We start from the raw sequence: 113074 nt of genomic DNA, 5'->3' as shown, positions 1-113074 counted from the left end.
ACCCGGCGCGCCCGCCGGAAGCCCCACCGGCGCCTCCACCAACGCCACCCCGCACGCCACGTACGCATCGGCGTACGGCAGTCTCAGCACGCCGTCCCGGGTCCACACCCCGCTGCCTGCCTGCCACCCCTCGGGGGCGGCGAGCTGGTGCAGCCGACGCGCCGACGGGCGCCACAGCCCGAGCCAGCTGCCCGCCGCCCCGTCGACGCGCAGCGCCACCGCGCAGTCCTCGGGCGTCAGCGTCTGCCCCGGCTGCACCGCGAACGGCGTCACCGCGACAGCCGCCGGACTCAGGCACTCCGGGAAGCGCACCGGCAGACAACTGCCCAACACTCCCCAGCCGAGCCGGTCGTGGCCCGGCGCGTTCGAGCGGATCAGCAGCAACCCGCTGTCCGCGTCGGCCAGCACCACCCGGTCGTCGCTGTCCGGCGCGATCTGGAGCAGCGGCGTCACCTCGCCGCCCCGTCCCAGGTCCACGGCCACCGCCTTGACCGGGCCGCCGCCCGGCAGCTCCCGGTCCAGGGCCAGCATCCGGCCGGCCCGGTCCAGCCAGACCCCGCCGGTGCAGCGCCCGGCCACCTCGGCGACCGGCTCGGGGCCGAAGGCGCCGCCCGCCACCAGCCAGACGGTGGTGGACCGCGCTCCGGGCGACAGGGCGTACGCGCTGGTGCCGTCCGGGCACGGCGGCAGCATCGTCAGCTCCTCGCGTCCGACGGCGCCGAGCGGCAGTTCACCGGTCCCGGGTCCGGTCGGATAGAGCAGCGAGAACGTGTGCCGGTCCGCGACCCGGCGCCGGATCAGCACCCGCCCGTCCGTCAACGGCAGTACGTCCGAGTCCGGTTCCTCCGGCTGGTCGAGAGGGAGCGGCACCGCGTACGGCTCATGCCCGTCGAGCGTCCAGCGCTCAACCGACCACGCCTGCTCGGCGGTGTCGTACGGGTCTCCGGCCTCGGCGCACGACGCTCCTGTCCCGTCGCGCGACGCCGCTGATCCCTCGTACGGCGACTCGCCGGGGCGTGCGCACGGGGCGAGCCGGGCCGCGTACGAGCCGTCCGCCGCGATCGTGAACGCGGGCCGTGCCGCCGGTGTGTGTGGCTCCTCGTCCTGCGGCACCGCGCTGCCGGTGACTCCGCCCGCCCCTGCGGTCCCGCTCCCGATAGCCTCCATGGCACAGAGAGTCACTTTTTGATCACCTCCTGCGACAGACGGTAGTTATCGCACTTCCAGCCGAACAACGCGAGACCCGCCACTTCACACATAAGGATGGTGATGTCCGTAATCACCTGAAGGGGAGGGGGTGCATGTGCTTCTCCTCATCCGGGTGTCTAAGGTTAGGCATCCCTAAGCAATGCCCGGATGGTCGGCGGCGCTGCACGGTCGATCCACGGCTTGATCTACAACTGGAGCAAGAGATGTCCCTTCGTCGCCGCGGCACCGCCGCAGTCGGCCTTGCGGTGGCCGCCGCCCTCTCCCTCTCGGCCTGCGGTGGTGAGAACGGGGGCTCCGGAGGCTCCGCCAAGTCGGACAACGGTGGCGACAAGAAGGCGGCCGTCGCGACGGGCGGCAAGGACTTCGCCGACGCCGCGAAGAAGACGGCCGGGTACGGGACGGACGCCAAGGCGGGGGAGTTCCCCCGCACGATCAACCACGCCATGGGCAAGACCGAGGTCGAGGCCGCTCCCAAGCGCGTCGTGGTGCTGGATGTCGGTGAGTTCGACAACGTCGTCTCGCTGGGCGTGAAACCGGTCGGCTACGCGCCCTCCGAGGGCGACGCGGCCATCCCCTCGTACCTCAAGAAGGACGCGGGTGACCCGAAGAACGTCGGCACCATCAACAATCTCAACCTTGAGGCCATCGCCAACCTGAAGCCCGACCTGATCCTCGGCAGCCAGCTGCGCGCCGCCGACAAGTACGACGCGCTCTCCAAGATCGCGCCGACCGTCTTCTCCATCCGTCCGGGCTTCACCTGGAAGGAGAACTACCTCCTCAACGCCGCGGCGCTGGACAGGACCGCCGAGGCGAAGAGCGAACTCGCCGCCTATGAGGCCAAGGCGAAGAAGCTCGGCGACGACATCGGCGCCGACAAGCCGACCATCTCCATGGTCCGCTACATGCCGGACCGGATCCGCCTCTACGCCAAGGCGTCCTTCATCGGCACCATCCTTGAGGACGTCGGCCTGCCGCGGCCCAAGAACCAGCAGATCGACGACCTCGCCGCGGAGATCAGCTCGGAGAAGATCGACGAGGCCGACGCGGACTGGATCTTCACCGGTGTCTACGGGGACGTGAAGGCCACCAAGCGCGACACCACCCAGTCGAACCCGCTGTGGAAGAACCTCAAGGCGGTCAAGGAAGGCCGGGCCAAGGACGTTCCCGACGAGACGTGGTACCTCGGCCTCGGTGTCACGGCCGCCAACCTGGTCCTCGACGACCTCCGCGCCGACCTCGTGAAGTGACCGACCTCGTGAAGTGCCCGGCCTTCTGAGGCCGCCGCCGCGCGGGCCGACCGACCTCGCGGGACGACCGACCTCGCGGGCCGACCGGTCTCGCGGGAGGACCGGCCTCATGGGGCGACCGGGCTCTGAAGCGGCCGGCTGGAGCGGGCGACCACGGGAGGCGTTCGGCCTCGGGGAGGCGCCGGTTCCACGCGGTGGCCGGTGTTCTTGACCCGGCCGTCCGCGCGGCGCGCGTCGCATGAGCCCGAGAAGCGGCGGCGCGAGCCGCATGCGTACACGTCGCGGGGGGCGCGGGCCGCAAGGGGGCGCGGCGCAGGGGCGCCGAGTCGCTTGGAGGGGGCCGCCGTCCGTACACGTGGGCGGCGGCCCCCTCCGGGTTCGGGGCGGACCGGGGTATCCACCGTCCGGACCGCCGCGACCCCGGGCCGCAGCCGAGGGGTACGGCCGAGCGGCGGCCCGTGGGAGGCCGACGGGCGACGGCCGCCGTCCGCAGGGCACCGCCGGTCATGACCGCCGGCGAGGCCGTCCGCCATGACTGGCGGTGGGAGCGGTGGGTACGACCGGCAGCGAGACCGACGGCGGTGGTCGGCGGCCCTGGTCGACGGCGCGCGCCGGGCAGGTAGCCTTTTCCTTGTGCCCCGTCTGTCTGAAGTCCTCGCCGAGATCGACGCGCTCTGGCCGCCCGAGCGGGCCGAAAGCTGGGATGCGGTCGGCACCGTCTGCGGCGACCCCGCCTCGCACGTGGACCGGGTGCTCTTCGCCGTCGATCCCGTCCAGGAGATCGTCGACGAGGCGCTCCGGCTCGGTGCCCAGCTGATCGTCACCCACCACCCGCTCTATCTCCGGGGGACGACGACGGTCGCCGCCTCCACCTTCAAGGGCCGGGTCGTGCACACCCTGATCAAGCACGACATCGCGCTGCACGTCGCCCACACCAACGCCGACACCGCCGACCCGGGCGTCTCGGACGCCCTCGCCGGCGCCCTCGACCTGCGCGTCGAGAGGCCCCTCGTACCGGATCCCACCGACCCCTCGGGCCGTCGCGGCCTCGGCCGGATCTGCGTGCTCGACCACCCCGAGAGCCTGGCCGACTTCGCGGCCCGTGCCGCCACCCGGCTGCCCGTCACCGCGCAGGGCATCAGGCTCGCCGGGGATCCGACGGCGACCGTGCGGACCGTCGCGGTCAGCGGCGGTTCCGGCGACAGCCTCTTCGACGCCGTGCGCGCCGCGGGCGTCGACGCGTTCCTCACCGCCGACCTGCGCCACCACCCGGCCTCCGAGGCCATCCAGCACTCACCGCTCGGCCTGCTCGACGCCGCGCACTGGGCCACCGAGTGGCCCTGGTGCGAACAGGCCGCCGCGCAGCTCGACGCGATCTCCGACCGCCACGGATGGGACCTTCGGGTCCATGTCTCGAAGCTGGTCACCGACCCCTGGACCACCACCACCCACCACTCTTCTGGAGCCCCCAACTGAACGCCGCGCCCGCCGACCAGATCCGACTCCTCGACGTCCAGGCCCTCGACCTCCGCCTGGCGCAGCTCGCCCACCGGCGCAAGTCCCTGCCCGAGCACGCCGAGATCGATTCGCTCAGCAGCGACCTCGCGCAACTGCGCGACCTGCTGATCGCCTCGCAGACCGAGGAGAGCGACACCGCCCGCGAGCAGACCAAGGCGGAGCAGGACGTCGACCAGGTGCGCCAGCGGGCCGCCCGCAACCAGCAGCGCCTCGACTCGGGCGCGATCACCTCGCCCAAGGACCTGGAGAACCTCCAGCGCGAGATCGCCTCGCTGGCCAAGCGTCAGGGCGACCTGGAGGACATCGTCCTGGAAGTGATGGAGCGCCGGGAGACCGTCCAGGGGCGCGTCGCCGAGCTGTCCGACCGGGTCTCCGCCGTCCAGGCCAAGGCCGACGACGCCACCGCCCGCCGTGACGCCGCGACGAAGGAGCTCGACGAGGAGGCGGCGTCGGTCGCCAAGGAGCGCGCGGTCGTCGCGGCCTCCGTCCCCGCGGACCTGCTGAAGCTGTACGAGAAGCTCCGCGAGCAGCAGGGCGGGGTCGGCGCCGCCCGCCTCTACCAGCGCAGCTGCGAGGGCTGCCGCCTCGAACTGAACATCACCGAGATCAACGAGGTGAAGGCGGCCTCCCCGGACGCCGTGCTGCGCTGCGACAACTGCCGGCGCATCCTGGTCCGCACGGCGGAGTCGGGCCTGTAATGACCCCGCCGCGCCAGTTCGTCGTCGAGGCCGACGGGGGCTCCCGGGGCAACCCCGGGCCCGCCGGTTACGGGGCGGTCGTCATCGACCCGTCGACGGGGGAGACCCTTGCCGAGACCGCCGAGTACATCGGCGTCGCGACGAACAACGTCGCCGAGTACAAGGGCCTGATCGCCGGCCTGAAGGCGGCGAAGGCCCTGGTGCCGGACGCGTCGGCGGACGACGCGCTCCGGGTGCGGGTCCGGATGGACTCCAAGCTGGTCGTGGAGCAGATGTCGGGCCGGTGGAAGATCAAGCACCCCGACATGAAGCCGCTCGCGGCCGAGGCGGCGCGGGTGCTGCCGCCCTCCGCGGTCACGTACGAGTGGATCCCGCGCGAGGAGAACAAGTACGCGGACCGGCTCGCCAACGAGGCGATGGACGCGGGCCGTCGGGGTGAGCAGTGGGAACCGTCGGCGTCGACGGCCGCCCTCGACACCGCCCGGCCCTCGGTGGCCGACGCCCTGCCACCGGTCTTTGGACCGCCCGGCGACGCGGCGGCGGGCGCGGCGAGGGCCCGCGCCGCCCTCGTGCCCCGGCCGTCGGCGAGTACGGCTCCGACGGCGGACACGGCCCCGTCACCGTCGGCAGCGGGTACGGCTCCGGTAGCGGATACGGCCCCGTCCGCAGTCGGCCCCGTTCCGACGACGGGCGCGGTCCCGTCAGCCGGCACGGCCCCGTCGGCGTCCGCTCCCCAGCGGGGCTGGGGAGCGGCCCCCGATCTTGGCGCGCCCGCCACGTTCGTCCTGCTCCGGCACGGCGAGACGGCGCTCACCCCCGAGAAGCGGTTCTCGGGCAGCGGCGGCAGCGACCCCGAACTCTCCGCGGCCGGCCGCCGCCAGGCCGAGGCCATCGCCCTGTCGTTGGCCGCCCGGGGCACGATCGAGGAGATCGTCAGCTCCCCGCTGCGACGCTGCCGTGAGACCGCCGGGGCGGTGGCGGCCCGGCTCGGTCTGGAGGTCCGGATCGAGGAGGGGCTGCGCGAGACGGACTTCGGCGCCTGGGAGGGGCTGACGTTCGCCGAGGTGCGCGAGCGCCACGGCTCCGACCTGGACGCCTGGCTCGCCTCCGAGGAGGCCGCTCCCACCGGGGGCGGGGAGAACTTCGCCGAGGTCACCCGCCGGGTGGCGGCCGCCCGGGACCGCCTCGTCGCCCGCTACGCGGGCCGTACGGTCCTCCTGGTCACCCATGTGACCCCGATCAAGATCCTGGTGCGGCTGGCCCTCGGCGCCCCTCCGGAAGCCCTGTTCCGCATGGAACTCTCGGCGGCCTCGGTGTCCGCGGTGGCGTACTACGCGGACGGGAACGCGTCGGTCCGGCTGCTGAACGACACCTCGCACCTGCGTTAGGCCGCGTCTGCCCGAGCCCGCCTCCGGCCGGTCCGGGCTCGGGACGGGCTCGGCCGATCGGTGGCGTCCGGGGCCGGCCCACCGCGATCGGCGCGCCCCCGTTCCCGGCCCGCACCGACTCGACCGCGGTGCCGGCCCCGTCAGCCGCGCAGCGCCGCCGCCTCGCGCGCCAGCCGCTCCACCCGCGCCCAGTCCTTCGCCGCCACCGCGTCCGCCGGAACCATCCAACTTCCGCCGACACAGCCGACGTTGGGCAGCGCCAGATAGGAGGGCGCGCGGTCCGGCGAGATGCCGCCCGTCGGGCAGAACCGGGCCTGCGGCAGCGGTGAGGACAGCGCCTTCAGATATGCGGCGCCGCCCGCCGCCTCGGCCGGGAAGAACTTCATCTCCGTGACCCCGCGCTCCAGCAGCGCGACCACTTCGGACGTCGTCGAGACCCCCGGCAGGAAGGGCACCCCCGACGCCTTCATCGCGTCCAGCAGCGTGTCCGTCCAGCCGGGACTGACCAGGAACCGGGCCCCCGCGGCGACCGTGTCGGCCACGTTCCGCACCGAGATCACCGTGCCGGCGCCGACCACGGCATCGGGTACCCCGTCGGCGATCGCCTCGATCGCTTCCAGGGCCGCGGCCGTCCGCAAGGTCACCTCGATGGCCGGAAGCCCGCCGGCGACCAGGGCTCGGGCGAGCGGCACCGCGTCGGCGGCGTCCTCCAGGACGACGACGGGGAGAACGGGGGCGAGGTCCAGTACAGAGGAGGTCATGCGGCACATCCTGCCGCGAGCGAGCACCATGCACAACGGGCGTTGCGCATGCTGCAACGCCCGTCCGATGTCGACCTGCCGGATCCCGGCCCAGCGGCCCCGTTCGGAGCATCTCGGTCCAACGGATCCGCGACCCGGCAGACCAGGGGCCGGGGATCCGGTTTCAGTGGATCTCGGTCACCACGACGTCCAGTGCCCACGCCCGCCCCGACCGAGCCGGTGCCTCGGCCTCCACCACGTACCCGAGATCCCGCAGCGCCTCCACCAGCTCCGCGGGCCGCTTCGGCCGTGCGCCCGACCTCAGCAGGTCGCGCACCAGCCGCCCCTTCGTCGCCTTGTTGAAGTGGCTGACCACCGACCGCCTCTCGACCCCGTCCACCATCTGGGAGTGCAGCACCCGCACGCTCGCCGTGCGCTCCGCCACCTCTCCCTTCGGCTTCCAGGCGGCGGCGTACGCGGAGGACCGCAGATCCAGGACGAGCCCGTCCCCGGCCGCCTCCGGCATCACCTCGGCCAGCGGACCCCGCCAGTACGCCCCGAGGGCGCCCAGGCCGGGCAGCTTCACACCCATCGAGCAGCGGTACGACGGAATCCGGTCGCCCACCCGCACGGCACCCCACAGCCCGGAGAAGACCAGCAGCGCCCTCCCGGCCGCCCGCTTGGCCGCGGTGTCCAGCGAGGCCAGGTCCAGGGCGTCGTACAGCACCCCGGTGTAGATCTCCCCGGCCGGCCGCGTCCCCGCGGTCCGCAGCTCCGCGTTCTTCGCGATCTCGCCGCGCAGCCCCTCGCTCAGCCCGAGCACCTCGCGGGCCTTCTCCTCGTCCGCCGTGCACAACTCGACCAGTTCGTCGAGGACCGCCGCCCGCGCCGCGGCCAGCCCCGGCAGCGACAACGATTCGGGCTTCAGCGGCGCGCCCCGCCCCGACGCGGCCTTGCCCTCCGACGGCGGCAACAGCACCAGCACGGCGTTTCCCTTCGTACGTACGCACAGGCAGACGGCCCGACGAGGGCCACGCACCAGCCTACGGGGGCGTCGACGGCCCCCGGATGAGAGCGGTCACCACGGCGCCCGGATCGTCCGCGTGGAACCGGACCGTCCGCGCCGAGCCGCGCTTCCCCAGCGGCCGTACGTAGTCCACCGGACCGGTCAGCTCCACCGTCACCGTCGTCTGACCGCCCACGGCGAGATCGAGCGCCCCGTCCGACCCCACACGCGGCGACCCGCCCTCGGGGCAGCGCCGCTCGACCCGCGCCGACGCCATCGCCGCCGCCGGAACCCGCAGGTCGAACAGGGCGCCGTAGCGGATCCGCAGCGCCCCGTCCGGCTCCACCACGTGCGGCCGGGTCACACACGAGGCATGGAACGCGAGGACGAGGACCACCCCGTACGCGTCGAGCACCAGGACCACGGCGTGCACGACCGGCCACGGGATCAGCAGTGCCAGCACGGTCGTCTCGACCAGCGCGACGGGCAGCAGGCCGTACACCAGGGCCGTCTGCGGACCGGTGTACGGAACGGCGAGAGAGCCCTCCGGCACCCCGTGGCGCCGCCGCAGCACCCACAGCCCGAGGCTGCCCAGCGCCCGCACCTCGTGCGCGACGAGCCGGCGCACCGGCTCGGGTACGGCCACACGCACGACCGCACCCAGCGCCGCCCGTCGGCCGGCCCCCGAGCGCCGGGCCGCACGCCACAGCCGCCCCAGCACCAGGCACTCGACCGCCAGCGCGGACACCACCAGCACCGCCGCTCCTGACAGAGCCGCGCCCGGTATCCGGACCCCGGTCATCCGGAAGCCCGCCAGCGCAGCCTCCACGGCCAGGGCGGCTGCCGCGACGCCCCGAACCACCCGTCGGCTCATCCCGTTCCCCGCTCCGCCGCGCGTCCCGCCACCCGCGCGGCCAGCGCCGCCATCACCCCGCGCATCACCTCGGCCTGCGCGGGCGCGTAGTCGTCCAGCAGAGCCTCGCCGAAGCCCGGCACCGCGGCCGGACCGTCGGGCGGAACCGTCGTCAGTACCCCGTTCAGCACCTCGTCCGGTACGGCGGCTGCCAGCGCGGCGGCGAGCGGGGCGATGCGCGGATCGTCCACGGCGGCCCCGGCCAGCGCGTCGAGCCGCTCGTATAGCGCGTACACGCCGGGATCCCCGGTCAACGGACGCAGCGCGCCGGAGAACGCGTCATCGGTCACCGTGTTCAGCAGCACCAGGTGCTCACGGTCCCGGGCGGCCGTGGGGGAGCCGATGCCGGGCGCCGTCCCCAGCAGCTCGGCCAGCGCGTGCGGCAGGGACTTCCCGGTGTCCGACGCACCGTCCAGCAAGCGGGCCAACCGTCGCCGCCGCTCCCGGATCTCGCGTTCCTGCCGGGCCAGATCCGCATCTAACTCGACGAGGATGTCCGCGAGTTCGCGGCCGTCGTCGTCGGCCAGGACATCGCGCACCTCGTCCAGCGCAAGCCCCAGTTCGGTCAGCCGCCGGATCCGGGCCAGCGCCACCGCATCGCGCACCCCGTACACCCGATAGCCATTGGCCCGCCGCCCGGGCTCGGGCAGCAGCCCGATGTGGTGGTAGTGCCGGATCGCCCGCGAGGTGACCCCGACGAGCGCGGCGATCTCTCCTATCCGCATGGGGTCAGTAGAAACGTTGACGCCGCGGCAGGGTCAAGCACGCCCGCCGCATTCGCCGCGGGCCCGCCCGACGCCCGGCGGGCCCTGCCCGGCGCCGCCCCGCTCACGCGGCGGGTAGCATGGTCGGCACGGCAGACGAGCCGGGCGGACGGCCGCGTGGAGATCCCCGGATCTCCCCGAGGAACGTCCGGGCTCCACAGGGCAGGGTGATGGCTAACAGCCACCCGGGGTGACCCGCGGGACAGTGCCACAGAAAACAGACCGCCGGGGATTTCGGTCCTCGGTAAGGGTGAAACGGTGGTGTAAGAGACCACCAGCGCCTGGGGTGACCCAGGCGGCTAGGTAAACCCCACCCGGAGCAAGGTCAAGAGGGGCCGTCGCGAGACGGCCCTGCGCGAATGATCGAGGGCGGCCCGCCCGAGTTCGCGGGTAGACCGCACGAGGCCGGCAGCAATGCCGGTCCTAGATGGATGGCCGTCTCCCCGGCCGCCGCGAGGTGACCGGGTGACAGAACCCGGCGTACAGCCCGACTCGTCTGCCGCTGAGCCTTTTCCAACCTGACCGTGGTGCCGGGAGGTTGGTGGCCTTCGGCGGCTGTACGGAACGACGAAGCTCCTGACGGCAAGCCCGCTCTGCAGGCGCCAGGCCGGTGGGTCGGGGCTCAGTTCCTCCGGGAGTTTCGTGATGTGTACGGCCGAGCGAGTGGTCGACGGCTGGATGACGTTACACGTCGATCTTGCGGATCGTTCCCTACGGTGTCTGCCCCATCTGAGGGCAGAACAGCGAAGGAGAACACATGAGGAATGTCAAGAAGATCGCAGCAGTGGCCGCGGCCACCTGCGGAATCCTCTTCGCCGGCGTCGGCGAGGCCAGCGCTGCCCCTCGTGGCGTCGGCGGGGACAACATCCCCGTGCTCAGCAACTTCAACCAGCTCGACTGGGACAACTCGCCCTTCTGCGGAATCCAGATCAAGAACCAGAACACCGAGCAGGAGACCTCATGCCCGGTAGTGCACCTGGAGAACAGTCCCAACAGCGGGGTCGTCGTCTTCACCGACTGAGAACTCGCGCGGACAGGCGCGATGGAGCACCCCGGTAGCTGAACAGAACACGGTCTGCTGATCACGGAGTTGCGATGCTCCTCATCCGTCGTGCCCGGATTACCCACCGCTTGGATGATCGCCCCCACCCGGCGACCATGATCTCACGCCTGTCCGCGCGGTCTCCATGCCCGCGTGCGTGAGGATCACGGTGAAACACCCTCGGGCGGATTTCCGCCCGGGGGTGTTCCGTGTTTCCGGCCGGATTCCCGACCCGCGACCTGCGCCACCCGCCCGAGAAAGTGTGGGCCGCGCCGACCGGTCCCGAACAACCCGCCACGACCGGCGGCTTCCGGCAGAGCGGGCGGCAACGGGGTCTCCGCGTCCACCGTGCGCCGCCGGCTGCTGGACATGACTGGGGGGCTGTCGGCCCGTGTCCCGCGCCTGGACCGCGCACTGAAGAAGACCGACCGGAAGGGCGGCGTCGTCGTCCTGCTCGACGGCACCCTGGTGCGTACCCGCCGACGCACCGAGGACGGGAGCCGGCCGAACCGTGCCGGTGCCCCTCCTCATGCGCATTGGCCCCCTGTCTCGGATGATCCGGCCCGATTCGCTGGTCGTCCCAGGCGATCCGGTCCGTCGGCGCTCCTCAGGTCACGCGACACCTCGACCAGCGCGGTGACGACATCCCAGGGTCCCGGTGAACAGCACGCGCCACTATGGTGGACCGATGGCCTCGGTCAAGCAGTTCCAAGTCGCCTTCGACTGCGCAGAACCTGAGCGCGTCGCTCGCCTTTGGTACGAGGCGTTGGGGTACGCCGTACCGCCGCCGGCCGGTTCGAAGGATCACGACAAGTTCGATGAGACGGACCCGGTGGTCCGCGTCTCACCGAATCCGGTGCACCGCAGCCCCGCGGCGGCGCTCTGCGCCAGGTCGGATGCGGGAGGACAGCGGCGCGATGCGATGCTCAGTCCACTAGTGAAGTGAGGTCGAGATGAATGTGTATTCCCCGAATCTGGAACTCGCCCGGATGGTGCTGGATTCCCAGCCTTTCAGTATGTATCTCGGCGCCCGACTGACGGCATTCGGTGACGGCGGCGCCACCCTGGAACTGGACATCCGCGACGAGTTGCGCCAGCAGAACGGCTTCGTGCACGGCGGTGTCCTCAGCTACGCGGCCGACAACGCGCTCACCTTCGCCGCCGGGACGGTAGTCGGCCCTGCGGTACTCACCGCCGGCTACTCCATCGACTACCTGCGACCCGCCCGGGGTGAGGTACTCCGCGCCCATGCCCAGGTCGTGCGCCCCGGCCGCACCCGGGTTGTCTGCCGTTGCGACCTTTTCACGGTGGACTCCGAGGGCAACCAGACACTCTGCGCGGTCGCCCAGGGCACCATCGCCGTCGCCGAGACCGCCCTGCCGGAGCCTGTCGAGTAGGGGCAGAAGTCAGGCTGCCTTCGCACGGGGTGGGTGCCCGGCACGTGATCGTGGCCACGAGTACGGAGCCCGCGCCCGCCATGTGCCGCCCGTCGTCCGGTCGTCGCGGCAGGCCAGGTGACGGTACGTTGGCGACGCCCGCGTGAACCGCCGATCGGCAGGGCTTTACACTCGGTCACCGCCGCCCAGCGGGGCGAAGCCGCAAATCCGGAAGGCCTGATCGAGCATGTTCCAAGACGTCCCCATCTACCATCAACTCGTCGCCGAGCGCGGTGACATACCCGCGCGTGTGCGCGACGCGGCCACGTTCATATACCGGCAGTTGGAGGACGTGAAGAGGACAGGGCGGCCGCCGGTCACCTTCGAACCGGGCCCGCAGCCCCCGGACCCGGTCGCCACGCCACAGTCCGCGCTGCCCCCGGGCCAGCAGCCGCCCCGCTGACCGCCGACGCCCGCCCGCACCGGCCGGCCGGACACGACCGGAGACAGCCGGGAACGGGCGGGCCGGGACCTGCCCGGCGGACGGCCCGGTCCGGTCCCAGGGCGCCGGCGTCGGCCGCTGCCCCGGGCGTGCGGACCCGCGCCGGCGCAGCGCGTCGGCCGTCGTCGCCCTGCGCGGCCGGCCCGTACGCCTCGGTCCGGACGCGCACGTCTACGCCGAGGGGGCCGACCGCGACGTCCTGGCCCGGTACGCCGTTCCGGTCGGCGGCGTGGCGGAGGCCGACCTCGCGATCCTGCGCCTGGCCGCGTCCTTCGACGCCCGTCCCGGGGGCTCGCTCGAAGCGACGTTCCACTCCGGCAGCCTCGGATTCCCGGAGGAGACCGTCCGGCACGTCTCACGCGTCGCGGCGGCCGTTCCCACGGTTCGTCGACGTCTTCCTCGAACGCGCGGCCGTGCTGACCCCGCTCGACGCCCTCTCCGGCGTGATCCCGACCGGGACGTTCGGCGTCGTCGACGACGTCCTCCTCGACGCGGTGAGCGGCCGGGCGACCGTGAGCGGGCGGCTCCTCTTCGACCGGCCCCGCTCGGGGCGCCGGTCGCCGCGGCACGCGAGGGCGTCCCCTTCGACACCGTTGACCCGCTCTTCGAGTTCGGCCTCGGTCTGCACTGGTCCGCCCGGACGCACACGGCCGGGTGACGCGGAGCCGGAGGAACGTCCGGAATGCCGGGCCGGGACAAAGGGCCGGGACGACGGGCCGGGATGACGCGTCCGCCGGAACCGCTGGGCGGGGGGCCGGTTGTGAGGCACGATCATAAGGAGCTGACTCCTCGGGAAAGGTGCTCCGTTGTCCGAACACGCCCCCGGAAGCCGCGGTTCCCTGTTAGCGGTGAGCGACCTGCACGTCGGCATCGCGGACAACCGCCCCCTCGCCGAGTCCCTGCGGCCCGAAACGGACGAGGACTGGCTGATCGTCGCCGGTGATGTCGCGGAACAGGTCGAGGACGTGGAGTGGGCGCTGCGGCTGCTCGCGGACCGGTTCTCCCGGGTGCTGTGGACCCCCGGCAACCATGAGCTGTGGACGGTCAACCGGGATCCGCTCCAGCTGCGGGGGCGCGAACGCTACGAGCACCTGGTGGAGGTGTGCCGGGACATCGGGGTGTCGACGCCCCAGGACCCGTATCCGCTGTGGCCGGGGCCCGGCGGACCGGTGGCCGTGGCGCCCGTGTTCGTGCTGTACGACTACAGCTTCCGGGCGCCGGGGACCACGACCAAGGAGGAGTCCCTCGCGTACGCGCACGAGACGGGGGTGGTCTGCACCGACGAGTACCTGCTCCACCCCGACCCGTACCCCGGCCGGGACGACTGGTGCCGGGCCCGGGTGGCGGAGACGGAACGGCGGCTCGCCGCGCACGATCCGGAGGTCCCGCTGGTCCTCGCCGGTCACTGGCCCCTGGTGCGGGAGCCCACGGACGTGCTGAGGTACCCCGAGTTCGCGCAGTGGTGCGGCACCGGGCTCACCGCCGACTGGCACCGGCGGTTCAACGTGGCGGCCGTGGTCTACGGCCATCTGCACATTCCGCGCACGACCTGGTACGACGGGGTGCGCTTCGAGGAGGTCTCCATCGGATATCCGAGGGAGTGGCGCGGGCGCGGACATCCCCGGGGGCTGTTGCGGCGGATCCTGCCGTACGACGGCGGTGCGCCGATGGCATGAGGGTCTGTGGAGCACCGGAACGCCGTGCCGGTGCTCCACAGACCCTCGGCGGCTCAGCGCCGGTCCGGGTGGCCCAGCACGTTGACGACGCAGCCGTTGGGGTCGCGGACGAAGAAGCGGCGTACGCCCCAGTCCTCGTCGTGCAAGGGGTACACGATCTCCGCGCCGCTCTCCTTCATGGCCCGGTACGCCGCGTCGACGTCGTCCACCTCCACGCTCACGTCCGGGGTGACCGGCGCGGTCGCGTCGGCCACCACGATGCTGATCTGGGCCGCGGGGCGGGTGGGGGAGGCGAGCGTCATGATCCAGCCGTGGTTCATGACCTCCTGAAGGCCCAACCGGCCGTAGAACTCCGCGTTCCGCTCCATTGCGGTGCCCGGGGCGACGGTGGACGTCCGGATGTTGGGGACGATCCGGCGGATGGACATCGGCGACTCCTGTCTCGTCCTGTCTCGGGACCGGCGCCTGTCGGCGGACCGACGGGCCGGTTTGCCGACAGGCCGACGCGCACGGGTGCGGAGGTCCCAACCGGACCGGTCGGTCGGTCGGCCCCTCCAGTCTTGTCGGCCCACACCCCGGGTGCCACCGATTGAGCCGACATCGCCTGCGCGGCGCACGAGTCTTGATGCCGCGGTGCAGGGAAGTTCACGCCCGGTCCGGGCTGACGGACGTGCGGGTGTCCCCGCCCGTGCGCGCCTGGCGGTCGTATCGTCAGCCGGTCGTGCCGGCGGTCTGACCGACCGACGCTTCAAGGGCTTCGGAGAGCCGCTCGCCGCGGTCCTTGGCCATGTCGAGCGTGGCCAGTACCGCCGGCGTCGAGATGCTCGGCAGCACGAAGTGCAGAAGCACCGAAATGCGCTGCCCCAAATCCTCGCGCTTGCAGAGGGCTTGGGACATCACCTGGATGCCGGAGAACGCACCGGCGAGCATCTCCGCGGTCTCGCGGGGGCCGACGTGCGGCAGCAGTTCGCCCTGCTCCTTCGCCGCGTTCAGCAGGTGCTCCAGCCTGTCTATCCAGGCGCGGAACGGGGTGCCCCGGTCGAGGCCCTCCACCGCCTGGTCCATGGCCAGTCCGACGCTGGCGCGCACCAGCGGCTCGTGACGGAGCCGGTGGGCCAGCAACATTCCCTGGTCGACCAACTCCTGAAGCTTCGTCAGCTGCGGCAGCGGATTGCTGTCGAGCTGGACGTCCATCACCCCGAGCGCCAGGTCTTCCTTCGAGGAGAAGTGGAAGTAAAGTGCACCTTTGGTGACTCCGGCCCGGGAGAGGATCTCGCTGATGGTGGCGCTGCTGTAGCCGCGTTCATCGAATACGGCGGCGGCCGCCACCAGGATCGACCGCCGGGTCTGGATCGCGCGCGCCTGCTGTGCCATCAGCTACAAGTCTCTCTCCGCCGTGGCGTGGTCAGCACCAAGTATGGCTGGATAGGAAAACCGGACTGTCAGTATCTTACTGTGGAGGCGTTCGGCCCTCCCGGTATGGATCCTCTGGGAGGAGATTCATGGTTCAGCTCACCTCGCACAACGCCTCGGACCATACCGAGGGCGCCGGGGCCCGCGAAACCACCGGAGTCCCGGCCGCCGACGGGGCGGTGCCCGGACGCAGACAGGTGCACGCGGATCTGCTGGGGCGTCTCGTCCACCGGCCCGACCCGCGGGACGTCTTCCCCACCGGCGGCTGGACCCCGCAGACCGGCACCCAGTTCTCGGTGTCGGCCCGATGGCCGCGTACGCACCGGTTCTTCACGCCCGTCGCGGGCCGTCACCAGGACCCGCTGCTGATCGCGGAGACCATGCGCCAGACGACGATGCTGCTGGGCCACGCGGAGTTCGGGGTCCCGCACGGGGACCAGTTCGTGATGTGGGAGCTGGCGTACGTCGCCGACCCCGGGCGACTGCTGCTGGGGGACGAGCCCTGGGACATCACCGTGGACGTGACCTGCTCCCGCATCAAGCGTCTGCGCCAGAGCATCGGCTCCATGCACGTCGAACTGCTGCTGCACCGCCTGGGCACCGTCCTCGCCCGCGGCGGCGGGCGTATCAGCTGCACGTCGGCCCGGGCGTACGACAAGCTGCGGGGCGAGCGCAGACATGTCGGGGGCACGCCGATACCCCCGCTGCCCGCCGTCTCCCCGGCCGAGGTGGGCAGGGCGGACGAGCGCGATGTGGTCCTGGCGCCCGTCGCACGGAGAAACGTTTGGCAGCTGCGGTGCGACACCCGGCACCCCACCCTGTTCGCCCGGCCCAACGACCATGTGCCGGGCATTCTGCTGTTGGAGGCCGCCCGCCAGGCGGCCATCGCCGCCACTCCCGGCCATGACTTCCTCCCGGTGTCGGTGCGGACCGACTTCCTCCGGTACGTGGAGCTCGACCGCCCCTGCTGGATCGAGGCGCGGCGCCTGCCGACCGACGACCCGGCGGTGTCCCGGATGCGTGTCACGGCGACCCAGGACGATCGCCCGGCCTTCACCTGCACCCTCGAATCGCCCGTCCAGGGTTCGCGGTACCGCGCGGCCGTGCCCCGCGGCAGGCAGTCGTGACGCCGCGGGGAGCCGGGACGCCCGGGGGGTCCCGGACGCCGGGGGGACCCGCGGTGCCGCGGGGGGGCGGGGGCTCGCGCCGGGGCGCGGGGCCGCGCGTGCTCGTCACCGGCGCCACCGGCTTCATCGGGGGCCATGTGGTGGCCGCTGCCCGCGCCGTCCCCGGCCTCCGGCTGCGGCTGATGACCCACCGGACCGCTCTCGCCGCGTCCGGCGCCGCGGACATCGGGCCCGGGGCGGAGACCGTGTCCGGGGATCTCGGTGCCCCGGAGACGCTGCGCGGCAGCTGCGAGGGGGTCGACGCGGTGATCCACTGCGCCTCCGCGATCGGGGGCGACGAACCGACCGCCCGGTCCGTCAATGATCAAGGAACTCGGGCTCTGGTCGAGGAGGCCGTCCGTTGCCGGGTCCCCCGGATCGTCCTGCTGAGCACGGCGTCCGTCTACGGGCGGGGCCCGTTCACCCGGCTTCGGCCCGGAGAGGCCGCGCCCGCTCCGGCGTCCACGACCAGCCTGACCCGGGCCGCCGCCGAGCGGCACGTGCTCGCGGCCGGTGGCGTCGTCATGCGGCCGCACATCGTCTACGGGACCGGGGACCGGTGGGCCGTGCCCGGACTGGTGGCCCTGCTCGGTCGGCTCTCGGCCGTCCCGACCGGGTGCGAGGCGCGGCACTCGATGATCGAGGCGGGGGCGCTGGGGCGGGCGCTGCTGGGAGCGGCCCTGTCCCCGAAGGACGTGGCCGGGGTCTACCACGTCAACCATCCCGAGCCGGTGAGCTGTTCGGGGTTGCTGTCCGCGGTCGTCGACGCGCTGCGGTTGCCCTGGGGGGCCGAGAGGATCGACGTGGCGCAGGCCCGCGAGCGGCTGGCCGGTGTGCCGTACGCGCTGCACCACCTCGGCATGCTCGCCGTGGACCACTGGTTCGCCGATGAGCGGGCCGGCCGGGACTTCGACTGGGAGCCGGGCGAGGGGTTCACGGCCGCGTTCGCCCGGCATGCCCCCTGGTACCGGCAGCACCTGGAGTCCGTGCGGCGCCCGGCCCCCGGGGGCGCGGGGCAGGACGCCTGAGCCGGGAGCGAGGCCGGGCCGTGATGCCCGGGGCGCCCGGGGAGTGGCGCTCGGGAGAGTGGCGCTCAGGGGGTGCGGTGTTCACGGGGCACCCGGGGAAGCGGTGCCTGCGAAAGGGGCGGGGACCCGGAGGCCGGCCGGGGCCGGGAGCCGGCCGCCGGCGGGGCGCGGCGCAGGATCAGTCCATGATCCGGGTGCCGGTTCCGCTGACCCGTACTCGGGCGTCGCCCGTGCGCAGTTCCACGGTGAGCGTGCCGGGGCGGCCCATGTCCTCGCCCTGGTGGAGCGTGAGCGTCGCGGAGTCCGGGACGAGGCCCAGTGCGCGGGCGTAGGCGCCGAACGCGGCCGCCGCCGCGCCCGTGGCGGGATCCTCGACGACACCGCCGACCGGGAACGGGTCACGGACGTGGAAGACCGTCCGCGACGCCCGCCACACCAGTTGCAGGGTGGTCAGGTCGAGCCGGTGCATCAGCGCTTCGAGACGCGCGAAGTCGTAGTCCAGGTCCGCGAGGCGCTCGCGGGTCGCCGCGGCCAGGACCAGATGGCGGGCGCCCGCGTAGGAGATGCGGGGCGGCAGGGCCGGGTCGAGACCGGCGGCCGGCCAGCGCAGGGCGGCGAGCGCCTCCGTCAGGTCGTCCGGTGAGATGTCCGTGACGTACGGCTCGACGCTGGTGAGCGTGGCGCGCAGTTCGGCGCCTTGCCGGGCGACGGTGACCGGGACCGGGCCCGCGGCGGTGTGGAACACCAGATCACCGGGGCCGTCGCGCTCGGCGAGGGCGAGGGCCGCCGCGACGGTGGCGTGGCCGCAGAACGGGACCTCGGCCTTCGGGCTGAAGTAGCGGATCCGGTACGCGCGGGCGGCCGACGGCCCGGTGCCCGAAGGGGCTGTGCGTGACGATCCCGCGCCCGGGGGTTCCGTACCCGAAGGCGCGGTGCCCGCAGGCCCGTCGGCCGGGGGCTCCCCGTCCGCCGGCCCGGTCCGGCCGGTGAGGAAGGCGGATTCGCTGTAGCCCAGCTCCGCCGCGAGGGAGAGCATCGCCGCCCCGTCGAGACCGGACGCGTCCAGGACCACCCCCGCCGGATTGCCGCCCGCCGGATCGGCGGAGAAGGCGGTGTACCGCAGGACCCCGGTATCCGAATTCTGACTCATGCCGCAGATCAACCGTGCCGCCGCCCGGAGCATTCCCGCCCGTCGCGGGCGGCGGCAGGGGAGTGGTCGTCCCGCTCAGTGGCAGTTCTTGACGCCCTTGCCGGTCTTCGACCAGGAGCAGGAGTCCTGGAGCTTGCCGTTCGGCTTGATCAGCCGCGCCTTGTCGCCGGTGTTGTTCCAGACGTACGAACCGCGGTTCCAGTAGACATGGCCAGAGCCGTTCTTGCCCTTGCCGGTGTGGACCTTGACGGTCTTGCCCGCGCCGATGGTGTAGTTGCCGAAGGTGTAGGTGTAACCGGTGTTGTCCTTCAGCTTGTAGCCCTTGAGCTGGAGCTTGGACTTGCCGTTGTTGTGGATGTCCACCCACTCGGCGTTCAGCGAGGCGTTGCTGCGGGTGTCCTTGCCGGGGCTGTCGTACTGGATCTTCCCGAGGTGCAGCCCGCCCTTGTGCGTGGCGGCCGACGCGGGGGCCGTGACGAGCAGCGGGCCGGCCACGGCCGTGGCCGCAGCCAGGGCGAGCGGTGCTGCGATGCGTATGCGCATTCTGTGATCCTCATATGTTCTGCCGGTGAAGCGTTGTGATCATAGTGCGGTTCCGTGACTGTTCGGGGCGGAACGTTGGAATTCCTCCGGGTAGGGGCATGCGCGACAACTCTTCGGCGCCGGACGGGGGTTGGTCCGCTCCCTCTGCCTCCGGCCCGACGGGCGGCGGCTCCTCATGGTCGGCCAGGAACGGTTAGGGGGCGGCGTTTCACCGGATGGCCGGGCTTCCGCGCGGGGATCGTGCCCCTCGATGTGTATGCGCGCTTTGCCCCGTGCATCCATTCCCGCCGCATTCCTCATCCACCCGACGCTCACGCGACGTGAACACGACAGGTGCTCGCAGGGCTGGACCGGTGCACTTGCCGGGCACACCACCAGCCAGGAGAGGGACAGATGACGCATTCACCGCACCCGCAGGAGATGCGCGACGCCGCCCGGCTCTTTGGACGTCGCCGCTTCCTCACCGTCACGGGTGCCGCCGCCGCGCTCGCTTTCTCGGTCAACCTGCCTGCCGCGGGCACCGCGAGCGCCGCCGAACTGGACACCCGGAAGATCAAGGAAGATCCGTTCACCCTCGGCGTCGCCTCCGGCGACCCGCTGCCCTCCTCGGTCCTGCTGTGGACGAGGCTCGCGCCCCGCCCGTACGAAGCCGGCAGCGGACTGCCCCGGGCCCGGGTCGAGGTGAGCTGGGAGATCGCACACGACGCACGCTTCTCCCGCGTCGTCCGGCGCGGAAAGGCCACCGCCCACCCGGAGTTCGACCACAGCGTCCACATCGAAGCCAACGGCCTCGAAGCCGACCGGGTCTTCTACTACCGCTTCCGCACCGGAAGTTGGACCAGCCCCGTCGGCCGCACCCGCACCGCACCCGCCCGGGGCGCCCGCAACGGCGTGCTGCGCCTCGCCGCCGTCTCCTGCCAGGCGTACCACGACGGCTACTTCACCGCGTACCGGCACCTCGCCGAAGAGGACGTCGACGCCGTCTTCCACCTCGGTGACTACCTCTACGAGTACGCCGTCGACGCGGTCGGCGGCGCCCGCAAGTACACCGACCGCAGACTGCCCGCCCACTTCAACCACGAGACCATCACACTGGAGGACTACCGGCTGCGGTACGGCCTCTACAAGTCGGATCCCGATCTGCGCGCCGCCCACGCCGCGCACCCCTTCGTCGTCACCTGGGACGACCACGAGACCGAGAACAACTACGCGGGCGACATCCCCGAGAACGACGTGCCGCCGCAGGAGTTCCTGCTGCGCCGCGCCGCCGCCTACCGCGCGTACTGGGAGAACCAGCCCCTGCGCGTCCCACAGCGCCCCACCGGCCCGGACATGAAGCTCTACCGGCGCCTGCACTTCGGCACCCTCGCCCAGTTCGACATCCTCGACACCCGCCAGTACCGCAGCGACCAGGCGTACGGGGACGGCTGGCAGAGGCCCGGACCGGAGTCCGAGGACCCCGCGCGCACCATGACCGGCGCCGCCCAGGAGCGCTGGCTGCTGGACGGCTGGCGCGCCTCGAAGGCCACCTGGAACGTCGTGCCGCAGCAGGTCGTCCTCGCTCGGCGGCGGGACGTCCCCACCGACGCCTTCAAGCTGTCGATGGACGCGTGGGACGGCTACCCCGCATCGCGGGCACGGGTCCTGAACGGCGCCGAGGCCGCCGGGATCGACAACCTGATGGTGCTGACCGGCGATGTGCACGTGCACTACGGCTTCGACCTGAAGAAGGACTTCGACGACCCGGCCTCCCGCACCCTCGGCACCGAGATCGTCACCACGTCCATCACCAGCGGCAAGGACGGCTCGGACCGGCCCGGCAGCTGGGACAACCTGATGCGGGCCAACCCGCATCTGAAGTTCTTCAACGGCCGGCGCGGCTACGCCCTCGTCACGCTCGGCCGTGAACGGGCGCGTGCCGACTACCGCACGGTGTCGGCCGTCACCACGCCCGGAGCGCCCGTGACAACCGCCGGATCGTTCGTCACGGAGGTGGGGAACCAGGGGCTCACGCCCGCGTAGGCCGGGCGGGCGCCTGGGCCGGCTCCGGCACGTCGTGCCAGACACCGCGGCCGGGGTCGCCGGGCGGGACGTCAGCCGAGACCGTCCGCCGGGTAGCGGACGCCGATGCGGTCGCGCACCGCGTCGAGCGTCCGCATCACCGCGAGCGAGCCGTCCAGCGGCACCAGCGGCGACTCCGTCTCGCCCGCCCGCAGCGCCCGCATCACCTCCACCTGCTCGAACTGGAGCCCGCGCAGCCCGGTGCTCGTCGTGTCCGCAGGACCCACCGCGTCCGCAGGACCCACCGGAACCGCGGCACCCGCCGTACCCGTCGGACCCGACGTGAACTCCTCCGGTTCGCGCCCCTCCCGGTGCAGCACGAACCGCTCCGGGGAGAAGAAGCCGCGTGGGACGTCGATCCGGCCCTTCGTTCCCGTGACGGAGGCGGTCAGCGGGGTGTCCGCGACGATCGAGCAGTTGAGCAGCGCCGAGGCACCCGTCTGCGACCAGCCCAGCAGCATCGCGGTGTTCAGGTCGACGCCTTCCGGGGACAGCAGCGCGTCGGCCCGCACCCGGTCCGGTTCGCCCAGCAACAGATGCGCGAACGACACCGGATAGACCCCGAGGTCCAGCAGCGCGCCGCCGCCCAGCGCCGGATCCCGCAGCCGGTGGTCGGGGCCGAAGGACCCCGCGAGCCCGAAGTCGGCCTGAACCACCCGGATCTCACCGATGGCGCCGTCCCGCACCAGCTCCGTCATCCGCCGGACAACCGGGTCGCAGTACGTCCACATGGCCTCCATCAGGAACAGACCGCGCTCCCGGGCGAGCTTCACCAGCTCGCCGGCCTCCCGCGCGTTCAGCGTGAACGCCTTCTCGCACAGCACGGGCTTCCCGGCCTCCAGGCAGAGCCCCGCCGCCTCCCGGTGCGCCGAGTGCGGTGTCGCCACGTACACCACGTCGACGTCCTCGTCGGCGGCGAGCCCGGCCCAGCTTCCGTACGCGCGGGGTATTCCGAACCGCCGCGCGAACGCCTCGGCCGCGGCTTCCGTACGAGAGGCCACGGCCACCACCTCCGCGCCCGGCAGCGCCCGCAGGTCCTCGGTGAACGTCGCGGCGATACCGCCCGTCGCCAGCACGCCCCAGCGCACCGCCCCGCCCGTGCCCGCCATCCCCGCTCCCCGCTCCCCGTGCTTCCGGAAGGTTCCGGCGTGCCCCCGGAAGGCTCCGACAGAAGGTCTCGACCAGTGCGGCCGAACTGAGAGCATAGATGTAGATTCAACGACTGGAGATGAGAATGGCGCAGAGCGGAGCGCAACAGGACGACGCGCATATATCGAAGACCGTGGACCGGGCGGGCGAGGCCGCGGCCGAGGGCGGGCCCGTCGGGAGACCGGCCGCGACCGGGGCGGCGCGGCGCGCGGGTCTGCTCGTCACCCTGGTGCTCGGCGGTCTCACCGCGCTGCCGCCGCTCTCCATGGACATGTACCTGCCGGCGTTGCCCGCGGTCACCGAGTCCCTGCACGCATCCGCCGCGACCGTCCAGCTCACCCTCACCGCCTGCCTCACCGGCATGGCGCTCGGGCAGGTCGTCGTCGGACCGCTGAGCGACCGCTGGGGGCGGCGCGCGCCGCTGCTCCTCGGCATGGCCGTCTACGTCGTCGCCACCGTGATCTGCGTCTTCGCCCCCACCGCGGAACTCCTCATCGGCTTCCGCCTCGTCCAGGGGCTGGCCGGCGCGGCGGGCATCGTCATCGCCCGCGCCGTGGTGCGCGACCTGTACGACGGCGTGGAGATGGCCAGGTTCTTCTCCACCCTGATGCTGATCTCCGGCGCAGCCCCCGTCGTCGCCCCGCTGATCGGCGGGCAGGTGCTGCGGTTCACCGACTGGCGGGGCATCTTCGCCGTCCTCGCCGTGGTCGGCCTGCTGCTCACCCTGGTCGTCTGGAAGTGGCTGCACGAGACGCTGCCGCCGCAGGACCGGCACACCGGAGGCTTCGCCGACGCGCTGCGCACCATGCGCGGGCTGCTCGCCGACCGGGTCTTCACCGGCTACATGATCGCGGGCAGCCTGGCCTTCGCCGTCCTCTTCTCGTACGTGAGCGCCTCGCCGTTCGTCGTGCAGGAGATCTACGGGGCGTCTCCGCAGACGTTCAGCCTGCTCTTCGGGGTCAACTCGATCGGCCTGGTCGTGGTCGGCCAGATCAACGGCAAGCTGCTGGTCGGCCGGGTCAGCCTGGACAAGGCGCTCGCCTTCGGCCTCTCGGTCATCGTGCTCGCCGCGACCGCGCTGCTGGTCATGACGTCCGGGATCCTCGGGGAGGTGGGCCTGGTCCCGATCGCGGCCGGGCTCTTCGTGCTGATGTCGGCGATGGGGCTCGCGATGCCGAACACCAACGCGCAGGCCCTGATGCGTACGAAGCACGCGGCCGGATCCGCCTCCGCGCTGCTCGGTACGTCGTCGTTCCTGGTCGGTGCCATCGCCTCACCGCTCGTCGGGATCGCGGGCGAGGGCACGGCCGTTCCGATGGCGGTCGTGCAGCTGGTGTGCGGGCTCGGCGCGATGGCGTGCTTCCTGGGGATGTGCCGGCCCTGGCAGCGGACCTCGTAGCAGGGGCCGGTCCCGGCAGGGAGGCGGGCAGACCCGGGACCGGGCTCGCTCCGGCCGTGCCTGCGGACTCGGTTTGGCCGGGGGACGCCCGCCGGCTCCGCGCCGGGTGCGCCGCGCCGCCCCGACCGGGCGGTACGGACCGACGCGGGGCCCGGGAGCGGACCGGCCGATGCGAACCACCGGGCGCGTGGCCCGCGTACGGACCGGCGTGTACGGACCGGCCCCGGGCGGCTGCCGGACCCGTACGGCTCAGCGCGTGCCCGGGTAGCCGAGCAGATGCGGGCGGTCCTTCTCGTCGGTCCAGCGGAACAGCCCCACGCCGTCCGAGGTCACCGCGCCCGGAACCCGCACGTTCGACGGCAGGGCGCCCGTCGAGCCGCTCCTGACCGCCACCGCGACCGGTGCGCCGCCGCCGGCCAGCACGTCCCCCGCGTTGCGCGCGCTCGACGCGCCGTACGCGATGCCCTCGTCGTCCACCGACACCAGGGTCAGCGGCTTCGCGCCGTCCGTGCCCTCGAAGCAGAAGCCCCGCTTCGTGACCACGTCGAAGGCGAGGGGTCCGGCCACCAGGAAGCCACCGGAGGGCGCGGAGACGAGCTGCGGGTACTGGCCCGGCTTTATCGCGGGCTTGCTGCACTCCACCGAGGCGAGGGGCTTGCCCTTCTCCAGGTCGTGCACCGTCCACAGGTCGTGGGTGGCGGCGCGCTTCTCCCCCTTCGCGAGCTGCCACTTCGCCAGCACCAGGCCGCGGATCACCGACGTGGGGATCCCGCTGCGGCGGTCGGTTCCCTTGGGCGCGACATCGCGGCTGAACCAGCCGTCCTGCACCCAGAACTCCTTGGAGCCGCTGACCAGCAGACCCTTCTGCGCCAGCCCGTGCACCTCGGTGAGCTGCTTGCAGGCGGGGCAGTCCTTCGGGTACTTCAACTGGGCGGCGGCGATCTGCGACACCCGGCCGGTCGTCGGGTCGACGACCGCGCTGTTCGTCCGGCCGTCGCTGATGAGAATGCCGGGACCGGTGGAGGAGACCGTCGGAACGGAGCCCCACGGCACCTCGACACGCCGCCGGTTGCCGTCCTCCGCGTTGTAGATGTCCATCGAGACGATCGTGTCGGCCGGGGTCAGCGCGTTCTCGCCGACCTTGCCGTATGCCCACGTCACGAAGTACTCACGGTCGTCCACGGTGGCCGTCAGCAGCCTCGGGAAGCGCTTCGGGGACGGCGGGCGCCAGCTCTCCGCGTGCCAGCCCGACTCACCGGTCTTCGAGTCGATGGTCCGCAGCTGGTACTTGGTGTCCGAAGCCCGTACGAGGTAGGCGAGACGGCCCGTCTCCCGGGAGATCGCGTAGTCGGGCGAGGTACCGACCAACTCCCAGCCGTGCTTCGTCTCGAACGCGGCGGGGACCGTGAGCTGGGTCACCGGCGACGCGCTCGTCCTGACCTGTTTCCCCGACTCGTCGGCCTTCTTCTTCCCGCCGCTGCCACACGTGGCCAGCAGCAGAAGCATGGCAAGCAGGAGCACTCCGCCGACCAGAACCAGGCGCACGATCTTCTGTCTCATGGTGTCCCTCGATGGGCAATCCCGACCTCGCGGCCGTCAGCGTAGCAACACGCGTAGCTCTCGGGGCAGTTCATGAGTACCGCTGTTCTCCGCAGTTTCCGGTCCGTAGGCCGGTTCGTCACCTCCGCCTACAATTCGTCGGTGAACGCCACCCCTTCCACCGCGGAAGCCCTGCGCACGGCACTGGCCGCACTGCTCGACGGACTGCCGCCCAGGCAGGCCGCCCAGGCCGTCGACCGGCTCATCGCCAACTACCGCGGGACCACCCCCACACATGCCCCGGTGCTCCGTGACCGTTCCGATGTGGCGGCCTATGCCGCGTACCGGATGCCCGCGACCTTCGAGGCGGTACGGTCCGCCCTCGACGCGTTCCGGTCGGCCGCCCCGGACTGGGCGCCCGCCACGCACACCGACGTCGGCGGCGGCACCGGAGCGGCGAGCTGGGCCGTGGCCGGTGCCTGGGAGGACGTGCGGACCACCGTGCTGGACTGGGCCGAGCCCGCCCTCGCCCTCGGCCGAGAGCTGGCCGGGGCCTCCGGCATCCCGGCCCTGCGCGCGGCCGAGTGGCGCCGGGAGCGGATCGGCGCGGGCCTCGAACTCGCCCCCGCCGACCTCGTCACCGTCTCCTACGTGCTCAACGAACTGACGGCGGAGGTCCGGGCCGGTCTCGTCGACGCCGTCGCCGCCGCGGCGACGGCGGTCGTGCTCGTCGAGCCGGGCACCCCCGACGGGTACGCCCGGATCATCGAGGCCCGCGACCGACTGGTCGCCGCCGGGCTGACGGTCGCCGCGCCCTGCCCGCACAGCGGCGCCTGCCCCATCGAGCCGGGCACCGACTGGTGCCACTTCTCGGCCAGGGTCAGCCGGTCCTCGCTGCACCGGCAGGTCAAGGGCGGATCGCTGCCGTACGAGGACGAGAAGTTCAGCTACGTCGTGGCGACCCGCTTCGAGACGACGCCCGCCGAGTCGCGTGTCGTCCGCAGGCCCCAGATCCGCAAAGGGCAGGTGCTGCTCGACCTGTGCACCCGCGACGAGGCGCTGCGACGGGCCACGGTCACCAAGCGGCACGGCGAGCTCTACCGGACGGCCCGGGACGTCGGGTGGGGCGACGCGTGGCCGCCGGACGGGCGGGACGCCTGAAGCCGGGCGCTGGGCCGCCGGGCGTCGGCCCACCGCCGCCCGGCGGCCTGCTCCGTGCGCCCTGGCTCCCGCGCCGTCCCGGGCGTCTTCCCGGGGCGTGTTTCGAAAGTCCCGTCCGGCCCGTCGGGCGAACGACGCTCCTTTCGAAACACGCCCCGGCCGCTGCGTGCCTCCCGTACGGTTCCGCGCCGCGCCTCGTGCGGCTCCCGCACCGCCCCGGGCGGCTTCCCGCGCTACCCGCCGCGCAGCTCCTGCGTGCAGCACTTCACGCTGCCGCCGCCCTTGAGCAGTTCGCCCAGATCCATCGGCACCGGCACGAAGCCGCGCTCCCGCAAGGGATCGAAGAGCCCCGTCGCGGCCTGCGGCAGCAGCACGTGCAACCCGTCGCTCACCGCGTTCAGGCCGAGCGCCGCCGCGTCCGCCTCCTCGGCGATCAGCGCGTCGGGGAAGAGCCGCGCCAGCACCGCCCGGCTGCCGGGGGAGAAGGCGCCCGGGTAGTACATGATCTCGTCGCCCGCCTCGTCGAGCACGGACAGGGCCGTGTCCAGGTGGTAGTAGCGCGGATCCACCAGATCGAGGCCGATCACCGGGCGCCCCAGGAACTCCTGGGCCTCGCCGTGCGACAGCGGACTGGACCGGAAGCCCCGCCCGGCCAGCAGGTACGACGCGGTGACCGCGAAGTCGCCCTCGCCCTCGTTGACGTGGGCCGGCTCGTGGATCTCGGTGAAGCCCTCGGCCCGGAACCACTCGCGATGGGCGGCGGCCTCCTCGTGCCGTTCCCGGTAGGCGAACCGGGCGCCCAGCACCCGGCCGTCGACGACGGTGGCGCCGTTGGCGGCGAACACCATGTCGGGCAGGCCGGGGCGGGGCGTCAGTAGTTCCACCGTATGGCCCAGAGCGCGGTAGCGGTCCCGCAGGTCCTCCCACTGGGCCTGGGCCAGCCGGAGGTCCACGGGCTTGCCGGGGTCCATCCACGGGTTGATGGAGTACGTCACCTGGAAGTGGGCCGGAGGGCACATCAGGTAACGGCGGGGCGTGGCCCGACGGCCGGGGGCGTGGCGCGGAGCGCCCCGGTGGGGGGTGGGGGTGGCCTGGTGGTCCGTGGGCAATGAAGGCTCCTCTACGCGTCGCAGGGGTCGCTTGCCGGGTACGTCGCACGGGTGAGTGCGTGAGCCCATGGTCCGCTTTCCTGGGGCGGTGCGCAGTGATCCGATCGGGTGGTTCCGCATGGCCGCCGCCGCGTACGCCTATCGGGCCGCCGACCGCGCCCCGCATGGGCCGGAAGCGGCCAGGACGCCGTGAGATGCACCCGTCATTTCATGACAAAAACCTCCAAAGAGGCAGGTTTCTCATGGCGTCTCCCGTACCCCGCTTCGGAACTCCGGCCACCCGGGGCGCAGGATGGTGCGACGATGGGCAGACGCAATACCGAGGTGAGGGGATAGATGGGCGCCGATTTCGGCCGTGGTCGCGGCTCAGCGAGCAGGATTTCCCAATGGCTCCGCCGCCGGCCCAAACCAGAGCAGAGCGAGGCCGACGACACAGCCAGGGAGGCGCTGCTCCTGGCCGTCGCCGACGCCGGAATGCCGATCGCGCCCGCGGCCCACCCGGTCGGCTACCGATGTTCCTGTGAACGCATCGGCTGCCCCACCCCCGCCCGGCACCCCATCTCCTTCGCCTGGCAGACCCAGGCCACCACCGATCGTGCCCAGATCGAACGCTGGGCCCGCAATCAGCCGCAGGCCAACTTCATCACCGCGACCGGCATGATCCACGACGTGCTCGACGTGCCGCTGTCCGCGGGGGAGCAGGCCCTGGAGCGGCTTCTCGCGGCGGGTGTCGAGATCGGTCCCGTCGCCCGGTCCGGCGACGACCGGATGCTGTTCTTCACCGCGACCCGGGGCACCCCCGAGGACGAGGACGAGTGGTGGCCCTGCGAGCTGGACTGCCACCCCGAGACCATGGACGAGCATCCGGGGCTGCGCTGGCACTGCCGGGGCAGCTATGTCCTCCTGCCGCCCGCCATGCTTCCCGGGGAGCTGGACGTGCGGTGGGTACGCGGTCCGGAGCATCCGCTGCCCGATCCGCTCACGCTGCTGGAAACGCTCACCGACGCCTGCGCCCAGTACGCGGACGCGGTGGACCAGAACGAACTCGATCACGGCTCGGTGGCCTGGCCACTGAGCCGTTAGCGTTCCCGCCGCCGGACCCGGACCCGGACCCGTTCGCCGGGTCCGCAGCCGGCCCCGGATACGCCGTACCGTGCGACCGGGCCCCGCGAACCGTCGCGTCAGGGGCGGCCGGGCACGGTCCGGGCGGCGCGTACGGGCCGCCGGACCCCTACCGCCTGTGGGGCGGGTACGGCGAGGCCGCCGGAACCCGTCCGTCAGGATCCCTTCGCCGCCGTCAGACCCGGCAGCCGGTTCAGCACGACCACCTTGCCGTCGCCCGTGCCCTTCTTCGGCACGTACACCAGCTGGCTGGACACCCGCTCCTTGGTGAGGGTCGACTTCACCTCGCCCGTCAGCAGCGCCTCCACGTCCGCGTTGAGCGCAGGACGCAGCCCCTTCGCGGCCGTCTGCCGTTCGAAGTGCTTGCTGCTGAAGAAGACCAGCGCCCCGCCGTCGTCCGTCTCCAGACCCAGCGGGGCGAACGTGCCGGTGTCCAGCGGCTGGTCGACGTACTGGTACGAGAAGCCGGGGCGCCGGGTCGTGCGACGCGCCTCGCGCCAGGCCGAGGTGGCGTCACCGGGGGCGAAGACGTCCGGGGCGCCCTTCTCCAGGTACTCCGTGTACTGGGTGCTCAAGTCCTCCGGTGCCACGGCCAGTTCGGTGCTGTCCGCGGCCACCGGCCGGGCGCGGCCGTCGTCGTCCTTCGCGAAGCGGGGCAGCCGCGCCGACGGGACCACCGCCAGGTAGGAGGTCCGCCACCCCGCGTCGGGGCCGGACTTGACGAAGACGAGCAGCCAGCGGGTGTCCAGCTTCGCGCCGTCCCGGTCGCGGTTGGAGTCCGTGTCCGCGACGAACCAGCGCGGCCAGCCGGCCTTCTTCGGGATGAGGTAGGTGGCGTCGTTCAGTTCCAGCGGCACATGACGGGCATTGCCGTCCGGGTTGTTCTTCCGGCGTGCCTTCAGCCCGGCCTGGTTGATCGCGCCCAGCGGGCCGGCGACCCGGTCCGCGTCGAGGGCCGGGTCGTACGCCTTGTCCGCCGCGTTGTACGCGTCGGTGAAGTCCTTCAGGGCCTGTGCGGCCTCAGCCCTGGTTGCCGCCGGTACCACTGCCAGCTCGCCGTGCACCGTCACGCACCCGCTCGCCGTCACGCACAGCACCGTCGCCGCTGCCGTGAGCCCCGCCGTCCGCCGAATCGGCCCCAGACTTCTCATCCGTTGCTTTCCGCGCCTTCTGATCCGTCGCCCGCACTGACCGTCCGAACCCTACCGGGGCGAGGAACAGGGCGAGTGTGGGGATCAGATACCCCAGCCACACGACGAGTTGGAGAACGGTCGGATCCGGCTGGAAGTTGAACGTGCCCTTCAGCAGCGTGCCGTACCAGCTGTCCGGCGGAATGGCGCCGCTGACGTCGAACGCGAGGTTGTGCAGGCCCCCGAGGAACTCGGCCTCCTGCAGGTCGTGGACCCCGTATGCGAGAACGCCCGCGGCGACGACCACCAGCATGCCGCCGGTCCAGGTGAAGAACTTCGACAGGTTGATCCGCAGCGCACCCCGGTAGAACAGCCACCCCAGCACGACCGCGGCCCCGATCCCGAGGAAGGCGCCGATCATCGGGTGCCAGCCGTCGTCCGCCGCATGCACCGCGCGCCACACGAACAGCGAGGTCTCCAGGCCCTCCCGGCCCACCGCGAGGAGCGCCGTGGCCACCAGCGCGCCGGTCCCCATCGCGAGTGCCGTGTCCAGCTTGCCGTGCAGCTCGGTCTTCAGGTGCCGGGCGGTGCGCCGCATCCAGAACACCATCCAGGTGACCAGGCCCACCGAGATGATCGACAGCGAACCGCCGAGCGCCTCCTGGGCCTTGAACGTCATCTCCTGCGAGCCGAACTCGAGGCCCGCGCCGAACGCCAGGCTGATGAAGACCGCGATGCCGACGCCGATCCAGATCGGCACCAGCTTGTCCCTGTTGCCGGTCTTCACCAGGTAGGCGATGAGGATGCAGACGACCAGGCTGGCCTCGAGGCCCTCGCGCAGGCCGATCAGAAAATTGCTGAACACGTCTCGGTTCTCCTGTTCCGCTGTTCCGCTCCGGGTCCCGTCACGGGATCCGCTTCGAGTCCCGTGACGGACCCCGGTCCGGGTCCCGTCACGAGAACAGCGCCCGGCCCCACCAGTCGTCCTTGTCGCGGACGCCCGGCGGGACGGCGAAGTGTGCCGAACCCACGTGCTGGATGTACTCGTTGAGCGCGTCGTGCCCCGCCAAGCGGCGCTGCACGGGGATGAACCCCTTGCGGCTGTCGCGCTGGTACGCGATGAAGAACAGCCCGGCGTCGAGGCGGCCGAGGCCGTCCGTGCCGTCGGTGAACGAGTATCCGCGGCGCAGCATCGCCGCACCGTCGTTGCTGTCCGGGTGGGCGAGCCGCACATGGGCGGTCGGCAGCATCGCCTTCAGGAACGGCTCGTCGTGCTCCTTGGACTTGCCGACCGGGGCGCCCTCGCCCTTGTCGCGGCCGAAGATGTCCTCCTGCTCCTGGAGCGGGGCCCGGTCCCAGGTCTCGATGTGCATCCGGATGCGCCGGGCCACCAGGTACGAACCCCCGGCCATCCAGCCCGTGTCGTCGTCCTTCTCGCCGACCCACACGTGCTGGTCGAGGGCGGCGGTGTCGGTGCCGGAGATGTTCCGGGTGCCGTCCTTGAAGCCCATCATGTTGCGCGGGGTCTGGGCGTCGGGCGTGGTCGAGGACGTCTTGCCGAAACCGAGCTGGGACCAGCGGATCGCGGTGCGGCCCATGCCGATCCTGGCCAGGTTGCGGATGGCGTGCACCGCCACCTGCGGGTCGTCCGCGCACGCCTGGACGCACAGATCGCCGCCGCTGCGGGCCGGATCGAGGTTGTCGCCGGAGAACTTCGGCAGGTCGACGAGCGCCTCGGGGCGCTTGTCCTCCAGGCCGAAACGTCCCTTGGCGAAGAGCGAGGGGCCGAAGCCGATGGTGAGCGTGAGCCGGGACGGCTTGAGCCCCAGGGCCTCACCGGTGTCGTCCGGCGGGGCCTCGGCGGGGCCGCCGTACGCGCCGTCGCCGACCGCGTGACCGGCGGCCATCCGCTCGGCGGCCCGGGTCCACTCCTTGAGCAGCGTGACCAGTTCGGCGCGGTCCTTCGTCGTCACGTCGAACGCGGCGAAGTGCAGCCGGTCCTGGACGGCGGTGGCGATGCCGGCCTGGTGCTCCCCGTGGAACGGTACGGCCGCGCCGCTGTCGGCGGCCGGCACCGCGTCGCTCCCCGGCCGGATCGCGGCCATCGCGCCGCCCGCCGCGACCGCCCCCAGCGCCAGCCCGGCGCCGCCCCAGCCGAGCAGGGCCCGGCGGGACGGGGCGGGCCCCGCCGAGGCCGTCCCGGTGCCTTCGTCGCTCCGCTTCTGATCCGACATCCCGGTCACTCCTGTCCGCTCCCGCTTCTGCCCGCCGTTACTTCGTCACCGCAGCGGCCAGCCGGGACAGCGGCTCGGCCAGCGCGTTCACCGCGTCCGACAGCTCCTTGCGGTCCGCCTTGCCGACCTTGTCGTACGAGGTGAACTCGTACGAGGACTTGTCCTCGCGGTACTTGTCCAGCAGCGTGTTCAGCGCGGCGAACTGCTTGTCCAGCGACGTCGTCAGCGCCGGGTCGTTCTTCGAGGCGATCGGCTTCAGCAGCTTGTAGGACATCTCGGCGCCCTCGACGTTGGCCTTGAAGTCGACCAGGTCGGTGTGGCTGTAGCGCTCCTCCTCACCGGTGACCTTGCCGGTGGCGACCTCGTCCAGGAGCTCCTTGGCGCCGTTGGCCATCGAGGTCGGGGTGATGTCCGCGGTGCCGACCCGCTTCTGCCAGTCGACCAGGTCCTTGTAGAGGACCGGGGCCAGCGCCTTCTCCTCGGCACCCAGCTTCTTGTCCTGCCACAGTGCCTTCTCCAGGCGGTGCCAGCCGGTCCACTTCTGACCGTCCTCCAGGCCGTCCTCGCGGACATCGACCTTCGGGTCGATGTCGCCGAACGACTCGGCGACCGGCTCGGTGCGCTCCCAGCCCAGCCGCGAGTCGGCGTAGAGCTTCTTGGCGGTCTCGATGTCACCGGCGGCGACGGCGTCCGTGAACTTCTTGGCCTTCGGCAGCGTCGCGTCGGCCTGGGCCTGGACATAGGTGCGGTACTCGGCGACGGCCTTGTCCATCTCGGGGCTGCGCTTGGCCGCGTTGGCGCCGGTGACCTCGATCTTCTGCCGGATGCCGTGGCCCTTCATGCCCGGCTTGCAGGCGATCTCGTACGAACCGGCCTTGATCTCGGCCGTGATGTTCGCCTTGGTGCCGGGGCCGATGTTCTCGCGCTCGGCGACGATGCGGTCGTCGGGGAACAGGATGTAGACCTCGGTGACCTTGGAACCCTTGTTCTGCACGGCCAGTTCGACGTGGCCGGCCGGGACCTCCGTCTTCGACACCTCGCAGGCGTCGTCCTTCGCGACGACCTGTACGGCACCTTCGCCCTTGCCGTCGCTCTTCTGCGCACAACCCGTGACGGCGGTCAGAGCTGCGACGCCGGCGGCAGCGGTGACGACGGAGAGACGAACGGCTCGCATACGAGGCTCCACAGAGGATGAAGATGAAGTCGAGAACAACGGGCAAAGTCAGGTGAGGCAGACCTAACTTAATCGAGGCTTACCTGACCGGTACCCGCCTGAGCCGTGATTCACCTCTCACCTTGAACCCCATGGATACGATCGGATCACGGCTCCCCCATGGATGCTCCTCGGAACGGTCAAGCGACGGTCAAGGCGCGCGCTCGCCGGGGATCACGGGACAGCCCTCAGTCCGCGCCCACCGCTCCCGTCGAGCGGTGCGGTACGACGAGCGGCACTCCGGTCCGCGGATGAGGGAACACCTCGACCGGCTGCCGGTAGACCTCGCCGAGCAGCTCACCGGTGAAGACCTCGGCGGGCGGGCCCGCCACCGCGATCCGGCCGCCGTGCAGCACGGCCGCCCGGTCCGCGTAGGCCGCCGCCAGGCCCAGATCGTGCAGCACCACGACGACCGCGTCCCCGGCCGCCGCCCGCTCCCGGCAGATCCTCAGCACCAGTTCCTGGTGGCGCAGATCGAGCGCGGCGGTGGGTTCGTCGAGCAGCAGCAACGGGGCGCGCTGCGCCAGCACCCGGGCCAGCGCGACCCGGGCCCGTTCCCCGCCGGACAGCGCGGAGAAGGGGCGTGCGGCGAACTCGGCGACCTCGGTGGCCGCCATCGCCGCGGCGACGGCCGGATCGTCCTCGTCCTCCCGTTCCGTCCCGGCCCACGGTGCGCGGCCCATCCGGACCACGTCCGCCACCGGGAACGGGAACGACAACGCGGCGGTCTGCGGCAGCACCGCTCGTCGCAGGGCCAGTTCGGCGGGCGACCAGTCGGTCACCGGACGCCCGTCGATCCGTACCTCGCCGCTCTCCGCGGGCAGGTCGGCGGACAGCGCCGCCAGCAGCGTCGACTTCCCGGCCCCGTTGGGCCCGACCAGTGCCACCACCTCGCCCGCGTGCGCGGTCAGATCGATGGAGTCGAGCACCGACCGCTGCCCCAGCCGCACCCGCAGCTCGTGCGCCTCGATGGCGGGGGCGCCGGGGGAGAGGGCAGCGGGCAGCCGTCGGCTCCGCGTCCGGAACGGATTCCTCAGTGTCCTCATGCCCATGTCCTCGCAGGTGACGTACTCCTCGGCGCGTCCGCGCCCGGCCTGGCCGCCCGCGACGGGCCGATCGGCGTGCTCATGCCCAACCGCCCTGCTTGCGCCGGGTCCTGCGCAGCAGCCAGAAGAAGAACGGGCTGCCGAAGAGCGCGGTCAGCACGCCGAGCGGCAACTCGGCGGGATCGGCCACGGTGCGGGCCGCGAGATCACCCGCCACCAGGACGAGGGCCCCGCCCAGGGCGCTGCCGGGGATGAGGAAGCGGTGCCCCGGACCGTTGGCCATCCGCAGCAGGTGCGGCACCAGCAGACCCACGAACGAGATGATCCCGGAGACGGCCACCGCCGCGGCCGTCAGCAGCGCCACCACCAGCACGAGCACGATCCGCAGCCGCTCCACGTCGACCCCCAGATGCCGGGCGGGCCGCTCGCCCAGTGCGAGGAGGTCCAGCTTGCGGGCGTAGAACGGTGCGACGAGCAGCCCCAGCACCGCGCACGGCAGCACGGCGAGCACCTTGGGCCAGGTCGCCTGGGCCAGCGAACCCAACTGCCAGAAGGTGATCTGTGAGATCTGCGCGTTGTCGGCGAAGAAGATGGACAGCCCGATCAGCGCCCCCGCGAAGGCGTTGACGGCGATCCCGGTGAGGATCAGCGTGACGACCTCGGTGCGCCCGCCCGTCCGCGACAGCGTGTAGACCAGCAGCACCGTCGCGAGGCCGGCGGCGAACGCGCACACGGTCACGGTCCAGTTGCCGAAGAAGGTCAGCCCGAGCGCGATCGAGGCGACCGCGCCGACCGCCGCACCGGAGGAGATGCCGATCACCGCGGGTTCCGCGAGCGGGTTGCCGAACACGCCCTGCATCAGGGCGCCCGCGCAGCCCAGCGAAGCCCCGACGAGCAGGGCGAGGACGACCCTCGGCAGCCGCACGTTCCACAGCACGCTCTCGCCGACCCGGTCCAGCGCCGCACCGCCGAGCCCGAGCCGGTGCTGGACGGACCCGAGGACGTCGCCGAGCGGGATGTTGTACGCGCCGAGCCCGGCGGACAGCAGACAGCACACCAGGAGGGCGGCGACCAGACCGACGGTCAGGAGGAAGGCGGTGGAGCGCCGGGAGCCCGAAGCGCGCGGCCCGGTGCCCTCCGGTGCCGGGGCCTCGGCGGCCGGGGGACCGGTGTCCGCCCGCCGGGTGCCGGCGCGTTCCTCGTACGAGGTCGTCACTTGGCCGCCCCGCCCTTCGGGTGGAGCTGTGCGATCAAACCGTCGAGCACCTGGTCGGTGCGCGGCCCGTAGTTCAGCAGCACTCCGTCGTCGATGGAGACGATCCGCCGGTCCAGCCCGGCCGGGGTCTCGGCGACGCCCGGGATCTTCACCAGGCCGTCGACACCGCCCACCGACGCGAGTCCCTTGCTCATCACCAGGATGGCATCGGGCGCCGCCTTGGCGAGCGCCTCGCTGGTGATGGGGGTGAAGTCCTTCTTCAGGCCGGACTCCTTGCCCGCGTCGACGCCTCCGGCCGCCTCGATGAGTGAACCCGCCCCCGACTCCCGGCCGCCGAGCAGATAGACGGAGGCGGAGCCGCGCAGGTAGAGGAAGGCCACCCGGGGCTTCTTGCCGTCGTCGGCGGGCACGGACTTCTTCGCGGCCTCGATGCGGGACCGGGTGCGGGCGTCGAGCGCGGCGCCCGCGTCCGGTACGCCCAGGGCCGCCGACACGGTCTCGATCCGGCGGCCGACATCGGTGAGTTCCTTGGCCGGGTCGACCACCAGGAGCGGGACTCCGGCGTCGCGGATCTGCTCGATGGCCTCGGCCGGGCCGGTGGTGGTCTCCGCGAGGACCACGGTGGGCCTCAGTGAGAGCATGCTCTCCGCCGAGACGTCATGAGCCCGGGTCACGACCGGGAGCTTCGCCGCCTGTTCGAAGGTGGTGGTGATGTCCCGGGCCACCACCCGCTCGCCGAGGCCGAGCGTGAAGACGATCTCGCTCAGACCACCCGTCAGCGGCACGATGCGGTCGGCCGAGGTGACGGTGACCTCCATCCCGTCGGCAGACTTCACGGTGACGGGCAGTCGGGGCTTCGGCGCGTCGGCCAACGGCTCGACCCGGTCGGCCGCGGCCTTCGCGGAGGCCGGGGACTTCGCGGCGGGAGTCCCGGCGTCCGAGCCGCCGCAGCCGGCCAGGAGCAGGGCCAGGGCGAGGACCGCCGTCAGGGCGCCGAGCGGTCCGCGCGGCCGGCCGGGGGCGGCAGGACCGCCGGGTCCGGGACGTCCGCGTCCCGGTCGCCGGGTGCGCCGTCCCGGTGGGGCGAAGTCCTGCGAGAAGCGCACTGGGGCACCGTCCTGTCGTTCCGCCATGCGTAGTTGGCCATGGTTCGCGCGTGATGCGGTGGAAGGGGGTACCACCACACGATCTGCATATCTTAGGTTAGCCTTACCTCGCTCGATAGATCTCGGAGGGGTCCTCATGCTGTCGTCCCGATCTGCCCGCGTGCCCGGACGGGCGCTCGCGGTCGCGCTGTTCGCGGCGCTGCTCGGAGCCCTGCTCCCGGCCACCGCCGCACAGGCCGCAAGCCGTACGGTGCAGGGCGGACGGCTGGACTGGGGCATCAAGTCGTCGTTCCAGAGCTATGTCACCGGACCCGTCGCGAACGGGGGTGTGATCGTGCACAGCGGCGTCTCCACGGTCGGCAACGAGTTCCGCTTCCACTCCGCCGCCGGTTCCTACGACCCGGCGACCGGCGCCTTCACTGCGGGTTTCTCCGGCGGGGTCCGCTTCGTCGGCCACGGGAAGGACGACGGCAGCAACGAACTGGACCTCTCCATCAGTCGTCCCACCGTCCGGATCACGGGCGGCCGGGGCACGGTCCTCGCCGACATGGTCAGCAAGGAGCGGGGCAGCGGCCGGGTCGCGTCCACCGCGCAGGTGCCGCTCGCCACGCTCAACCTGTCCGGAATCGACATGCGGGGCGGTACCACCCCCATCGCCCTCACCGGCATCCCGGCGACGCTGACGCCGCAGGGCGCGAAGGCGTTCGCCGGCTACTACACGGCCGGCACGCCGCTCGACCCGATCAGCCTCTCCGTGGACACCACCGCACCCGCGGGGAAGCCGGATGCGGCCGCCTCCCCGGAGAAGACCGCAGGGAAGTCCGCCGACCCGAAGAAGGACAAGAAGGACGGGAAGGGCGAGAAGGCCGCTGGACGTGTCGAGGACGCCGCCGTCGACTGGGGCGTGCGCCGCACCTTCCGCGAGTACGTCACCGGCTCCGTCGGCAAGGGCAAGTGGACGCTCGCCGACGGAGCCCGGGACGGTGGCGCGCTCTTCCGCTTCCCGAAGGGCAAGGGCACGTACGACCCCAAGAAGCAGAGCCTGGACGCACGGTTCGCGGGCAGCGTCCGCTTCACCGGGGCCGAGGGGCTGGACCTGGAATTCTCGGCGGTCGCGGTCCGGGTGAAGGACGGCAAGGGCACGCTCGTGGCCGACGTGCTGAGCGGCGGAGACCGGAAGAAGGCCGTGCCGCTGGTCACCTTCGCCGCGAAGGACTTCGTGCCGAAGAACGGCCTCGCCGTCGTCACCGAGGCCCCCGCCACCCTCACTGCCGACGGAGCCGAGGCGTTCGGCTCGCTCTACCGGGCGGGCACCGGGATGGACCCGGTCTCCCTGGCCGTCGCCGTCGACCGCGACGCCGAACTCCCCGCCCTGCCCGACCTGGGCAGCGACACCGCCCCGTCGCCCTTGCCGACGGAGCAGACCACGACCACCACCGCGTCCGCGCCGGATACCGGTTCCGGCTCGGGCTCCCGCACCGGGCTGTACGTCGGCGCCGGAGGCGCGGGCGTCCTGGCCGTCGCGGCCGGTGCGCTGTACCTCGCCCGCCGCCGCGGCGCCTCACGGCCCGGCAACTGAAACCCCCTCTTCCGCCACCCCCGTACCGCACCCCCGAGGAGACCACCCGCCATGGCAGCCACCCGCCGCCCTATAACCCTCGCCGCCGCCGTCGCCACGGCGGCAGCCCTCGGCGCGACCGCCTTCGCGCTTCCGGCACTCGCCGCCGACGACACCACCCCCGGCCGGGCGGGCGCCGGGGCGCCCACGCTGGACCTGAAGGACGGCACGCTGGAGTGGGGCGTCAAGGGGTCCTTCCGCACGTACCTGTCCTCGCCGTTCGCCGGCGGGAAGATCACCGTCAAGGACGGGGCCGTCCAGGCGCCGGACAACGGCGTCTTCACCTTCGTCAACGGCAAGGGCACCTACGACACGGCCACGCACGCCACCGCCACCGCCTTCGAGGGCGGGGTCCACTTCTACGCCCACAGCGGCGCCCTCGACATCACGCTGTCGGACGTGAAGCTCTCCACCACCCGTACCGGCGGGTCGATCACCGCCGACGTCACGGGCCCGGAAGGCACCCGTGACGACGTGGAGTTCGCCTCCCTCGACCTGACGGGGGTGAAGCCCGGACAGGGCGAGGGCGGCGCGATGGTCTTCAAGGACATCCCGGCGACGCTGACGAAGGCGGGCTCCGAGGCGTTCAACGGCCAGTACAAGGAGGGCGACGCGCTCGACCCGGCGACGCTCTCGGTGAAGGCCGGCGCCGCCCCGACCACGGAGCCCACCACCGGGCCCACCAAGGAGCCCACCACCGGGCCCACCAAGGAGCCGACCACCGGGCCTACCAAGGAACCCACGGCCCAGCCGACCGGCAAGCCCACCTCATCCGCCTCCCCGTCGGCCACCGCCACCGACAAGCCGGCCGCCGAGCCCGGCGCGATCGTCGACGGCACCCTGGACTGGGGCGTCAAGCAGTCGTTCCGCTCGTACGTCACCGGCCCCATCGCGGACGGCAAGGTCGAGACGACGGGCGGTGCCACCGCCTCCGGCGACGGCTATCGGTTCCCCGACGCCACCGGCCGCTTCGACGCCGCGAAGCAGACCCTGAACGCCGGGTTCGACGGCAAGGTCCGCTTCCTGGGGCACAAGGAGAACGGCGCTTACACCCTGGACCTCTCGCTCACCAACATGGAGGTCCAGGTGAGCGGTGGCAAGGGCAGGCTGATCGCGGACGTCTCCACCAAGGACCGCGAGACCAAGAAGGTCTCCGTCTACACCGGCCTGGCCATCGCCGACCTGAAGCTGCCGAAGGGCGAACTCGCCGCCAAGGACGGCGTGGTGACCCTCACCGCCGTGCCGGCGACCCTCACTGCCGACGGCACCAAGGCGTTCGGCGGCATGTACCGCACGGGCGATCAGCTCGACGCCCTGACCGTCGCGGTCGCGCTGGACAAGGACGCCGAACTCCCCGGTGCCCCGGGCGGCTCCGGCGGTACGACCGGCTCCACCGGTTCCACGGGCCTGGCCGGGGGCTCCGTGTCCCTCGGGGGCGGCAGCGTGGGCGGTGGCTCCGTCGGCGGTTCGGTCGGCGGCTCCGGCTCTCTCGCGTCCACCGGCTCCGACCTCCCGGCCGGCGCCCTGATCGCCGGTGCGGGCCTCGTCGTGGCGACCGGTGCGGGCGTCGTCCTCGCCGCCCGTCGCCGTACCGCCTGACCACCGCGGCACGGCGTCCGAGCACACCGTCCCGAGCACACCGCCCGGGTGACGGCCGGTCCAACGGCCGCCACCCGGGCGGTGGCGGTGTGTCTGTGTGCCGGTGTACCGGAAACGGGAGCGGCGCGGCCGACGGCACCGACCATCACCACGGTCGGTGCCGTCGGCCGCGCCGAGGCCCTGTGCGGACGGGCCGACGCCGCGACTGGAAGGCGTGCCGGGAAGCCCGCGTCCGTCCGGGGTGGTGCAACGCACGGCGGCGCACCACCCGCGTACCGGATGTACCCGGATGATGCGCCGACGCGCGAGGGGCGGGTCTCCCCTGCGCGAGCGGAACCGAGAGCCCGGGGAGGCACCGGACGCCGTGGGCCGGTGAACCTTCCCGGCCCCAGCACTACGCGCTGATCGGGAACGCCTCGCCCAGCTCCCGGAAGACCGCGGTGTTCAGCGCGAACGCGCGCTTGCACTCGTCGATGACGCGCTGCTTCTCCAGGTCGTCCGCGTTCAGCGCGTCCAGCAGCTCGCGGTAGTCCCGCTTGAACGCGGCGGGGTTGGCGATCCCCTCGAAGACGTAGAACCGGACCCCGTCCCCCTTGCGCGCGAAGCCCCAGGTCTTCTCCGCCTTGTCGCGGATGATCTGGCCGCCCGAGAGATCGCCGAGGTAGCGGGTGTAGTGGTGGGCGATGTAGCCGGCGGACCAGGTGCGGGCGCACTCGGCGACCCGTGCGGCGTACGCGGCGGTGGCGGGCAGCGGTTCCAGGCCCTCACGCCAGTCGGCACCCCGCAGATGGGCCAGGTCGCGCTCCAGCTCGGCGGTGCGCATCAGCTCGGACCGTATGAACGGACCGGCGACCGGGTCGCTCCGCAGCGCCTGGGCCCCCTCCTCCAGCGCCAGGTACACGAACCACAACTGCTCGGTGTAGCGCGTGTACGCGTCCACTCCGAGGCGCCCGCCGAGCAGGTCGCTCATGAAGGTCGAGGTCTCCGCCTCGGTGTGCTGTTCGTGCGACGCCGTGCGGATGAGCGTCGAGAAGGGCGTGACTGCGGCGGTTGCGTCCAAGGCGGGCCTCCAGGGGCCGAGGGGACGGAAAGTCCTGAAAGAGACGGATAAAAAGACAACAGTCACCGTGCTTCGCGGTCCCTGCCGACGCTTCCGATCTTCCTACTTAGGTTTACCTAAGTCAACAGCTTCCCGACAGTTTGTCGGTAAAAACAATACGCCTTGTTCCGATGGGGCGCGGGTGCGGGAGGGCGTGCGAGTGAAGGGAGCCAGGGGGGAGGCGCGGGAGAAGGGGGGCGCGTGGCGGCGCGGGTACGCAAAAGCGGCCGCCCGTAGGCGGCCGCTCTCATGGTCGGTGGTCCCCGCAGTTACGGGAGCGTCAGGATCTCGGCGCCCGTATCCGTCACCACCAGCGTGTGCTCGAACTGGGCGGTGCGCTTGCGGTCCTTCGTGACCACCGTCCAGCCGTCGTCCCACATGTCGTAGTCGTAGCCGCCCAGCGTCAGCATCGGCTCGATGGTGAACGTCATGCCGGGCTTCATCACGGTGGTCGCGTGCGGGCTGTCGTAGTGCGGGATGATCAGCCCCGAGTGGAACGAGGAATTGATCCCGTGCCCCGTGAAGTCCCGCACCACCCCGTACCCGAAACGCTTCGCGTACGACTCGATGACCCGCCCGATCACGTTGATCTGCCGCCCCGGGCGGACCGTCTTGATCGCCCGGTTCAGCGCCTCCTCGGTGCGCTCCACCAGCAGTCGTGACTCCTCGTCCACGTCACCGCAGAGATAGGTGGCGTTGTTGTCGCCGTGCACACCGTCGATGTACGCGGTGACGTCGAGGTTCACGATGTCGCCGTCGCGCAGCACCGTGGAGTCGGGGATGCCGTGGCAGATCACCTCGTTGATCGAGGTGCACAGCGACTTGGGGAACCCTCGGTAGCCCAGCGTCGAGGGGTAGGCGCCGTGGTCGCACATGAACTCGTGGGCCACCCGGTCGAGTTCGTCCGTCGTGACACCCGGGGCAATGTGCTTGGCGGCCTCGGCCATCGCCTGTGCGGCGATCCGGCCCGCCACGCGCATGCGCTCGACGGTGTCGGCGTCCTGGACCTCCGGGCCGGTGTACGGGGTGGGGGCCGGCTTGCCCACGTACTCGGGGCGTCGGATCTTTCCGGGCACGGAACGGATGGGAGTGATCTCCCCGGGCACGAGCAGCGACTGGCCAGACATGTCAGCGAGTCTAACCAGCGCGCTTGGGGCAGCATGGCCCCGACGGAAGGAGCCGGTGATGGCCCTGTTCAAGAAGCGCACGGTCGGCAAGCCGGGCGAGTGGTACTACTGCCTCCGGCACAAGAAGGTCGAGGAGGGTCCCGAGTGCCCGGCCAAGGACCGCTTCGGACCGTATGCCTCCCGGGAGGAGGCGCGGCACGCGATGGAGACGGCGCGGGAACGGAACCAGGAGTGGGAGACGGACCCCAGGTGGCACGACGACGAGTCTCCGAGGGAGCCGGACGCCTGACCGGACGGCCGGACGTGTGACGGGAGGGTCCGTCGGAAGGCCGGACGGACGGCGCCCGGCCCCGTGGGGGCCGGGCGTGACGCGAGGCCCGGCGGGGAGGCCGGGCGTGACACGGGAGGCCCCGCGGAAGGCCGGGCGTGACACGGGAGGCCCGGCGGGAAGGCCCGGCGGGCCGGGGGCGGCCACCGCCCGCTGCCCGCCGCACCCGCCGCGCCCGGGGGTCCGCCGGCCCGACTTGCCCGCTGGACCCTGCCTCCCCGCGCCCCTGCGACCTCGCGTTCCCTCGCCCCGCGCGCTGTGGCCGTTGTGTCAGTCTCCGGAGGCGCCGGACCCCGCCCCGGACGGGCTGGCCTCCGGCCCGAGAGAGCCGGATTCCGGTTCGGGGGAGCGGGGCAACGCCTGCTGCTGGGCCCGCCTGCGTACCGCGTCCTCGTCCGTGCGGGAGTCGTAGGTCAGCAGCTTCGGCAGCGCGGTGGTGAGCAGCGCGACCGAGGCCACACACGCCACCCCACCGCTCCAGATCGCTGTGCGGGTCCCCGTCCAGCCGGCCATCGCACCGGCCCGCACCTGACCCAGTTGCGGGCCGACGCTGTACGAGAGCACCTCGATGCCCGCCAGGCGGCCCCGCAGCTCCTCCGGAATGGTCTGGTTCCAGATCGTGGAGCGGCCGAGGCCGCTGAGGGTGTCGCCCGCGCCCGCCACCGCCAGGCAGACCAGCACCGGCCACACGCTGGCGAACCAGCCCGCCGCCGCGATCGCAAGCCCCCAGACCGCTGCTCCGAACACCACGAACAGCCCGTGCCGCCGCACCCGCGACGTCCACCCGCTGGTCAGGCCCAGCAGCAGGGAGCCGACCGACCCCGCCGCGTACATCAGGCCCAGCGACCACTCGGCGTCCAGTTCGTCGGCGAGGAACGGAAAGATCGTGTTCGGGAAGGCGAAGAACATCGCGACCATGTCGACCGCGTACGTCCCCAGCAGCACCGGTCGGCTCCAGGCGTACGCCGCCCCTTCGGCGATCCCGCGCAGTGACGGCTTCGCGTTCTCCCGGACGGGCGGGGCCGGGGTCAGGCGCAGACACAGCAGTACGGAGACGGCGAACGTCACAATCGTGACCGAGTACGCCGTGGCGTGCCCCGCGTAGGCCACCACGAGCCCCGCCACCGCCGGTCCGGTGATCGCGCCGAACTGCCAGCGCAGCGCGTTCAGCGCGGCTGCGGCGGTCTGCTGGTCGTGCGGGACGATCCGGGCCATCAACGAGTCCAGCGCGGGCCGCTGCAGCCCGGCGAGCGCGGAGACCCCGCCGGCGACCAGGTAGAGCGGCCAGAGCAGCGGATCGGGCAGCACGGCGTTCACCAGGAGTACCAGGGCCAGCAGCCCCAGCCCCGCCTCGGTGCCCAGGATCACCTTGCGGCGGTCAACGGCGTCCGCGAGCGCACCGCCGTACAGGCCGAACACGATCAGCGGCACCAGCTCGACCGCGCCCATCGCACCGACGGCCAGCGGCGACCCCGTCAGCTCCTTGATCTGGAGAGGCAACGCGATCAGTGCCATGAAGCTGCCGAAGTACGTGACCACCCCCTGGAGCCACAGGAGCCGGAAGTCGGCCGAGGAACGCAGGGGCGTGAGGTCGGGCAGTAGCGAGGAGAACCGGCCGGACGAGGAAGAGCCGGACGAGGAAGGCGAAGAAGGCGAGGAGGAAGCTGACGTCACGAGGCGTCATGGTCCGAATTCGCGGCGCCCGCCGCAACACCTTTTTCCACCGCGAAATTCTCCACGCGAACGAAGTCGTTCTCCGTGCGGTCGTTTTCCACGAAGTCGTTCTTCACGAAGTCGCTCTCCACACGCCCGGAGCCCCGCCGACGCGCACAGAGCCCCACCCTGTACCGGGACGCGTCGGCGCGCGTGGGTACGGCGTGTGCGGGTACGGCGTATCCGGGTTCCGGGCCGGGGCCGGTCCGGAAGTGCCCCGGCCCGGCCCGCCCTCACCAGCGCGGCGGTGGTGGCGCCGTCAGCCGGTCGGCGAGCCGGGACAGCCGGTCCCGGAAGCGGTGGCCGCCGCGCGGCGCGGGGGCGCTGTTCTCCCCGGCCGCCGCACTCACCAGATGCTGCACGGTGTCCAGGTCGACCTCGTCGGAGCGGGCCACCGTCAGCGTCTCGTGCGCGAGCCCCCGCACCTCCGGATCGCCGTCGTCCAGCGTGAGGACCGTCGCCCCGGCCCGGCGGGCGTCGTGCATCCGCTCCAGCAGCCCCGCGCTGGGCCGTTCCGGCGCCACCAGCAGCAGCGTCTCGCCCCGCCCGGCCGCCTGGATCCGGCCCAGGCCGACCGCCAGATGTGCCGGATCGCCGGCCTCCACCCGGTGACGCACCAGGGTCGGGGCCAGCTCTGGCAGACCGGACCAGGCGGACTCGTCGACCAGGTGGGCCGCAAGATGCCAGGGCTCGTATTCCGCCGTCCCCACCAGCAGCAGCCCGCCGCCGTGCGGGACGACGGACGACCTGAGCGCCCCGGCGAACCGGCGGGCCGCGGCCGGCCATTCGGTTCCGGCGAGCACTTCACGGAGCAGGGCGACGCGTACGGCATCCATGGCCCGGCATCATGCCCCGGGCGCCGCCCCGCCACCGGCGAATGGAGACGGAACCACACGAACGGGGAACGCGGGGCGGCAGGGCGCGAGGAGCGGGGAGCGATGGCGGAGGAACGAAGCGATGGGGGAGGAACGAGAGGACCGGGCGCGGGAGACGGCACCCGGCGGCGGGAGTCCGGTCAGGACGACGCGGTATCGCGCTCCGTAGCGGGCAGTAGTGTCGGAGCCATGACTACGCATGAGAAGGGCAGTGCGCCCAGGCCCCCCGCCAAGGATCCCCGGGACCTCCCCGACGTGTCCGGACTGACCGTAGGCGTGCTCGGTGGCACCGGGCCGCAGGGCCGCGGCCTCGCCTACCGGTTCGCCCGCGCCGGACAGAAAGTGATCATCGGGTCGCGCGCCGCCGACCGCGCGCAGGCCGCCGCCGAGGAACTGGGCCATGGCGTCGAGGGAGCGGACAACGCGGAGTGCGCGCGGCGCAGCGACGCCGTGATCGTGGCCGTGCCGTGGGACGGCCACGCCAAGACCCTGGAATCGCTGCGCGGCGAACTCGTGGGCAAGCTCGTCATCGACTGCGTCAACCCGCTCGGCTTCGACAAGAAGGGCGCCTACGCCCTGAAGCCCGAGGAGGGCAGTGCCGCCGAGCAGGCAGCCGCGCTGCTCCCGGAGTCGCGGGTCACCGCCGCCTTCCACCACCTCTCCGCGGTGCTGCTCCAGGACACGGCCATCGAGGAGATCGACACCGATGTGCTGGTGCTGGGCGAGGCCCGTGCCGACACCGACCTGGTGCAGGCGCTGGCCGGCCGGATCCCCGGCATGCGTGGCATCTTCGCCGGTCGGCTGCGCAACGCCCACCAGGTCGAGTCGCTTGTCGCCAACCTGATCTCGGTCAACCGCCGCTACAAGGCGCACGCGGGACTGCGCGTCACCGACGTCTGACCCGGGCGTCTCCCGGACCGGCCCCGGTCCGCCGGCGTCCGAGCCCGCCGGGCCCGGACCGGGCCCCTGGCGGCGGCCCACGCGCCGTGCGGCCCACGCGCCGTGCGGCCCACGCGCCGTGCGGCCCACGCGCCGTGCGGCCCACGCGCCGTGCGGCCCACGCGCCGCGCGGGCCACCGCGCCGCGCGGGCCGGGGCGTCCGGACCGGGGCGTCCGCGTCGTGCCGTCGCTCACCGCTCCGATTCCGGACCACCCAGCGACGGGCGGAAAGCGGCATGGGAGACACTGGACGGGACCGTGCACCACTCCGGACAGGAGCCGACCCCCATGCCCCGACTCGCTCTCTACGCCATCGCCGTCTGCGTCCTGGCCGTCGTCGCGGCCGTGTTCTCGTTCGTCCAGGGCAGGTGGCTCGGGATCGTCTGGGTGCTGATGGCCGGGCTCTCGTCCAACATGGCGTGGTTCTACGTGCGCCGGCACCGCGCCGAGGCCGACGCGAGCTGAGCCCCGGCGCCCGTGACGGCTCCGGTCAGCCGTGGACCGCGCAGACCGGTGAGGCCGACCGCCAGAACCGGTAGGCGTCCCAGCCGCAGTACGTCGTGAGGTCGTCGACGCCCAGCGCCCGCAGCAGGGCGTGGACCGCGTCGAAGAAGGCCACGTTGATCTCGGGGATCCACAGCAGGGCGAACACCGCGATCAGCCCGAACGGGGCGAAGGGCTCGGCCTGCCGACGGACGCGGTACGAGAGCCAGGGCTCGATCACCCCGTACCCGTCCAGCCCGGGGACCGGGAGGAAGTTCAGGATGGCGGCGGTGACCTGGAGCAGCGCCAGGAAGCCCAGCGCGTACCGGAACGTCACCGGGACACCGTCCAGCGCGTGCAGCCAGAACGGCGCCGTGCAGACGACCGCGAACAGCACATTCGTCAGCGGGCCCGCCGCCGAGATCACGCTGTGCCGCCAGCGCCCGCGGATCCGCCCCCGTTCGATGAAGACCGCGCCGCCCGGAAGACCGATCCCACCCATGATCACGAACAGCACCGGCAGCACGATGCTGAGCAGCGCGTGGGTGTACTTCAGTGGGTTGAGGGTCAGATAGCCCTTCGAGGCGATGGAGATGTCCCCGCTGTGCAGCGCGGTGCGGGCGTGCGCGTACTCGTGCAGGCACAGCGAGACCACCCACGCCGCCGTCACGAAGAGGAAGACCGCGACCCCGGGTTGCTCGGCGAACCCCGTCCACACGGCCCAGCCCGACACCGCCGTCACGGCGGTGACACCGAGGAAGACCGGGCTGATGCGCTGGTGTGATGCAGTGCCCATGAGGCGAGCCTACTGACGAAAAGATCAGCAAGACGTCGTTTCTTTTGGTGGCGGTAGGGTCACGAGCATGGCGAGGGGGCTGTGGCAATCGGGGTTGGATGACTGGTACGGGCCCGGAACCCGGGTTGTTCAACGGGTACGGGGTTACCGGCCGAACCGGCGAGGCCAGATCAAGCTGGCACGCTGGCTGCGTGTGGGGCTCCTCAGGGGGCTGTCCTGCGTCGCGGTCTGTGCCGTCCTGGTGGTGGCGGTGGATCCGTCGGTCGGCGGAGTGGCGCATTCGTCGTTCAGCGGAGTGGAGCGTGCCTTGGTGTGCGCCTTCGTGTTGGCCTGGGCGTCGTTCCTGTGGCGTGGCTCGCTGATCAGGGTGGTGCTCCGGCCAGGAGAGATTGTGCGTCATGGCGTGTGGCGGCATGTGGTGGTGCCCTGCTCTCACGTGAAGGAGTTGCACCGCAATTCGTTGCGGGGAGCCCTTGTCCTGGAGACCCGCACCGGGGAGGAAGTCGACTTTCTGTGGTTCGACGGATCCTTCTGGGACTTGCTGTATGACTTCTCCGACGTCTGTGCCGATGCCATGCGGTCTCATGCGCGGGCCGCGTCAAGGAACGGGCGGGCTGAGGTGTCCGCCGGTCTTCAGCGGTGCTTCACCTGGTCGTTGGGCGCCGACCTGCTGGCGGCCGGTGCTGCGGTCTGTCTCGGTCTTGCTCTTCTCGCGGCGGTTCGTGGCTGACCAGCCCGGCGATGTGCCGGGCGGCGGTGGCGGATGAGCGCTGCGGCTTTGCTGTCGTGCAGGTTGGCCCAGGAGATGCCGAGCGAAGGGGCAGTCTGTTCCAGTCAGTGATTCAGACGGATCTTCGATCCGCTCTTGCCGCGATCGGTCGGGGAGGTCGCATGGGTCGGGCCTATGGGCGGTCGGCCGCCCATAGGCCCGGCGACGAGGCCGCGGGCCGGGGAGTGCACCCGGCCCGCGGCGGTCTCGTGGGGAGTCGGCGGATCAGCAGGAGAGGTTGGAGCCCGTCGGGACGCCGAGGATCTGCGTGAACTCCTTGTACCGGTTGATCCGGCTCTCGACCTGGCGCGGGTTGCCGCCGTCGCACTCCAGCGCGCCGTTGATCGAGCGGATCGTCTGGCCGAAGCCGGCACCGCTGACCGCGGCGTCATGGCCGGTGAGCGGGCCGGGGCCGTGCTGGGTGTTCCAGTACCACAGGCCCGTCATCATGGCGATGGCCGGATCCGTCTCCACCTTCTTGGGGTGTTTCAGCAGGTCGATCCCGAGGAAGTCGCCTGCGGCCTTGTAGTTGAAGTTCCAGCTCAGCTGGATCGGGCCCCGCCCGTAGTACGCGGACTGGCCGGCCGGGCAGCCGTAGGGCTGGCTCTGGTCGCAGTAGTGCGGGTAGTTCTCCTCGTTGACCTCCTTGATGTAGTAGAGGCCACCGGTCTCGTGACTGACATTCGCGAGGAAGGCCGCGGCTTCCTGCTTGCGCATCGTGTCGTTGCCGGTGTGGGCGAACTTGGGGAACGCCTTCATGGCGTCCGTCAGGCCCTTGTACGTGTAGAAGGGGTTCCTGTTCGGGAACATCTGGTCGAACTGCGCCTCGCTCACCACGAAGCTGTTCGGGTACGGGTTGCCCCCGGTGCCGCAGGTGTACGGCGCCCAGTAGTAGGTGCTCACCGTCGGGTCGTAACCGGGGTTGTCGCGCTGGGCGACGTAGATCTTCCCGTCGGTGTACTTGACGATGTCGCGCGACTGGTAGTTGGCGCCCTTGGACCAGTCGGGGGCGATGGCGCACTCGTCCGCCGGGGCCGTCGGGGGCTCGGCGGCGTTCGCCGCCGTGGGCATCAGCGCCGTCGCTGCGAGTGAGCCGACCGCCGCGAGTCCGGTCAGCAGCGCCTTCAAGCGATTTCTGAGCACAGGGTTTCCTTTCACGTGACGCGGACATGGCGGATAGACCCGGTGGGATCCGGGCCAATACGCACAGGCCGTGCCGAAGGATGCTTTCGGACACTGAACCCTCCCCCCTTGATCGCAGTCAAGGTCTAGACCAAAGGAATTTCTGGCGGCCCGAACCGGGTGGCGGTCGGGTATGCCGCCGACGGCGGGCGATCCCCGCTCCGGTGCGAACTCGCCTTCCGTCTCACCGGGTTGGCGAGCGGAGGTGATGTCCCATCCGGGGAGCGGCACGCGGTCGCGGGCGCTGGTGCGGTGGTCGGCGGCGACCGTCGGCACCGGCACCTCACCCACGGGGGTCCTCGCGCCGATCCCGGTCACGGAGAATGGGGCGCGTGCGCTACGGCATCCTCGGAACCACTCAGGCTCTCCGCGGCGACGGCACCACCGTCGCCGTCGGCGGTGCGCGGCTGCGCGCCCTGCTCGCCGCCCTCGCCCTGCGTCCGGGTCGCCCCGTCCCCGCCGCCGTGCTCATCGACGAGGTGTGGGACGGTGATCCGCCGGCCGACGCGGTGGGCGCCCTCCAGGCCCTCGTCGGACGGCTGCGGCGGGCCCTCGGCCATGCGGCGGTCACCTCCGGGGAGAGCGGCTACCGGCTGGCCGCCGAGCCGGACGAGGTCGACCTGTACCACTTCGAGCGGCTCGCCGGGGAGGGGGTGCGGGCGCTGACGGACGGGCACTCGGCCAAGGCGCTGGCCGTGCTCGACGAGGCGCTCGCCCTGTGGCGCGGGCCGGCCCTGGCCGATCTGCCCGACCGGGACGCCGTCGCCGCACGCTGGACGGCCCGGCGGCTGGACGCCCGTCGTGCCCGGATCGGCGCGGCCCTCGCCCTCGGCCGTGCCGACGAGACCCTGCCCGAACTGATCGCCCTGTGCGCCGAGCACCCCCTCGACGAACCACTCCAGGCGCTGCGGCTGCGTGCCCTGCGCGACGCCGGGCGCACGGCTCAGGCACTGGCCGCCTACGACGAGGTGCGCACCGTGCTCGTCGACCGGCTCGGCGCCGACCCCGGTCCCGAACTGCGGTCCCTGCACGCCGAGTTGCTGGAACAGGACATGCGTGCCGGGGGCCTTCAGACCGGACCACCCCGGTCTCCGGCCGCCCCGCCCCCCGCCGCCCCGCGCGGCATCCGCACGGTGCCACGGGAGGACCCCGCCGCCCGGTGCGGAAACCTGAGGGCCAGGCTCACCAGCTTCGTCGGGCGGGAGAGCGACATCGAGGCCCTGCGCGAGGACCTGGCGCGCGCCCGGCTGGTCACCCTCCTCGGTCCCGGGGGCGCCGGGAAGACCCGGCTCTCCCAGGAGGCCGCCGAGTCCTTCGGTTCCGCCTGGCCGGACGGTGTCTGGCTGGCCGAACTCGCCCCCGTTGACGATCCGGAGGGTGTACCGGAGGCCGTGCTGACGGCGCTCGGCGCCCGCGAGACCGTACTGCGCGGGGCCGGCGCCGAGGAGTTGCGGGTCGCCGAGGGCAACGCCGGCGACCCGCTCGTACGCCTCACCGAACACTGCGCCCGGCGCCGGATGCTCCTTCTCCTGGACAACTGCGAGCACCTCGTCGGAGCCGCCGCGGCCCTCGCCGACCACCTGCTCGCCCACTGCCCGCAGCTCACCGTCCTGGCCACCAGCCGTGAACCGCTCGGGGTGCCCGGCGAGTTCGTCCGGCCCGTCGACCCGCTGCCCGACCCGACGGCGCTGCGGCTGCTCGCGGACCGAGGCGCCGCCGCCCGCCCCGGCTTCCGGACCGACGCGGACGAGGAGACCGCCGCCGCCTCCGCCGAGGTCTGCCGCCGCCTCGACGGGCTGCCCCTCGGCATCGAACTCGCCGCCGCACGGCTGCGGATGCTCACCCCGCGCCAGATCGCCGACCGGCTCGACGACCGCTTCCGCCTGCTCACCAGCGGGGCCCGTACCGCACTGCCACGCCAGCAGACGCTGCGCGCCGTCGTCGACTGGTCCTGGGACCTGCTCGACGAGGACGAACGCGCCGTCCTGCGCCGACTGTCCGTCTTCGCGGGCGGATGCACCCTGGTCGCCGCCGAGGCCGTCTGCGCCGACGGTCCCGGCGCCGCGCGCGAGGTCGCCGCGCTGCTCGGCTCGCTCGTCGACAAGTCCCTCGTCGTCGCCGCCCCCGCCGCCGACGGCGAGATGCGCTACCGGCTGCTGGAGACCGTCGGCGAGTACGCCGCCGAACGGCTCGACGAAGCGGCGGAACGGGACACCGTGGAGCGGCGCCATCTCGTGCACTTCCGGGAACTGGCCCGTACCACCGACCCGGAACTGCGTGGCGTCGGACAGCGGGCCGCCATCGACCTCTTCCAGCACGAGTACGAGAACATCCGCACCGCGCTGCGCCGGGCCGTCGCCGCCCGCGACGAGCAGGAGGCGCTCTGCATCGTGCTGTCACTGTGCTGGTACTGGCATATGCGCGATCTGCGCGCCGAGGGCCTGCAATGGGCCGATGCGGTGTCCGCGCTGGGGCCCGACCCCTTCGCCGGGCCCGCCGAGCCCGCGCCCTCCCTCCACGAGCGCTGTACCCACGCCCCGCCGCCCATGCCGCCCGTACTGCTCCGGGAGGCGCGGCGCCAGGTGGCCCTGGTGCAGTTGGCCAGCATGAACCACACCGACGACATGTGGGCGGAGGAGGGGTGCAAGGCCCGGCTGCGGGTCATCGCCGACACCTACCGCGCGGGGCAGCCGCAGATCTGCCGTGCCCCGGGGTCGCTCTGGTTCTTCGCCGTCATGATGACCGGCGGGGTGGACGACCTGCGCAAGCTGCTGGACGAAACGGTCCGTGCCAGCCGTGAGCTCGGCTACGAGTCGGAACTGGCCGGCGCGCTCCAGATGCGGGCCAACGTGCTGGCCAACCGCCCCGAATGGGCGGGCAGGGCACGTGCGGACGCCGACGAGAGCCTGGAGATCTACCGCCGGATCGGCGATGACTGGGGCGCTGCCGAAGCGCTCTCCTCACGGGGTGAGGCCAACGAGAAGCGCGGTGAGTACGAGCGCGCCGCCGAGGACTTCCAGGCGGCCATCGGCTACGCCGAGAATCTCGGCGCCCAGTCCCAGGTGGCGCTCCTGCGCACCCGGTACGCCTCCACGCTCACCGAAATGGGCCGCGGCGACGAGGCCGAGCCGATCCTGCGCGAGGTGCTCGCGGAGGGACGCCACGCCCTGCACGAGGCGGTCCCCGCCGCCCGGATCTACCTCGCCCTGTGGCTGGGCCGCACCGGGCGCACGGGCGCGGCGCGCGAGCAACTGGCCGTACTGCGCGAGGAGTTCCTCTCCGAGACGCTGGCGCTCTTCGAGGGGTTCGTGCTGGGCACGGTGGCCTGGCTGGACAACCAGGACGGGCGGTACGCCGAGGCCCTGCCCCAGGCCGTGTCGGCGCTGCGGCGATCCGGCGACGCGCTGTCGCAGATGGTGGCACCGCAGATGTCCGTCATCCATCTCGTCTCCGTCGCACGGGCGTACGCCGGGGTCGGCGGCGAACGCCGGGCCGCCCTCGCGGCCCGGCTGCTGGCGGCCGGGCATGGTCTGCTGCCCCAGGGGCACGTACCGACGTCCATGGAGCGCGACGACTACGCGCGAGTGGAGGAACTGGCCGTCGCCACGCTGGGCCGGGCCGCCTACGACGCGGCGTACGCCGAGGGCGGCGGCCTCTCCCTGGAGGAGGTCACCGCCCTCGCCGAGGCGCACCTGCCGGACCGGGGCTGAACCGCCCCCGGGCTTCGGCCCGTGCCGCGCACGGATCGGGGCCCGGGCACCCGTCGTTCAGCTCTTCTTGCGGAACCTGGAGACCGCCAGCGGAGCCGCCACCGCGGTGATCGCCACCGCCCAGGCGAGCGTCAGCCACACCCCGTGGGCGACCGGTCCGCCGATCATCAGGCCGCGTGCCGCGTCCGCCAGGTTCGACAGCGGGTTGTAGTCGGTGAACGCCTGGAGCCAGCCGGGCATGGTGGCGGTCGGGGCGAAGATCGAGGAACCGAACTGCAAGGGCATCAGCACCAGGAACCCCATCCCCTGCACCGCCTGGGCGGACCTCAGCGACAGCCCCAGCAGGATGAAGATCCACATGATCGCGGCGCCGAACACCATCGAGAGGCCGACCGCCGCGAGCAGGCCGAGCACCGAGGTCTTCAGCTCCATGCCGAGCAGGAAGCCCATACCCAGCAGGATCGCCGTGGCCACCATCATCCGGCCCAGCTCGACCATGATCTTCGCGATGAGGACCGAGGACCGGGCGATCGGCATCGTCCGGAACCGGTCCATGATCCCCTTGCGGAAGTCCTCGTTGACCCCGGTGCCGACCGCGGTGGCGATGTTCATGCCCAGCATCGCCATCATGCCCGGGACCACGTAGTTGATGTACGTCTGCCGGTCGCCGCCCAGACTCGAACCGATGGACCCGCCGAAGACGTACACGAACAGCAGGATGAAGACGATGGGCATCAGCAGCACGTCGAACATCGACTCCGGATCCTTCTTGATCTGGAGCAGATTGCGCCGCATCAGCGCGCCGATGTGCCGCAGGTTGGCCCGCAGCCCGATCCGGCCCTCGCCGGCGAGTGCTCTCGGAGCGGCGGGAGGGACCGTGCCGGTCGTGGCGGGCTGCTGGATCGTCGTACTCATGCCGCGACCTCCGCGGGGATCGTGTCGGTGGCGGAAGCGCTCTTCTCGCCGGTGATGGCCAGGAACACCTCGTCCAGGCTGGGCAGTGCGGTGGAGACGTGCGCCAGCGGGAAGCCCCGGTCGCCGAGCAGGCCGATGACGGCGGTCAGCTGCTCGTCGGTGAGGATCGGAACGTACAGCAGCCCTTCGTCCGGGACCGCCTGCGCGCCCGCGACCCCGTCCAGGCCGGTCTCCCGCACCGCCTGCGCCATCGCGGGCAGCTGCGCCGGGTCCGACGGGCGGATCTGCAGGGTGCGTCCGCCGACCTTCGCCTTGAGCTCGTCGACCCCGCCGTTGGCGATGATCCGGCCCTTGTCGATGACGGTGAGCTCGTTCGCGAGCCGCTCCGCCTCCTCCATGTACTGGGTGGTGAGCAGGACCGTCGCGCCCTCCGCGACCATCCTCTGCACCTCGTCCCAGACCTCGTTGCGGGTCCGGGGGTCGAGTCCCGTGGTCGGCTCGTCCAGATAGAGGACGGCCGGGCGGCCGATCATCGAGGCGGCCAGATCGAGGCGGCGCCGCATGCCGCCGGAGTAGTCCATCGCGGCGCGCCGGGCCGCGTCGGTGAGCGAGAACCGCTCCAGCAGTTCATCGGCCCGGGCCCGGGCGGCCTTGCGCGACAGATCGAGCAGCCGCCCGATCATGTAGAGGTTCTCCCAGCCGGACAGCTTCTCGTCGACCGAGGCGTACTGCCCGGTCAGGCCGATGGTGCGGCGCAGTTCCCGGGGTTGCTTCACCACGTCGTAGCCCGCCACGACGGCGTGCCCGGCGTCCGGGACGATCAGGGTGGAAAGGCAGCGCACCAGCGTGGTCTTGCCCGCGCCGTTGGGGCCGAGCACGCCGAGCACGGTGCCCTCGCGGACGTCGAGGTCCACACCGTCCACAGCCTTGGTCGAGCCGAAGTGCTTGACCAGTCCCCGGACCTCCACGGCGTTGGCGCCGCTCCTGGGGTTCTTGTCGTTTCGCGTCATGTCCACCATGGGACCAGGCGCCACCGACAGCCCGCCGACAACAGGCCGACAGCCCGCCGATGGGGGAAGTCGGCGGGCTGTCGGTGGTGCGGGCGGTGGTCTGCGGCCGGGGCCGGGCCGACGGAGACGGACGGTCTCCGGCGCCCCGGCCCTGACGGGTACCGCGCGGCGGTGTCAGTGGAAGGTGTGTTCGGCGGCCGGGAAGGCGCCGCCGACGACCTCTTCCGCGTACTGCTTCGCCGCGTCGCCCAGCACCTCGCGCAGGTTCGCGTACTGCTTGGTGAAGCGCGGCACCTTGCCGCCGGTCAGCCCGACCATGTCGGTGTAGACCAGCACCTGGGCGTCCGTGCCGGAACCCGCGCCGATGCCGATGGTCGGGATCTGCAGGGCGTGGGTGATCTCGGTGGCCAGCTCGGCCGGTACGAGCTCCAGGACGACGGCGAAGGCACCCGCGTCCTGCACGGCCTTGGCGTCGCGCAGCAGCTGCTGGGCGGCCTCCTCGCCGCGGCCCTGCACCCGGTAGCCCATCGCGTTCACGGACTGCGGGGTCAGACCGATGTGGGCCATCACCGGGATTCCGGCGTCGACCAGCAGCCGGATCTGCTCGTGGCTGCGCTCGCCGCCCTCCAGCTTGACCGCGCCGACGCCCGACTCCTTGATCAGCCGGGTGGCGTTGCGCAGGGCCTGGACGGGGCCCTCCTGGTACGCCCCGAAGGGCAGGTCGGCGACGATCAGCGCACGCCGGGTGCCACGGACGACGGCGGCGGAGAGGAACGCCATCTCGTCCATCGTGACGGGCACGGTGTTCTCGTAGCCGAGATGGCAGTTGCCCATCGAGTCCCCGACGAGCAGCACCGGGATCCCCGCCTCGTCGAAGACGGACGCGGTCATCGCGTCGTAGGCGGTGAGCATGGGCCACTTCTCGCCGCGCCCGGTGGCGGTGGCGATGTCGTGGAGGGTGATGCGGCGGGTGCTCTTGCCCCCGTACAGCGCCTTGCTGCTGTCGGTGGCGGCTCCCGAGGGGGATGTGGCGGGCTTGTTCCGCGCAGCCTGAAGCGACATGTGCCTATGGCTCCTTCGTCATCTCGAGGCGCCCTGACGGCGTCCCCGGACGGGTTCCATGGTGACATCCCGCGACCGCCCGCGGGAAGTGGGCCCGCACGGAGTGTCCGGTGGGAGCGTCTGCGCCGCGGCCGTCCGGGTGACCCAGCTATACGAGACGGTCTCGTATCGAAATCCGATAGGCTCCCGGCATGTCAATATCGACGGGCGCTCGCGCCGCCCTGCCCCAGGTCCCCGAAGCGGTCCACCGCCGCCGCTGGGCGATCCTCGCCGTTTTGATGTTCAGTCTGCTCATCGTGGTCCTGGACAACTCGATCCTGAACGTGGCGGTCAAGACCATCGCCAGTCCCGCGCCCACCGGAATCGGCGCCACCCAGGGCGAGCTGGAGTGGGCCATCAACTCCTACACGCTCGTCTTCGCCGGGCTGCTGTTCACCGCGGGTCTGCTGGGCGACCGCGTCGGCCGCAAGAAGGTGCTGCTCTTCGGCATCCTCGTCTTCGGCGTCGGCTCCGCGCTCGCCGCCCTTTCCGCCTCGCCGGGTGAGCTGATCACCTGGCGGGCCGTCATGGGCTTCGGTGCCGCGTTCGTCATGCCGGCCACGCTCGCCGTGCTGATGAACGTCTTCGAACGCGACGAACAGCCCAAGGCCATCGGCATCTGGGCCGGCAGCGTCGGTCTCGGCATCGCGATCGGCCCGGTCACCGGCGGGCTGCTGCTCGAACACTTCTGGTGGGGCTCGATCTTCCTGGTCAACGTTCCGGTGGTGGTCGTCGCCCTGATCGCGATGGTGCTGCTGGTGCCCGAATCCAAGGACCCCAACCCGGGCCGGATGGACCCGCTCGGCGTCCTGCTCTCCGTCGTCGGCCTGGTCCTGCTGGTCTACGGCATCATCCGCGGCGGTCAGCTCGGCGACTTCGCCGACGCCACGGTGCTCCTTCCGATCGCCGGCGGCCTGGCCGTCCTGGTCGCGTTCGTGTGGCACGAGCGGCGCAGCAGCCATCCGGCCCTGGACGTCTCGTACTTCAGGCAGGCCCCGTTCGCCGCGGCCGTCGCCGCCATCGCGCTGATCTTCTTCGCGCTGATGGGCGTGACCTTCTTCTCCGCCTTCTACATGCAGAGCGTGCGGGGCTGGAGCGCGTTGCAGTCGGGCCTGCTGATCCTGCCACTGGCCGTCGCCCAGATGGTCTTCGCGCCGCGTGCGCGGCTGGTCGTGGACCGGTTCGGCGCCCGCGCGGTGTGCACGGTGGGGCTGCTGATGGTCGCGTGCGGGCTCGCGGCGTTCGCCCTGTTCGACGCCACCACCCCGGTCTGGGTGCTGTGCACGGTCTTCTTCGTCCAGGGCACGGGCATGGCGCATGTGATGACGCCGGTCACGGTCTCCGTGATGCAGACCCTGCCCAGGGAGAAGGCGGGTTCCGGATCGGCCGTCAACAACACGTTCCGTCAGGTCGGCGGCGCGCTCGGGATCGCCGTGCTCGGCTCGGTGCTGTCCACCGTCTACCGCGGCGGCGTCGAGGGGCATCTCGACGCGCTCCCGGCCGCGGCCCGGAACGTGGCCGGCGAGTCGATCGAGGCGACGCTCGCCGTCGCGGACCGGATGGGTCCCGCGGGTGCCCCGCTGGTCACGGCGGCGCACGAGGCGTTCCTGGACGCCATGCACGTCACCGCCGTCTGCTCGGCCGGCATCGCCCTGCTGGGCGCGCTCGTGGTCGCGCTGTTCCTGCCGGGCCGGGCGCCCGCCGGGCAGGGGCCCCGAGGGGCGGGCCAGGAGAAGGCGCCCGCGCGGGCCGGTTCCAAGGCGGTGACGGTCGCGGAGGGCTGAGGACCGGCGGACGCCGCCCCGGGGACCGGCCCCCGAAACCCGGGACGGCGCACCGGCACCGCCGTCGTCGGCGAGAATCGGGGCGGCGGACGGCGTGGCGAGAGGTGGATGCAGGTGCGGGCACAGGCACAGGTACCGGACCGGGACTGCCCGGTCGGGTCGGTCGGGAAGGAACCGGAACCGCGGAGGGGCCGGCCGCGCAGCGCGGCGGCCGAACGGGCGATCCTGGACGCCGTCGTCGGGCTGCTGGAGTCCGGCGAGCCCCTCGCCTGCCTGTCCATCGAACGGATCGCCCGCACCGCCGGGGTCGGCAAGGCGACCATCTACCGGCGCTGGAGCGGGAAGGAGGAGCTTTTCGTCGACGTCCTGCGCGACGTCGAGCCCCCGGAACCCGTCGTCTCCGGCACCGCCGGCCTCGACGACCTGCGGCTGCTGCTGGACTCACTGCGCGAGCGCGGTCTCGCCCAGCGCTCCTCCGTCCTGCTCCACAACGTCTTCGCCCAGATGAAGAGCCACCCCAGGCTGTGGTCCGAGTACCACCGCACGGTCATCACGCCCCGCCGTACCGCCATGCTGGCCGCCGTGCGGCGGGCGGTCGAGGCGGGCGAACTCCGCGACGACCTGGACGTGGAGTTCATCAACGACCTGTTTCTCGGGCCGATGCTCGTCCGCACCATTCACCGCCCCGACGCGCCCCTCCCCGAGGACCTCGCCGACCGCATCATCCGGACCCTGCGCGAGGGGCTCGCCCCGGCCCGCCCGTGATCCGTCCACCTGCCGACCCGTGCTCGACGCGCCCGGAAGCGGGGGAGGGAATGTGATCGTTCTGTCACAAGCCCGGTCGGTCCCCGCCCTTCCGGAACCCCTCGGCCCCTGCCCTTCGTCCTTGTAGCAGTACCGCCGTCGTGGACGGTCGGGAAGCCGCCGCGCATCGCCTAGGGTCGGTGGCGCGGCGACATGCACGGCAAGGCAGTGAGGACAGCGCGATGGTGCAGGCGTACGGAGCGGACACCGGCAACGACCGTACGGAACCGGGGAGCACCGGGCCGCGCGTCCGGGATCTGCGCGATCGGTGGAGCCGGGCCAGAGGCGTCTGGCGGCGCGGGGTGGTCCTGGCGGTCTGCTCCGTCCTGGTGACCCTGGTGATGGTCTTCCACGCCCAGATCCCGAACGCCGTCGGCAACCTGGGCAGCCTCACCGAGACCTTCCTGCCGTGGATCGGCCTCCTCGTCCCGCTGCTGCTGGTCCTGGCCCTGGTGCGGCGTTCGGCGACCGCGCTGATCGCCCTGCTGCTGCCGGTCGCGGTCTGGCTCAACCTGTTCGGCGGACTGCTCACCGGCAAGTCGGCCGAGGGCGGCGACCTCACCGTGGCCACCCACAACGTCAACGCCGACAACCCCGACCCCGTGGGCACCGCCCGTCAGGTCGCGGGCTCCGGCGCCGACGTCATCGCCCTGGAGGAGCTGCCGGACCACGAGGTGGCGAAGTACGAGGCGGCGCTCGCCGACCGCTACCCGTACCACTCGGTGCAGGGGACCGTCGGCCTGTGGAGCAAGCATCCGATGCGCGACGCCCGGCCGGTCGACATCAAGATGGGCTGGCCCCGGGCGCTGCGCGCCACGGTGACGACGCCCGGGGGGGACGTCGCCGTCTATGTGGCCCACCTGCCGTCCGTGCGGGTCAAACTGCACGCCGGGTTCACCGCCAACCAGCGCGACTACAGCGCCGACACCCTGGGCGAGGCCATCGCGGACGAACGGCTCGACCGGGTGATCCTGCTCGGCGACCTGAACGGCACGATGAACGACCGCTCGCTCAACGCGGTCACCTCGCAACTGCGGTCCACCCAGGGCGCGGCGGGCGACGGCTTCGGCTTCAGCTGGCCCGCGTCCTTCCCCATGGCGAGGATCGACCAGATCCTGGTGAGGGGCATCGAGCCGGTGTCGTCGTGGACGCTCCCGGCGACGGACAGCGACCACCTCCCCATCGCGGCGCGCGTCCGGCTCTGACGTGTACCCGCCGCCGGCCACTCGCCCCGGCCGACCGGGGGCGGGCAGCGCGGCGACCGGCCCCGCGCGGGCATCGGACGGGCGGAGGCCCGGGGCGAGGATCCGCCCGTGCGGACGAGGACGGGACGGCCCCGACGGCCGCGACCGGCCATCGGGGCCACCGATGCATTCCGCTTTCCGCTGTCCGCCGACAGACGACCGGCCGACAGACGACCGACCGACGGCGGCGGGGCCGCCGTCGCGCCGCTCAGACCGACTCGCGCCACCGGTTGGTGATCGGCAGCCGGCGGTCCTTGCCGAAGCCCTTCGGGGAGATCTTCGTGCCCGGCGGGTACTGCCGCCGCTTGTACTCCGCCGTGTCCACCATCCGCAGGGTCCTCGCCACCAGTGCCTCGTCGAACCCGGCGGCGACGATGTCGGCCAGACCCCGGTCCCGGTCGACGTACAGCTCCAGGATCCGGTCCAGCACCTCGTAGTCGGGCAGCGAGTCCGTGTCCACCTGGTCCGGGCGCAGCTCGGCGCTGGGCGGCTTGGTGATGGACGACTCCGGGATCGGCGGGGTCTGCCCGCGCTCCTCGGCGGCGCGGTTGCGCCACTTCGCGAGCCGGAAGACCGATGTCTTGTAGACGTCCTTGATCGGCCCGTACGCCCCGACCGAGTCGCCGTACAGCGTCGAGTAGCCGACCGCCAGCTCGGACTTGTTGCCCGGGGCGAGGACGATGTGGCCCTCCTGGTTGGAGACGGCCATCAGCGTCGTGCCGCGCAGCCGGGACTGGAGGTTCTCCTCGGCCAGACCGGCGAGCCCCAGCGAGCCCATGTACGCGTCGAACATCGGCTCGATCGGCACCGTGCGGAAGTTCAGCCCGGTGCGGCGGGCCAGCTCGGCCGCGTCGCCCTTGGAGTGGTCCGAGGAGTACTTCGACGGCATCGAGACGCCGTACACGTTCTGCGCCCCCAGCGCGTCGCAGGCGATGGCCGCGACCAGTGCCGAGTCGATCCCGCCGGACAGCCCGATCAGCACACTGCGGAAACCGTTCTTCGCGGCGTACGCGCGCAGCCCCACGACCAGCGCCGAGTACAGCTCCTCGTCGTCGTCGAGCCGCTCGGCGTACCCCCCGGTCAGCTCCGGCTCGTACGCCGGGAGGGGGTCCTCGGAGAGCACCAGGCGGTCGATCCTCAAGCCGTCGTTCACCACACCGGACGCCGCCGCGTCACCGGTCGCGGCGGCCGGCAGGTCCAGGTCGAGGACCACGCAGCCCTCGGCGAACTGCGGGGCGCGGGCGATCACCTCGCCGTCGCGGTCGACGACGATGGAGTCGCCGTCGAACACCAGCTCGTCCTGGCCGCCGATCATCGCGAGGTACGCGGTCGTGCAGCCGGCCTCCTGGGCCCGCTTGCGGACCAGTTCCAGCCGGGTGTCGTCCTTGTCCCGCTCGTACGGAGAGGCGTTGATCGACAGCAGCAGCCCGGCGCCCGCCGCCCGCGCGGCCGGTACCCGGCCGCCGTCCTGCCAGAGGTCCTCGCAGATCGCCAGCGCCACGTCCACGCCGTGCACCCGTACCACCGGCATCGAGTCGCCCGGCACGAAGTAGCGGAACTCGTCGAACACGCCGTAGTTGGGGAGGTGGTGTTTGGCGAAGGCCAGCGCGACCCGCCCGCGGTGCAGTACGGCAGCGGCGTTCTGCGGGGCGCCGGCCGGCTGGCCGTAGCGCGGCTGGGCCGTCTCAGAACGGTCGAGGTAGCCGACGAGGACCGGCAGCTCCCCGAGCCCCTCCGCGTCGAGCTGGGCGGCGAGCGCGTGCAGCGCCCGGCGCGAGGCATCGACGAAGGACGAACGCAGCGCCAGGTCCTCGACGGGGTAGCCGGTCAGCATCATCTCGGGGAACGCCACCAGATGGGCGCCCTGTTCGGCGGAGTGCCGGGTCCAGTGGACGATCGCCTCGGTGTTGCCGGAGAGATCACCGACGGTCGAGTCGATCTGATTCAGTGCGAGGCGTAGTTGAGGCACGCGCACCAGTGTAATCGTCTGACTGACGCGATGTCCCGGCGGGGGAGCACGGCGGTGCCCGCGCGCCCCGCCGGGGCCGGGGCGCCGCAGGAGGTCAGCGGAGGTAGCCGAGGACCGTCATCATGCCCACGTCCGAGTGGTAGATGTTGTGGCAGTGGAGCATCCACAGGCCCGGATTGTCCGCCTGGAACTCCAACGCGATCGAACTGTTCGGCCGGACGATCGCGGTGTCCTTGCGGGCCCACTCGGGTTCGCGCCGACGGGACGCGCGGTGCGGCGGCCCCGCCGGTCCCACCAGGTTGAACGAGTGCCCGTGCAGATGGATGGGGTGCCACATCGAGGTGATGTTGTAGAACTCCAGCCGGACCCGTTCGCCCGCCCTGACCGGGCGCCGGCGGTCGGGGGCGTACGCCTCGTGGTCGAAACCCCAGTCGTAGGCCTTCATCGTGCCGGTCAGCTTGTACCGGATGGTCCGGTCCGGCTTCCGGGCCGGCAGGGCCATGGAGGGGTGCGGCGACAACTGCGTGGCCTCCACCAGCTTCCCGTTCAGCTCCTTGGGCCGTACGGAGGCGGCGGGCGCCGTGCCCGTCCCGGTGCGCAGCAGCGCCAGCGCCGTCGCCCGCTTCCCCTCCGCGAGCGCGGTCAGCGGGAAGATCCCGTCCTTGGCGGTGACGATCACGTCGTAGCGCTCGCCCATGCCCAGCAGCAGGGCGTCCGTCGCGGTGTGCTTGACCGGGTAGCCGTCGGTGTGGGTGATCGTCATCCGGTGGCCGCCGAGCGCGACCCGGAAGGCGGTGTCGCCGCCCGCGTTGATGATGCGCAGCCGGATGCGGTCGCCGGGCTTGGCCTGGAAGGAGCTGGGGGACTTCGGCACGCGGCCGTTGATCAGGTAGTACGGGTAGTCGACGTTGCCGCCGTGGCTGTTGAGCAGTGGGCTGAAGCCGTGCCGCATGATCCGCGAGGGGCCGGAGCGCCGTCCGGCCGGCTTGGTGGAGCCATCGTGCCGGGTGTGGTCCGTGTCGTTCTTGCCATCCGTCTCGTCTCTCCGGTCCTCCCCGTCGGACTCGTCCGCCCGGTCGGCGCGCTCCATGGAGCCGCGGCGCTTCCCGCTGTGGTCCATTCCGCCCCGGCCGCCGCTCAGCTCGTCGAGAACCGCGTCCGGGGTGGAACCGTCCACCCCGTCGACCCAGTCGTCCAGGACGACCACCCATTCCTTGTCGTACTTGAGCGTCTCCTTCGGGTCCTCCACGATCAGGGGTGCGTACAGCCCGCGGTCCTGCTGGACGCCGGTGTGCGGATGGAACCAGTACGTCCCCGGGTGCGGCACCTTGAAGCGGTAGAGGAACTCCGCGCCCGGCTTGATGGGGCGTTGGGTCAGGTCGGGGACGCCGTCCATGTCGTTGCGCACGTTGAGGCCGTGCCAGTGCAGCGTGGTCGCCTCCGGGAGGTGGTTGGCGAGGGTGAGCGCCACGTTGTCGCCCACCGTGAACCGCAGCTCCCGGCCGGGCAGCCGGGCCTCGTAGGCCCAGGAGCCGACGACGAGGCCGCCGCCCAGGTCCAGGCGGGACGGGGTGGCGGTGAGGCGGATCTTCCGGAGGGGGCCCGAGCGCCGTCGGGCCTCGGCCGCGGCGACCTCCTTGCCGTCGGGGGAGACGTACTCGTCCTCGCGCCCGCCACGGTGGGGGGTTCCGTGGTTCGCGCCGCCGGGCTCCGGACCTCCGGCATGCGCACCGCTGGGCTCCGGGGCGCTGCGGGCCGGGTCGGAATCGCCGGAGCAGGAGGCCAGGACCGCCGTACCGGCGGTGGCGGCGGCCGCACCGAGCACGGCGCGTCGGGTGGGTGGAGTGCGCATGGCGGAGAGCACCTCGAGAGGTCGTCGGTATGGGGCTGCTGGGGGAGGGGGAGGCGCCCCTCCTATATGTGCAGCACCGACGTCCGGGCGCGCGGGGCAGTGCCGGGCCGGGGGACCGGCCACGGCATCGGCGGCATCCGCGCCGCGACACCCGCGAGGAGGCGGGCGATCCCGATGAGCAGCACCACGAACAGGGACAACTGTCCGTATGTCGCGCATCTACTCAGAGTCATGTCGGGCACCTTACCCCGGTTGGGTATGTCCCGCCCGTGGAGGCGCCCGGACCGATGCGGAAACGTATCGCCTGGGTGTTCACGGGGCCCGTCGGGCGGACGGTCCGGCCTGGTCCGGCCGGTCCGGCCCGGGCGGGCGGTCCGGCGGGAACGGCGCACGGCACGCGGCGGCCCGGCGACCCCGTCGGGCGGGGTGCCGGGCCGTCGGGCGCGAGGCCGGGGCGCGTGCCCTGGTCAGCTGCGGGCGTACACCTTCTCCATCCAGCAGGCGAGCTGCTCGTCGGTGAGGTGCCGCGCCAGGTCGGCTTCGCTGATCATGCCGACCAGCTTCTTGTTCTCGACCACCGGAAGCCGGCGGATCTGATGGGTCTGCATTTCCTCCAGGACCATGTCCACGCTCGCGTCGGAGTCGATCCAGCGCGGGGTGCCGTGGGCGAGGTCGCCCGCGGTCACCCTCGCCGGATCGCGCCCCTCCGCCACACAGCCGATCACGATGTCGCGGTCGGTGAGGATGCCGATCATCCGGTCCTGTTCGCCACTGGCCGAGATGGGCAGGGCGCCCACGTGGTGCTCGCGCATCATCTGCGCGGCCCGGTCGAGCGTCTCGTGCGCGGGGATCCAGGTGGCCCCGGTGTGCATGATGTCCTTCGCAGTGGTCATGGGGGATTCCTCCTGCGTGCCGACGGGCATGCCGTTCACTCCCGAGAGCTTCCATCGTCGTACGCCCGTTCGGCGCCCGCGACCGCTGTCGCCCGTTCGAGTGCACCAAGGGCCCGGAAGGGGCTGTTCGGCCACCGTTCAGGACGGGGGCTCGGCCCCTCGCGCCCTCAGCATCTCGGCCATCGCGTCCATCTCGGACCGCTGAGCCTCCACCATCCCCTGGGCCAGCCGTTTCTCCGCCGCGACCGTGCAGAGCCGGACGCAGCCGCGGGCCATGTCGACACCGCTGCGGTGGTGGTCGGTCATCAGCCGGAGGTACCGGACCTCGGCATCCCTGCCGCCCGCCGCGCGGAGCCGGTCCAGTTCCGCCCGGGTGGCCATGCCGGGCATGAGGGAGCCGTCGGCGGGCCGGTGCCCGGCCCCCGTCGTGCCGTGCGAGCCGTCCGCCGCGGGGCCGCCGGGCGTGCCGTGGCCCGCGTGCCCGGCGTGGCCGTCCGCCATCCAGGCCATCGGTTCCCGGCCGCCGGGGGTCGTCTTCGGCAGCTCCCACAGGTCCAGCCAGCCGAGCAGCATGCCCCGCTGGTTGGCCTGCGTGTTGGCGATGTCGTACGCGAGGAGGCGCACCTCCTCGTCCTTCGTGCGGTCGCGCACGATGAAGGACATCTCCACAGCCTGCTGATGGTGGACCGCCATGTCCCGGGCGAACCCGGCGTCCGCGGAGTCCGCCGCGGGCACGGGCGGGGCGGCGGCATGGGCGGCCGGGGTGGCGCCCCCCTCCCCGGCCTCCCGCGCCCCGTCGCCCCGGGCGGAGGCGACCGCGACCGCCCCCGCGCACAGCAGCGCGAGCGCTCCGGCACAGGCCGCCACCCACGCCGCGCGCCGACCGCGCCGGGCCCCGGTCACCGGGCCGCCCCCCGCCCGCCCGAGCACGTCGCGCCGGGTTCGGGCGTCTGCGGCCCCTGCACGAACCGCGAGAAGAACCGGTCGACCCGCGGGTCGTCGGCGCCGTCCACCGTCACCTGGTTGCCCCAGGCGGTCAGCATGATCGCGCCGGCCTGCCCCTCGTACGGGCTCATCAGCGAGTACGGCGTCCTGCCGACGCGCTCGGCGAGCCTCGCGACATCGGCGTCCGCGGCCCCGCCCGTGTACGTCACCCACACCGCTCCGTGTTCCAGCGAGTGCACGGCGTTCTCGTCGGGGACGGCCTTCTCGTACACCTCGCCGTCGCAGTTCATCCACACGGGGTTGTGGTCACCGCCGACCGGAGGCTTCATCGGGTACGCGACGGGCCCGGAGACGTGATTGCGGGTCAGTTTCGAGGCGTCCCACGTCCTCAGCCCCGGGATCGAGTCGTCGGCGGCCCCGTTTTGCCCCGGACCGTCCGGCCTCGGCCCCGGTCCGTTCCGGTCCGGCGCGGGCGCCTTGGCGTCGTCCGCCCGGACACTCCGCTCGTTCTCCGAGGCCTCGGACCTGTCCAGCAGCGCGTACGAGCCGAAACCGGCCACGCCGACGACCACCAGGACGCTCAGGCCTATGGCCGCGATACGGCTGCGGCGGTCACGCGGGCGGTCGGCTTCGTGCGTCTGTTCGGGCCGGATCCGGGGGACGAGGCTCATGTCGTCAGGTCCTTCTGCGAAGAGGCGGGAAGGGACGGAAAGAAGAAGATCGGAAAAGACGGATGAGGAGAGGATCGGGAAAGCGGTGAGGGCTGGTGAACCGGCACGCCCGAGGGCGTCGCCGAGCGGCTCCACCCCACGCATGCCATGGCCGCAGATCGTAGCGGGCAGCCGGGTGCTCCCTCGCCCTCCGTGTGCGTAATCTGGGTGAAATCCCGGGCCGAGATACTGGAGCTCCCCCCTACCCCGGGCGGTGGTGCACGGACCGTCTGAACTGCAAGGATGTGGCTATGAACAAGCAGCAGGAATTCGTCCTCAGGACGCTTGAGGAGCGCGATATCCGCTTCGTACGGCTGTGGTTCACCGACGTCCTCGGCTACCTCAAGTCCGTCGCCGTGGCCCCCGCCGAACTGGAACAGGCGTTTGACGAGGGAATCGGCTTCGACGGATCTGCCATCGAGGGCTTCGCCCGGGTGTACGAATCCGACATGATCGCCAAACCCGACCCCGGGACCTTCCAGATCCTGCCGTGGCGCGCGGAGGCCCCCGGCACGGCCCGGATGTTCTGCGACATCCTGATGCCCGACGGCTCGCCGTCCTTCGCCGACCCGCGCTACGTCCTGAAGCGGATGCTCGCCAAGACATCCGACCTGGGCTTCACCTTCTACACCCATCCGGAGATCGAGTTCTTCCTGCTGAAGGACAAGCCCGTCGACGGCAGCCGCCCCACCCCCGCCGACAACTCCGGCTACTTCGACCACACCCCGCAGAACGTCGGTATGGACTTCCGCCGCCAGGCGATCACCATGCTCGAATCCATGGGCATCTCGGTCGAGTTCAGCCACCACGAGGGCGCTCCCGGTCAGCAGGAGATCGACCTGCGGTACGCGGACGCGCTCTCCACCGCCGACAACATCATGACGTTCCGGCTGGTGATGAAGCAGGTGGCGCTGGAGCAGGGCGTACAGGCGACGTTCATGCCCAAGCCGTTCTCCGAGCACCCCGGCTCGGGCATGCACACGCACCTCTCGCTCTTCGAGGGCGACCGCAACGCCTTCTACGAGTCCGGCGCCGAGTACCAACTCTCCAAGATCGGCCGTTCGTTCATCGCCGGCCTGCTCACCCACGCCGCGGAGATCTCCGCCGTGACCAACCAGTGGGTCAACTCCTACAAGCGCATCTGGGGCGGCTCCTCCCGCGCCGCGGGCGCCGGCGGCGAGGCCCCCTCGTACATCTGCTGGGGCCACAACAACCGCTCCGCGCTCATCCGCGTCCCCATGTACAAGCCGGGCAAGACCGGCTCCGCCCGCGTCGAGGTCCGCTCCATCGACTCCGGTGCCAACCCCTACCTGACCTACGCGGTCCTGCTCGCCGCGGGCCTCAAGGGCGTCGAGGAGGGTTACGAACTCCCGGCCGGCGCGGACGACGACGTGTGGGCCCTGTCCGACGCGGAGCGCCGCGCGATGGGCATCGAGCCGCTGCCGCAGAACCTGGGCGAGGCGATCTCGCTGATGGAGAAGAGCGAGCTGGTTGCCGAGACGCTCGGTGAGCACGTCTTCGACTTCTTCCTGCGCAACAAGAAGCAGGAGTGGGAGGAGTACCGCAGCGAGGTCACCGCCTTCGAACTGAAGGCCCTGCTGCCGGTGCTGTAGGCGGGCGCGGCCGGTGCGTGCGGGGCTCGGGCGGCGGCGGCCTCCAGCAGCCGACTGCCTGAGTCAGAAATCCCTCCCTTCACTGAAGGGAGGGAGCAGTCAAAGGATGGACGTGGGTCAGTTCTTGTTCACGGTCTCCCGGGGACTGCGGTAGATGGTCCTCCCCTTGTTGTCCGCCTTCATCCACGCGCTGCCGTAGTCGTCGCGGACGTACAGCGTCAGTTCGAGCCCGGTGTCCGGATTGCGGTGCAGGATCATATGGCTCGCCTCGGCGTTCTTGATGCCCAGCCCGTTTTGGGCCTCGCGCCACAGCGCGGGCAGCAGGTCCCAGTCGAATGCCTCCAGCGCGAGGGCGGGCGGTTGCTTGACGACGCCCGCCGGGCCGTCGTCCGACGCCTTGCCATCCCGGTAGCTGTACCAGTGCATGACCTCCGGGTTGTCCTTGCGCGGCGCGGCGATCGTCAGATGACTGCCGTGCGAGCTCATGCTGGAGACGGTGCTGCTCCCGGTCATCGGCTTCAGCTTCGTTATCGCCTCGCGCACCCCCTTCGGCGTGAAGAGGTAGTCGTCCGACTGCTGCGGCCCGATGCCGATGACCGAGGTCCCCCGGTCCCTGGCCTCGGCCAGCAGGCCGGGCAGGTAGTTCACCGCGGCGGCGACGAGCGCCAGCGCGGCGGCCACCCCGATGAGCTTCCGGACGATACGGCGGCGGCGCGGCCGGGAAGAGGTGTCGGCGCGTTCCGGTTCGGCGTCCGGTGGTTGCTTCGTCGCCCGGTCCTCGGGTTCGGCGTCCGGCGGTTGCTTCGCGGCCCGGTCCTCCGGGGCGGGGGCGCTCGCTGGTTCGGCGCGCGGCTCCGAGTCGGCGGGCGGCGGTGCGGCGGGGGCGGGGGCCGAGCGGGTCGTCATGTCGGGATACCCGGGTGCCGCCGGTGCGGGGCCGGGTTCGGGCGGCTGCGAGGCCCGCCCGGGAGCCCGTTTCGGTGCGGCGTCCGGCCGGGGTGCCGGGGCGGCCGCTGCCGTCCGCGAGCCCACTGTCGCCCCTGGGCCGTCCGGTGCCGCCCCTTCCGTGTCGGGCCGTGTGCCGGCTCCGGTGCCGGGCCGGGGCGCGGTCTTTGTGCCAGGCCGGGGGCCGGCCTCGGTCTCCGCCCGTGCCTCGGCCTCCGCGAGCAGCCGGTCCAGTTCGCCGGTGTCCGGGCGGTCCCCGGGGTCACGGCTCAGCAGCGCGGTCAGCACGCCGGTGAGCGGGCCGGCGCGGGTGGGGGCCGGAACGGATTCGTCCAGAACCGCGGCGAGGGTCGCCAGGACCGTGCCCCTGTGCAGCGGATGCGCGCCCTCCACCGCCACGTACAGGAGCATCCCGAGCGACCAGAGGTCCGAGGACGGGTCGCCCTCCTGCCCCCGGATGCGCTCCGGGGCGATGTACTCGGGCGAACCGATGAGGGCGCCCGCACTGGTCAGGGCGGTCAGCTCGCTCAGCGCGGCGATACCGAAGTCGGTGAGGACCGGGCTTCCGTCCTCCCTCATCAGCACATTGGCCGGCTTCACGTCCCGGTGCAGGATGCCCGCGGAGTGCGCCGCCCGCAGCCCCGAGAGCAGCCCCCTGCCCAGCCGGGCGGCCCCGGCCGGCGGGAGCGGGCCTTGCTTCAGCCGGTCCGCCAGCGAACCGCCCGGGACCAGTTCCATCACGAGCCAGGGGAACGCGGCCTCCTCACCGGTGACGATATGAAAGATGGTCACCACCTGCGGATGCCGGAGCCTGGCGAGGGCACGCGCCTCGCGCAGGACGCGCTCCCGCAGCACCGCCGCCTCCCTCGTCGGGCTCTCGGCGAACCGCGGGTCGGGCGGACGCACCTCCTTCAGCGCCACGTCCCGGTGGAGTTCCATGTCGCGCGCCCGCCACACCAGACCCATTCCGCCGCCCCCGAGCCGCTCCAGCAGCTCGAACCGGCCGTCGACGACCCGCCCCACGCCTTCACCCGTCATGAGGGACAGCTTAGGGAAGCCTGATCCGGACGGTCAGGCAACCGACTTTCGTCGTAGGGGGCGTGATGCAGCGTCAGATTCGTGCGCCCGATCGGCATGACGAGGAGGAGTCGTCCCGTCATCGCGATTGGGGTAGTGTGATCCGCCCCCGCACGGGACCGACCGAGGAGGTGAGACCCATCAACGCTGCGTCAGACCGGGTGCTCACTTCGCACGACCGCGTGGTCGACACGGCCTAGTGCCGCTTTTGGCGCTGGGGCCGGCGCGGAGCGCCCATCGGCTTCCCCGAAAGGCTCCGCTTCATGTCGGTTCACGTTTCCTCGCACATCGTCTCCTCCATCGTCGCCACACTCCGCGCCGCCGGCTGCGTATTCGCCGAGGACGAGGCGGAGCTGCTCGTCTCCGCGGCCACCGACCGCGCCGGACTCGCCGCCATGGTCGAACGGCGGACCGCCGGGCTGCCCCTGGAACACGTCCTCGGCTGGGCCGAGTTCGGCGGCCTCCGGGTCGCCGTGGACCCCGGCGTCTTCGTCCCCCGCCGCCGCACCGAGTTCCTGGTCGAACAGGCTGCCGCGCTCGCCGCGCCCGGGGCGGTGGTCGTCGACCTCTGCTGCGGTTCGGGCGCCCTGGGCGCGGCGCTCGCGGCGATCCTGGGTGGGATCGAGCTGCACGCGACCGACATCGAACCGGCCGCCGTACGCTGCGCCCGCCGCAACGTCGGTGACGCGGGACGGGTCCACGAGGGCGACCTCTTCGAACCGCTCCCCGCTCCATTGCGCGGCCGGGTGGGGATCCTGCTCGCCAACGTGCCGTACGTACCGACGGACGACGTCGAACTGCTTCCCCCGGAAGCCCGCCTCCATGAACCGCGCGTCGCGCTCGACGGCGGCGCGGACGGCCTGGACGTGCTGCGGAGGGTCGCCGCCGAGGCCCCGGACTGGCTCGCCCCCGGCGGGCACCTCCTGGTCGAGGCGAGCGAGCGGCAGGCGTCCCGGGCCGAGGTGACCGTCGCCCGCGCCGGTCTGGTCCCGCGCGTGGTCACCTCCGACGAGCTGTATGCCACCGTCGTCATCGCGACCCGGCCGGGCGCCTCGACGGCGCCCGTTTCTCCCGTACCCGCGCGTTGAACCGGGCTTTGTGATGTTGCGCATCCGCCTCCACGGGGCTTCTCCCGCGCCCGCGTGCCGAACCGCCGCCCGTCTCCCTGCGCCTGTCGCCGCTTACCCGTCTCCACCCGCGCGCCGCTCCCACGGGCCGGGCGCCGCACCCGTTTCTCCCCCCGCGCCGAACCGCCGCTCGCCTCCCCGCCCCCACCCGTCTCTCCCCTGAGCCGACCGCGGCCCGCTCCGAATCCACCGGCGCGGGCCATGGGCCGGCCCGTCGTCCCCGGCGGGTGCACGGCGCCGGTCCGCCACGGATCAACGGGACAGCCCGTAGGCTCGGAACGCTGGATCGTGTGTGGGTCGCGAGCGGGAGAGCACGGAAATGACGACGGTGCCGGGACGCAGAAGCAGTACGTTCACCCGACTGCTGCGGCATGGGTTCACCGACCCGGCCGCCGCCGAGCGGCTCCTCGACCTGCCCGTCCTGTCGTCCGTACGCACCGATCCGGTACTCCTCGACGCCCTCGGGGCCACCGCCGACCCGGACCTGGCGCTGCGCGGGGTCGCCCGGTTGGTGGAGGCCCAGGACGCGGACGAGCGGCAGGTCCTGCTGGACACCCTCGTCACCGCCAAACCGTTGCGGGACCGGCTGCTCGGGGTCCTCGGGGCGTCCGAGGCGCTGGGCGATCATCTGACCCGCCACCCGCGCGACTGGCACGCGCTCGTCACCTACGAGGCCAGCGATCTGCACCCCGGCGTCGCCGAGTTCGAGCAAGGACTGGCCGGGGCCGTCGACCCCGACTCGCTGCGCGTCGCGTACCGCCGGTGCCTGCTCACCATCGCGGCGCGTGACGTGTGCGGCACGACGGACGTCGCCGAGACCGCCGCCGAGCTGGCCGACCTGGCCATCGCGACCCTGCGGGCGGCGCTCGCCATCGCCCGTACGGCCGCACCCGACGACGCCTCCCGCTGCCGGCTCGCCGTGATCGCCATGGGCAAGTGCGGCGGGCATGAGCTGAACTACGTCTCCGACGTCGACGTCATCTTCGTCGCCGAACCGGCCGACGGCGTCGACGAGAACGCCGCCGTCCCGGCCGCCACCCGCCTGGCCGCGCACATGATGCGCATCTGCTCCGACACCACCGTCGAGGGCACCATCTGGCCCGTCGACGCCAACCTCCGCCCCGAGGGCCGCAACGGGCCCCTCGTGCGGACCCTGTCCTCGCACCTCGCGTACTACCAGCGCTGGGCCAAGACCTGGGAGTTCCAGGCGCTCCTCAAGGCCCGGCCGGTGGCCGGGGACCCCGACCTGGGCGCGGCGTACGTCGAGGCCGTCTCCCCGCTCGTCTGGCAGGCGGCGGAGCGGGAGAACTTCGTCGCCGACGTGCAGAAGATGCGCCGCCGCGTCGTCGACAACATCCCCGCCGACCGGGTCGACCGCGAGATCAAGCTCGGCCCCGGCGGGCTGCGGGACGTCGAGTTCGCGGTGCAGCTGCTCCAACTGGTGCACGGCCGCAGCGACACCACCCTGCGCAGCGGCACCACCCTGGAGGCCCTGCGGGCGCTCGCCGCGGGCGGCTACGTGGGCCGGGTGGACGCCGCGCAGCTCGACGACGCGTACCGCTTCCTGCGTGTCCTGGAACACCGCGTCCAGCTCTACCGGCTGCGTCGCACGCACCTGGTCCCGGAGGACGAACCGGACCGGCGGCGGCTGGGACGCTCCCTCGGGATGCGCACGGACCCCCTCACCGAACTCAACCAGACGTGGCGGCGCCATACGTCCGTGGTGCGCAGGCTCCACGAGAAGCTGTTCTACCGGCCGCTGCTCGACGCCGTCGCCCAGCTGGCCCCCGGCGAGTCCCGGCTCAGCCCCGAGGCGGCCCGGCACCGGCTCGAAGCGCTCGGATACGCCGATCCGGCCGCCGCGCTGCGGCACCTGGAGGCACTGTCCTCCGGGGTGTCCCGCAAGGCCGCCATCCAGCGCACCCTGCTGCCGGTGCTGCTCGGCTGGTTCGCGGACTCCGCCGACCCCGACGCCGGTCTGCTCGGCTTCCGCAAGGTGTCCGACGCCCTCGGCAAGACCCCCTGGTACCTGCGGCTGCTGCGGGACGAGGGCGCGGCTGCGGAGAACCTCGCCCGGGTGCTCTCGGCCGGCCGGCTCGCCCCGGACCTGCTGCTGCGGGCGCCCGAGGCGGTGGCGATCCTCGGCGATCCGCAGGGGCTCCGGCCGCGCGGCCGGGCCCACCTGGAGCAGGAGGTGCTCGCCGCGGTGGGGCGCGCGGACGACGCCGAGTCCGCCGTCGCCGCGGTGCGCGGGGTGCGGCGGCGCGAACTGTTCCGGACCTCCGCCGCGGACCTCATCAGCTCGTACGGAACGGAGGAACACCCGGCCGAACAGGACCCGGGTGCCCTCGTCGACCGGGTCGGCGACGCCGTCACCGATCTGACCGCCGCCACCATCGCGGGCGCGCTGCGCGCCGCCGTGCGCGCGCACTGGGGGGACACCCTGCCCACCCGTTTCGCGGTCATCGGCATGGGCCGGTTCGGCGGACACGAACTCGGCTACGGCTCCGACGCCGATGTGCTGTTCGTGCACGCGCCGCGCGAGGGCGTCGACGAGCAGGAGGCGGCACAGGCCGCGAGGGCGGTCGTCGCCGAGATGCGCAGACTGCTCCAACTCCCCACCGCAGACCCGCCGTTGCTGATCGATGCCGATCTGCGCCCGGAGGGCAGGAACGGTCCGCTGGTGCGCACGCTGGCTTCGTACGGGGCCTACTACCGGCGCTGGTCGCTGGTCTGGGAGAGCCAGGCCCTGCTGCGTGCCGCGCCGGTGGCGGGCGATGAGCGGCTGGGTCGCGAGTTCATCGAGTTGATCGATCCGCTGCGCTATCCGATGGAGGGGCTGGGGGAGGAGGCGGTCCGGGAGATCCGCCGGCTGAAGGCCCGGATGGAGTCCGAGCGGCTGCCGCGCGGCGCGGACCCCATGCTCCACACCAAGCTGGGCCGCGGCGGGCTGAGCGACGTCGAATGGACGGTCCAGTTGACACAGATGCAGCACGGCTGGTCGGAACCGGGGCTGCGGACGACGCGCACGCGCGAGGCGCTGGCCGCCGCGTGCGCGGCCGGACTGATCCCGGCGGAGGACGCGCAGATGCTGGACGAGGCATGGGTGCTGGCGACGCGGGTCCGCAACGCGGTGATGCTGGTGCGCGGCCGGCCGGGTGACACGTTCCCGTCAGGTCCGCGCGAACTCGCCGCGGTGGGACGGTACCTGGGGTACGAGCCGGGGCATGTCGGAGACATGCTGGACGACTACCGGCGGATCACCCGGCGGGCGCGGGCGGTGATGGAGGAGCGGTTCTACGGGGCGTGACGCGCGGGTGCCGGAGGGCGGCTTCACCGACGTGCACGGGTCCGGCAAGGCCCGCACCGGCGTACGCGGGTCCGGGCCGCCGCACCGGGCCCGCGTACGCTCGCGGCGGCCCCGTACCGGTGTGCGCGGCTCCGCGACGTCCCCGGGACGCTCCGCACCGCCGACATCGCCCTCTTCGTCGTCCCGACCGCCGCCCCGCTCACGGTGACGACCGGGGTCGCTCCCAACGCCGTCCCGCCGGGCGGCATCGGCGCCCCGTCGGCTATCTGGCGGCCGGCACCTCCGCCGCGCCCTGCGGTACGTTCCCCGCGCCGTCCGCGGCGTCCGGGACGGGGAGGTCCGCCCCGGTCTCCCCTTCCCGGCGCGGGGTGCCGGGAAGGGACGTCCCGCCCGGTGCCCGCACCCACCGGGGGAGGCGGTGCGGCAGCGAGCCGTACCAGACGTACGAGACGGCGAAGCCGAACGCCAGGCACAGCAGGCCGCCCACCGCGTCCAGCCAGAAGTGGTTGGCGGTCGACACGATCACGACCAGGGTGGCCGTCGGGTACAGCAGCCCCAGGATGCGGGCCCAGGGCGCGGAGACGAGCGCGAAGACGATCAGGCCGCTCCAGAGCGACCAGCCGATGTGCATCGAGGGCATCGCCGCGTACTGGTTGGACATGTTCTTGAAGTTGCCCGAGGCCATGGAACCCCAGGTGTGGTGGACCAGGACGGTGTCGATGAAGTGGCCGCCGGTCATGAGGCGGGGCGGTGCCAGCGGGAAGAGGTAGTAGCCGAGCAGCGCCACGGCCGTGGTCGCGAACAGGGTCAGCCTGGCCGCCGCGTACCGGCCGGGGTGATGGCGGAACAGCCATACCAGCACGCCGAGGGTCACCACGAAGTGCAGGGTCGCGTAGTAGTAGTTCATCGACACGATCAGCCATGTCACGGAGTTCACCGCATGGTTGACGGTCTGCTCGATGGCGACTCCCAGGTGCTTCTCGACCGACCAGATCCAGTCGGCGTTGCGCAGCGCCTGGGCCTTCTGCTCCGGTACGGCGTTGCGCACCAGGGAGTAGACCCAGTAACTGAGCGCGATCAGCAGGACCTCGAACCAGAGGCGCGGCCGGCGGGGGGAGCGTGAGGCCCGCACGAAACCCGTGAGCCCCCCTTGGCGCGAAGGGCGCGAGGGATCCGGGGTACGCGAGAGGAACGTGCGACGCGGGGAACGCGGCTTCGCAAGTCCGCCCTCCCGCCGCCCGGTGTTCCGCCCCGTGCCCCCCACGGGGTCCGTCTGCCCCGCGATGGGTGACGGGGTGGCCTCCGGTCGGCCGTCCTGTGACGTCACACGCGATTCACCCATGGGCACAGAGTTTGCCAGAAAGGATTCCCCCACCCGATCATCCTCCCATCGGACGGAACGCCCATCGCCGCCGGGGTCGATTCAACAGGCCCGCCGGGCCGGGGCCAAGGGTGCGGGGCGAAGCGCGGCTCTCAGGGGCCTGCCGGGGAGCCGACGGGGCCGTCTTGCGGTGCCGGAACCGCCCCGGCGGACGGCGCCGGGGCAGGGGCCGGTCCGGGACCCGCCGCCGTCGAGCCGCGGACCACCAGCTCGGGCATGAAGACGAACTCGCTGTGCGGGGCGGGTGTGCCGCCGATCTCCTCCAGGAGCGTGCGCACGGCGGCCTGGCCCATCGCCGTCACCGGCTGACGGATCGTGGTCAGCGGCGGATCGGTGAACGCTATGAGCGGCGAGTCGTCGAAACCGACCACCGACAGATCGCGCGGGACCTCCAGCGACATCCGGCGAGCGGCCCTGATCGCGCCGAGCGCCATCATGTCGCTCGCGCACACCACCGCCGTGCACCCCCGCTCCATCAGCGCCGACGCGGCGGCCTGTCCGCCCTCCAGGGTGAACAGCGAGTGCTGGATCAGCTCCTCCACCTCGTCCGGTCCGACGCCCAACTGCTCCCGTACGACCGCGCGGAAGCCCTCGATCTTGCGCAGCACCGGAACGAACCGCTTCGGGCCGACGGCCAGGCCGATCCGCTGATGCCCCAGCGACACCAGGTGCGTCACCGCGAGCCGCATCGCGGCCCGGTCGTCCGGTGAGATGAACGGGGCCCGCACCATGGGGGAGAAACCGTTGACGAGGACGAACGGGACGCCCTTGGCGCGCAGTTGCTCATAGCGCCGCATGTCGGCGGAGGTGTCGGCGTGCAGCCCGGAGACGAAGATGATGCCGGAGACGCCGCGTTCGACCAGCATCTCGGTCAACTCGTCCTCGGTGGAACCGCCGGGGGTCTGGGTCGCCAGCACCGGGGTGTAACCCTGCCGGGTCAGCGCCTGGCCGATGATCTGCGCCAGCGCGGGGAAGATGGGGTTCTCCAGTTCGGGCGTGATCAGCCCGACCAGCCCCGCGCTGCGCCTGCGCAGGCGTACGGGACGCTCGTAGCCGAGGACGTCGAGCGCGGCCAGAACGGATTCGCGGGTGGCCGCCGCAACACCGGGCTTGCCGTTCAGTACACGGCTGACCGTCGCTTCACTGACCCCCGCCTGAGTTGCGATATCGGCAAGCCGTGCGGTCATGGAAGTGGACTGTACCGGGCGTATGTCGGATTGCCCACCATCGGCCGGAGTCGGACGTCCGCGCCCGCCCGGTGCCCCGACGGCGGGCGCGGACCCCGGTTCCGGGCGCGGGCGGACAGCGCCGTTCCGGCGGTGTCCGGGGGTGCCTGGCGCAACATCTTGCAAGGACTTGCGGACGATGTCCGCCGGGCGCGAGCCGACCGGCACCCCGCAAGATCACCTCGTGCACCCCGCCGTTGCAGGGTTCAACGCTTTCCGTCAAGAGGCTTGACGGCAACCGTGCGGACACGCGAATGTAACGATCGTCGGTTCTTGCAGAAAATTTCCGCAAACTCTTTCGGCCTTCTTTCATCCTTGTTACGTTCACGTCGACCCGGCGCCGCGACGGAGCGGTACGGCAGTTGAAGGAGTTCAGATGCGACGTGGCATAACGGCCACCGCCCTGGTCGCGGCCCTGGCGCTCGCGGCGACCGCCTGCGGCAGCGACGACGAGGCCGGCGGCACGAGCAAGGGCTCGGGCGAACTGTCCGGCACGGTGACGTGGTGGGACACCTCCACCGCGGGCAGCGAGGACAAGGTCTTCAAGAAGCTCGCCGAGGGCTTCACCAAGCAGCACCCGAAGGTCCGCGTCAACTACGTCAACGTGCCCTTCGGCGACGCGCAGAACAAGTTCAAGAACGCGGCCCAGTCCGGCTCCGACGCCCCCGACGTCATCCGCTCCGAGGTCGCCTGGACGCCCGAGTTCGCCGACCTCGGCTACCTCGCCCCGCTCGACGGCACGGCCGCGCTGAAGAACCGGGACGACTTCCTGAAGCAGGCCGCCGCGTCCACGAAGTACCAGGACAAGACGTACGCGGTGCCGCAGGTCATCGACTCCATGGGCATCTTCTACAACAAGAAGATCTTCAAGGAGGCCGGCGTCGAGGTCCCCGGGACCGTCGAGGAGCTGAAGAGCGTCGCCAAGAAGATCAAGGACAAGACCGGCAAGACCGGTATGTACCTGCGCGGTGACGACGCGTACTGGTTCCTGTCCTTCCTCTACGGCGAGGGTGGCGACATGGTCGACGCCGCCGGCCGGACCGTCACCATCGACAACGCCCAGGGCGTCAAGGCGATGAAGGCCGTCAAGGACCTCGTCGACTCGGGTGCGGCCAAGACGGACGCCACGGACGGCTGGGAGAACATGCAGGCGTCCTTCAAGGACGGCAAGGTCGCCATGATCATCAACGGTCCGTGGGCCGTCGCCGACACCTACGCCGGCGCGGAGTTCAAGGACAAGGCCAACCTCGGTGTCGCCCCGGTCCCGGCCGGCTCCGCCGCGCAGGGCGCCCCGCAGGGCGGTCACAACCTGGCCGTCTACGCCGGCTCCAAGAACCTCGATGCCTCCTACGCCTTCGTCGAGTACATGACCTCCGCCGAGACCCAGGCCAAGGTCGCCAAGGAACTGAGCCTCCTGCCGACCCGCACCTCCGCCTACGGCATGAAGGACGTCGTCGACAACGAGATCGTCGGCTTCTTCAAGCCCGTCGTCGAGACCGCCGTCGAGCGGCCCTGGATCCCCGAGACCGGCAGCCTCTTCGCCCCGCTCGTCACCGAGTACACCAAGGTCCTCACCGGCCAGACCACGCCGGAGAAGGGCGTGAAGACCACCGGCGACTCCTACCGCAAGCTCCTCAAGGGCTGGAAGTAACAGGAAGGCAGACCGGCTGATGGCTGTCCACACCGGCCAGTCGGTGGCGAGGGCCGCGGACGACGACGTCGTCCGCGGCCGGAGCCGCGGCACTGGCAACCCCCCGCCACCGCCGAGCAGGCTCCGGCGGGCGCTGTCGACCCACTGGTACGCCTGGGCCATGGTCGCCCCGGTCGTCGTCGTGATCGGCGTCATCATCGGGTACCCGCTGGTCCGCGGGATCTACCTGTCGATGACCGACGCCGACGAACGCAACGTCGCCCGCTCCATCGGCGTCAACCACATGCCCGCCACGTACGAGTTCGTCGGCCTGGACAACTACGCCGACGCCCTCACGGGCGATCAGTTCCTCGGCACGCTCGGGTGGACCCTGGTGTGGACGGTCTCCTGCGTGGCCATCACCTTCGCCCTCGGCCTGGCCCTCGCCAACGTCCTCAACCGCAGGATCGTCGGGCGCTCCGCGTACCGGATGGCCCTCATCCTGCCCTGGGCCATTCCCGGCTTCGTCTCCGTCTTCGCCTGGCGGTTCCTCTACAACGAGGACCGCGGGCTGCTCAACAAGATCCTCTCCGGCGCCGGAATCGACGGCATACCCTGGCTGAACGACCCCGCCTGGGCGAAGTTCTCGGTCATCGCCGTCAACGTCTGGCTCGGCGTGCCGTTCATGATGGTCGCCCTGCTCGGCGGTCTGCAGTCGATCCCCGCCGAGCACTACGAGGCCGCGGAGATGGACGGCGCCACCGCCTGGCAGCGGTTCCGCCACATCACCCTGCCCGGACTGCGGCCGGTCTCCACGACGGTGGTCCTGCTCTCCACCATCTGGACCTTCAACATGTTCCCGGTGATCTTCCTGCTGACCCGCGGCGGACCCGGCGAGGCCACCCAGATCCTGGTCACCCAGGCGTACAAGTTCTCCTTCGAGATCAGCCCGCGCGACTACGCGCAGTCCTCCACCTGGGGCGTGCTGATCCTCGTGCTCCTGCTGCTCTTCGCCGCTGTCTACCGGCGCGTCCTCCGCACCCAGGGAGACGACTGGTGACCACCACCCCCGCCCCCGCGACGACCCCCCAACGCCGTCCCGCCCGCACGGTCCGGCCGCGCGGTGAACGCGCGCCGATCGCCTCCGTCGGGCTGCACCTCACGCTCGTCGTCGCGTCCGTCATCGCCGTCTTCCCGGTGCTGTGGGTCCTGCTCACCTCGCTGAAGCCCGCCGCGTACGCGACCACCACCGACTTCTTCAAAGAGACGACGTTCGAGAACTACACGAACCTGATCCGGAACACGAAGTTCCTCACCTGGTTCGGCAACTCCCTGCTCATCGCGGGACTCACCACGCTCCTCGGCGTCATCGTCGCCGCCTCCACCGGCTACGCCGTCAGCCGCTTCCGCTTCCCCGGCAAGCGCGGGCTGATGTGGACGCTGCTGGTCACCCAGATGTTCCCGGTCGCCGTCCTCATCGTGCCGATCTACAACATCATGTCCGGCATGGGCCTGCTCAACCAGCCGGCCGGCCTCGTCATCACCTACCTCACCATCTCGGTGCCGTTCTGCGCCTGGATGATGAAGGGCTTCTTCGACACCATCCCGCGCGAGATCGACGAGTCCGGGCAGGTCGACGGCCTCACCCCGTTCGGCACCTTCTGGCGGCTCGTCCTGCCGCTCGCCAAGCCCGGCCTCGCCGTCACCGCGTTCTACTCCTTCATCACCGCGTGGGGCGAGGTGGCGTACGCCTCCGCCTTCATGGTCGGCGAGGACAACCTCACCCTCGCCGGCGGCCTCCAGTTGTTCGTCAACCAGTACGGGGCCCAGTGGGGGGCGATGACCGCCGCGTCCGTGCTCATCGCGATACCCGCCGCCCTGGTCTTCCTCTTCGCCCAGCGCCATCTGGTCACCGGCATGTCCGCCGGAGCCGTCAAGGGCTGAGAGGCCGTCGGGCGACCCCGGATCGGGCGATCGCGGGTCACCCGACGGCCTCCGCCCCCCGACGAGCCCCCCGTACAACCCCGTACGCACCACGTCACCGCACCGCCAGGACCCCCACCCGGTCCCGGCGGCGCACCCACCCCGACACCCCAGGGACGACATGACCCAGCACCTCGCTGCCCCCTCGACCGGCCCGTCCACCGACGCTCCGGCCCACCAGAACGGCTGGTGGCAGGACGCGGTGATCTACCAGGTCTACCCACGGAGCTTCGCCGACGGCAACGGTGACGGCATGGGCGACCTCGCGGGCGTACGCAGCCGGCTCCCGTACCTCAGAGACCTCGGCGTGGACGCGGTCTGGCTCAGCCCGTTCTACGCCTCCCCGCAGGCCGACGCCGGATACGACGTCTCCGACTACCGCGCCATCGACCCCATGTTCGGCACCCTGCTGGACGCCGACGGGCTGATCCGGGACGCCCATGAACTGGGCCTGCGGATCATCGTCGACCTGGTGCCCAACCACTCCTCCGACCGCCACGACTGGTTCCGGCGCGCCCTCGCCGAGGGCCCCGGCTCCGCGCTGCGCGACCGCTACCACTTCCGCCCCGGAAAGGGCGAGCACGGCGAACTCCCGCCCAACGACTGGGAGTCCGTCTTCGGCGGCCCCGCCTGGACCCGGACCACGAACCCGGACGGCAGCCCCGGCGACTGGTACCTCCACCTGTTCGCGCCCGAGCAGCCCGACTTCGACTGGGAACACCCGGCCGTCGCCGACGAGTTCCGCTCGATCCTGCGCTTCTGGCTCGACATGGGCGTCGACGGCTTCCGGGTCGACGTCGCCCACGGCCTCGTCAAGGCCCCCGGACTGCCCGACATCGGCAGCCGCGACCAACTCAAGCTGCTCGGCAACGACGTCATGCCGTTCTTCGACCAGGACGGCGTCCACGAGGTCTACCGCTCCTGGCGCACCATCCTCGACGAGTACTCGGTGAAGAAGGGGGCCGAAGGGCCGTCGTCGGGAGGGCGCATCCTCGTCGCCGAGGCGTGGACCCCCACCGTCGAACGCACCGCCCACTACGTGCGCCCCGACGAGATGCACCAGGCGTTCAACTTCCAGTACCTGGCCACCGACTGGGACGCCGCCGCGCTGCGCGGGGTGATCGACACCTCGCTCGCCGCCATGCGCCCCGTCGGCGCCCCCACCACCTGGGTGCTCTCCAACCACGACGTGACCCGGCACGCCACCCGGTTCGCCAACCCGCCCGGCCTCGGCACCCAGATCCGCACCCCCGGCGACCGCGAACTGGGGCTGCGCCGGGCCCGTGCCGCCACCCTGCTGATGCTGGCACTGCCCGGATCCGCCTACGTCTACCAGGGCGAGGAACTCGGCCTGCCCGACGTCACCGACCTGCCCGACGAGGTCCGCCAGGACCCGTCGTTCTTCCGGGCGGAGGGCCAGGACGGCTTCCGCGACGGCTGCCGGGTGCCGATCCCGTGGACCCGCGACGGCGGCTCGTACGGCTTCGGCAGCGGCGGCAGCTGGCTGCCCCAGCCCGACGGCTGGGGCGAACTGAGCGTCGAGGCGCAGACCGGCGTCCCCGGCTCCACCCTGGAGCTGTACCGGGCCGCCATCGCCGCCCGCCGGGCCCACCCCGGGCTCGGCGCCGGCGACTCGGTGGAGTGGCTCCAGGCCCCCGAGGGGCTGCTGGTCTTCGCCCGCCCCGGCTTCGTCTGCACCGTCAACACCACGGACCGTCCGGTCCGCATCCCGGTGCGCGGCGACGTCCTGCTGTCCAGCGCCCCGGTCGCCATCGACGGCGCCGAGGCCGACCTGCCCGCCGACACCACGGTGTGGTGGACGGTGTGACGGTCTCCCTGCCCGGGACCGGCGGTGCGCCGAGGCTCTCGGACATCGCCGGGCGGGCGGCGGTCAGCGAGGCGACCGTCAGCCGGGTGCTCAACGGGAAGCCCGGCGTCGCGGACACCACCCGCCAAAAGGTGCTCGCGGCGCTGGACGTCCTGGGCTACGAACGCTCCGTACGGCCGCGACAGCGCAGCGCCGGGCTGATCGGGCTGGTGACACCGGAACTCACCAATCCGGTCTTCCCGGCGTTCGCGCAGTCCATCGAGCAGATCCTGGCCGGGCACGGCTACACCCCGGTGCTCTGCACCCAGATGCCCGGCGGCGCCACCGAGGACGAACTCGTCGAGCAGTTGGTGGAGCGCGGCGTCGACGGGATCGTCTTCCTCTCCGGGCTGCACGCCGACCTGTCGGCCGACCCGGCCCGCTACGCCGCGCTCGGCGAACGCGGCGTCCCGTTCGTCCTGATCAACGGGTACAACGAACGGATCAGCGCCCCGTCCGTCTCGACCGACGACGCCGTGGCCGTACGGATGGCCGTCGGCCACCTCGCCGATCTGGGCCACCGCAGGGTCGGCCTGGCCATCGGCCCGCAGCGCTATGTGCCGGCCCGCCGCAAGCGCGAGGGCTTCGTCGAGTGCGCCGCGGACCTCCTCGGGCTGGACCGCACCGAGGCCGGGCTCCTCGTCTGCACCACCCTGTTCAGCGTCGAGGGCGGTCAGGTGGCGGCGGGCGCGCTGCTCGATCAGGGGTGCACGGGCATCGTCTGCGGCAGCGACCTGATGGCGCTGGGCGTGGTCCGCGCCGCCCGGGACCGCGGACTCCACGTGCCGCGCGACGTGTCGGTGGTGGGCTTCGACGACTCGCGGCTGATCGCCTTCACCGATCCGCCGCTGACGACGGTGCGCCAGCCCGTGCACGCGATGGCGGGGGCGGCCGTGGGCGCCCTGCTGGAGGAGATCGGCGGCAGCCCCGTACAGCGCACCGAGTACGTGTTCCAGCCGGATCTGGTGGTACGGGGGTCGACCGCAGTGGCCGCCGGGGCCTGAGCCCGGCGGCCACGGCCGCCGTACCCCGCACCGTGACCCGCATGTCCCCTTCACCGCAGGAGGAAACATGGCACGCACAGCACCGCGCGGACCCCTGTCCGCGGCTCTCGCCCTGACGGCGGCCGCCACCGCACTCATGGGCCCCGCCCCAGCCGCCGAGGCGTCGGCACCGGGTGACAAGGACGTCACCGCCGTCCTCTTCGAGTGGAAGTTCGACTCCGTGGCCAGGGCGTGCACGGACTCCCTCGGCCCGGCCGGCTACGGCTACGTACAGGTCTCGCCGCCCCAGGAACACATCCGGGGCGACCAGTGGTGGACCTCGTACCAGCCGGTCGGCTACCGGATCGCCGGGCGGCTCGGCGACCGCGCCTCCTTCGCCGCCATGGTGAACACGTGTCACGCGGCGGGCGTCAAGGTCGTCGTGGACTCCGTCATCAACCACATGGCGGCCGGATCGGGCACCGGCACCGGGGGCACCCCGTACACCAAGTACGACTACCCCGGCCTGTACTCCGCGGCCGACCTGGACGACTGCACCGCGCCGGTCACCGACTACCGGGACCGGGCGAACGTCCAGAACTGCGAACTCGTCGGTCTGGCCGACCTGGACACCGGCGAGGAGTACGTCCGCGGCAGGATCGCCGGTTACCTCGACGACCTGCTCTCGCTCGGCGTCGACGGTTTTCGCATCGACGCCGCCAAGCACATGCCCGCCACCGACCTGGCGGCCGTCAAGGCACGGCTGAGCGAGCCGGACGCCTACTGGAAGCAGGAGGTCATATACGGGGAGGGGGAGGCCGTCCGGCCCGAGGAGTACACCGGTAACGGAGACGTCCAGGAGTTCCGCTACGCACGCGGTCTCAAGCAGGTCTTCACCGGTGAGAAGCTCGCGTATCTGAGGAACTACGGCGAGGACTGGGGCTTCATGCCGTCGTCGAAGGCGGGCGTCTTCGTCGACAACCACGACACCGAGCGCGGCGGCGACACGCTCAGCTACCAGGACGGCGCGGCGTACACCCTGGCCAACGTCTTCATGCTGGCCTGGCCGTACGGCTCGCCCGACGTCCACTCCGGCTACGAGTGGTCCGACCGGGACGCCGGGCCGCCGGGAGGCGGTACGGTGAACGCCTGTTACCGCGACGGATGGAAGTGCCAGCACGCCTGGCCCGAGATCTCCTCCATGGTCGCCCTCCGCAACACCGCGCGCGGTGAGCCCGTCACCGACTGGTGGGACGACGGCGGCGACCGGATCGCGTTCGGCCGCGGTTCCCGGGCGTACGTCGCGATCAACCGCGAGGGCTCTGCGCTGACCCGCACCTTCCAGACCTCGCTGCCCGCCGGCGCCTACTGCGACGTCCAGTCCGGCAGGGGCGTCACCGTCGACGCCTCCGGCCGCTTCACGGCGACCCTCGCCGCCGACACCGCCCTCGCCCTGCACACGGGCGCCCGCACCTGCGGCGGCTGACACGGCGGACCGGACCGGGACCGGGACACCGGCCCACGGCACCCCCGGCCGGTCCGGTCCGATGGGGCCGTGCGCCCCATGCCCGTCCGGGCGGCGGCGGGGATATTACCGTCAAGAAGTCGCCGCATGAGCGAAGTTCCGGAAGGTTCACCGTTCCGGGAGGTACGAGAGTGGTGCCCGTCCTGAACCGAGCCGTGACAGTACTAGGTTGGGCACCAGGCAGCCGCCGGCGAGTGCCGCACCACCGCACCCTCCGGCGTGCCGTTTCCACCCCCGGCCGGTCCGGTCTCCCACTCCGGTACCCCAGGTCTCTCCCATGCCTGGGACGTACGGACCAGGGGCCGCGACCGGCCGGTCCACCTGTTTCAGTGACGGTGACCATGGCGAGCGACATCCCCGAGGAGACGACGAGCTTTGTCGGACGGAAAGCGGAACTTGCCGGACTCGAACACACCGTCGCCGCCCACCGGCTGACCACCCTCACCGGCAGCGGCGGCGTCGGCAAGACCAGGCTCGCCCTCCGTGCCGCCCGGCAGGCGGTGCCCGCCTACCGCGACGGGGTCCGCTGGGCGGACCTGGCTCCGCTCCACGACGACGGCCTCCTCATCGCGACCGTCTCCGACGCGGTCGGGCTCTCCGACCACACCCTGCGCACCCCCGTCGACGCGCTGTGCGAATGGCTCGCCGACAAGGAACTGCTGCTGGTCCTCGACTCCTGCGATCACCTGCTCCCCGCCTGCGCGCACCTGCTCGGCGAGATCCTCACCACCTCGCCCGGCCTCACCGTGCTGGCCACCAGCCGGCAGCCCCTCGGCCTGCGGGGCGAACGGCCCGTCGAGGTCGCACCGCTCCCGGTCGAGGGCGCGGGCGACGCGCTCACCCTGTTCCGGGACCGGGCCGCCGCCGCGGCCCCCGGCCTCACCCTCCGGGCACCGGCCGCCGCCGAGGCCGCCGCCGAGATCTGCCGCCGCCTCGAAGGCATTCCGCTCGCCATCGAGCTCGCGGCCGGGGCGCTCGGCGAGGAGAGCGTCGAGCGGGTCGCCGCCCGGATCCGCACCCGGTTCGACGTACCGGCCGACGCCTCGGCCCTGCCGCCGCGCCACCGCACCCTGCGCACCGCCATCGGCTGGAGCCATGAACTGTGCACCCCGCTGGAACGGCTGCTCTGGGCGCGACTGACCGTCCTGCGCGGCGACTTCGACGAGGACACCGCCCGCGAGGTCTGCGCCGGCGGGCCGCTCACCGAGAACGGGGTGGCCGAGGCGCTGAACGGCCTGGTCGCCAAGTCCGTCGTCCGACGCGACGGCGCACGCCACCGGATGCTCGACACCATCCGCGAGTACGGGCGGATGTGGCTCGCCGAACTGGACGAGGAGCGGGCCGCCGCCGACCGGCACGCCGCCTGCTTCCACGGCCTGGCCCGCCGGGCCCACGCGGGCTGGACCGGCGACGACCAGATCACCTGGTACCACCGCATCGCCGAGACGCACGCCGACCTGTGCGCCGCCCTCGATCACCTGCTGGTCCACGACACCGCGGCCGCCCAGGAGATGGCGGGCCGGATCGGCTTCTTCTGGTGCTGCTGCGGTCATCTGCCGCAGACCCGCGACTACGCCCGGCGCGCGCTGGACGCCGGCCCGGCCGAGGGCCCCCACCGCACCCGCGCCCTGTGGGTGCTGGGCATGACCGTCATGCTCCAGGGCGACTACTCGGCCGCCCTCCGCCTGGGCCGGGAGTGCACCGAGGCCGCCTCCCGGGACGGGATCGACGAGGGCATCCTCGCCGCCGCCTACCTGTGCGGCCTCACCCACCTGATGATCGGTCAGCCCCGGGCGAGCCTGCGCCGGATCGAGCAGGTCCTGGGCTTCACCGGCACCGGCTCCCGGCTCGAAGCGGCCTACCGGCTGCGCTGCCGCCTCATCACCGTCTTCGCCCTGATCGGGCTCGGCCGTCTGGACGAGGCGGCCGAGGCGGCCGGGGAACTGCGCTCCGCCTGCCGGGCCCGCGACGAGCGCTGGACCCTCAGTTACGTCGACTACCAACTCGCCCTGATCGCCCTGATGCGCGGCGACGCAGAGACCTCCGCCGCCCACGCCCGCGCGATGCTCGCGGGCAAGTACCGCCTCCGAGACCGCTTCGGTATCGCGCTCGGGCTGGACATCCTGGCCGCGGCGATCGCCGCACAGGGCGCGGGCGCCCGCGCCGCCCGGGTGTACGGAACGGGCCAGGTCTACTGGCGCATGGTCGGTCACCCGCAGCGGGGCACTCCCGAGCTCGGGCCGTTGCGCGAGGCGTGCGAGCGTCAGGCCCGCGAGGCCGTCGGCGACGCCGCCTACCAGCGCGCCTTCGAACGGGGCCGGGCGGACAACGCGGAGGTCGGCCTGGCGGCGGCGCTCCAGGGCGAACTGCTGCCGTAGCGCGTGCGGCGGTCCTCCGCCGTCACCCGCCGGGGGCCGTCACGCGGTGTCGGCGCGCGGGTCCGTCGCACGCTGGACGGGGACGGCCGGTATGGCGGGCGTCAGTGCGGACAGCCGTTCCAGCAGCTCCCCGAACAGCCCGTCCGCCGGCTCCTGCCCGAGCACCCGCAACATGACGCCGGCCATCTCCGCGTCGTACGCGGCACGCACCGCGGTCAGCGCCGCGAAGTCGTGCACGAGCTGCTTCTCCAGCTCCTCGCGGGGGACACGCCGCCCGTCCAGCCAGAGCAGCGCCGTCGACTCGGCCAGCGAAACCCACGAGCGCACCACCAACTCCAGGCGTGGCGAGGGGACTTCGACGTCGAGATGGGTCAGGATCTGCTCGTACGCCGACTGGCGCACCCCGTCGATCACCGCGTTCGCCGTTGATGAGCCCGCCGCGGGCCCGCCCCGCATCAGCGCCGAGAATCCCGGGCCGTGCTGGTCGACGAAGTCGAAGAACCGCTCCATCACCCTCAGCAGTCGCGCCCCGAGCGGCCCTTCGCGCGGTTCGACGAACCGGGCCGACAACTCGTCCGCGGCCCGCCGCAGCGCCGCCTCGTACAGACTCTGCTTCCCCGGGAAGTAGTGGTAGACCAGGGGGCGCGAGATGCCGGCCGCAGCCGCGATCTCGTCGATCGACACCTCGTCCGGGGCGCGGTTGCCGAACAACTCCAGCGCGACATCGATCAGTTGCCGTCTGCGCTCCTCGACACCCATCCTGCGCCGCACCCCGGTCGTCATGGGGGACAGCGTACCGAGGCGGCGGTGGGTGAGAGGCCGCGGGCCGGTCCGCCGACGACGTCCGGGCGGCGGCCCGCCCGCACCCGTCACAGGTCCAGGACCAGCCGTTCTCCCCGGCACCGGGACACGCAGATCAGCATCGAGTCGTCCCGTTCCGCATCCGTCAGGAGCTCGTCGCGATGATCGACCTCACCCTCCAGGACGCGCTGTCGGCACGTACCGCAGAAGCCCTGTTCGCAGGAGTAGGAGACATGCGGGACCTCCTCGCGCACCGCGGCCAGCACCGACCGGTCCGCCGCCACCCGGACCGTGCGGCCGGACCGGCGCAGCTCCACGTCGAAGGGGCCGGAGCCGGCCGACGACGCGCTCGCCGGGGCGAAGCGCTCCAGATGGAGGGTGCGGCCGGGCGGCAGGGCGGCGGCGACCGCGTCCATCAGCGGCTCCGGACCGCAGCAGTACACGGCCGTGCCCTGCGCCGTGTCTGCCAAGGCCCCGGCCGTGTCCGGGTGGCCGGCCTCGTCGGCGGGGACGACCGTCACCCGGCCGCCGTCCGCGCCCAACTTCTCGATCTCGTCCAGGAACGGCATCGAGGCACGGGACCGTCCGCCGTACAGCAGCCGCCAGTCCGCGCCCGAGGCGGCGACGGACCGCAGCATCGGCAGGATCGGGGTGATGCCGATGCCGCCCGCGACGAACAGGTACGCGGGGGCGTCGACGAGCGGGAACCGGTTGCGCGGGGCGCGGACCTCCACCTCGTCGCCCTCCCGGAGCCGTTCATGGACCTCCCGCGAACCGCCCCGGCCGTCCTCCACCAGCCGGGTCGCGATCGTGTACGTGTCGGCGACGGCCGGGTCCCCGCACAGCGAGTACTGCCGGACCAGGCCGGAGGGCAGCAGCAGATCGAGGTGCGCGCCGGGCCGCCAGGACGGCAGAGCGGTGCCCTCCAGACGGAGCCGGACCACGCCGTCGGCGGGCGAGGTCCGTTCCGTGATCAGCAGCCGGTGGGTGGTGGTGGAGCGGCGCTCCGAGTGGCCGGACACCGGGTTCTCCAGAGCCGGGAGCGGCCACAGCGGGGAGCGCCGGACGCGGCGGCGCAGGGCACGCCGGACCAGCAGCGCGGTGCCGGTGACGAGCAGGACGGTACGCGGGCGGGGCAGGGGCATGGTCAGCCGGCTCCCGTCGTCCGTGCCTCGGCGGCCGTTGCCGCGGGGGAGTGGGCGAGGTAGCCCATCGCCTGGGCGGTGCAGCCCTCCTGCGAGGGATGGTAGGAACGGCTCAAATAGCGGGGGACGGAGCGCATCAGGGCGTCCGTGGAGGGCAGGGTGCCCCGCCTGCCGCTCAGGTAGAACTCCTTGAACGACGCCTTGCCGTCCAGCAGCGTCGGGTCGTTCTCCATGAAGAAGCGGGTGCCCCGCTGCCAGAGGAACAGCATCGCGGAGAACGCCGCCGCCCAGGTCCGCACCCGCCGCCGGTAGCCGCCGTCGACATGCATGAAAAGATCGAACGCGACCGAGCGGTGCTCGACCTCCTCCGCTCCGTGCCAGCGCAGCAGGTCCAGCATCGTCGGATCGGCACCACGCCGGTCCAGCTCGTCGGCGTTCAGCACCCAGTCGCCGAGGAAGGCGGTGTAGTGCTCGATCGCCGCGATCAGCGCCACCCGCTCCATCAGCCACCACGTCCGGGCCCGGCCCGGCGGCAGGGTGCGGTCGCCCAGGAGCTTCTCGAAGAACCAGTCCACCTGTGCGGTGTACGGCGTCGGGTCCAGACCGAGCCGCCTCAGATGGGGCAGCACGTCGTCGTGGGCCTGCGAGTGCACGGCCTCCTGCCCGATGAAGCCGATGACGTCCTGACGCAGGTGCTCGTCGTGGATGTACGGCAGGACCTGCCGGTACACATGGACGAACCAGCGCTCCCCGGCGGGCAGCAGCAGATGGAGCACGTTGATGGTGTGCGTGGTGAACGGGTCGCCCGGTACCCAGTGCAGAGGTGTCTCGTCCCAGGCGAAGGAGACCTTGCGGGCCTTGAGCGGTGTCCGCTCCGCCGCGACCGGCGCCGACTGCGTATTAGACATGATGTCAATGTACTGGCGGGTATGCCGACGCGACAGAGGTCGTACGACGATTTCCTTGCGGTGCCCGAACACGCGGCCGGTGCGGGGCGCTTGGCCGGGTCCGCCGTCGGCGCGGCCGTCAGCACCGCCCGGTGCGGGGGCCTGCGCGGGTGATGTCAGGGCGGGGTGCCCGTCCACTCGCCGTCCGCCGGCGTCCCGTCCGGCCGGGCCCGTTCGTCCGCCCCGGCCGGCGCGGTCGGACCGTCGGCGGTGGGCCACGGCGGTCGCGCGGCACCGTCCGGGCCGAGCGGATCCCGTACGGAGCCGGCACTCGCCCAGGGTGCGGTGAGGTGTTCGGCCCGCTCGCCCGTGGGGCCGGTGGCCGGCGCCCCGGCCGAGGCCGTGTCGGCTTCGTCGACTTGGGCGAAGCCGAGCGCCGCACCCTCGCGCACGGCGCCGCCGCCCGCTTCCGCATACCGTGCGCAGTCGCCGTCCCACGCCTCCGCATACAGTGCGGGGTCGCCGTCCCACGCCTCCGCGTACCGCATGACGCGCGGCCCGTCGTGGAGCGGCGCCGTGGTCGCCCCGCCGCCCCGGCGGAGGTGGAACGGGTGAGGCGCGCCCCCGGCCGCCGGACGGCGCAGCGTTCCGTCCGGTGCCGATCGCACGGCGAACGTGCGGCGCGGAGGCCGATCGGCGTCGGCGCGGTCGCCCCGGGCCGGCCGGGAGGCGAAGTCGGCCCGCGGCGGGAACCTCCGGTACGACTCCGGTACGCGGCGCGACGCGTCGGCATCCAGGGCCCGCTCGGGAAGCGGGGCGTCCATGCGTGGGGACGTCGGGGAGGCGTCGTGCCCCCAGCCGCGCCCAGGCGGCCCCAGCAGGGCCCCGCACACCAGTAGCGCCGCCACGGCCGCGGTCACCGCCCTCCTGTACTGCCGGCGGCGCGGCAGGTCCGGGGGACGCACCTGGAGCGAACAGGGGTCGAACTCCGGGGAGTCGAGCAGTGCGTACGGCGTCGGCACGCCGTCCGCCTCGGCGAGCGCCGCGTGCGGGTCCACCACCCCGGCGGCGGCGAGCATCCGCCGCACCCGGGCATCGGGCAGCCGCTCCAGGCCGCGCAGGACATAGGCGGCGCGCCCCGCACCGGAGAGTGCCGACAGGGCCTGTTGCAGGGCGAGTTCGTCCGATCCGCCCGTGTGCGGGTACAGCCGCAGTCCCCACACCTGCGGCAGCGGTGCCATCCGGACACGCCGCCACGGGCATCCCGCCCCCAGGGCCCCGCGCACCACCAGTTCCCGGGCGTACGCGTGGAGCGGGTCCTCCACCGCCGCCGGATCATCGGACCTGCACGGCGGCGGGGCCTCGGCGTGGTCGGCGCCCGCGGCCCGGTGCGCCGTCAGCAGCGCCCGCTGGGCGAGCGTGTGCGCCATCAGCACCCGGCGGTGGCGGCCGAGCGCCGGGGGCAGCGCCAGATAGCCGAGCCGGGCCAGCCGCGGGTAGATCTCGACGAGCACCGCCCCGGCCTGCTCGGCGTCGGCCCGGACGGCCGCGGGAGGTATTTCGGGCAGCGGGCGCACATTCAGCAGAACGAATGGATCGTGCGATGGTCACTCCGGTGCGTCGGTGCGTCGGTGCGTCGGGCCGCTGGGCGGTGTCGTCGAACTGCCGCCTGCCGCCTGCCGCCTGCCGCCTGCCGTGCGGCGTCCGGCACTTCCCCGCACTTCCCCGAACCTTCGGCTCCGTTCGGGCGAGGAGACCCCCGTCCGGGTTTTCCCGCCGCCCTGCGGTCGCGCGCACCGGACGACCCTCCCTCCGGGCAAACGCTGCCGGTCACGGCGCTGACGCTGCGGCAGGTCCCGGCGGCGGCCCGGTGGGGCAGCCGTGTCCCGGGCGAGGGCCCGGTCACGAGACCGCCCCGGTCCGGCGGTCACCGGACCGGGAGCGCCCTTGCCCTCGCCCTCGCCCGCGGCCCCGTTTCCCGCGTCAGGGGGCGTACTTGTAACCGACGCGCCGCACCGTCTGGATCGCATGCCGGTGCTCGGCCCCCAACTTGCGGCGCAGCCGGGCGATGTGGACGTCCACGGTGCGCCCGTCGCCCACGTGTCCGTACCCCCAGACCGTGGTCACCAAGTGGTCGCGGGTGTGCACCCGGTACGGGTGCGCGACGAGGTGGGCGAGCAACTCGAACTCCAGGAAGGTGAGGTCGAGCGTTCTCCCGTCCACCGTCGCGATGCGCTGCACGGGGTCGATGCGCACCGGACCCGAGTCCGTCTCGTCCGCCGGCGACGGCACCGCATACCGGGCCGCGGCGGTCGCCGCGGCGACCGCAGGCTGTTGATCGGCCGGTACGAGCACCAGGTAACCGACCATCGGCGGTCGGCCCGGCAACGCCGGAACGGTGTGCTGGGGCGCGGGCAGCCAGGTGGCACCCGGCGGCAGGAACTCCGCCACGTCGGCCAGCGGGACGACCTCGTCGGTGGCGACGGCGCGCAGCCGAAGGCGATGGGGGGAGAGGGAGCGGGCGGAGGCCCCGGTGGCCGCCGGCGCCGCGGTGGCAGCGGCGGACAGGGTACGGCTGTTCTTCATGAGGTCAGCTCTTTCGCGCGAAGGAGTCGTCGACGGACGGACTTTGCTTGCGCGCGGGCCGAAGGCCGCGATGAGCGGTTTTAGAGGGCCGGCGCGTTCCTCGCGCGGCGACACACCCGGTCGAAGTCGTGGTGCTGACGGGACGGCCAGAACGGTTCGAGGTCGCCGCGACCCGTCGAGGTGTACTGGATACCGGCCATGGCCCCATTGAACCAGAGAACGCGGCGCCGCAGCAGAGGTCCGCCGCCCGTCCGTACCGGCCCCCGGCGTCGGCTTCCTCACTTTCGGCCATGGCACGGACACTGCGACGCCGCCCACGCGTTGACTGTTCAGGCTGGCCGCGGTCGCCGTGACCGCCCCGACCGTCACGGCGACTCGGATGGGTGGGGCATCCCAGCCGCGTCGACCGCGCCCGGACCCCGACCGGCCTTCCAAACGCGGCCCCGGACGCCCCGCCGGTCCGTGCGCCGCGGCCGTCCCGTTCGTGCCGCGTCGCGCCTCACCCCCGTGATATCGATGTCGCGGACCTCGCACAGGACGAGGACGCCGCCGTAGCCTCCCCGGACCGGATCCGGGCACGACGGCGTGTCACCGAGGAATTCCGCCCGGCGCGCGATGCCTGAGCAACGCCTCGAAACCGGCCGACCGGATCCGGCGCAGCAGCTCCCCCTCATCGGTGCCCAGCGCCGTGGCCGCCTCCGCGAGCCGCCAGTCCGCGTCGGCCAGCCGGTGCAGCAGATGGCCGCGCCTGATCTGCCCGTCCGACAGCCGGAACGTCTTCAGATACGCGACCCGTCCCTTGTGATCGGTGATCGTCTCACCGATGTGCCGACCGTCCCCGTCGAGCCGGAACGGCGGTAGGAACCGCCACAGTGTGAACGAGCCCATCTGGTACACCTGATCGAAGGTGTACGAGGAGTCCAGCAGCTCGCGGGCGAACACCGTGCTGTGCGCCTCGGCCCACGCCCGCTCCTGGGCCCGCGCCTCCGCTCGCAGGTCGGCGAGCGTCCGCAGGTGCGGACCGTCGCCGATCCGCGCCGCGAACTCCGCCACCGGCCCGCCGTACAGCGCGTAGTGGTGGACCAGCTCCCCGTACATGTCCTGGACGAGCGAGCGGTGCAGCAGCCGGTAGTCGTCCGGGTGCGGCACGACGCACGCGGCGGCGAGCGCGTCCGCCGCGTACACCATCACCCCGCACTGGCCGGGATGGATCTCGAAGGTCCGCAGCGCCTCGTCGAGCCCGCGCACCGACCACCCCATGTAGGCGGCCTCGGCGCGCGGCGAGAGCCCATCGCGCAGCGCCTGGCGCGACCACTCCTCCCACGCGATGGCGGGACCCCTGAAGTGCAGGGCGAGATAGCCCTCCAGCGCGAGATGGAGCGGCAGGAACCGCAGCCGGTCACCGGGCTGCCGCTTGGCCATCCGATGGTGGCGGCCACGCTGGATCCGTACGGTCCGCAGTGGCCGTTTCCGCGACGCTTCACCCGTTCCGGGACCGAGCTGTGTGCCGTACGCGGCGGATTGCGCGTCCTCGCCGGACCAGTCGGCGACGAAGCCGTGCGGGATGTACGAGATGTAGTGCGTGCGGGGCCCGAGGTCGACGACGCCGCTCCCGGAGGCCGTGTAGACCTCCCGGTGCAGCCGGAGCCCCTCGACGGGCTCCTCCCGGACCAGCGGCACCAGCCGGATGCCGCCCCACACCTGAGCGGGGCGGGTGACGAGCCCGGTCAGTTCGAGCCGGTTCACGACGCGCCTCCTGGCACTGCTGCCGGCAGGGCCCCGGCCCCTCGGGCGCCGACCGCTTCCCGTGCGCCGTCCGTCCCGTGCGGGACGCGCGCCTCCCGCGTTCCGGCGCAGGGTGCGGCGACGAGACGTTCCCCGACGAATCGTGCGACCTGACGGTCCAGGTAGGCGTACAGGGCGTCCGCCCCGGTACGCCCCTCGGCGAACCGTGCGATCTCCACCAGGGCCGGCAGATCCTCCGCGTCCCGGATACCGGCCGCGGGCACGCCCGGAGCGAGCCGCCGCACATCGAAACCGTCGGCGTCGTACACCGGGTTCACGTGCACCACCGCCGTGCGCCGGTCCGGATCGAGCCGCGTCCGCCACACCCGCAGCACCTCGCCCGCGAGGCCGGGCGGTGCGTTGTCCCAGCCGTCCGACACGATGACCAGCCGGTCCGGGCCGAGCTCCAGGGCGTCCAGCACACGGCTGCCCAGCGGGGTCGGCCCCCAGGGCCTGACCAGCAGCGGATCGGTGCCTCCCGAGGTCCACAGCGCGGTGTACCCGCCCGGCGCGGACAGCGCCTCCAGCAGGAAGTGGCAGGCCAGCGCGACGGCGAGCGGACGGCGCCGCTTCTCGCCGGATCCGGACGACGAGTAACTGTCGTCCAGCACGCCCGCCACCTTCCCCCAGCTCCCGGCCTGCGGCCCGGCCGCACGCCGGGCGGCGGCACGCAGCGCACGCGTCAGCTCCACGCGGTGCGCCGACCGCGCGTCGAAACCGAGCGACAGCACGTACAGCGCGAGCCGGGTCAGCGGCATCGCCGTCAGATCGACGTCCGCGGGCAGCGGCGCCTGCGCCGCGTCGCCCCGCCGCCCCGAGGTCCGAAGCCGTTCCAGGGTCCGCAGCCGTTCCAGCCGGGTCATCCGCGGAATCATCCGCTCCAGGAACACCTCGCGCTTCATTCCGTGCCGGGCGGCGAAGCCCTCGGCGACGGTGAACGGCAGTTCCATGAGGGCGCCCTGCTCGTAGGGGGCGCGCCGCCACGCGTCGAGCACCGGATGGCGGTACCGGGGACGCCGACCGGGCCGGAACAGGAAGTCCCCGATCTCGGCGGCCTCGCCGACCGCGCCGGACCCACCGGTCTCGCCGGTTTCACCGGGACCGGCGCCGAACCGGAGGTGGACATGGCGTGCGGCGGTCTTCAGGCCCGTGCGGTACTTCACCGCGTCATGCGCCGGATCCGGCCGGGCGGCCAGCCAGTCGCGCATGATCGCGCGGGTGCGCCGGTTGTTCACCCCGGCCGCGCGCAGCGCCCGGAACAGCCGGTACACGCGCTGCGGCGGCAGCTTCGCCAGCCGAGCGGCGATCAGCCGGCCCTCGGTCCGCTTCTCCTCCACCGTCGCCTCGGCGGCGGTCTCCAGCAGGCCCCGGACGATCCGCGCGGCGTTGTGGTCGTTGATGTCGAGGGCCAGCGCGGAGGCGTACACCCGGCGGTAGTTGACTCGTACATAGGCGTGCAGGAAGTCCAGCGAGAGCCGCTGCTGACACGCCGTCGAACGGAACTCGCGCTGACCGGTGGCGGTGACCGCCGCGTTCACGAAGAGGAGTACGTCCTCCGCGGCGACGAGTCCGGCGCCGCCGCCGGAAGCCGTGCCCGTGGCCGCGTTTGTGGCCGTGCCCGTGTCCGGCATGGATCCCCCCGTGGTATCGCGCCGCGGCCGTGCGCGGGACGGCGGTGCCGGCCGGGGAATGGGGGCGCGAACAGCGAAATCGTTGCTTCAGAGGCAAGTCCCGGAAGTCGCGGCCGGAGTCCCGCGGCCGGCCCGGCAAACGTAACCGGGAACCCCGCACCGCGACAACCGGATACCGGCTGCACCCGGTCCGGCCATCGGCCCAGGGCCCCGGCGCAGGGCCTCGGCGCGGGCGTCGGGCACGGGACCCGCTGACCGGTCGGTCCGCGCAGTCCCACACGGATGCGAGGCCGGGACCGGGCAGACTTGCCCCATGACGACACATTCCCCGATCCCTCTGCGCGTCGGTCTCGTCGGTACGGGCCCCTGGGCCAGGAACACCCAGGCCCCCGCCCTCGCCGCCCACCCCGATGTGGTCCTGAGCGGCGTGTGGGGGCGGCGTCCCGAGGCGGCGGAGGCGCTGGCCACCGCTCACGGGACCACGGCGTACAGCGACGACACGGGTCTCGACGAGCTCTTCGCGGTCAGCGACGCCATCGCGTTCGCCGTGCCGCCGGACGTCCAGGCCCCGCTCGCCGCCCGTGCCGCGGCCACCGGGCGTCACGTGCTGCTGGACAAGCCGGTCGCGACCACCGTCGCGGGAGCCCGCGAGGTGGCCCGCGCCGTGGAGCGGTCCGGGGTCGCGTCCGTCGTCTTCTGCACCCTGCGGTTCGCGCCCGCCACGGCCGTCTGGATCGAGGAGCAGGCGGCCGTGGACGACTGGTTCACCGCCCGCGCCCAGTGGATCGGAGCGCTGTACGCCCCCGGTGCGGCCAACGAGTACGCGGCCTCGCCCTGGCGCCGTGAGAAGGGCGGGCTGTGGGACGTCGGCCCGCACGTGCTGTCGGTCCTGATCCCGGTACTGGGCGATGTGACCCATCTGACCGCGGCCCGCGGCCGGGCCGACACCATGCACCTGATCCTCCGCCACACCAGCGGGGCCTCCAGCACGGTGACCCTGGCCCTGGGGGCGCCGGTGGGCGCGGCGGGCACGGAGATCGAGCTGCGCGGCGAACAGGGCGTCGTCACGCTGCCGCGCTGGGGCGACGCCGTCGGCTCGTTCGGTGCGGCCGTCGACGCGCTCGTCGCGTCGGCGCGCACGGGGGAACCGCACCCGTGCGACGTACGGTTCGGGCTGCGCATGACGGAGCTGCTGGCCGAGGCGGAGGAGCGGGCGGGACGGTAAGGGAAAAGCGGCCGGAGAGGAGAGGGGCGGCGGAGAGGTGGAAGAGCCGGGGAGGGGCGCGAGCGCCGGGCGTGCATGTGCCCCGCCCGGCCCTGGCGCCCGGCCGCCGTCGGCGAGCCCCCCTCAGCGGGCCAGGGCGTCCCGTACCGCCTCGTCCGTACGGGCCACGACGGCGGTCCCGTCGTCGGCCGTGATGATCGGGCGCTGGATCAGCTTCGGACGTTCGGAGAGCGCCGAGATCCACCGCTCCCGCGAACCGGCGTCGCGCGGCCACTCCTTGAGGCCGAGTTCCTTCGCCTCCGCCTCCTGCGTACGCGTGATGTCCCACGGCTCCAGCCCGAGCCGGTCGAGCACCGCCCGGATCTCGTCCGGTGAGGGCACGTCCTCCAGATAGCGGCGGACGGTGTACTCGGCGCCCTCCGCGTCGAGCAGCTTCACCGCGCTGCGGCACTTCGAACAGGCGGGATTGATCCAGATCTCCATGCCGCCAACGGTACGGGAGAAAGCCTCCAAAGTGCCGTTGGCCAGGGACGATTGTCAGTGATAGCCCGTAAAATAGAGGGAGTTCGTGAGGGTTCCACGACCGTGCCAGGAGGATGCCCATGGCCGTTGCCACAGTCACGACAGCCACCACCGAGCAGTACCACAAGCCCCTGCGGAAGAAGCCGCTCCCCGCGGGTCGCCCCCGCGAGTGGTACATCACCCACAACCGCCGCCTGAAGGCGATGCGCCTGGCGATCGCCCTGCTCGACACGGGCGTCTACTACCCCTCGACCGCGACCGACCGCAGGATACGCACGACCGCCGAGCGCATCGGCGTCCACCCGCCGTCCGACAGCACCTGCCGCATGGTCCGCTCCCTGATCCGAAACGGCCGCTGACGTCCCTCGGCCCATCGCGCACGGACGAGGGCCGCTGCCTCCACTCGGAGGCGGCGGCCCTCGTCGCCGTATCCGGACTCCGCCGGGCGGCCGTCGGAATCCGGGTCCCGTGCTTTAGAGGTCGAAGTACAGCTCGAACTCGTGCGGGTGGGGGCGCAGCTGGATCGGGGCGATCTCGTGGGTGCGCTTGTAGTCGATCCAGGTCTCGATCAGGTCGGCCGTGAAGACGCCGCCGGCCTGGAGGTACTCGTTGTCCTCCTCCAGCGCCTCCAGGACGGCCGGGAGGGAGGTCGGGACCTGCTGGACGTTCGCGTGCTCCTCCGGGGCCAGCTCGTAGAGGTCCTTGTCGATGGGCTCGGCGGGCTCGATCTTGTTCTTGATGCCGTCGAGACCGGCCATCAGCAGCGCGGAGAAGGCGAGGTACGGGTTGGACGACGGGTCCGGGGCGCGGAACTCGACGCGCTTGGCCTTCGCGTTGGCGCCGGTGATGGGGATGCGCATCGCGGCGGAGCGGTTGCGCTGCGAGTAGACCAGGTTGACCGGGGCCTCGAAGCCGGGGACCAGGCGGTGGTACGAGTTCACCGTCGGGTTGGTGAAGGCCAGCAGCGACGGGGCGTGCTTCAGGATGCCGCCGATGTAGTGGCGGGCGAGGTCCGAGAGGCCCGCGTAGCCCTGCTCGTCGTAGAAGAGCGGCTTGCCGCCGGCCCACAGGGACTGGTGGACGTGCATGCCGGAGCCGTTGTCGCCGAAGATCGGCTTCGGCATGAAGGTCGCGGTCTTGTTGTTGCGCCAGGCGACGTTCTTCACGATGTACTTGAAGAGCATCAGGTCGTCGGCGGCGGCGAGCAGCGTGTTGAACTTGTAGTTGATCTCAGCCTGGCCGGCGGTGCCGACCTCGTGGTGCTGGCGCTCGATCTCCAGACCGCTCTTCTCCAGTTCCAGGGACATCTCCGCGCGCAGGTCGGCGAAGTGGTCGACCGGCGGGACCGGGAAGTAGCCGCCCTTGTAGCGGACCTTGTAGCCGCGGTTGTTCTCCAGCGCACCGGTGTTCCAGGCGCCGGCCTCGGAGTCGATGTGGTAGAAGCTCTCGTTCGCCGAGGTCTGGAAACGGACGCTGTCGAAGACGTAGAACTCGGCCTCGGGACCGAAGTACGCGGTGTCGGCGATACCGGTGGAGGCCAGGTACGCCTCGGCCTTCCTGGCCACGTTCCGCGGGTCGCGGCTGTACTGCTCGCCGGTGATCGGGTCGTGGATGAAGAAGTTGATGTTGATGGTCTTGTCACGGCGGAACGGGTCGACGCGGGCGGTCGACAGATCCGCGCGCAGCGCCATGTCGGACTCGTGGATGGCCTGGAAGCCGCGGATCGACGAGCCGTCGAAGGCGAGGTCGTCGGCCGGGTCGAAGGTCGCCGCCGGGACCGTGACGTGCTGCATCATTCCGGGCAGGTCGCAGAACCGGACGTCGATGAACTTGACATCGTTCTCGGCGATGTACTGCTTCGCTTCGTCGGCGTTCTGGAACATCCAACTCCTCCTACTCCCGGCCCGGGAGGGACGGGGTTGTGGCCCTTCGCTGCGGCCAGTCCGGTGGCACGCGCTGGTCCCGACCATAGGCAGACCGGATTTCTCAATCATGACCCATTTGTTTCGCAGAAGTTAACCGGGACGTGCGCGAGCAAAGCTCCCGGTCATGTCCGGCGGCCCGTGGACCCGCCCGGTCGGAGGCACGGGCGGGCGCAGTACCGTGGTCGGGTGGACAAGAGGCAAGTAATCGGATCGTGGCTCTCCGGACCGCGCGCGGCCGCCGAGGAGATGGGGGTCGACTTCGGCTATCGGGGTAAGCGGCTCGGCCTGCCGGAGGACGGGCCGGGGTCCGTGGCGCCGCTCGGCCGGCGCCTCGGCGCCCTCTTCATCGACTGGGTCCTGTGCCTGCTGATCGCGTACGGGCTGTTCGCACGCGATCAGCAGACGGCCGGCAACTGGGCCCTCGGTGCCTTTCTCGTGCTGAGCGTGCTCACCGTGGGGACCGTCGGCTGCACGCCCGGAAAGCGCGTCATGGGCATCAGGGTCATCGCCGAGAACGGCGGCCGACTCACCTTCGGACGTGTCGTCGTCCGCAGCGTGCTGCTGTGCCTGGCCATCCCCGCTCTGGTCTGGGACCGAGACGGGCGAGGGCTGCACGACCGTCTGGCCCGCGCGGTCCAGGTCCGTATCTGACCGGGAGCCGGCAGGGATCCGACCGGGAAACGACGAGGGCGGGGTGCGGACCGAACCGGTCCGCACCCCGCCCTCGTCTCGTTCCCGCCTCGTCGGGCGTCAGCGCATCTTCCCGCCACCGCGAGGCATCCGCATGCCCTTCGGCATCGGGCCCTTGGGCAGCGGCATGTTGCTCATCAGGTCGCCCATCGCCCGCAGCCGGTCGTTCGCGGTGGTCACCTGCGGGCCGGTGAGCACCCGCGGCATCTTGAGCATCTTGGTGCGCACCTTCTTCAGCGGCACCTGGTCCTCGCCGTTGCCGACGATGATGTCGTGCACCGGGACGTCGACCAGGATGCGCGCCATCTTCTTCTTCTCGGCCGCGAGCAGCGACTTCAGCCGGTTCGGGTTGCCCTCGCCGACCAGCACGATGCCCGCCTTGCCGACGGCGCGGTGAACGACGTCCTGGTTGCGGTTCATCGCGACCGCGGGGGTCGTGGTCCAGCCCCGGCCCATCCGGTCGAGCACCGCCGCCGCGGCACCCGGCTGTCCCTCCATCTGCCCGAAGGCAGCGCGCTCGGCCCGCCGCCCAAAGATGATCGCCATCGCGAGGAGGGCCAGTACAAAGCCCAGAATGCCCAGGTAGACCGGGTGACCGATCAGGAACCCGGCTCCGAGGAGGACACCGAAGGTGACGATTCCCACGCCCGCGACGACGAGACCGACCTTGGGATCGGTCCGCCGAGTCATCTTGTAAGTCAGAGCGATCTGCTTGAGCCGCCCCGCGTTCTCGACGCTCTCCGCGCCCTCAGTCTGTGCCTTCCTCGCCATGTACAGAAGTTTACGTGGCTCGGGAACGGCGGTCGGCCGCGGCCTCCGGTACGTGCCCGGCCAGTACGTGCTCGACCTCCACCCGGTCCCTGGCCCGGCGGCGATCCTCCAGGACGGCGGTCCAGGCATTGCGGCGGGCGGTGCGCTGGCCGCCGTTCAGCAGCAGCGACTCGACGGCGCGAAGGGCGTGGGTGACGGAGGTGACGGAAGGGACGGCGGCGGCGCGTACTGGCACGGCCTGCATCGTGGAGATCTCCTCAAAGCCGATGGGCGGATGAATCGTGCGGAGTGAGTGGTGCGAACGGAATCGTGTGGACGGGCGGGTGTGTGCGCCGCCCGGCGCCGTCGCTGTGCCATGACAGTGGACAGCGGTGGGTAATCGTTCGGTCACACATCAATGAAACCCCGATCCGGGCGCGGCGCACGCCGAAGCGGCCCATCCGAGCCTCGGACCTGCGAGGCGCGGATGGGCCGCTTCGAGCCGGTGATCACCGGTCGGGAGTCCGGGGAAGGCGTCACACGGCCGGTGCCGCCGTGGCGGCAGCGCGCCGCTCCATGGCCTGCTGGAAGAGCCGGCCCGCGCGGTACGAGGAGCGGACCAGCGGCCCGGACATCACGCCGGAGTAGCCGATCGCGTCGGCCTCGTCCTTCAGCTCCACGAACTCCTGCGGCTTCACCCAGCGCTCGACCGGGTGGTGGCGTACGGAGGGCCGCAGGTACTGCGTGATCGTGATCAGTTCGCAGCCCGCCTCGTACAGATCGCGGAGCGCCTCGCTGACCTCCTCGCGGGTCTCGCCCATGCCGAGGATGAGGTTGGACTTGGTCACCAGGCCGGCCTCACGGGCCCGCGTGATGACCTCCAGGGAACGCTCGTAGCGGAAACCGGGGCGGATCCGCTTGAAGATCCGCGGCACCGTCTCGACGTTGTGCGCGAGCACCTCGGGGCGCGCGGAGAAGACCTCGGCGAGCTGCTCGGGCACCGCGTTGAAGTCGGGGATCAGCAGCTCGACCTTGGTGCGGCCGGCCTCCCGCTCCGCGGTCAGCGTGTGGATCTGGCGCACGGTCTCCGCGTACAGCCAGGCGCCCCCGTCCTCCAGGTCGTCGCGGGCCACACCGGTGATGGTGGCGTAGTTCAGGTCCATCGTGACGACGGACTCGCCGACCCTGCGCGGCTCGTCCCGGTCCAGCGCCTGCGGCTTGCCGGTGTCGATCTGGCAGAAGTCGCAGCGCCGGGTGCACTGGTCGCCGCCGATGAGGAACGTGGCCTCGCGGTCCTCCCAGCACTCGAAGATGTTGGGGCAGCCGGCTTCCTGGCACACCGTGTGCAGGCCCTCGCTCTTCACGAGCTTCTGCAACTGGTTGTACTCGGGGCCCATCTTCGCCCGGGTCTTGATCCACTCGGGCTTGCGCTCGATGGGGGTCTGGCTGTTCCGGACCTCCAGGCGCAACATCTTGCGCCCGTCGGGTGCGACAGCGGACACTCCGGCACTCCCCTTTGCTTTCACTGCACTGGATGCTTCGGCTTGGATTCTTCGGCGGACACCAGGGTACGCCCGTGGTTCGTACGGTCTTACGTCTGGCCAACCTGCGGCCGACAGGCCCTATTCCCGGCCGGGCCCGCGGACCTCAGGCCGTGGCCACGGCTTCCGCCGGGCGCTCGACGGCGCGGGGGGCGAGCTCCGCGTTCTCCAGGATGTCCTTGAGGTGCTTCTCGACGACCGGGAGCACCTCGGGAACCGTGATGTCGCGGCCCAGTTCGTACGCGAGCGAGGTGACGCCCGCGTCCCGGATGCCGCACGGCACGATGCGGTCGAACCAGGTGGTGTCCGGGTTCACGTTGAACGAGAAGCCGTGCATGGTCACGCCCTTGGCGACCCGGATGCCGATCGCCGCCAGCTTGCGGTCCTCGCGGCGCTGACCGGCGTTGGACGGGGCGTACTCGGGGCCGTGCAGCCGGGCGTCGAACTCCTCGTCCGTCAGCCTCGGGTCGAAGTCGAGGGAGAGGCCGCCGGTCGCGGGGCGTTCCTCGACCGGGTCGCCGAGTACCCAGACCCCGCTGCGGCCCTCGATCCGGGTGGTCTCCAAACCGAACTCGGCGGCGGAACGGATCAGGGCCTCCTCGAGCCGGCGGACGTGTGCCACCACGTCCACGGGGCGGGGCAGCTTCTGGATCGGGTAGCCGATGAGCTGGCCGGGGCCGTGCCAGGTGATCTTGCCGCCCCGGTCCACGTCGACGACCGGGGTGCCGTCCAGCGGGCGCTCGCTGTCGAGCGTGCGCCGCCCCGCCGTGTAGACGGGCGGGTGTTCCAGCATCAGGCAGGTGTCCGGGACGGCGTCCGCGAACCTGGCCGCGTGCACCTCGCGCTGCTTCTGCCAGGCCACCTCGTAGTCCACGGCTTCCTCGCCGAATCCCAGTCGGACGAACCGGAGCTCGGTCACGACAGATGCCTTCCTACTCGTGGGTGGCGGGAGCCGGGAATGCCCCGAGCCGCGTCACCAGCACTGAATCAGCCCCGAGCCACTGTACGTCCGGTTCCCGGACGGCGGACCGGCAGGTGGGTTCCGCCGGCTTCCAGCGGCTTTCGTCAGCGTCGTTTTCAATCCTCACACGATCGGATGAAAGCGGAGCGAAGGCGGGTTTGGCCTGGTCGAAGGTCGCTACATTCACGCCGTTCCATTAGGGCTGCTCGTCCGGCCCCGAAGTCAGGAGACCGTACAGCTGATGTCGGAACGACCTCCGCAGCGCACCCCCAACCGCCGACTCGCCTCGCTCATCAACGAGGCCGGCTTCTCCCACGCCGGCCTGGCCCGCAGGGTGGACCAACTGGGTCTGGAGCACGGCCTCGATCTGCGGTACGACAAGACTTCCGTGACCCGCTGGCTGCGCGGGCAGCAGCCGCGCGGCACCACCCCCGCGCTGATCGCCGAGGTCTTCACCCGGAGACTCGGCCGCCGGCTCTCCGCACAGGACCTGGGCCTCGACGCGTGTGCTCCCGTCTACGCGGGCCTGGAGTTCGCGGCCACGCCCGCCGAGGCCGTGGACATCGTCAGCGGGCTGTGGCGGAAGGACTCGGGCAGCCACGCCGAGCTGCGCAAGATCGCCTTCACCCCGGCGGGACTCGTCGTGCCCAGCCGGGACTGGCTGATCGGCCGGGCCGACGAGTGGGTGGCGCGGGGCGGCGACTGCGTGGCCCCGGTGCCGGGCGACGCGGGCGGGGGCCACACACCGGGCGTTCGGCCGGCCGGTGGGGCACCCGGGGCCGGAGCCCAGGGGGCGTACGGGGCGCACGGGGTGCGCTGGCCCGGCCACGCACTCGGTTCCCACGGAGGGACGCGCGGACCGGGGCCGTCCCGGCCCACCGGACCGTCCGCGCCGCCCGCGACCGCCGTCGGCATGCCGGGAGGCCCCGGTGTGCCCCGGCAGCGGCAGACCGAGCGGACCCCGGGCCAGCGCGTCGGCGGCGGTGACGTCGCCGCCCTCCGCTCGGTCGGCGAACTCTTCCGCACCCTCGACCACACCTACGGCGGGGGCCACGCCCGGCAGGCGCTCGTCCGCTATCTGGAGCACGAGACGGAACCGATGCTGCGGGGCACCTACGGCGAGGCCACCGGGCGCCGGCTGTTCTCCGCCGCCGCCGACCTGACCCGGCTGGCGGGCTGGACCTCGTACGACATCGCGGCCCACGGTCTGGCCCAGCGCTACTTCGTCCAGGCGCTGCGGCTGGCCCAGGCCGCCGGGGATCGCGCGTACGGCAGCTACGTCCTGATCACCATGAGCAGGCAGGCCGTCTACCTCGGGCACGGCAGGGAAGCCGTGCAACTGGCCCGGGTTGCGCAGCAGGGCATCGGTGCGTCCGCCCCACCGCTCGTGCAGTCCCTGCTGCACGCCGTCGAGGCGCGTGGGCACGGGGTGCTCGGGGACGCCAGGTCCTGCACCGCCTCGCTGGCGCGGGCGGAGCGCGCGCTGGAGACCGCACGCCCCGGGGACGAGGTGCCGCACTGGGCGGGCCACTTCGACGAGGCGCAGCTCGCCGACGAGTTCGGGCACTGCCACCGCGACCTCCAGCAGTACCGGGCCGCGGCGCAGCACGCGGAGCGCTCCCTCGAACTGCGTGCCCCGCTGTATGCCCGCAGCCGGCTGTTCTGCCGGGTGGTGCTGGCCTGCGCCCGGCTCGCGCTCGGCGAGCTCGACCAGGCGTGCCTGCTGGGAGCCGAGGCCGCCCAGCAGGCCATGGAGATGCGCTCGGCGCGGGCGATGGAGTACGTACGGGACTTCGAGCGCCGCCTGGAGCCGTACCGGGACGCGGCCGCGGTACGCGGATACCGCGAACGGGTCGCCGCACTGGGGTGAGACGGGATCCCCTCCGGGCCGGCGCCCGTCCCGTGGGGGCTTCCGGGCGATGCCGGGGCCCGGCCGCCGCGACACGGGTGGTGCCGGGTCCGGTGCGCCCCGCGGCCCGGCCCGGAGGGCGTCATGCCGCTTCGGGCAGCGCCTCCCCGCCCCCGTCCCCCTTGCCGTGCCCCGGCCGCGCGCCCAGATCGCTCAGGATCGCCTCGGCGGCGCGGCGCCCCGAGAACAGGGCGCCCTGCACCGTGCTGGTGTCGCGGTGGTCGCCGCACACGTACAGCCCGGCCAGCAGCCGGACCGGCCGGCGCAGATCATGCGGTGCGGGCATCGCGGGGACGGCCTCGGGGTCGTGGTGGGCGGCCAGCAGCTCCCAGTCGTCGGTGGGGGCGCCGTACAGGACGGCGAGATGGGCGCGGACCGCGCGGTCCAGGTCCGGTGGCGGGGTGCCGAGCACCGTCGAGGTGATCAGCGCCACCCCGCGCGGGGCACGCGCGGGGTCGACCTCGCTCATCACCGCCGTGTGCGCGACCGGACCCGACCGGTCCGCGTTCAGCAGAAGTGAGGCACCGGTCTGCGGGGGAACCGGAGCGGTGTGGTGAACCACCGTCACCGGATGGAAGGCGGGCACCCGCAGACCGGGCAGCAATCGGGCGGCGGCACCGGCGCCGGTCGCCAGTAGCAGGGAGCGGCAGCCGAGTTCGCCGTGTTCCTCGGTGCGGACCGAGGTGATGTCGGCGGCCGTGACACGGACGCCCGTCCGTACCGTGCCGGGCGGCAGCGAGGCGGCGAGCAGCTCGGGCAGCCTGCCCGAACCGCCTGCCGGCACGCACAGCCTGCCGCGCGCGTAGTCGCGCAGGGCGAGATCGGCGCAGCGGCTGGACGTGGTGAGGTCCGGGTCGCTCAGGAGTGCGGAGAGCAGCGGGCGCAGGAAGCCGTTGACCGTACGGGAGGGCAGGCCCCGCTGGGACAGGGCGGCGAGGGCGGTCAGTTCGGGCCGGGCCAGGATGCGGGAGGCCGGCGTGGCGGCGAGCCGGTTCAGGGCGGCGCTCAGCCGGGCCTGGTCGATCGGCCCGCCCATCGGCGGACGGGGAGAGCTTGCCAGGGCGCGCGCCACCTTGAACGCTCCCCGCGCGCCCCGTGCATCGCCGATCCGGTACGGGCGGCCCTCGCTGTGTACGAGCAGTCCCGGGGCGAAGGGGCGCAGGGCGAGCCCTTCGAGGGCGGGCGTGAGGCGGAGCTCCGGGTACGCGGTGCTGAGCAGCGGCCCCAGGTGGTCGAGCAGAAAGCCGTCCGACGCGGTGGTGGTCATCCGGCCGCCGACCCGGGGGCCCGCCTCCAGGACGCTGACGCTCACGCCCGCGCTGGTCAGACGGTGGGCGGCCGACAGGCCCGCGATCCCCGCCCCGATGATGACGACGTCCGCGTGATGTGCCGAGCTGAGCACGTGCCCTCCCCGAGTCGTCGCAACCGGCGGGAGGCCCTTGCCCCCGACAGACCCCCGGAACATCCGAGTTCGCAAGGAGGCTAGAAGCGGGGCCGCGACAGGCGCAGACGCGCGCACCCGGGGCACCGTTGCACGGGGTCGCACGTCCGTCCGATTCGGTGGCGGGGGAGGAGGACCGCGGTCCCGAGGGGCGCGGCCGATGTGCGCCGGTGTCCTCGCGGTGCGCTGGTCGCGGCGGTGCGAGGCGCGTTCGGCGGGCGGCTCGGGGTGCGGGGACGCGGAGTGTTCGGCGGGCAGCGGGGGAGCGGCGCGGCGCGCTCGGCGGGATGGTGCACGGGTCGCCCGGGCGGTGTTCCTCGGCGCGTTCGGGCCGGTGCCGGGCGGCACGTCGGGAGCGGCGCCTCGCGGTGTGCGCACCGCGCCCCGGTCCCGTGCGCGTACACCCCGGTCCGTCGTCGTGGGCGTTCGCCGTTCGCCTTCACACCGGTCCGGAGCCGTACGGGTCGTCGTGGTCCGGCGTCATACGGGTCGTCGTGGGCGTTCAGCGCAACGCGGCGCGGATCGCCGCGTCGATGCCGGGGAAGGCGAAGTCGAAGCCCGAGTCCAGCAGCCGCCCCGGCAGCACCCGCTGACTGCTCAGCACGTCCTGTGCGAAGTCGCCGAGGACGAGCCGCAGCGCCGGTGCCGGAGCGGTCAGGAGCGTGGGGCGGCGCAGCACCCGGCCCATGGCGGCGGTCACCTCGGCGTTGGTGACCGGGTCGGGGCCGGTCAGGTTCACCGGGCCCGACAGCGACTCCGTCTCCAGGATGTGCCGCAGCGCGGCCACCTCGTCGTGCAGCGCGATGAAGCTCCAGTACTGGCGGCCGTCGCCCAGCCGCCCGCCGAGCCCCGCCCGGAACAGCGGGAAGAGCCGTCCCCAGGCCCCGCCCGCACGACCCACCACCAGACCGGTGCGGGCGTGCACCGTCCGCACACCCGCCTCCTGCGCGGCCGCCGTCGCCGCCTCCCACTCCACGCAGACGGAGGGCAGGAAGCCCGTGCCGGCCGGGGCGCTCTCGTCGACCGCCCGGTCCCCGGTGTCCCCGTAGTAGCCGATGGCCGACGCGGACACCAGCACCTTCGGGGGCACGTCCAGCGAGGCGACGGCCTCGGCCACCGCCGTCGTCCCGAGCACCCGGCTGTCCCGGATCTCCCGCTTGTACGCGGGTGTCCAGCGGTGGTCGCCCACCCCGGCCCCGGCCAGGTGGACGACGGCGTCGCACCCCACCAGCCCCGCCACGTCGACGTACCGGCGCTTCGGGTCCCACTCCACCTCGTCGCCCGTCCGCGCCGGGTGGCGCACCAGGCGGACGACCTCGTGGCCGTCGGCCCGCAGCGCGCGCACGAGCGCCGCCCCGATGAGTCCGGACGCTCCGCTGACGGCGATACGGGAGTGCAACATGGGGCCCATCCTGCCGCAGGCGTTCCCCGATGCCCCGCCCACCGGGCCGACCGGGCGGGAGAACGGTCCCACCGGGCGACAGGAGCACGGTCCCACCGGCCGGTAAAAGGGGCTGCCCGGCGGGCGGACGGGATGGCACAGTGGCGCGCATGCAAGAGATGCCCGCACCCACGGCCTGCTCCGTCCGCGTCGCCGTCCTCTCCGACGAGACCGCGCTCGGTGGGCTCGACCGCGCCACCTGGTCGACCCTGCACGCGGTGATGCCGAGGCCGAGGCCGCCGTACCCGCCGTTCTTCGACGACCGCCACCGGCCGGAGGACCTGCTCGTGGCCGAGACGGAGAACGAGGCGGGGGAGACGGTGATCGCCGGGTACATCCGGGTCGTTCCGCCGACCCCGCTGGCCTGCAACGCGCACGTCCGCCAGATACAGGGCCTGGTCGTGGCCGACCGGGCGCGCGGCCGGGGCATCGCCAGGACCCTGCTGCGGGCCGCTTGCGCGGCGGCGCGGGCGGAGGGCGCCAGCCGGATGACGCTGCGGGTGCTCGGACACAACGCGCCCGCACGCGCCCTGTACGAGGCGGAGGGGTTCGTCGTCGAGGGCGTGCTGTCCGGCGAGTTCTTCCTGGACGGCCGTTATGCCGACGACGTCCTGATGGGGCGTCCGCTCGTCCCCTGACCCGTCTTGCTCCGGCTCAGTCGCCGAACAGCCGCATGCCGCCGATGAGTTCGCGCAGGCAGCGCACGGCGAGATCGGCCGGTGAGCCGGGTCCGCTCACCGGCGCGTCCGTCAGCGCCCACGACTCCAGCGCCACCCGCACCGCGTCTGTGGCGGCGGCCGCGGCCAGCCTGACTTCCAGCGGGTCGGCGCCCTCGCCCGCCAGCCGGGCCAGCACCGGCAGCAGCCGTTCCTCCGATTCCTGGTTGACCCGGTACCAGACGGCCCGCAGCGCCGGGTCGTCCGCCGCCGCCCGCAGCAGCCCGCGGGTCCAGCCGAGTTCCTCGACGGCGCGCGCGTCGGGCATCCGGAGCGCCTCGGCGACCGCCTTCTCCAGGGCCGGGGCGAGACCTGCCCCGGGATCGGCCGCTTCGAGCAGCGCCCGCCAGCGTTCCGCGCCGCCGCACAGCAGCGGCCCCACCGCGTCCTGTTTGGAGCGGAAGTACCGGTAGAACGTGCGCAGCGCGACCCCCGCCCGGAGGGCGATGTCCTCCGCCGTGGTGCCGTCGGGCCCCCGTTCGGCGAAGAGCGCGGCGGCGGCGCGCGCGATGTCCAGCTGGGTCGCCGCCTTGCGGCGCTCGGTGAGGGACGGCTGATTCGGCATGGGGCTCATCTCCCGGAGACTACCCCGACCGGCAGGAGGCGTGCACGAAATGACGTCATGGCAAAACGTGCCACTTAGGCGTACGGTGGACGTCGAACGAGGCGGTCGAGGACGGCTTCGGGAAGTACGGCTCCGCGCACGTCCACAGGCGCGATGTATCGAGACGGCAGTCGCCGGGATCGGGAGAGAACTGACATGAACCGCTACGAAGGCCGCCGCGCGCTCGTCACCGGGGGCGGCTCCGGCATCGGACAGGCCACCGTCCACCGGCTCCTCGCGGAGGGCGGTCGCGTCGTCGCCGCCGACGTGAACGAGACCGGGCTGAAGGCCACGTACGCGACGGCCGAGGCGAACGGCACCGCCGACCGCCTCACCACCCTGGTCCTCGACATCTCGGACGAGGGCGCGGTCCGCTCCGGCGTCGCCCTGGCCGTCGACACCCTCGGCGGGCTCGACGTACTCGTCAACGCGGCCGGAATCCTGCGGTCCGAGCACACGCACAAGACCTCGCTGGAATTCTTCAACAAGATCATCTCCGTGAACCTCACGGGCACGTTCCTGATGGTCCGCGAGGCGATCCCGGCCCTGCTGGCCGGCGTCGAGCCGGTGATCGTGAACTTCTCCTCCACCTCGGCGAGCTTCGCGCACCCCTACATGTCGGCGTACGCGGCGAGCAAGGGCGGCGTCCAGTCGATGACGCACGCGCTGGCGAGCGAGTACGGCAAGCAGGGGCTGCGGGCCGTTGCCGTCGCCCCCGGTTCGATCTCCTCCGACATGACCAGCGGCACGGGCCCGGGGCTGCCCGCCGATGCCGACATGTCGCTCTTCGCGAAGCTCTCCCCGGCGTTGGGGGAGGGGTACGCCAGCCCGGACACCGTCGCGGGCGTCGTCGCGATGCTCGGCTCGCGGGACGGGGCGTTCATCACGGGCACCGAGATCCGGATCGACGGCGGCACCCACTTCTGAACCGTGGGCGCTTTTGAACCGCGGGGGCTTTTGAACCGCGGACGCCGGTCCGGAAGCCCCCCGGCCCCCGGGCGCCGCACCGAAGGATGTTCCCGCCCCGACGCGGTCAGCCGCCCCTGAACCGCGCCCAGAGCGCGGGGAAGCGCTCCGCCAGGGTCGCGTCGTCCTCGACGGAGAACGGAACACCTTCCGGTTTTGTGGGCTGGGGCGGCAGGCCGAGGTCCGGATCGACCACACCGGTGAGCTGCTCGTACGCCTCGTCGGCCGCGTATCCGAGATCCTCGCCGTCGCCGTCGACCTCCTCGTCGAAGTCGTCGAGGAGGCCGGCGAGGCCGTCCGGATCGTGCAGCGCGCCCTCGAAGACCTCCCGGCCCTGCCCGATCAGCCAGCAGCGGAAGAGGTCGAAGGCGTCGTCGTCCGCCCCGTCGAGCAGCACGGCGGCGGCGCCCCACAGATCCCAGCGGTACGCGCGGTTGTAACGTGACTCGAAGTGCCTGGCGAAATCCAGCACCGTTTCCGGATCGAGCCGCACCAGCCGCTCGACGAGCAGGTCCGCCTGGTCCTCGGGGTCGCCCTCGGCGTCCTCGCGGGTGCTGTCGATGATCTCCCAGAACTCCGTCTCGTCCATCACGGATCAAGCATCGGGCGTGGCGGCGGACGGCGCACGCGGACGTGGTGGGAGCCCGGTGCCCGAGGAGGGCGGACGCCCTCAGCGGTACAGGTCGTACTGGCGTTTCGCCGCCGCGGCGAGACGGACCCGCAGACCGGCCGGTTCGAGCACCTCCGACTCCGGCCCCAGGCTCAGCAGTTGGCTGTACGCCACCTCCAGGGACTCGACCGGCAGAGTGACCGTGCGCCACCCCCGCGCATCGGGCGGGCCCGCCGTCTCCAGGGCCTCCCGGACCGCCGAGCGGTCCATCATGTGCGGCAGCCGGCGTGCGCCCTCCTCCGACAGCCGCACCGTCACCTCCTCCCGGAGCAGCGATCGGGCGAACTGGGCCGACCGCTCCTCCCAGAACCCCGGCAGGTCGAAGCCCTCGTCGCGCGCGAACCGTTCGTCCGACACCGAGACGGCCGAGAACCGGTCGATCCGGTACACCCGGAAGTCCCGTGCCACCCGGGCGCACAGGTACCAGACACCGGCCTTCAGGACGAGCCCGTACGGGGCCAGTTCCCGCTCCACGTCCTCGTCGTGCCCGCTGCGGCGATAGCGGGCGCGCACGATCCGGTCGTCCCACACGGCCTGCGCGACATCGGACAGCAGCTCGGGGGTCTCCGGTTCCCGGAACCAGCCGGGGGCGTCCAGATGGAAGCGCCGCGCGGCGCTGTCGGGGGCGTCCCGCAGCGACGGCAGCAGGGCCGCCGACACCTTGAGCCGGGCGGCGGACGCGGCGTCCTCCAGGCCCATCTCGCGGAGGGCGGAGGGCAGCCCGGACAGGAAGAGCGCCTCGGCCTCGTCGCGGGCGAGCCCCGTGAGGCGGGTGCGGTACCCGCCGACCAGGCGGTAGCCCCCGGCTCTGCCCCGGTCGGCATACACCGGAACGCCCGCCTCGGAGAGCGCCTGCGCGTCGCGCGTGACGGTCCGCTCGGACACCTCCAGCTCCCGGGCCAGCTCGGCGGCCGTCATGGCGGGGTGGCCCTGCAGAAGCAGCACCATCTTGATGAGGCGGGCAGCACGCATGGCCCCATTGTCGCCGCGGGCCCGGAAACGGTGCGGCGGCGGCCGGGCACACCCGGCCGCCGCCTTTCCCCCGTCCCGGTGTCACGCCCGGGTCACAGCCCGTACCGCTCCCGGGCCTCCTTGACCGCGGACGCGGTCACCTCGCCGCGACGGGCCAGCTGGGCCAGCGCCGCGACCGTGATGGACTGGGCGTCCACGCCGAAGTGGCGGCGGGCCGCGTCACGGGTGTCGGACAGGCCGAAGCCGTCCGTGCCGAGCGAGGACCAGTCCTGCTCCACCCACTGGCTGATCTGGTCCGGGACCTGCCGCATCCAGTCGCTGACCGCCAGGACCGGACCCGGAGCGCCCTCCAGGGCCCGGGTCACGTACGGCACCCGTTGCTCGCCCCGGAGCAGTGCCTCGTCGCACTCCATGGCCTCCCGGCGCAGTTCGCCCCACGAGGTCGCGGACCACACGTCGGCCGTGACGCCCCAGTCCGCCGCCAGCAGTTCCTGCGCCTCCAGGGCCCAGTGGATCGCCGTACCGGAGGCCA

General features: G+C 72.3%; 96 protein-coding genes, 1 other RNA gene and 1 pseudogene (2 of these 98 only partly in view). 42 read left to right on the top strand and 56 right to left on the bottom strand.

Features of this window, described 5'->3' with window-relative positions:
* Positions 1 to 1167 carry the 5' portion of a hypothetical protein gene (locus tag ACIHCL_RS02345; RefSeq protein ID WP_399856012.1) on the bottom strand. 180 nt of this gene lie to the left of the window's left edge, so 1167 of the gene's 1347 nt are visible here — the first part of the coding sequence; its start codon is at positions 1165 to 1167; its stop codon lies beyond the left edge, outside the window.
* A gap of 245 nt (positions 1168 to 1412) precedes the next feature.
* Between ACIHCL_RS02345 and ACIHCL_RS02340 the strand changes: the two genes are divergently transcribed.
* The 4 genes from ACIHCL_RS02340 (at position 1413) to ACIHCL_RS02325 (ending at position 6060) form a co-directional block, all read left to right on the top strand.
* Positions 1413 to 2456, top strand: coding sequence for an ABC transporter substrate-binding protein (locus ACIHCL_RS02340; RefSeq protein ID WP_399856009.1), 1044 nt, complete (start codon positions 1413 to 1415; stop codon positions 2454 to 2456).
* A 633-nt stretch (positions 2457 to 3089) separates the two neighbouring features.
* Entirely contained in the window at positions 3090 to 3932 is an 843-nt protein-coding gene (locus tag ACIHCL_RS02335; protein ID WP_399856005.1) for a Nif3-like dinuclear metal center hexameric protein, read from the top strand.
* On the top strand, positions 3929 to 4672 hold the full coding sequence (locus ACIHCL_RS02330) for a zinc ribbon domain-containing protein (protein WP_399857105.1): 744 nt from the start codon (positions 3929 to 3931) through the stop codon (positions 4670 to 4672). Before ACIHCL_RS02335 ends, ACIHCL_RS02330 begins: the two co-directional genes overlap by 4 nt.
* Positions 4672 to 6060, top strand: a complete 1389-nt coding sequence (locus ACIHCL_RS02325) for a bifunctional RNase H/acid phosphatase (RefSeq protein ID WP_399856002.1) — start codon at positions 4672 to 4674, stop codon at positions 6058 to 6060. Before ACIHCL_RS02330 ends, ACIHCL_RS02325 begins: the two co-directional genes overlap by 1 nt.
* Positions 6061 to 6200: 140 nt before the next feature.
* On the opposite strand, the gene eda is transcribed toward ACIHCL_RS02325, so the two are convergent.
* The 4 genes from eda to ACIHCL_RS02305 all read right to left on the bottom strand — a co-directional run bounded on the left by eda (position 6201) and on the right by ACIHCL_RS02305 (position 9444).
* Positions 6201 to 6821: a bifunctional 4-hydroxy-2-oxoglutarate aldolase/2-dehydro-3-deoxy-phosphogluconate aldolase gene (gene eda / locus ACIHCL_RS02320; RefSeq protein WP_399856000.1), complete on the bottom strand. Its 621-nt coding sequence runs from the start codon at positions 6819 to 6821 to the stop codon at positions 6201 to 6203.
* Positions 6822 to 6984: 163 nt separating this feature from the next.
* Positions 6985 to 7785 (bottom strand): peroxide stress protein YaaA, encoded by an 801-nt coding sequence (gene yaaA, locus ACIHCL_RS02315; RefSeq protein ID WP_399855998.1) that lies wholly within the window; start codon positions 7783 to 7785, stop codon positions 6985 to 6987.
* Positions 7786 to 7843: 58 nt separating this feature from the next.
* Positions 7844 to 8680 carry a hypothetical protein gene (locus ACIHCL_RS02310; RefSeq protein ID WP_399855996.1) on the bottom strand — a complete coding sequence of 279 codons (837 nt, stop codon included), beginning with the start codon at positions 8678 to 8680 and terminating at the stop codon, positions 7844 to 7846.
* Positions 8677 to 9444, bottom strand: a complete 768-nt coding sequence (locus ACIHCL_RS02305; RefSeq protein WP_399855994.1) for a MerR family transcriptional regulator — start codon at positions 9442 to 9444, stop codon at positions 8677 to 8679. The genes ACIHCL_RS02310 and ACIHCL_RS02305 overlap by 4 nt, the downstream gene beginning before the upstream one ends.
* A gap of 136 nt (positions 9445 to 9580) precedes the next feature.
* Here ACIHCL_RS02305 and rnpB point away from each other — a divergent pair.
* From rnpB to ACIHCL_RS02275, 6 genes are all read left to right on the top strand, one after another.
* Positions 9581 to 9982, top strand: an RNA gene (gene rnpB, locus ACIHCL_RS02300) — RNase P RNA component class A.
* Positions 9983 to 10240: 258 nt separating this feature from the next.
* Complete coding sequence (locus tag ACIHCL_RS02295; RefSeq protein ID WP_399855991.1) at positions 10241 to 10504, top strand: hypothetical protein; 264 nt, start codon at positions 10241 to 10243, stop codon at positions 10502 to 10504.
* Between the two features lie 709 nt (positions 10505 to 11213).
* Positions 11214 to 11471, top strand: coding sequence for a VOC family protein (locus ACIHCL_RS02290; protein WP_399855989.1), 258 nt, complete (start codon positions 11214 to 11216; stop codon positions 11469 to 11471).
* Positions 11472 to 11478: 7 nt separating this feature from the next.
* Complete coding sequence (locus ACIHCL_RS02285) at positions 11479 to 11922, top strand: PaaI family thioesterase (RefSeq protein WP_399855986.1); 444 nt, start codon at positions 11479 to 11481, stop codon at positions 11920 to 11922.
* 226 nt (positions 11923 to 12148) lie between these two features.
* The gene (locus ACIHCL_RS02280) at positions 12149 to 12364 is read left to right on the top strand and encodes a hypothetical protein (protein WP_399855984.1); all 216 of its coding nucleotides are present in this window, start codon (positions 12149 to 12151) and stop codon (positions 12362 to 12364) included.
* A gap of 887 nt (positions 12365 to 13251) precedes the next feature.
* Complete coding sequence (locus tag ACIHCL_RS02275) at positions 13252 to 14079, top strand: metallophosphoesterase family protein (protein ID WP_399855981.1); 828 nt, start codon at positions 13252 to 13254, stop codon at positions 14077 to 14079.
* Positions 14080 to 14132: 53 nt separating this feature from the next.
* On the opposite strand, the gene ACIHCL_RS02270 is transcribed toward ACIHCL_RS02275, so the two are convergent.
* On the bottom strand, positions 14133 to 14507 hold the full coding sequence (locus tag ACIHCL_RS02270; RefSeq protein WP_399855978.1) for a VOC family protein: 375 nt from the start codon (positions 14505 to 14507) through the stop codon (positions 14133 to 14135).
* A gap of 283 nt (positions 14508 to 14790) precedes the next feature.
* Positions 14791 to 15453: a ScbR family autoregulator-binding transcription factor gene (locus tag ACIHCL_RS02265; protein ID WP_399855976.1), complete on the bottom strand. Its 663-nt coding sequence runs from the start codon at positions 15451 to 15453 to the stop codon at positions 14791 to 14793.
* 128 nt (positions 15454 to 15581) lie between these two features.
* On the opposite strand from ACIHCL_RS02265, the gene ACIHCL_RS02260 reads away from it, so the two are divergent.
* Together ACIHCL_RS02260 and ACIHCL_RS02255 are read left to right on the top strand one after the other, a co-directional pair.
* Positions 15582 to 16619 (top strand): ScbA/BarX family gamma-butyrolactone biosynthesis protein, encoded by a 1038-nt coding sequence (locus tag ACIHCL_RS02260; RefSeq protein WP_399855973.1) that lies wholly within the window; start codon positions 15582 to 15584, stop codon positions 16617 to 16619.
* Between the two features lie 98 nt (positions 16620 to 16717).
* Entirely contained in the window at positions 16718 to 17686 is a 969-nt protein-coding gene (locus ACIHCL_RS02255; RefSeq protein WP_399855971.1) for an NAD-dependent epimerase/dehydratase family protein, read from the top strand.
* A gap of 178 nt (positions 17687 to 17864) precedes the next feature.
* Here the strand turns inward: ACIHCL_RS02255 and ACIHCL_RS02250 are convergent, their stop codons facing one another.
* Positions 17865 to 18836, bottom strand: a complete 972-nt coding sequence (locus ACIHCL_RS02250; RefSeq protein ID WP_399855969.1) for a PhzF family phenazine biosynthesis protein — start codon at positions 18834 to 18836, stop codon at positions 17865 to 17867.
* Positions 18837 to 18911: 75 nt separating this feature from the next.
* Entirely contained in the window at positions 18912 to 19379 is a 468-nt protein-coding gene (locus tag ACIHCL_RS02245) for a lamin tail domain-containing protein (protein ID WP_399855966.1), read from the bottom strand.
* Positions 19380 to 19772: 393 nt separating this feature from the next.
* Here ACIHCL_RS02245 and ACIHCL_RS02240 point away from each other — a divergent pair, with 393 nt between their 5' ends.
* Positions 19773 to 21401 (top strand): alkaline phosphatase D family protein, encoded by a 1629-nt coding sequence (locus tag ACIHCL_RS02240; protein ID WP_399855963.1) that lies wholly within the window; start codon positions 19773 to 19775, stop codon positions 21399 to 21401.
* A 71-nt stretch (positions 21402 to 21472) separates the two neighbouring features.
* On the opposite strand, the gene ACIHCL_RS02235 is transcribed toward ACIHCL_RS02240, so the two are convergent.
* Positions 21473 to 22549: a Gfo/Idh/MocA family protein gene (locus ACIHCL_RS02235; RefSeq protein WP_399855961.1), complete on the bottom strand. Its 1077-nt coding sequence runs from the start codon at positions 22547 to 22549 to the stop codon at positions 21473 to 21475.
* A gap of 119 nt (positions 22550 to 22668) precedes the next feature.
* Here ACIHCL_RS02235 and ACIHCL_RS02230 point away from each other — a divergent pair, with 119 nt between their 5' ends.
* Positions 22669 to 23988, top strand: a complete 1320-nt coding sequence (locus ACIHCL_RS02230) for a multidrug effflux MFS transporter (RefSeq protein ID WP_399855958.1) — start codon at positions 22669 to 22671, stop codon at positions 23986 to 23988.
* A gap of 249 nt (positions 23989 to 24237) precedes the next feature.
* Here the strand turns inward: ACIHCL_RS02230 and ACIHCL_RS02225 are convergent, their stop codons facing one another.
* Positions 24238 to 25548 (bottom strand): hypothetical protein, encoded by a 1311-nt coding sequence (locus tag ACIHCL_RS02225; protein WP_399855956.1) that lies wholly within the window; start codon positions 25546 to 25548, stop codon positions 24238 to 24240.
* Positions 25549 to 25689: 141 nt separating this feature from the next.
* On the opposite strand from ACIHCL_RS02225, the gene ACIHCL_RS02220 reads away from it, so the two are divergent.
* Positions 25690 to 26688, top strand: coding sequence for a small ribosomal subunit Rsm22 family protein (locus ACIHCL_RS02220; RefSeq protein WP_399855954.1), 999 nt, complete (start codon positions 25690 to 25692; stop codon positions 26686 to 26688).
* Between the two features lie 233 nt (positions 26689 to 26921).
* On the opposite strand, the gene ddaH is transcribed toward ACIHCL_RS02220, so the two are convergent.
* The gene (gene ddaH, locus ACIHCL_RS02215; RefSeq protein WP_399855951.1) at positions 26922 to 27797 is read right to left on the bottom strand and encodes a dimethylargininase; all 876 of its coding nucleotides are present in this window, start codon (positions 27795 to 27797) and stop codon (positions 26922 to 26924) included.
* A gap of 336 nt (positions 27798 to 28133) precedes the next feature.
* On the opposite strand from ddaH, the gene ACIHCL_RS02210 reads away from it, so the two are divergent.
* Entirely contained in the window at positions 28134 to 28880 is a 747-nt protein-coding gene (locus tag ACIHCL_RS02210; RefSeq protein ID WP_399855949.1) for a bifunctional DNA primase/polymerase, read from the top strand.
* Positions 28881 to 29074: 194 nt separating this feature from the next.
* On the opposite strand, the gene ACIHCL_RS02205 is transcribed toward ACIHCL_RS02210, so the two are convergent.
* The 7 genes from ACIHCL_RS02205 to ACIHCL_RS02175 all read right to left on the bottom strand — a co-directional run bounded on the left by ACIHCL_RS02205 (position 29075) and on the right by ACIHCL_RS02175 (position 36864).
* Positions 29075 to 30007 (bottom strand): hypothetical protein, encoded by a 933-nt coding sequence (locus ACIHCL_RS02205; protein ID WP_399855947.1) that lies wholly within the window; start codon positions 30005 to 30007, stop codon positions 29075 to 29077.
* A complete protein-coding gene (efeU, locus tag ACIHCL_RS02200; protein ID WP_399855945.1) occupies positions 29940 to 30914 on the bottom strand; it encodes an iron uptake transporter permease EfeU in 975 nt (324 codons plus the stop codon). Before efeU ends, ACIHCL_RS02205 begins: the two co-directional genes overlap by 68 nt.
* 88 nt (positions 30915 to 31002) lie before the next feature.
* Positions 31003 to 32283, bottom strand: a complete 1281-nt coding sequence (gene efeB, locus ACIHCL_RS02195; protein ID WP_399855942.1) for an iron uptake transporter deferrochelatase/peroxidase subunit — start codon at positions 32281 to 32283, stop codon at positions 31003 to 31005.
* Between the two features lie 37 nt (positions 32284 to 32320).
* Positions 32321 to 33457, bottom strand: a complete 1137-nt coding sequence (gene efeO, locus ACIHCL_RS02190; protein ID WP_399855939.1) for an iron uptake system protein EfeO — start codon at positions 33455 to 33457, stop codon at positions 32321 to 32323.
* Positions 33458 to 33684: 227 nt separating this feature from the next.
* Complete coding sequence (locus tag ACIHCL_RS02185; RefSeq protein WP_399855936.1) at positions 33685 to 34542, bottom strand: heme ABC transporter ATP-binding protein; 858 nt, start codon at positions 34540 to 34542, stop codon at positions 33685 to 33687.
* A gap of 79 nt (positions 34543 to 34621) precedes the next feature.
* On the bottom strand, positions 34622 to 35758 hold the full coding sequence (locus ACIHCL_RS02180; RefSeq protein WP_399855934.1) for a FecCD family ABC transporter permease: 1137 nt from the start codon (positions 35756 to 35758) through the stop codon (positions 34622 to 34624).
* Positions 35755 to 36864 (bottom strand): hemin ABC transporter substrate-binding protein, encoded by a 1110-nt coding sequence (locus tag ACIHCL_RS02175; RefSeq protein WP_399857104.1) that lies wholly within the window; start codon positions 36862 to 36864, stop codon positions 35755 to 35757. Before ACIHCL_RS02175 ends, ACIHCL_RS02180 begins: the two co-directional genes overlap by 4 nt.
* Before the next feature lie 136 nt (positions 36865 to 37000).
* Between ACIHCL_RS02175 and ACIHCL_RS02170 the strand changes: the two genes are divergently transcribed.
* Positions 37001 to 38443: an HtaA domain-containing protein gene (locus ACIHCL_RS02170; protein WP_399855931.1), complete on the top strand. Its 1443-nt coding sequence runs from the start codon at positions 37001 to 37003 to the stop codon at positions 38441 to 38443.
* Between the two features lie 51 nt (positions 38444 to 38494).
* Entirely contained in the window at positions 38495 to 40081 is a 1587-nt protein-coding gene (locus tag ACIHCL_RS02165) for an HtaA domain-containing protein (protein ID WP_399855928.1), read from the top strand.
* Between the two features lie 394 nt (positions 40082 to 40475).
* On the opposite strand, the gene ACIHCL_RS02160 is transcribed toward ACIHCL_RS02165, so the two are convergent.
* Together ACIHCL_RS02160 and map are read right to left on the bottom strand one after the other, a co-directional pair.
* Positions 40476 to 41141: a heme oxygenase (biliverdin-producing) gene (locus tag ACIHCL_RS02160; protein ID WP_399855926.1), complete on the bottom strand. Its 666-nt coding sequence runs from the start codon at positions 41139 to 41141 to the stop codon at positions 40476 to 40478.
* A 308-nt stretch (positions 41142 to 41449) separates the two neighbouring features.
* Positions 41450 to 42307: a type I methionyl aminopeptidase gene (map, locus tag ACIHCL_RS02155; RefSeq protein ID WP_399855924.1), complete on the bottom strand. Its 858-nt coding sequence runs from the start codon at positions 42305 to 42307 to the stop codon at positions 41450 to 41452.
* Positions 42308 to 42365: 58 nt separating this feature from the next.
* Here map and ACIHCL_RS02150 point away from each other — a divergent pair, with 58 nt between their 5' ends.
* Positions 42366 to 42596, top strand: coding sequence for a hypothetical protein (locus ACIHCL_RS02150; RefSeq protein ID WP_399855922.1), 231 nt, complete (start codon positions 42366 to 42368; stop codon positions 42594 to 42596).
* Positions 42597 to 42905: 309 nt separating this feature from the next.
* Here the strand turns inward: ACIHCL_RS02150 and ACIHCL_RS02145 are convergent, their stop codons facing one another.
* Together ACIHCL_RS02145 and ACIHCL_RS02140 are read right to left on the bottom strand one after the other, a co-directional pair.
* Positions 42906 to 44234, bottom strand: coding sequence for an MFS transporter (locus ACIHCL_RS02145; RefSeq protein WP_399857102.1), 1329 nt, complete (start codon positions 44232 to 44234; stop codon positions 42906 to 42908).
* Positions 44235 to 44581: 347 nt separating this feature from the next.
* Positions 44582 to 45184: a hypothetical protein gene (locus ACIHCL_RS02140; RefSeq protein ID WP_399855919.1), complete on the bottom strand. Its 603-nt coding sequence runs from the start codon at positions 45182 to 45184 to the stop codon at positions 44582 to 44584.
* Between the two features lie 228 nt (positions 45185 to 45412).
* Between ACIHCL_RS02140 and npdG the strand changes: the two genes are divergently transcribed.
* Together npdG and ACIHCL_RS02130 are read left to right on the top strand one after the other, a co-directional pair.
* Positions 45413 to 46123, top strand: coding sequence for an NADPH-dependent F420 reductase (npdG, locus tag ACIHCL_RS02135; RefSeq protein WP_399855915.1), 711 nt, complete (start codon positions 45413 to 45415; stop codon positions 46121 to 46123).
* Positions 46124 to 46450: 327 nt separating this feature from the next.
* The gene (locus ACIHCL_RS02130) at positions 46451 to 46627 is read left to right on the top strand and encodes a hypothetical protein (protein WP_399855913.1); all 177 of its coding nucleotides are present in this window, start codon (positions 46451 to 46453) and stop codon (positions 46625 to 46627) included.
* Positions 46628 to 46652: 25 nt separating this feature from the next.
* Here ACIHCL_RS02130 and ACIHCL_RS02125 read toward each other — a convergent pair whose 3' ends face one another.
* Positions 46653 to 47441, bottom strand: coding sequence for a site-2 protease family protein (locus tag ACIHCL_RS02125; protein WP_399855911.1), 789 nt, complete (start codon positions 47439 to 47441; stop codon positions 46653 to 46655).
* Between the two features lie 67 nt (positions 47442 to 47508).
* Here ACIHCL_RS02125 and ACIHCL_RS02120 point away from each other — a divergent pair, with 67 nt between their 5' ends.
* Entirely contained in the window at positions 47509 to 48171 is a 663-nt protein-coding gene (locus ACIHCL_RS02120; protein ID WP_399855908.1) for a hypothetical protein, read from the top strand.
* Positions 48172 to 48435: 264 nt separating this feature from the next.
* Here the strand turns inward: ACIHCL_RS02120 and ACIHCL_RS02115 are convergent, their stop codons facing one another.
* Entirely contained in the window at positions 48436 to 49353 is a 918-nt protein-coding gene (locus ACIHCL_RS02115) for a chitinase (RefSeq protein ID WP_399855906.1), read from the bottom strand.
* Positions 49354 to 49724: 371 nt separating this feature from the next.
* On the opposite strand from ACIHCL_RS02115, the gene ACIHCL_RS02110 reads away from it, so the two are divergent.
* Complete coding sequence (locus ACIHCL_RS02110) at positions 49725 to 53102, top strand: AfsR/SARP family transcriptional regulator (RefSeq protein ID WP_399855903.1); 3378 nt, start codon at positions 49725 to 49727, stop codon at positions 53100 to 53102.
* A 57-nt stretch (positions 53103 to 53159) separates the two neighbouring features.
* On the opposite strand, the gene ACIHCL_RS02105 is transcribed toward ACIHCL_RS02110, so the two are convergent.
* The 3 genes from ACIHCL_RS02105 to panB all read right to left on the bottom strand — a co-directional run bounded on the left by ACIHCL_RS02105 (position 53160) and on the right by panB (position 56089).
* Positions 53160 to 54017: an ABC transporter permease gene (locus tag ACIHCL_RS02105; RefSeq protein ID WP_399855901.1), complete on the bottom strand. Its 858-nt coding sequence runs from the start codon at positions 54015 to 54017 to the stop codon at positions 53160 to 53162.
* A complete protein-coding gene (locus ACIHCL_RS02100) occupies positions 54014 to 55036 on the bottom strand; it encodes an ATP-binding cassette domain-containing protein (RefSeq protein WP_399855898.1) in 1023 nt (340 codons plus the stop codon). Before ACIHCL_RS02100 ends, ACIHCL_RS02105 begins: the two co-directional genes overlap by 4 nt.
* A 165-nt stretch (positions 55037 to 55201) precedes the next feature.
* Positions 55202 to 56089, bottom strand: coding sequence for a 3-methyl-2-oxobutanoate hydroxymethyltransferase (gene panB, locus ACIHCL_RS02095; protein WP_399855895.1), 888 nt, complete (start codon positions 56087 to 56089; stop codon positions 55202 to 55204).
* Positions 56090 to 56280: 191 nt separating this feature from the next.
* Here panB and ACIHCL_RS02090 point away from each other — a divergent pair, with 191 nt between their 5' ends.
* The 3 genes from ACIHCL_RS02090 to ACIHCL_RS02080 all read left to right on the top strand — a co-directional run bounded on the left by ACIHCL_RS02090 (position 56281) and on the right by ACIHCL_RS02080 (position 59921).
* Complete coding sequence (locus tag ACIHCL_RS02090) at positions 56281 to 57912, top strand: MFS transporter (RefSeq protein WP_399855893.1); 1632 nt, start codon at positions 56281 to 56283, stop codon at positions 57910 to 57912.
* A 114-nt stretch (positions 57913 to 58026) separates the two neighbouring features.
* On the top strand, positions 58027 to 58677 hold the full coding sequence (locus ACIHCL_RS02085) for a TetR/AcrR family transcriptional regulator (RefSeq protein ID WP_399855890.1): 651 nt from the start codon (positions 58027 to 58029) through the stop codon (positions 58675 to 58677).
* A gap of 221 nt (positions 58678 to 58898) precedes the next feature.
* Positions 58899 to 59921 carry an endonuclease/exonuclease/phosphatase family protein gene (locus ACIHCL_RS02080; protein WP_399855887.1) on the top strand — a complete coding sequence of 341 codons (1023 nt, stop codon included), beginning with the start codon at positions 58899 to 58901 and terminating at the stop codon, positions 59919 to 59921.
* Positions 59922 to 60168: 247 nt separating this feature from the next.
* On the opposite strand, the gene ACIHCL_RS02075 is transcribed toward ACIHCL_RS02080, so the two are convergent.
* From ACIHCL_RS02075 to ACIHCL_RS02050, 6 genes are all read right to left on the bottom strand, one after another.
* Positions 60169 to 61929 (bottom strand): NAD+ synthase, encoded by a 1761-nt coding sequence (locus ACIHCL_RS02075; protein WP_399855885.1) that lies wholly within the window; start codon positions 61927 to 61929, stop codon positions 60169 to 60171.
* 94 nt (positions 61930 to 62023) lie between these two features.
* On the bottom strand, positions 62024 to 63781 hold the full coding sequence (locus ACIHCL_RS02070) for a multicopper oxidase family protein (RefSeq protein ID WP_399855883.1): 1758 nt from the start codon (positions 63779 to 63781) through the stop codon (positions 62024 to 62026).
* A 62-nt stretch (positions 63782 to 63843) separates the two neighbouring features.
* Positions 63844 to 64014 carry a hypothetical protein gene (locus tag ACIHCL_RS02065; protein WP_399855881.1) on the bottom strand — a complete coding sequence of 57 codons (171 nt, stop codon included), beginning with the start codon at positions 64012 to 64014 and terminating at the stop codon, positions 63844 to 63846.
* Positions 64015 to 64248: 234 nt separating this feature from the next.
* Complete coding sequence (locus ACIHCL_RS02060; RefSeq protein WP_399855878.1) at positions 64249 to 64674, bottom strand: CBS domain-containing protein; 426 nt, start codon at positions 64672 to 64674, stop codon at positions 64249 to 64251.
* A 138-nt stretch (positions 64675 to 64812) separates the two neighbouring features.
* Positions 64813 to 65577 carry a DUF305 domain-containing protein gene (locus tag ACIHCL_RS02055; RefSeq protein ID WP_399855876.1) on the bottom strand — a complete coding sequence of 255 codons (765 nt, stop codon included), beginning with the start codon at positions 65575 to 65577 and terminating at the stop codon, positions 64813 to 64815.
* Positions 65574 to 66290 carry a DUF3105 domain-containing protein gene (locus ACIHCL_RS02050; RefSeq protein ID WP_399855874.1) on the bottom strand — a complete coding sequence of 239 codons (717 nt, stop codon included), beginning with the start codon at positions 66288 to 66290 and terminating at the stop codon, positions 65574 to 65576. Before ACIHCL_RS02050 ends, ACIHCL_RS02055 begins: the two co-directional genes overlap by 4 nt.
* 290 nt (positions 66291 to 66580) lie before the next feature.
* Here ACIHCL_RS02050 and glnA (ACIHCL_RS02045) point away from each other — a divergent pair, with 290 nt between their 5' ends.
* On the top strand, positions 66581 to 67942 hold the full coding sequence (glnA, locus tag ACIHCL_RS02045) for a type I glutamate--ammonia ligase (protein WP_399855871.1): 1362 nt from the start codon (positions 66581 to 66583) through the stop codon (positions 67940 to 67942).
* A gap of 117 nt (positions 67943 to 68059) precedes the next feature.
* Here glnA (ACIHCL_RS02045) and ACIHCL_RS02040 read toward each other — a convergent pair whose 3' ends face one another.
* Positions 68060 to 69925 (bottom strand): serine/threonine-protein kinase, encoded by a 1866-nt coding sequence (locus ACIHCL_RS02040; protein WP_399855869.1) that lies wholly within the window; start codon positions 69923 to 69925, stop codon positions 68060 to 68062.
* A 302-nt stretch (positions 69926 to 70227) separates the two neighbouring features.
* Between ACIHCL_RS02040 and ACIHCL_RS02035 the strand changes: the two genes are divergently transcribed.
* On the top strand, positions 70228 to 71052 hold the full coding sequence (locus tag ACIHCL_RS02035) for a putative protein N(5)-glutamine methyltransferase (protein WP_399855866.1): 825 nt from the start codon (positions 70228 to 70230) through the stop codon (positions 71050 to 71052).
* Between the two features lie 358 nt (positions 71053 to 71410).
* The gene (locus tag ACIHCL_RS02030; RefSeq protein ID WP_399855863.1) at positions 71411 to 74401 is read left to right on the top strand and encodes a bifunctional [glutamine synthetase] adenylyltransferase/[glutamine synthetase]-adenylyl-L-tyrosine phosphorylase; all 2991 of its coding nucleotides are present in this window, start codon (positions 71411 to 71413) and stop codon (positions 74399 to 74401) included.
* Between the two features lie 262 nt (positions 74402 to 74663).
* On the opposite strand, the gene ACIHCL_RS02025 is transcribed toward ACIHCL_RS02030, so the two are convergent.
* Positions 74664 to 75743, bottom strand: a complete 1080-nt coding sequence (locus ACIHCL_RS02025; RefSeq protein ID WP_399855860.1) for a phosphatase PAP2 family protein — start codon at positions 75741 to 75743, stop codon at positions 74664 to 74666.
* Positions 75744 to 75874: 131 nt separating this feature from the next.
* Positions 75875 to 76969, bottom strand: a complete 1095-nt coding sequence (locus ACIHCL_RS02020) for a LacI family DNA-binding transcriptional regulator (RefSeq protein WP_399855857.1) — start codon at positions 76967 to 76969, stop codon at positions 75875 to 75877.
* A gap of 415 nt (positions 76970 to 77384) precedes the next feature.
* Here ACIHCL_RS02020 and ACIHCL_RS02015 point away from each other — a divergent pair, with 415 nt between their 5' ends.
* The 7 genes and pseudogenes from ACIHCL_RS02015 to ACIHCL_RS01985 all read left to right on the top strand — a co-directional run bounded on the left by ACIHCL_RS02015 (position 77385) and on the right by ACIHCL_RS01985 (position 87374).
* Positions 77385 to 78659 (top strand): extracellular solute-binding protein, encoded by a 1275-nt coding sequence (locus ACIHCL_RS02015; protein WP_399855853.1) that lies wholly within the window; start codon positions 77385 to 77387, stop codon positions 78657 to 78659.
* Positions 78660 to 78678: 19 nt separating this feature from the next.
* On the top strand, positions 78679 to 79698 hold the full coding sequence (locus tag ACIHCL_RS02010; RefSeq protein WP_399855850.1) for a carbohydrate ABC transporter permease: 1020 nt from the start codon (positions 78679 to 78681) through the stop codon (positions 79696 to 79698).
* Positions 79695 to 80582, top strand: coding sequence for a sugar ABC transporter permease (locus tag ACIHCL_RS02005; RefSeq protein WP_399855848.1), 888 nt, complete (start codon positions 79695 to 79697; stop codon positions 80580 to 80582). The genes ACIHCL_RS02010 and ACIHCL_RS02005 overlap by 4 nt, the downstream gene beginning before the upstream one ends.
* Positions 80583 to 80742: 160 nt before the next feature.
* A complete protein-coding gene (locus tag ACIHCL_RS02000) occupies positions 80743 to 82449 on the top strand; it encodes a glycoside hydrolase family 13 protein (RefSeq protein WP_399855845.1) in 1707 nt (568 codons plus the stop codon).
* Entirely contained in the window at positions 82434 to 83492 is a 1059-nt protein-coding gene (locus ACIHCL_RS01995; RefSeq protein WP_399855842.1) for a LacI family DNA-binding transcriptional regulator, read from the top strand. Before ACIHCL_RS02000 ends, ACIHCL_RS01995 begins: the two co-directional genes overlap by 16 nt.
* 67 nt (positions 83493 to 83559) lie before the next feature.
* Positions 83560 to 84954 (top strand): annotated as a pseudogene (locus ACIHCL_RS01990) (alpha-amylase family protein); the annotation flags it as partial.
* A gap of 383 nt (positions 84955 to 85337) precedes the next feature.
* A complete protein-coding gene (locus ACIHCL_RS01985) occupies positions 85338 to 87374 on the top strand; it encodes an ATP-binding protein (RefSeq protein ID WP_399855839.1) in 2037 nt (678 codons plus the stop codon).
* Between the two features lie 39 nt (positions 87375 to 87413).
* Here the strand turns inward: ACIHCL_RS01985 and ACIHCL_RS01980 are convergent, their stop codons facing one another.
* From ACIHCL_RS01980 to ACIHCL_RS01950, 7 genes are all read right to left on the bottom strand, one after another.
* Positions 87414 to 88157: a TetR/AcrR family transcriptional regulator gene (locus ACIHCL_RS01980; RefSeq protein ID WP_399855836.1), complete on the bottom strand. Its 744-nt coding sequence runs from the start codon at positions 88155 to 88157 to the stop codon at positions 87414 to 87416.
* A gap of 86 nt (positions 88158 to 88243) precedes the next feature.
* On the bottom strand, positions 88244 to 89320 hold the full coding sequence (locus tag ACIHCL_RS01975; RefSeq protein ID WP_399855833.1) for a PDR/VanB family oxidoreductase: 1077 nt from the start codon (positions 89318 to 89320) through the stop codon (positions 88244 to 88246).
* 2 nt (positions 89321 to 89322) lie between these two features.
* Positions 89323 to 90228, bottom strand: coding sequence for a metal-dependent hydrolase (locus ACIHCL_RS01970; protein WP_399855831.1), 906 nt, complete (start codon positions 90226 to 90228; stop codon positions 89323 to 89325).
* 155 nt (positions 90229 to 90383) lie between these two features.
* On the bottom strand, positions 90384 to 91784 hold the full coding sequence (locus ACIHCL_RS01965; RefSeq protein ID WP_399855829.1) for a hypothetical protein: 1401 nt from the start codon (positions 91782 to 91784) through the stop codon (positions 90384 to 90386).
* 406 nt (positions 91785 to 92190) lie between these two features.
* Entirely contained in the window at positions 92191 to 92793 is a 603-nt protein-coding gene (locus ACIHCL_RS01960) for a winged helix-turn-helix domain-containing protein (protein ID WP_399855827.1), read from the bottom strand.
* 588 nt (positions 92794 to 93381) lie between these two features.
* Positions 93382 to 94539 carry an ARPP-2 domain-containing protein gene (locus ACIHCL_RS01955; RefSeq protein ID WP_399855825.1) on the bottom strand — a complete coding sequence of 386 codons (1158 nt, stop codon included), beginning with the start codon at positions 94537 to 94539 and terminating at the stop codon, positions 93382 to 93384.
* The gene (locus ACIHCL_RS01950; protein WP_399855823.1) at positions 94536 to 96209 is read right to left on the bottom strand and encodes a hypothetical protein; all 1674 of its coding nucleotides are present in this window, start codon (positions 96207 to 96209) and stop codon (positions 94536 to 94538) included. The genes ACIHCL_RS01955 and ACIHCL_RS01950 overlap by 4 nt, the downstream gene beginning before the upstream one ends.
* A 313-nt stretch (positions 96210 to 96522) precedes the next feature.
* On the opposite strand from ACIHCL_RS01950, the gene ACIHCL_RS01945 reads away from it, so the two are divergent.
* A complete protein-coding gene (locus ACIHCL_RS01945) occupies positions 96523 to 97434 on the top strand; it encodes a Gfo/Idh/MocA family protein (RefSeq protein ID WP_399855821.1) in 912 nt (303 codons plus the stop codon).
* A gap of 123 nt (positions 97435 to 97557) precedes the next feature.
* Here the strand turns inward: ACIHCL_RS01945 and ACIHCL_RS01940 are convergent, their stop codons facing one another.
* Positions 97558 to 97917 carry an arsenate reductase family protein gene (locus tag ACIHCL_RS01940; RefSeq protein WP_399855819.1) on the bottom strand — a complete coding sequence of 120 codons (360 nt, stop codon included), beginning with the start codon at positions 97915 to 97917 and terminating at the stop codon, positions 97558 to 97560.
* Positions 97918 to 98036: 119 nt separating this feature from the next.
* Between ACIHCL_RS01940 and ACIHCL_RS01935 the strand changes: the two genes are divergently transcribed.
* Complete coding sequence (locus ACIHCL_RS01935) at positions 98037 to 98315, top strand: hypothetical protein (protein ID WP_399855816.1); 279 nt, start codon at positions 98037 to 98039, stop codon at positions 98313 to 98315.
* A 114-nt stretch (positions 98316 to 98429) separates the two neighbouring features.
* Here the strand turns inward: ACIHCL_RS01935 and glnA (ACIHCL_RS01930) are convergent, their stop codons facing one another.
* Positions 98430 to 99839, bottom strand: a complete 1410-nt coding sequence (gene glnA, locus ACIHCL_RS01930; RefSeq protein WP_399855813.1) for a type I glutamate--ammonia ligase — start codon at positions 99837 to 99839, stop codon at positions 98430 to 98432.
* 228 nt (positions 99840 to 100067) lie between these two features.
* Here glnA (ACIHCL_RS01930) and ACIHCL_RS01925 point away from each other — a divergent pair, with 228 nt between their 5' ends.
* Entirely contained in the window at positions 100068 to 100532 is a 465-nt protein-coding gene (locus tag ACIHCL_RS01925; RefSeq protein WP_399855811.1) for an RDD family protein, read from the top strand.
* A 99-nt stretch (positions 100533 to 100631) separates the two neighbouring features.
* On the opposite strand, the gene ACIHCL_RS01920 is transcribed toward ACIHCL_RS01925, so the two are convergent.
* From ACIHCL_RS01920 to lipB, 4 genes are all read right to left on the bottom strand, one after another.
* On the bottom strand, positions 100632 to 101342 hold the full coding sequence (locus ACIHCL_RS01920; protein ID WP_399855808.1) for a DUF4191 domain-containing protein: 711 nt from the start codon (positions 101340 to 101342) through the stop codon (positions 100632 to 100634).
* 10 nt (positions 101343 to 101352) lie between these two features.
* A complete protein-coding gene (locus ACIHCL_RS01915) occupies positions 101353 to 101586 on the bottom strand; it encodes a hypothetical protein (RefSeq protein ID WP_399855806.1) in 234 nt (77 codons plus the stop codon).
* Between the two features lie 271 nt (positions 101587 to 101857).
* Positions 101858 to 102823 (bottom strand): lipoyl synthase, encoded by a 966-nt coding sequence (gene lipA, locus ACIHCL_RS01910; RefSeq protein ID WP_399855804.1) that lies wholly within the window; start codon positions 102821 to 102823, stop codon positions 101858 to 101860.
* A 145-nt stretch (positions 102824 to 102968) separates the two neighbouring features.
* On the bottom strand, positions 102969 to 103781 hold the full coding sequence (gene lipB / locus ACIHCL_RS01905; protein ID WP_399855803.1) for a lipoyl(octanoyl) transferase LipB: 813 nt from the start codon (positions 103779 to 103781) through the stop codon (positions 102969 to 102971).
* A gap of 283 nt (positions 103782 to 104064) precedes the next feature.
* On the opposite strand from lipB, the gene ACIHCL_RS01900 reads away from it, so the two are divergent.
* The gene (locus tag ACIHCL_RS01900) at positions 104065 to 105693 is read left to right on the top strand and encodes a regulator (RefSeq protein ID WP_399855800.1); all 1629 of its coding nucleotides are present in this window, start codon (positions 104065 to 104067) and stop codon (positions 105691 to 105693) included.
* Positions 105694 to 105814: 121 nt separating this feature from the next.
* Here the strand turns inward: ACIHCL_RS01900 and ACIHCL_RS01895 are convergent, their stop codons facing one another.
* Positions 105815 to 107134 carry an NAD(P)/FAD-dependent oxidoreductase gene (locus tag ACIHCL_RS01895; RefSeq protein WP_399855797.1) on the bottom strand — a complete coding sequence of 440 codons (1320 nt, stop codon included), beginning with the start codon at positions 107132 to 107134 and terminating at the stop codon, positions 105815 to 105817.
* Between the two features lie 541 nt (positions 107135 to 107675).
* A complete protein-coding gene (locus ACIHCL_RS01890; RefSeq protein ID WP_399855795.1) occupies positions 107676 to 108575 on the bottom strand; it encodes a TIGR01777 family oxidoreductase in 900 nt (299 codons plus the stop codon).
* Between the two features lie 158 nt (positions 108576 to 108733).
* On the opposite strand from ACIHCL_RS01890, the gene ACIHCL_RS01885 reads away from it, so the two are divergent.
* The gene (locus tag ACIHCL_RS01885; RefSeq protein ID WP_399857100.1) at positions 108734 to 109252 is read left to right on the top strand and encodes a GNAT family N-acetyltransferase; all 519 of its coding nucleotides are present in this window, start codon (positions 108734 to 108736) and stop codon (positions 109250 to 109252) included.
* 16 nt (positions 109253 to 109268) lie between these two features.
* Here the strand turns inward: ACIHCL_RS01885 and ACIHCL_RS01880 are convergent, their stop codons facing one another.
* Positions 109269 to 109904 (bottom strand): TetR/AcrR family transcriptional regulator, encoded by a 636-nt coding sequence (locus ACIHCL_RS01880; protein ID WP_399855793.1) that lies wholly within the window; start codon positions 109902 to 109904, stop codon positions 109269 to 109271.
* A gap of 186 nt (positions 109905 to 110090) precedes the next feature.
* Here ACIHCL_RS01880 and ACIHCL_RS01875 point away from each other — a divergent pair, with 186 nt between their 5' ends.
* Positions 110091 to 110861 (top strand): SDR family NAD(P)-dependent oxidoreductase, encoded by a 771-nt coding sequence (locus ACIHCL_RS01875; protein ID WP_399855790.1) that lies wholly within the window; start codon positions 110091 to 110093, stop codon positions 110859 to 110861.
* Positions 110862 to 110967: 106 nt separating this feature from the next.
* On the opposite strand, the gene ACIHCL_RS01870 is transcribed toward ACIHCL_RS01875, so the two are convergent.
* The 3 genes from ACIHCL_RS01870 to aceE form a co-directional block, all read right to left on the bottom strand.
* Complete coding sequence (locus ACIHCL_RS01870) at positions 110968 to 111489, bottom strand: DUF4240 domain-containing protein (protein WP_399857098.1); 522 nt, start codon at positions 111487 to 111489, stop codon at positions 110968 to 110970.
* Positions 111490 to 111570: 81 nt separating this feature from the next.
* Positions 111571 to 112542 (bottom strand): helix-turn-helix transcriptional regulator, encoded by a 972-nt coding sequence (locus ACIHCL_RS01865; RefSeq protein ID WP_399855788.1) that lies wholly within the window; start codon positions 112540 to 112542, stop codon positions 111571 to 111573.
* A gap of 92 nt (positions 112543 to 112634) precedes the next feature.
* On the bottom strand, positions 112635 to 113074 hold the 3' portion of the coding sequence (gene aceE / locus ACIHCL_RS01860) for a pyruvate dehydrogenase (acetyl-transferring), homodimeric type (protein ID WP_399855785.1). 2227 nt of this gene lie beyond the right edge of the window; only the last 440 of its 2667 coding nucleotides appear in the window; the start codon falls outside the window, past its right edge; the stop codon is at positions 112635 to 112637.

The sequence above is a fragment of the Streptomyces sp. NPDC052042 genome, assembly GCF_044548345.1.
Taxonomy (GTDB): Bacteria; Actinomycetota; Actinomycetes; order Streptomycetales; family Streptomycetaceae; genus Streptomyces.
The sequence above is the reverse complement of the archived record's forward strand: the minus strand, read 5'-3'. Positions and strand labels throughout refer to the sequence as shown.

What these genes read in the sequence shown, in the direction of transcription:
- ACIHCL_RS01970 (WP_399855831.1), bottom strand. Translation starts at nt 90,228, where the DNA reads ATGTCTAATACGCAGTCGGCGCCGGTCGCGGCGGAGCGGACACCGCTC.
- ACIHCL_RS02230 (WP_399855958.1), top strand. Translation starts at nt 22,669, where the DNA reads ATGAGAATGGCGCAGAGCGGAGCGCAACAGGACGACGCGCATATATCG.
- ACIHCL_RS02080 (WP_399855887.1), top strand. Translation starts at nt 58,899, where the DNA reads ATGGTGCAGGCGTACGGAGCGGACACCGGCAACGACCGTACGGAACCG.
- ACIHCL_RS02305 (WP_399855994.1), bottom strand. Translation starts at nt 9,444, where the DNA reads ATGCGGATAGGAGAGATCGCCGCGCTCGTCGGGGTCACCTCGCGGGCG.
- npdG (WP_399855915.1), top strand. Translation starts at nt 45,413, where the DNA reads ATGACTACGCATGAGAAGGGCAGTGCGCCCAGGCCCCCCGCCAAGGAT.
- ACIHCL_RS02290 (WP_399855989.1), top strand. Translation starts at nt 11,214, where the DNA reads ATGGCCTCGGTCAAGCAGTTCCAAGTCGCCTTCGACTGCGCAGAACCT.
- ACIHCL_RS02325 (WP_399856002.1), top strand. Translation starts at nt 4,672, where the DNA reads ATGACCCCGCCGCGCCAGTTCGTCGTCGAGGCCGACGGGGGCTCCCGG.
- ACIHCL_RS02235 (WP_399855961.1), bottom strand. Translation starts at nt 22,549, where the DNA reads ATGGCGGGCACGGGCGGGGCGGTGCGCTGGGGCGTGCTGGCGACGGGC.
- ACIHCL_RS02120 (WP_399855908.1), top strand. Translation starts at nt 47,509, where the DNA reads ATGGCGAGGGGGCTGTGGCAATCGGGGTTGGATGACTGGTACGGGCCC.
- ACIHCL_RS02240 (WP_399855963.1), top strand. Translation starts at nt 19,773, where the DNA reads ATGACGCATTCACCGCACCCGCAGGAGATGCGCGACGCCGCCCGGCTC.
- ACIHCL_RS01885 (WP_399857100.1), top strand. Translation starts at nt 108,734, where the DNA reads ATGCCCGCACCCACGGCCTGCTCCGTCCGCGTCGCCGTCCTCTCCGAC.
- ACIHCL_RS01875 (WP_399855790.1), top strand. Translation starts at nt 110,091, where the DNA reads ATGAACCGCTACGAAGGCCGCCGCGCGCTCGTCACCGGGGGCGGCTCC.
- ACIHCL_RS02020 (WP_399855857.1), bottom strand. Translation starts at nt 76,969, where the DNA reads ATGACCGCACGGCTTGCCGATATCGCAACTCAGGCGGGGGTCAGTGAA.
- ACIHCL_RS01945 (WP_399855821.1), top strand. Translation starts at nt 96,523, where the DNA reads ATGACGACACATTCCCCGATCCCTCTGCGCGTCGGTCTCGTCGGTACG.
- ACIHCL_RS02225 (WP_399855956.1), bottom strand. Translation starts at nt 25,548, where the DNA reads ATGAGACAGAAGATCGTGCGCCTGGTTCTGGTCGGCGGAGTGCTCCTG.
- ACIHCL_RS01985 (WP_399855839.1), top strand. Translation starts at nt 85,338, where the DNA reads ATGGCGAGCGACATCCCCGAGGAGACGACGAGCTTTGTCGGACGGAAA.
- ACIHCL_RS02265 (WP_399855976.1), bottom strand. Translation starts at nt 15,453, where the DNA reads ATGGCACAGCAGGCGCGCGCGATCCAGACCCGGCGGTCGATCCTGGTG.
- ACIHCL_RS02070 (WP_399855883.1), bottom strand. Translation starts at nt 63,781, where the DNA reads ATGCGCACTCCACCCACCCGACGCGCCGTGCTCGGTGCGGCCGCCGCC.
- ACIHCL_RS01935 (WP_399855816.1), top strand. Translation starts at nt 98,037, where the DNA reads ATGGCCGTTGCCACAGTCACGACAGCCACCACCGAGCAGTACCACAAG.
- ACIHCL_RS01920 (WP_399855808.1), bottom strand. Translation starts at nt 101,342, where the DNA reads ATGGCGAGGAAGGCACAGACTGAGGGCGCGGAGAGCGTCGAGAACGCG.
- ACIHCL_RS02165 (WP_399855928.1), top strand. Translation starts at nt 38,495, where the DNA reads ATGGCAGCCACCCGCCGCCCTATAACCCTCGCCGCCGCCGTCGCCACG.
- ACIHCL_RS02270 (WP_399855978.1), bottom strand. Translation starts at nt 14,507, where the DNA reads ATGTCCATCCGCCGGATCGTCCCCAACATCCGGACGTCCACCGTCGCC.
- map (WP_399855924.1), bottom strand. Translation starts at nt 42,307, where the DNA reads ATGTCTGGCCAGTCGCTGCTCGTGCCCGGGGAGATCACTCCCATCCGT.
- ACIHCL_RS01980 (WP_399855836.1), bottom strand. Translation starts at nt 88,157, where the DNA reads ATGACGACCGGGGTGCGGCGCAGGATGGGTGTCGAGGAGCGCAGACGG.
- ACIHCL_RS02100 (WP_399855898.1), bottom strand. Translation starts at nt 55,036, where the DNA reads ATGGTGGACATGACGCGAAACGACAAGAACCCCAGGAGCGGCGCCAAC.
- ACIHCL_RS01975 (WP_399855833.1), bottom strand. Translation starts at nt 89,320, where the DNA reads ATGCCCCTGCCCCGCCCGCGTACCGTCCTGCTCGTCACCGGCACCGCG.
- ACIHCL_RS02340 (WP_399856009.1), top strand. Translation starts at nt 1,413, where the DNA reads ATGTCCCTTCGTCGCCGCGGCACCGCCGCAGTCGGCCTTGCGGTGGCC.
- ACIHCL_RS01890 (WP_399855795.1), bottom strand. Translation starts at nt 108,575, where the DNA reads ATGTTGCACTCCCGTATCGCCGTCAGCGGAGCGTCCGGACTCATCGGG.
- ACIHCL_RS02260 (WP_399855973.1), top strand. Translation starts at nt 15,582, where the DNA reads ATGGTTCAGCTCACCTCGCACAACGCCTCGGACCATACCGAGGGCGCC.
- ACIHCL_RS02125 (WP_399855911.1), bottom strand. Translation starts at nt 47,441, where the DNA reads ATGGGCACTGCATCACACCAGCGCATCAGCCCGGTCTTCCTCGGTGTC.
- glnA (WP_399855813.1), bottom strand. Translation starts at nt 99,839, where the DNA reads ATGTTCCAGAACGCCGACGAAGCGAAGCAGTACATCGCCGAGAACGAT.
- ACIHCL_RS02310 (WP_399855996.1), bottom strand. Translation starts at nt 8,680, where the DNA reads ATGAGCCGACGGGTGGTTCGGGGCGTCGCGGCAGCCGCCCTGGCCGTG.
- ACIHCL_RS02000 (WP_399855845.1), top strand. Translation starts at nt 80,743, where the DNA reads ATGACCCAGCACCTCGCTGCCCCCTCGACCGGCCCGTCCACCGACGCT.
- panB (WP_399855895.1), bottom strand. Translation starts at nt 56,089, where the DNA reads ATGTCGCTTCAGGCTGCGCGGAACAAGCCCGCCACATCCCCCTCGGGA.
- ACIHCL_RS02035 (WP_399855866.1), top strand. Translation starts at nt 70,228, where the DNA reads ATGTCGGTTCACGTTTCCTCGCACATCGTCTCCTCCATCGTCGCCACA.
- ACIHCL_RS01900 (WP_399855800.1), top strand. Translation starts at nt 104,065, where the DNA reads ATGTCGGAACGACCTCCGCAGCGCACCCCCAACCGCCGACTCGCCTCG.
- glnA (WP_399855871.1), top strand. Translation starts at nt 66,581, where the DNA reads ATGAACAAGCAGCAGGAATTCGTCCTCAGGACGCTTGAGGAGCGCGAT.
- ACIHCL_RS01865 (WP_399855788.1), bottom strand. Translation starts at nt 112,542, where the DNA reads ATGCGTGCTGCCCGCCTCATCAAGATGGTGCTGCTTCTGCAGGGCCAC.
- ACIHCL_RS01880 (WP_399855793.1), bottom strand. Translation starts at nt 109,904, where the DNA reads ATGAGCCCCATGCCGAATCAGCCGTCCCTCACCGAGCGCCGCAAGGCG.
- ACIHCL_RS01960 (WP_399855827.1), bottom strand. Translation starts at nt 92,793, where the DNA reads ATGAAGAACAGCCGTACCCTGTCCGCCGCTGCCACCGCGGCGCCGGCG.
- ACIHCL_RS02280 (WP_399855984.1), top strand. Translation starts at nt 12,149, where the DNA reads ATGTTCCAAGACGTCCCCATCTACCATCAACTCGTCGCCGAGCGCGGT.
- ACIHCL_RS02285 (WP_399855986.1), top strand. Translation starts at nt 11,479, where the DNA reads ATGAATGTGTATTCCCCGAATCTGGAACTCGCCCGGATGGTGCTGGAT.
- ACIHCL_RS02010 (WP_399855850.1), top strand. Translation starts at nt 78,679, where the DNA reads ATGGCTGTCCACACCGGCCAGTCGGTGGCGAGGGCCGCGGACGACGAC.
- ACIHCL_RS02050 (WP_399855874.1), bottom strand. Translation starts at nt 66,290, where the DNA reads ATGAGCCTCGTCCCCCGGATCCGGCCCGAACAGACGCACGAAGCCGAC.
- ACIHCL_RS02170 (WP_399855931.1), top strand. Translation starts at nt 37,001, where the DNA reads ATGCTGTCGTCCCGATCTGCCCGCGTGCCCGGACGGGCGCTCGCGGTC.
- ACIHCL_RS02105 (WP_399855901.1), bottom strand. Translation starts at nt 54,017, where the DNA reads ATGAGTACGACGATCCAGCAGCCCGCCACGACCGGCACGGTCCCTCCC.
- ACIHCL_RS02250 (WP_399855969.1), bottom strand. Translation starts at nt 18,836, where the DNA reads ATGAGTCAGAATTCGGATACCGGGGTCCTGCGGTACACCGCCTTCTCC.
- ACIHCL_RS02210 (WP_399855949.1), top strand. Translation starts at nt 28,134, where the DNA reads ATGGGCGCCGATTTCGGCCGTGGTCGCGGCTCAGCGAGCAGGATTTCC.
- ACIHCL_RS01915 (WP_399855806.1), bottom strand. Translation starts at nt 101,586, where the DNA reads ATGCAGGCCGTGCCAGTACGCGCCGCCGCCGTCCCTTCCGTCACCTCC.
- efeB (WP_399855942.1), bottom strand. Translation starts at nt 32,283, where the DNA reads ATGTCGGATCAGAAGCGGAGCGACGAAGGCACCGGGACGGCCTCGGCG.
- ACIHCL_RS02295 (WP_399855991.1), top strand. Translation starts at nt 10,241, where the DNA reads ATGAGGAATGTCAAGAAGATCGCAGCAGTGGCCGCGGCCACCTGCGGA.
- ACIHCL_RS01870 (WP_399857098.1), bottom strand. Translation starts at nt 111,489, where the DNA reads ATGGACGAGACGGAGTTCTGGGAGATCATCGACAGCACCCGCGAGGAC.
- ACIHCL_RS02130 (WP_399855913.1), top strand. Translation starts at nt 46,451, where the DNA reads ATGCCCCGACTCGCTCTCTACGCCATCGCCGTCTGCGTCCTGGCCGTC.
- ACIHCL_RS02040 (WP_399855869.1), bottom strand. Translation starts at nt 69,925, where the DNA reads ATGACGGGTGAAGGCGTGGGGCGGGTCGTCGACGGCCGGTTCGAGCTG.
- efeO (WP_399855939.1), bottom strand. Translation starts at nt 33,457, where the DNA reads ATGCGAGCCGTTCGTCTCTCCGTCGTCACCGCTGCCGCCGGCGTCGCA.
- ACIHCL_RS01950 (WP_399855823.1), bottom strand. Translation starts at nt 96,209, where the DNA reads ATGCCGGACACGGGCACGGCCACAAACGCGGCCACGGGCACGGCTTCC.
- ACIHCL_RS02025 (WP_399855860.1), bottom strand. Translation starts at nt 75,743, where the DNA reads ATGGGTGAATCGCGTGTGACGTCACAGGACGGCCGACCGGAGGCCACC.
- ACIHCL_RS02060 (WP_399855878.1), bottom strand. Translation starts at nt 64,674, where the DNA reads ATGACCACTGCGAAGGACATCATGCACACCGGGGCCACCTGGATCCCC.
- ACIHCL_RS01940 (WP_399855819.1), bottom strand. Translation starts at nt 97,917, where the DNA reads ATGGAGATCTGGATCAATCCCGCCTGTTCGAAGTGCCGCAGCGCGGTG.
- ACIHCL_RS02245 (WP_399855966.1), bottom strand. Translation starts at nt 19,379, where the DNA reads ATGCGCATACGCATCGCAGCACCGCTCGCCCTGGCTGCGGCCACGGCC.
- eda (WP_399856000.1), bottom strand. Translation starts at nt 6,821, where the DNA reads ATGACCTCCTCTGTACTGGACCTCGCCCCCGTTCTCCCCGTCGTCGTC.
- ACIHCL_RS02140 (WP_399855919.1), bottom strand. Translation starts at nt 45,184, where the DNA reads ATGGATGCCGTACGCGTCGCCCTGCTCCGTGAAGTGCTCGCCGGAACC.
- ACIHCL_RS02185 (WP_399855936.1), bottom strand. Translation starts at nt 34,542, where the DNA reads ATGAGGACACTGAGGAATCCGTTCCGGACGCGGAGCCGACGGCTGCCC.
- ACIHCL_RS02065 (WP_399855881.1), bottom strand. Translation starts at nt 64,014, where the DNA reads ATGACTCTGAGTAGATGCGCGACATACGGACAGTTGTCCCTGTTCGTG.
- ACIHCL_RS02015 (WP_399855853.1), top strand. Translation starts at nt 77,385, where the DNA reads ATGCGACGTGGCATAACGGCCACCGCCCTGGTCGCGGCCCTGGCGCTC.
- ACIHCL_RS02150 (WP_399855922.1), top strand. Translation starts at nt 42,366, where the DNA reads ATGGCCCTGTTCAAGAAGCGCACGGTCGGCAAGCCGGGCGAGTGGTAC.
- ACIHCL_RS02090 (WP_399855893.1), top strand. Translation starts at nt 56,281, where the DNA reads ATGTCAATATCGACGGGCGCTCGCGCCGCCCTGCCCCAGGTCCCCGAA.
- ACIHCL_RS02030 (WP_399855863.1), top strand. Translation starts at nt 71,411, where the DNA reads ATGACGACGGTGCCGGGACGCAGAAGCAGTACGTTCACCCGACTGCTG.